Below are 112,480 nucleotides of genomic sequence, written 5' to 3'. Positions count from 1 at the left end.
GGCATCCGCACGTTCGACGAGCTGATCGGCCGCGCCGACCTGCTCGACATGAAGAAGGGCATCGCGCACTGGAAGGCGCAGGGCCTCGATTACTCGCGCATCTTCTACCTGCCGAACGTGCCGGCCGAGGTGCCGCGCCTGCACACCGAGACCCAGGACCACGGCCTCGACAAGGCGCTCGACAAGCAGCTCATCGCGCTTGCGAAGCCGGCGCTGGAGAAGGGCGAGAAGGTCAACATCGACCTGCCGGTGCGCAACATCAACCGCACCGTCGGCGCAATGCTGTCCGGCCAGGTCGCGGCGCGCTACGGTCATGCCGGCCTGCCCAACGACACCATCCACATCCGCCTCAACGGCACCGCCGGCCAGAGCTTCGGCGCCTTCCTGGCGCGCGGCGTCACGCTGGAGCTGGTGGGCGAGGGCAACGACTACGTCGGCAAGGGCCTGTCGGGCGGTCGCATCATCGTGCGTCCGAAGGCCGAGTTCCGCGGCGACACGCCGGAGAACATCATCGTCGGCAACACCGTGCTCTACGGCGCCACCGAGGGCGAGGTCTACTTCGCCGGCGTCGCTGGCGAGCGCTTCGCGGTGCGCAACTCCGGCGCCACCGCGGTGGTGGAAGGGGTGGGCGACCATGGTTGCGAGTACATGACCGGCGGCACCGTGGTCGTGCTCGGCGAGACCGGGCGCAACTTCGCCGCCGGCATGTCGGGCGGCGTGGCCTACGTGCTCGACGAGGACGGCAGCTTCGAGCAGCGCTGCAACATGGCGCAGGTCGCGCTCGAGCCCTTGCCCGACGAGATCGCCGCGCGCAAGGGCTCGGAGTCGGGCGACGAGCTCGAGTCCCACGGCCGCGTCGACATCGACCACCTGACGATGGGCGACGAGCTCATCCTCAAGGGCCTGATCGAGCGCCACGTCCGCTTCGCCGGCAGCGTGCGCGCGCGCGAGATCCTGAACAACTGGGGCGTCTGGCGGAAGAAGTTCGTCAAGGTGTTCCCGCACGAGTACCGCCGCGCGCTCGCCGAGATGGCGCAGCAGCGCGATGCAGAGAAGGAGGCCGCATAAATGGGCAAGCCCACTGGATTTCTGGAATATCAGCGTCTGTCCGAGGCCTACGAGCCGGTCGGCAAGCGCCTGAAGACCTACAAGGAGTTCGTCGTCCGCCTGACGGACGAGCAGGCGTCGATCCAGGGCGCGCGCTGCATGGACTGCGGCATCCCGTTCTGCAACAACGGCTGCCCGGTCAACAACATCATCCCGGACTGGAACGACCTGGTGTATCGCGGCCACTGGCGCGAGGCGATCGAGGTCCTGCACTCGACCAACAACTTCCCCGAGTTCACCGGCCGCATCTGCCCCGCGCCCTGCGAGGCGGCGTGCACGCTGAACATCAACACCGATCCGGTAGGCATCAAGTCGATCGAGCATGCGATCATCGACAAGGCTTGGGAAGAGGGCTGGGTGGTGCCGCAAGTGGCCGAGCTCAGGACCGGCAGGAAGGTCGCCGTGGTCGGCTCCGGCCCGGCCGGCCTGGCCGCCGCGCAGCAGCTGGCGCGCGCCGGCCATGACGTGACGGTGTTCGAGAAGAACGACCGCGTCGGCGGGCTGCTGCGCTACGGCATCCCCGACTTCAAGATGGAGAAGTGGCTGATCGATCGCCGCGTCGAGCAGATGCAGGCCGAAGGCGTGGTCTTCCGCACCGGCGTGCTGATCGGCGCCAAGGAAATGCCGGGAGGCATCGTCAATGACGCCAAGGAAGTGATCAGCGCCGAGCAGTTGCAGCAGGACTTCGACGCGGTGGTGCTGGCCGGCGGCGCGGAAGTGCCGCGCGACCTGCCGGTGCCGGGCCGCGAGCTCGGCGGCGTGCATTACGCGCTCGAGTTCCTGATCCCGCAGAACAAGCAGGTCGCCGGCGACAAGCAGAATCCGATCTCGGCCAAGGGTAAGCACGTGGTGGTGATCGGCGGTGGCGACACCGGCTCCGACTGCGTCGGCACCTCCAACCGCCACGGCGCGGCGAGCGTGACCCAGTTCGAGCTGATGCCGATGCCGCCCGAGCAGGAGAACAAGCCGCTGGTGTGGCCGTACTGGCCGACCAAGCTGCGCACCTCGTCCTCGCACGAGGAAGGCTGCGAGCGCGACTTCGCCGTCGCCACCAAGGAGTTCATCGGCAAGAACGGCAAGGTCAAGGCGCTCAAGGCCTGTCGGCTGGAGTTCAAGGACGGCAAGATGAGCGAGGTGCCGGGTTCGGAGTTCGAGATCAAGGCCGACCTGGTGCTGTTCGCGATGGGCTTCACCCAGCCGGTGGGGGGCGTGCTCGAGGCCTTCGGTGTCGACAAGGACGCGCGCGGCAACGCCCGCGCGACCACCGACGGCGAGGGCTGCTACACGACCAACGTGCCCAAGGTGTTCGCCGCCGGCGACATGCGCCGCGGGCAGTCGCTGGTGGTGTGGGCGATCAGGGAAGGTCGCCAGTGCGCGCGCGCGGTCGACGAGTACCTGATGGGTGAGAGCCTGCTGCCGCGCTGATATCCTCTGCGCTGAAGCGATTCGCCAAAGGCGGTCTGCGGACCGCCTTTTTTCACGACCGTGTTTCCCGGAGTGCTGTCCCCATGCCCAAGGTCCTCGTCATCAACGGCCCCAACCTCAACCTGCTCGGTACCCGCGAGCCGGAGATCTACGGTTCCACCACGCTCGCCGACGTCGAGAACGGTCTGCGCGCGCAGGGCGGGCAGCTGGGCGTCGAGGTGCTGTGCTTCCAGAGCAACCACGAGGGCGCGATCGTGGATCGCATCCACGCCGCGCGTGCCGAGGGCGTGGGCTGGATCCTGATCAACCCGGGCGCCTACACCCACACCAGCGTGGCCATCCGCGACGCGCTCGCGGGCGTGGCGATTCCCTTCGTCGAGGTGCACATCTCCAACGTGCACAGGCGCGAAGCCTTCCGCCACCACTCCTACCTGTCCGACGTCGCCGAGGCGGTGATGGCCGGTTTCGGCACCCAGGGTTACGGCCTGGCGCTGCAGTACATCGCCGGCCGCCTGTAGGCGCGCCGCGGTCGTGGTGGTGTAGCTGGTGACGGTCGGCATGTGGCGGCGCCGACCGAGCAGGCCCGCAAGCCCGCCGTGCTGCCGGCCGCAGTGAAAGAACTTGTCGCAATTCAGGGGCCTGCGGGCGGGCTCCGCGGGCGCCGGCCCCGGTTCACGGCATTGTTTCGACATTATGATGCCGGCTCCGAAACCCGCCCGGGGAGCCGCCGTGCAACAACAAGACCGCTCCGTCGCGATCGACGCCGTCATCGTGCCCACTCGTCGTGCGCGCGAATGGGGGCAGGCGCTTGGCCTGGTCGCGCTGTGGTACCTCGTCGCCCAGGCGGCGAGCGCGTATTTCCTCGGGGTGGTGCCGGGGCGCGAGGCCTGGCTGCGCGATCTCCTCGCCCACCTGCTGCTCGGCGGCGTGCTGTTCGCGATGGCGCGCAGCGTGCTGCGCTTCGGCGTGGCGATGGCGCTGCTGTTTTCCGCCTTCACCCTGGGCAATGCACTCAAGCTCGCGGTGCTCGGCGGGCCGGTGATGCCGGACGACTTCTCGGCGGCAAAGAATCTCTTCATGTTGCTGGACGGCTGGCAGCTCTTCGGGAGTGCGGCGATGCTCGCGCTGCCGCTTGCCGGACTGGCATGGATGTTCGCCTGGCGCAGCGCGCGCGCGTGGGCGGTGCTCGGCGGCGTGGCCGCCGGCCTGATGGCGGTGGCGCTGCAGCCGGCGCCGGTGTCGGCCTGGCTGGATGCACGCTTCGGCGACTGGGTGTGGAACCAGCGTGGCAACTACGAGATGCGCGGCCTGCCCATCCATCTCGCCCAGGAGGGCGTGCGCAGCCTCGCCCGGCGCGGCAGCGCGCCGCAGGCGGCGGAGGTGGACGACGCGCTGATGTTGCTCGGTCTCACCCAGCCCAGCCCCTTCGTCCGCGCGACGGCGGCCGAGGCCGGGCGGGCAGGGCGCAACGTGCACATGATCGTGCTCGAGTCCTTCTGGGACCCGGCGGTGCTGAAGGCCGCGGGGCTGTCGGACGATCCGCTCGACCCCGCCTTCCGCAAGCTGTGGAAGGCCGCCGGCAATGCGCGCGCGCTGTCGCCGGTGTTCGGGGGCATGACCGCCAACGCCGAGTTCGAGGCCCTGTGCGGCTTCCCGGTGAAGTCCGACGCGGTGTTCTTCGAGGGGCGGCTGCGCCGCGACGTGCCCTGCCTGCCGCGCCACCTCGGCGACGCGGGCTACCGCAGTTTCGCCTCCCACCCCAACGCGGCGCCGTTCTGGAACCGCATCAACGCCTACCGCCGGGTGGGGTTCGAGCACTACTGGTCGGACCGCGACTTCGTGCTCGACGACATGAACCGCGAATTCCTCAGCGACGCTTCGCTGTATCGCCAGGTGCTCGAGCGCGTCGGACCGGCCCTGCAGGGGGCGCAGCCGGTGTTCAACTACGTGCTGACCTATTTCGGCCACCTCGACTACCCGCTCAACTCCGCGCGGCCGGAGGTGATCAGGGCCGAGACCGATAACGGCCTGGTGCAGGCCTACGCCAACACCGTGCACTACAAGTCGCGCGAGCTGATGGGCTTCCTGAAGCAGCTGCGCAAGCGTGACCCGGACGCGATCATCGTGCTGTTCGGCGACCACCTGCCCTCGCTGGGCTGGAATCACGGCGGTTACGTCGAGTCCGGCCTGCTCACCACCGACCGCAGCGGCTTCGCGGACGCCATGTTCCATACCCTGGTGGCGACGCCGCTGGTGGTCATCGACGGCAGGCGCGGTCCGGTCAGGACCGGCGACCTGCCGATCTACGCCCTGCCGGCGCTGATCCTCGACCTGCTCGGCGACGAGCGCGACACCATGCTGCGCTTCGCCGCGCGGGCCGACGATGCTGTGCGCGTGCGTCCGCTGCCGGGCGTGCACTTCACGCTCGAGGGCAAGGCGCTGACGGTATGCCGCGGCGGCGAGCTGCTGCCGGGCTGCGAGGCCTCGACGGCCTGGGTGGAGGCGATCGCGGTGCTCAAGCGCGACCTCTTCAGCGGCGAGCAGCACGCTCTCGACGCCGCCGAGCGCCTGCGCGGGCTGCAGACGGTCGAACTGGAGGGTGGGGATCTGGAGGAGAGCGCGGTGGCCGACGAGGTCGTGGCCGAGTCGGACAACGACGTCTGATCGGCGGGCGTCATCGGCACTCCCATGGTCCTCTCCTGAAGCGGCGCGAGGCGGCGCTTACTGCTTCTGCACGATCGCGCTGCCGCCGCCGTGGCGCAGCGGCTCGCTGACCGCGGTCACCGTGCCGTCGGCATTGAAGCGGATGCCGTTGGCGGCGCCGATCTGCTCGGTTTCGCGCCAGGTGTGGCCCTTCGCCTCCAGCGCCTTGGCCTGCTCGCTCCCGGGGAAGCCCAGCAGCGTCTCGATCAGCGTGGTGTCGCCATTGCGCTGGCTCATGCGCGGTGCGGCGAGCGCATCGGCCAGGCTCATGCCGAGGTCGATGTGATTGACGATGGTCTGCAGCGCGGTGGTGATGATGGTCGAGCCGCCCGGCGAGCCGATCGTGAACGCCGGCGCGCCGTCCTTGAGCACGATGGTCGGGCTCATGCTCGAGCGCGGGCGCTTGAAGGCCTCGGGCACGTTGGGGTGCGGGCCCTTGAAATCGAAGTCGGTGAGCTCGTTGTTGAGCAGGAAGCCGCGCCCCGGCACGACGATGCCGCTGCCGCCCCAGTCCTCGATGGTGAAGGTGTAGGCGACCACGTTGCCCTCGCGGTCGGACACCGCTAGGTGGGTGGTGTGCATCGACTCCTGCGCGAGCGGCTGCGGCTGCGGGCGCAGCGGCACCGACGGGTCGTCCTCGAAGGGGTAGGGGTCGCCCGCCGCGACCTTGCCCGGCGCGGCCGTCGTGCCGATCTGCCGCGCACGCTCACGAGCGTAGTCCTTGGACAACAGGCCGTCCCTGGGCACGTCCACGAACTCCTCGTCGGCGACGTAGGCGTTGCGGTCGGCGAAGGCCAGGCGCGAGGCCTCGAGGTAGAGGTGCTCGATCTCGGCGCGCGGCTTGGCGGCGAGGTCGAAGGTCTCGAGCAGGTTGAGCGCCTGCGCGATCGCGATGCCGCCGCTCGAGGGTGCGGGCATGCCATACACCTCGTAGCCGCGGTAGGTCGAGCGCACCGGCTGACGGATGCGCGCCTCGTAGTCCTTGAGGTCGGCCATGGTCAGGCCGCCGGCGATCACGCTGACGCCCGGATTGAGCGGCGGATGGTTCACCGCCGCCACCATGCTCGCGGCGATCGGTCCCTCGTAAAAGGCCTTCACGCCGCCGCGTGCGATGGCGCGGTAGGTCTGCGCGAGATCCGGGTTGCGGTGCACGCTGCCCACGGGCAGCGCCCTGCCGTCCTGCAGGTAGAGCGCGGACGCGGTCGAGAAACGCGCGAACTTCGCCTCGTTGGCCTTGTTGATGCGGTGGAAGTTGGGGCCGACCGTGAAGCCCTGCTCGGCGACGCGGATCGCCGGCGCCAGCACCTTGTCCAGGCCCATCGTGCCGTAGCGGCTCAGCGCCTCGTGCCAGCCGCGCACCGTGCCGGGCACGCCGACCGAGATGCCGTTGGGCACGGCCGCCTTCCACTCCATCGCCTTGCCCTCGGCATCGAGGAAGATGCCGGGATGGAAGCTCGCCGGGGCGAGCTCGCGGTGGTCGATGGCGATCACGCGCCTGTCTCTTGCCGAATAGATCAGCATGAAGCCGCCGCCGCCGATGCCGCAACTGAAGGGATCGGTGACGCCGAGCGTAGCCGCGGCGGCGACCGCGGCGTCGACCGCGTTGCCGCCGGCGTCGAGGATCTGCATCGCCGCCAGGCTGGCTTCGTGGGAGATGGTGGCGACCGCGCCGCCGTGGCCGGCGTCGACCGGCTGCTTCGCGAGCGCGCCGAAGGCGGCCATCATGACCGCGGTGGCGAGGAGGGTGCGTGCTTTCATGGTGCGCTCCGTCGAGGTGGGCCCAGGACGGTAGCACGGGGCGCGGGTGCAGCCCAAGGGCAGGGCTTCGCGGCTTCCACCGCTCCCACAGCGTGTTCGTAGCGCTCCGTGGGAGCGGCGGAAGCCGCGAGCTTTTCTTACAGCCCCAGCGTTTCCGCCGTGTAGCGCGCGATCATCCGCTCCTCGTTGGTCGGCACCACGGCGACCGCGACGCGGCTGGCGGGGGTGTCGATGCGGCGGGCGTGATCGGCATTGGCGGCGGGGTCGATCGCGATGCCCATCCACGCCGACAGCGCGGCGACCTTCTCGCGCACGGCCGCGGCGTGCTCGCCGATGCCGCCGGTGAACACCAGCGCGTCCAGCCCGCCCGCGGCCGCGGCCAGCGAGCCGAGCTCGCGGGCGATGCGGTAGCAGAACAGCTCGACCGCTTCCCTGGCTTCCGCTGCGGGCGAGGCGAGCAGGGTGCGCATGTCCTGGCTGATGCCCGACACGCCGAGCAGGCCCGACTCCTTGTACAGCAGGTTGGTCAGCGCCTTGGCGTCCATGCCCTTCTGCTCCATCAGGTAGAGCATCACGCCGGGGTCCAGGCTGCCGGTGCGGGTGCCCATCATCAGGCCCTCGACCGCGGTGAAACCCATCGTCGACGCGACACTGCGACCGTCTCGCAGCGCACACATCGAGGCGCCGTTGCCCAGGTGCGCGATCACCACCGCGCCCTTTGCACGCTCGCCGATCACCTCCGGCAGCTGGCGGGCGACGTAGTCGTAGGACAGACCGTGGAAGCCGTAGCGCTTGATGCCCTCGGCCGACAGCCGGCGCGGCAGCGCGAAGGCCTGCGCGACCGCGGGCTGGGTGCGGTGGAAGGCGGTGTCGAAGCAGCCGACCTGCGGCACGTCCGGCATCAGGGTCGCCACCGCGCGCACCGCGCGCAGGTTGTGCGGCTGGTGCAGCGGGGCGAGCGGCACGAAGGTGTCGAGCGTGCGCAACACGGCTTCGTCCAGGCGCGTGGGCGCGCTGTAGTGCTCGCCGCCGTGCACGATGCGGTGGCCGGCGGCGACGATGTCGAGCGCCGGGTTGTGACGATTGAGCAGCGCGAACACGTGGTTGAGCGCGTCGCGATGCTGTTCGCCCTGGCTGCCGCCGGTGGGCACCGCTTCGTGGATGCGCGCACCGTCGGCGGTCTTGAGCGTGATCTCGGGCGTGGCGCCGATGCCTTCGACCTGGCCGGACACCGCCGGCGCCGCGGCGACATCACCGTTGATCGGATAGAGCGCGAACTTCAGGCTCGACGAGCCGGCGTTGAGGACGAGGACGGCCTTCATGCCTTCATCGCCTCGCGCTTCCTGTGCGCCATCAGCTGCACCACCGCGCACGAGGCGGTGCGCGTCTCCGCGGTGTCGGCGCGGCTGGTGAGCACGATCGGCACGCGTGCGCCCAGCACCACGCCGGCCATCAGGGCGTTGGCGAGGTATTCGAGCTGCTTGGCGACCATGTTGCCGGACTCGAGGTCGGGCACCACAAGGATGTCGGCGTTGCCGGCGACCACCGACTTGATGCCCTTGGTCCGGGCGGCGACCAGCGACACCGCGTTGTCGAAGGCGAGCGGGCCGTCGAGCAGGCCGCCCTTGATCTGGCCGCGGTCGGCCATCTTGCACAGCGCGGCGGCGTCGATGGTGGAGCGGATCTTCGAGGTCACGGTCTCGACCGCCGACAGGATCGCCACCTTGGGCTCGGCGAGGCCGAGGATGTGGGCGAGCTCGATCGCGTTCTGGATGATGTCGACCTTATCTTCCAGCGTCGGCTCGATCATGATCGCCGCGTCGGTGATCATCAGCGGGTGCGGGTAGGTCGGCACGTCGGCCAGGAAGACGTGGCTGATGCGGCGGCCGGTGCGCAGGTGCTTGATCACCTGGCTCATCATCTCGTCGGTGTGCAGCGAGCCCTTCATCAGCGCTTCGGCGCCACCGTCGCGGCACATCGCCACCGCGACCTCGGCCGAGGCGTGGCTGTGCTCGGTGTCGACGATGCGGAAACCCTTGATGTCGATCTCCTGCTCCTCGGCGACGGCGCGGATGCGTGACTCGGGGCCGACAAGGATCGGATCCACCAGGCCGGCCCTGGCCGCCTGGATGGGACCGAGCAGGGATTCGCGGTCGCAGGGGTGGGCCACCGCGATCGGGATCGGCGACAGGCCGGCCGACACCGACAGCAGGTGGCGGTAGCGCAGCTCGCGGTCGGAGACGGTGACTTCGGGCAGTACCACGCGCGGGCGCGAGATCTTCTCGGTCGGCGCCATCACCTCGGCGATGCCGTCGATCACCTTCAGGCCATCCTGGTTCACCGCCAGGCAGTCGAAGATGATGTGGTGGTTGTGCTCGAACTTTTCCTTGCAGGTGACGGTGATCGTCAGCGTGTCGCCGATCGTGATCGGGCGCCAGAAGTTCAGCCCCTGCGACACATACACCGTGCCCGGACCGGGGAACTCGGTGCCGAGCACGGTCGAGATCAGCGTGCTGCCCCACATGCTGTGGCCGACGACTTCGCGGAACTGGCTGGAGCGCGCGTATTCGAGGTCGACGTGGGTCGGGTTGACGTCGCCCGACATCGCGGCGAAGAGGTGGATGTCTTCCGGGCGCAGGGTGCGGATCAGCTGGGCGAAATCCCCTACCTGGATCTCGTCGAACGTGCGGTTCTGGATGGTCTGGGGTGCGGCAACGGGTTTCATCGGATTGCTCGTTATTGGAAGCATTGCAACATGCGGATTTTAGACCCAGTACATGAACAGGATACGAAGAAAGGCAATCGAATTGTGCAATGCGTCAATCAAAGCCGCACTTGCCGACCCTGTGAGCCATTGACACCCGCCCGCCACGTATCTGCTCACATTTCGCAGCGCAGCGTCGGTGGTAAACTCCGCGCCAGATTTCACCCGCCGGACGGCCGTGCCGCTGCGGCCACGTTCCCCTGCCAACCAACCACCGGAATCACTCCATGGAAGTCGTCGTTCTCGCTGCCGGCCAGGGCAAGCGCATGCGCTCGGTCCTGCCCAAGGTCCTGCAACCCATCGCCGGCAAGCCGATGCTCGCGCATGTGCTCGACGCCGCACGCACGCTCGATGCCCGTCGGATCTGCGTGGTGTATGGCCATGGCGGCGAGGTGGTGCGCGAGCGCCTCGACGCGGCCGACCTGGCCTGGGCGCGGCAGGAGCCGCAGCTCGGCACCGGCCACGCGGTGCAGCAGGCGCTGCCGCACCTCACCGACGGCGACATGGCGCTGGTGCTGTACGGCGACGTGCCGCTGATCGGCGTGCCGACGCTGCGTCGCCTGGTCGCCGCGGCCGGCGGCGAGCGCCTGGCGCTGCTGACCGTCGACATGGACAACCCGACCGGTTACGGCCGCATCCTGCGCGACGCCGCGGGCAAGGTCGTGCGCATCGTCGAGGAGAAGGACGCTAGCGCCGAGGAACGAAAGGTGCGGGAAGTGAATACCGGCATCCTGGTCGCCTCGGTGGCGCGCCTCCGCGACTGGCTGGGCCGCATCGGCAACGACAACGCCCAGGGCGAGTACTACCTCACCGACATCATCTGTCTGGCGGTCGCCGACGGCATCGAGGTCACCACCGTGCACCCGGATGCCTTCGCCGAGACCCTGGGCGTCAACAACAAGCTGCAGCTCGCCGAGCTCGAGCGCATCCACCAGGGCAATATCGCCCGCCGCCTGATGGAAGAGGGCGCCACCCTCATCGACCCCGCGCGCATCGACGTGCGCGGCAGCCTCAGCGTCGGGCGCGACGTCGAGATCGACGTCAATTGCGTGTTCGAGGGCGAGGTCGAACTCGGCGACGGCGTGCGCGTCGGCGCCAACTGCGTGATCCGCAACGCCCGCATCGGCGCCGGCACCCGCATCGAGCCCTTCAGCCACATCGACAGCACGACCATGGGCCAGGCCTGCGTGATCGGCCCCTACGCGCGCACCCGTCCCGGCACCGTGCTCGGCGCCGACGTGCATCTGGGCAACTTCGTCGAGGTCAAGAACAGCGTCATCGCCGACCACTCCAAGGCCAACCACCTGGCCTACGTGGGCGACGCCGACGTCGGCAGCAAGGTCAACATCGGCGCCGGCACCATCACCTGCAACTACGACGGCGCCAACAAGCACCGCACCATCATCGAGGACGAGGTCTTCATCGGCTCCGACACCCAGCTCGTCGCCCCGGTGCGCGTCGGCCGCGGCGCCACGCTCGGCGCCGGCACCACGCTGACCAAGGACGCGCCGCCCGAGCAGCTCACCGTCACCCGCGTCAAGCAGACCAGCCTGAACTGGAAGCGCCCGGTCAAGCAGCCGCGCTGAGTCCGGCAACCAGACAACCGAACAAGGAAGCCCCGCCATGTGTGGCATCGTCACCGCAATCGCAACCCAGAACGTCGTCCCCGTGCTGCTCGAAGGCCTGCGCAAGCTCGAATACCGCGGCTACGACTCGGCCGGCCTCGCCGTGCTCGCCGGCGAACTCACCCGCCTGCGCTCCTGCGGCCGCGTGGCCGAACTCGCCGCGCTGGCCGATGCCCGCCAGCTCTCCGCCCACGTCGGCATCGCGCACACGCGCTGGGCCACCCACGGCGTGCCCTCCGAGCGCAACGCGCACCCGCACATCTCCGGCGGCCTGGCAGTCGTGCATAACGGCATCATCGAGAACTTCGAGGCGATCAGGACCGCGCTGCAGGCCAAGGGCTACGTGTTCGAGTCCGAGACCGACACCGAGGCCATCGCCCACCTCGTGCACGACAAGCTGAAGGGCACGCCCGACCTCTTCGAGGCGGTGCGCCAGGCCACCAACGAGCTGGTCGGCGCCTACGCCATCGGCGTGGTGGCCGAGGCCGATCCCTTCCGCGTCATCGTCGCCCGCCGCGGCTCGCCGCTGCTGCTCGGCATCGGCGAGGACGGCATGTACGCCGCCTCCGACACCGCCGCGCTGCTGCAGGTCACGCGCAAGATCGTCTATCTGGAAGACGGCGACCTCGCCGAGCTGCGCCGCGAGAGCTTCATCGTGATCCGCCCCGACGGCACGCCGGTCGAGCGCCCGGTGCACATCTCCAGCCTGTCGGCCGACGCGGTGGAACTCGGCAAGTTCCGCCACTACATGCAGAAGGAAATCTTCGAGCAGCCGCAGGCCCTGGCGCAGACCCTGGAGCTGATCGCCGGCGGCGGCGGGGTGAGCCCGCAGCACTTCGGCGCCCGTGCGGCCGAGGTCTTCGACGGCGCGCGCCGCGTGCTCGTGCTCGCCTGCGGCACCAGCTACCATGCCGGCCTGGTCGCGCGTTACTGGATCGAGGCCATCGCCAGGCTGCCGGTCACGGTCGAGATCGCCAGCGAGTACCGCTACCGCGAGTCGGTGCCCGATCCCGACACCCTGGTCGTGGTGATCTCGCAGTCGGGCGAGACCGCCGACACCCTGGCCGCGCTCAAGCACGCCAAGGCGCTCGGCATGGAACGCACGCTGGCGATCTGCAACGTGCCGGAATCGGCCATCGTGCGCGAGACCGCGCTGCGCTTCATCACCCGCGCCGGCCCCGAGATCGGCGTCGCCTCCACCAAGGCCTTCACCACCCAGCTCGCCGCCTTCGCGCTGCTCACGCTCGCGCTCGCCAAGCTCAACGGCCGCCTCTCCGCCGCCGACGAGGAGCGCCACCTCGGCGCGCTGCGCCACCTCCCGGTCGCGGTGCAGAAGGTGCTGGAGCTCGAGCCCGAGATCGAGAAGTGGGCGCAGCGCTTCGCCGGCAAGGAGCATGCGCTCTTCCTCGGCCGCGGCAGCCACTGGCCGATCGCCATGGAAGGCGCGCTCAAGCTCAAGGAGATCTCCTACATCCACGCCGAGGCCTACGCCGCCGGCGAGCTCAAGCACGGCCCGCTGGCGCTGGTGGACAAGGACATGCCGGTGATCGCCGTGTCGCCCGCCGACGAGCTGCTGGAAAAGCTCAAGTCCAACCTCCAGGAAGTCCGCGCCCGCGGTGGCGAGCTGTACGTCTTCGCCGACGCCGGCAGCGAGATCCCGGAGTCGGAAGGCGTGCACATCCTGCACATGCCCGAGCACTACGGCATGCTGTCGCCGGTACTGCACGTGATCCCGCTGCAACTGCTGTCGTATCACGCGGCGCTGGTGAAGGGGACGGACGTGGACAAGCCGCGGAATCTGGCGAAGTCGGTCACGGTGGAGTGAGTCCGGCGCGCTTGCCATTTGCGCGGCAAGAGATGCGGCGCCGACCCCATCATGCACAACGCCCGGCTTGCCGGGCGTTGTCGTCAACGAGGTACCGGGACGTGACGTCCGTCTCGCCGGTACCCGAAATCCATCCGCAGCGCCTTATTCGATCGGCGCAAACCCGTAGTACGAGCCATACGCCGAAGGCGCGGGCGCGTAGGCGGCGACCTTGATCGCGTCGGGCAGCGTCACCGTGTCGGTGAATCCGTCGATGCCCCGCGTATCCGCACGCCACTTCGTCTCGACATCCTGTTCAGACATCCCGTCGAGGGCGAGATTGCGGTCGAGGCGCGCCGAGCGATATTCGAACGCCGTGTCATGGGCGATGAACAGCGTGTGCGGGCAGGCCGTGATGCGGGTCTCGTCGCTGGGGTCGGCTCCCATCACGCGCACGCCGCAGAACGGGCAGTGGACGGGCGTGTAATAGAAGGTCTTGAGTTCGGTGCGTTGGATCTGATGGGGCATTGCGCTCTCCTTGGTCGATGGGGACGATCGGGCGGCGGGGTGCGCTCGGAGGCGCACGGGCGGGCCGCGGTGGTGGGCTCCGTCTTCCTGATGCTGCTGCGGTGAAGGCGTGGCGGAAATCATCGGCGCGGTGCTCGAATGCAGCGCGGTTCCGCCAGGGTCAAAAAAGCAAAAGGCCCGACGAGCGTCGGGCCTCGAGACGACCTGCGCCGGGGGCGCGAGGTCTCAGAACGACTCAGGCGGCGCGGATGTTGGACGCCTGCAGGCCCTTGGGGCCGGTGGTCACGTCGAAGCTGACGCGCTGGCCTTCCGCGAGGGTCTTGAAGCCCTGGCCCTGGATGGCGGAAAAGTGGGCGAAAAGATCGTCACCACCGGCTTCCGGGGTGATGAAGCCGAAGCCCTTGGAGTCGTTGAACCACTTGACGGTACCTGTTGCCATGTCTTGAATCTCCTGAAAATGGGGAAAGCCCCCTGAATGGGGCGAGCATCAAGACGGCGAGGTACGACTTGGGGGAATACGACCGAAAAATCGGATATGCCAACAAATGAACTACACGACTTGAATATCGCTGCGGTGCAGTATGAGTGAAGTTCGACAATAAGGATAGCTTTATATTTTTTTATTTTTCCGGAACCTGTGCGCGAACCGGGTTTCGGTCGACATCGACCCGGAAAACCTGAAAGGAACCACGTAGTGCTGCTCTCCGACATCGAAACCCCTCCCACGGTCCTGGCCCACGTCCTCGACGGCGTGGGCGTGCTCACCCTCGACCGCCCGGCGGTGCTCAATGCGCTCGACCTCGCCACCGTGCGCGCGCTCACCCGCCAGCTCGGCGCGTGGGCGGACGACCCCGCCATCCGCATGGTGCTGCTGCGCGGCAGCGGCGAGCGCGCGTTCTGCGCCGGCGGCGACGTGCGTTCGCTGTACCAGCTGCAGCGCCAAGGCTCGCCCGAGCTCGGGCGCTTCTTCGACGAGGAGTACGCCCTCGACTGCCTGATCCACCGCTATCCCAAGCCCACCATCGCGCTGATGGACGGCGTGGTGATGGGCGGCGGCATGGGGCTGGCGCAGGGCTGCACCCATCGCCTGGTCACCGAGCGCACCCGCATGGCGATGCCGGAGACGGCGATCGGCCTCTTTCCCGACGTGGGCGGCAGCTACTTCCTGTCCCGCCTGCCGCCGGCGCTGGGCGCTTGGATCGGCGTGGTCGGCGACACCCTGAGCGGTGCCGATGCGGTGCTGAGCGGCCTGGCCGACCACCTGCTGCCGAGCGCCTTCCTCGCCGATCTGGCGGCGGTGATCGCCGCCGTCGACGCCAATGTGTGGCCGATCGCGCCCACGCACACCACCCTCCCCAGCCTGCTCACCCCGCCGGTGCAGGCGGCGATCGAGCGCCACTTCGGCCAGCCCGGCGTGGCGCAGATCCTGGCCTCGCTCGCCGCCGAGACCGATCCGGCCGTGCGCGCGTGGGTGGAGCGCACCCTCGGCCTGCTGCAGAAGCGCTCGCCGCTGATGCTGCTCGTGACCTTCGAGCAGTTGCAGCGCGGCCGCCGGCTCGGCCTGGAGGACTGCTTCCGCATGGAGCGGACGATGATGGCGCACTGCTTCGCGCACGGCGACACGATGGAGGGCATCCGCGCGCTGCTGGTGGACAAGGACCGGGCGCCGCGCTGGCGGCATGGGTCGGTGGGCGAGGTGAGGCCGGAGGAGGTGGCGGCCTTCTTCGCCTGAGCGTGGAGGCGGGACGGTGGGGGGCAATTGGGGACGACTGCGCTGCCGATGGAACCTTTGCCGTCCTGCTTCGTTTCAGTGTGCAGGACGGCGATGCCGCCCGTTTTCGCACAACCATGAAAGGACCATCGACATGAAGCTCCACTCTGCAACCCGCCTGCTCGCGGCCGGCGCCTTCGCCATCCTCGGCGCCGCGTTCGCGGTCGCGCCGGCCACGGCCGCCGACAGCCACAGCCACGACACCCATGCAGCCGTCCTCAAGCTCGACGACGGCGCCAGGTGGCAGACCGATGCCGCCCTGCGCAAGGGCATGACGGAGATCCGCGATGCCGTCGCGCACGCCCTTCCGGAAGTCCATGCCGGCCGCTTCAGCGCCGCGCAGTACCAGGCCCTCGGCGAGGCGGTGGAACAGCAGGTCGGCTACATCGTGGAGAACTGCAAGCTCGAGCCCCAGGCGGACGAGGTGCTGCACGCGATCATCGGCGGGATCGGCGAAGGGGTCGATGCGGTCAGCGGCCGTGCCGGCGCCGATCAGCGCGAGCAGGGCGTCGTCCACCTGGCGCGTGCGCTCGACGACTACGCCGCCCATTTCGACCACCCCGGCTGGAAGAAGCTGGAGACTGGGCACTGAGGGGGCACCGAGCCGACGCATGCAGCATGAAACCGCTGTGACGGCAGCCGCGGGGCGCGCATGAACGAGGCGCGCGCGGCGCAGGATGCGGCCGATGTCGCGCGCGCCCGCGCGGGCGACACGGCCGCGTTCGCCGTGCTGGTGCGCCGTCACCAGGACCGCGTGTTCGGCTTCATCCTGCGCATGCTCGACGCCCGCGACGAAGCCATGGAGCTGACGCAGGACGTGTTCCTGAAGGCCTGGCAGGCGTTGCCGGCGTGGCGCCCCGAGGCCAGCTTCTCCACCTGGCTGCTGCAGATCGCGCGCAACGCCGCCCTCGACCAGTTGCGCCGCCGGCAGCTCGTCCGCTTCGCGCCGCTGGAGGATGGCATGGACGTGGCCGATGCCGCGCCGGGTCCGGAGGCGCACTACGCCGGCCGTCAGCGCCAGGCCCGGCTCGAGCACGCCCTGCAGCGGATCGCAGCCGAGCACCGCGAGATCCTGCTGTTGCGCGAGATCGAAGACCTGTCCTACGGCGAGCTCGCCGCCGTGCTGGGTGTCCCCGAGGGCACGGTGAAGTCGCGGCTCGCGCGCGCCCGCGCGGCGCTCCTCGAACATTTCCGCCCCGATGCCGGAGCCAAGCATGAATAGACGCTGCCCCTCCGCCGACACCCTGTCGGCCCTGGTCGACGAGGCCTTGCCGGCCGGCGAACGCGAGCCGCTGCTGGCCCACAGCGCGAGCTGCCCGCTATGTGCGGCGCAGCTCGCCGAACTGCGGGCGGTGCACGATGCCTTCCGCGCGCTGCCGAGCGCCTCACCGGGGGTCGACCTCGCTCCGGGCGTGATCGCGCGCCTGCAGGCCGAGCGGGTGGCGCCGCCCCCGGCGCCGTCGCGCACCCCATGGTCCGCACGCCTGGCGGCCCTGATCGCCGCCATGGCGAGCTGGCGGAACCAGCTCGTCCCGCTCGCCGGCACGACCGCCGCGATCGGTCTGGGGGTGTGGCTGGGCGGCATGCTGCTGGCGGCCGAGGAGGCGGTATCGCCGCCGTCGCCCAGCGCGACCCTCGTCGCCATGAGCCTGTTCGACGCCGTCCCCCCCGGAAACCTCTGCCCGCGCGCCAATGCGTGCGGCGCGAACGGGAGCACACGATGAAGCCCACCGCCCTTCGCCTCGCCCTGCTGCTGTCGCTGGCCTTGAACCTGGGCGTGGTCGGCACGATCGCCCTCGATCGTCTGCGACCCCCGGCGCCCGCGCCCAAGCCGCCCCTGCATCGCATCCTCGGGCTGGACGAGGCCCAGCGCGCGCGCTGGGAGGCGGCCGAGCGTCCCTTCCTGCAGCAGTTCGACGCCGCCAGCGCGCAGCTCGAGCGTCACCGCAGCGCGCTGGTCGAGGCGCTGTTCGCGGAGCCGATCGACACCGCGCGCATCGAGTCCGAGCGCGCGGCGATCGCCGCGCTGCAACAGCAGCAGCAGGCCCTGATCATCGAGCAGCTGATCGCCGAACGCGCCATCCTCGACGCGCCTCAGCGCGCCCAGCTCCTCCAGCTGCTGCTCGCGCAGCCGGCCGCAGGCAGCGGCGTCGAGGATCTGCACGGACGTTAGGCGGGCCGGGACAGGCTGTCCGGCACCCGTTCGGGCGGCTGGCACGGGCGGGTGCGGAAATGGCGACTATCCCACTCCAGGGCGGGCGATTGTTGCGCCTGCAGCAATGATCATTTGCCGTCAGTCGCCTTTTTCATCGCTGCGGGGCCGCCTAAAGTGGAGTCATCGCTGACGCACGGACGACGCCCGTGCCCCTGGCATGAGGACACCCGACCATGAGCACGCATTACTCCACCACCGCCAAGGCCCTGCACTGGGGCATCGCCGTCCTGATCTTCGGCATGCTCGGGCTCGGCTTCTACATGACCGGGCTCGATCTCTCGCCCACCAAGCTGCAGCTCTACTCCTGGCACAAGTGGGCGGGCGTCACCGTGTTCATGCTCGTGGTGCTGCGCCTGGCCTGGCGCGTCACCCACCAGCCGCCGGCGCTGCCCGCGCACATGTCGGCGCTGGAGCGCTTCGCCGCCCACGCCGGTCATCATCTGCTGTACGCGCTGATGTTGGCGATTCCGCTCTCCGGCTGGCTGATGAGCTCGGCCAAGGGCTTCCAGACCGTGTGGTTCGGCGTGCTGCCGCTTCCCGACCTGCTCGCCAAGGACAAGGCGCTCGGCGACCTGCTGCAGACGGTGCATGTGAGCCTGAACTTCGCGCTGATCGCGGTGCTGCTGGCCCACGTCGGCGCGGCGCTGAAGCACCACCTCATCGACAAGGACGACGTGCTGACCCGGATGCTGCCGCGCCGCGGCGCCTGAGCCCGTCCCCGACCGACCCTCGCCGTCCGAACCCTTCGCCGAATCCAAAGGAACCGACACCATGAAACGCATCGCCCTCGCCCTGTTCTCCACCTTCGCCATCGCCACCACCGCCCACGCCGTCGAATACAACCAGGTCCAGGCCGACAAGAGCCGGATCGCCTTCGGCTACCAGCAGATGGGCGTGTCCATGGACGGCTCGTTCAAGAAGTTCGCCAGCGAGCTGCACTTCGACCCCGCCGCGCCGGAGGCGGCAAAGGCCAGGATCGAGATCGAGCTTGCCAGCATCGATACCGGCAGCGAGGAGGGGGACGAGGAGGCCGCGCGCAAGACCTGGTTCGACTTCGCGAGCTTCCCGACCGCGCGTTTCGAGTCCACCGCGGTCAAGGCCCTCGGCGGCAACAAGTACGAGGTCGCCGGCAAGCTGACGATCAAGGGCACGACCAAGGATGTCGTCGTCCCCGCCACCTTCGCCGATCAGGGCAAGGCGGGCGTATTCGAAGGCAGCCTCACCATCCAGCGCGGCGACTTCTCGGTCGGCGAGGGCGCGTGGAAGGCCTTCGACATCGTCGCCAACGACGTGGTCATCAAGTTCAGCATCACCGCTGCGGCCAAGTGAGTCGCGGCGATCCAGTCAGACGCAGCTCCCCTCAGTCCCTTAAACCCAACCCCAAAAGGACACACCCATGAACCGTATCGCCAAGCTCACCGCCGCCCTGATCGTCTCTGCCGCCGCCACCTCGGCGTTCGCCGCGCCCGAGACCTACGCCATCGACGGCACCCACACCTTCCCGAACTTCTCGTACAGCCACTTCGGCCTGACGACGCAGATCTCGAAGTTCGAGAAGACCACCGGCACCGTCACCCTGGACAAGGAAGCGAAGACCGGCGCGGTCGACATCACCATCGACATGACTTCGGTGAACACCGGCTACGAAACCTTCAATGGCCACATCCAGGGCGAGGACTTCCTCGACACCGCCAAATACCCGACCGCCACCTTCAAGTCGACCAAGGTCACCTTCGACGGCGACAAGCCGGCGACCATCGACGGCGAGCTCACCATCAAGGGCGTGACCAAGCCGGTGACGCTGAAGGTGAGCCACTTCGTCACCATGCCGCACCCGATGCTGAAGAAGGACACCATCGGCGCCAACGCCAGCACCGTGATCAAGCGCAGCGAGTTCAACGCCGGCAAGTACGCGCCCAACGTCGGCGACGAAGTGACGATCACCGTCTCGCTCGAAGCGATCAAGAACTGAGTTCGCGCACCAGGCCGGGCGCTCGCCTCGAGGCGACGCCCGGCGCCGCGCTGTCCCGGAGGCACGGCATCGCGTCGCCTCCGTTGCTTGCTTAAGGTCGAGTTAAGCCTGCGCCTGCAGCATCGATCCCGGACTCAATCACCGGGATCGCACAAGCATGGACCTGCCGTGGCTCGACCACCCCTCTTCACGCGAGGCCGCCTCGTCGCAGGTGCCGCGCAGCCTTCACCTCGTTCCTGCGGACGCCGCCCGCCGCGCGGCGGTGCAGGACTTCATCCGTGAGCGCTTCGCCGCGCATTACCAGGCCAGCGTCCGCCACTTCATGCCCTGCCTGTTCGGGCTCGAGGCCGACGACGGCAGCCTGCACGGTGCGGTCGGCTGCCGCAGTGCGGCGATCCAGCCGCTGTTCCTCGAGCATTACCTCGACGAACCCATCGAGGACCTCATCGCTACCCGCGCCGGCACGACGGTGGACCGCGCCGACGTGGTCGAGGTCGGCAATCTGGCCGCCCGCGGCGCGGGCCTGTCGCGCCTGCTGATCGTCGCGCTGACGCGCCTGCTCGCGACCGAGGGCGTGCGCTGGGCGGGTTTCACCGGCACGCCGGCGCTGATCAACAGCTTTCGCCGCCTCGGCATCGTGCTGCATGGCCTGGCGCCGGCCGATCCGCGCCGACTCGGCGTGGACCGCGAACAGTGGCGCGCGGAGTGGGGGACGTACTACGACGCCGGCCCGCAGGTGATGGTGGCCGAGGTGCCGGGCGCGGACCGCACGCTGGCGACCGCCGGCACCTATCGTCGCTTCGGCGCGCAGGAGGCGATGCATGGCCTGTGCGGCTGAGGGCCTGTGGACCGCGCTCGCGGCCTATGGCGAGCGGACTGCGCTGCGCGCTGCGGCGGGCGAATGGAGCGGATTGCAGGCGCTTGCCGAGGTCGAGGCCCGGCGTGCCGTGCTCGATGGCCTGGGTGCCCATCGCGTGGCGCTGGCGCTCGACAATGGTGCCGACTGGGTGGCCTGGGATCTGGCCCTGCTCGCCAGCGGGCGGGTGTGCGTACCGGTGCCCGGCTTCTTCTCGCCGCAGCAGCAGTCCCATGTGCTCGACAGCGCCGGCATCGACACGCTGATCGGCGACCCCGCGGTGGCGGCGCGCGTCGAGGGCTTCGCGGCCGTGACGGATGACGGGGCCGCGGCAAAGACGGGCGTCGGGAACATCTTCCGCCGCACGCCGCGTTCGGTACCGGCCTTGCCCACCGGCACCGTCAAGATCACCTATACCTCGGGCACCACCGGCCAACCCAAGGGCGTGTGCCTGGACGCCGCCGCCCAGCTCGCGGTGGCGCGCAGCCTGGCCGCGGTCAGCACCGCCTGCGCCGTCGAACGCCACCTGTGCGTGCTGCCGCTGGCCACCCTGCTCGAGAACGTCGGCGGGGTGTATGCGGCCTTCCTGGCCGGCGCCTGCGTCGATGTCGTGCCGCAGTCCGAGCTGGGCCTGAGCGGTGCCAGCGGATTCGATGTGGCGCGCTTCATGCGGACGCTGCACGCACGCCAGCCGCACAGCCTGATCCTGCTGCCGCAGCTGCTGCTCGCGCTGGTCGCCGCGGTGGAGCAGGGTGCCGAGCCGCCCGCCAGCCTGCGCTTCGCCGCCGTCGGCGGCGCGCGCGTGGCGCCCGGCCTGCTGCGGCGCGCCGAGGCGCTCGGCATCCCGGCCTTCGAAGGCTACGGCCTGTCCGAATGCGCCTCGGTGGTGTGCGTGAACACGCCCGGTGCGCGTCGCATCGGCACGGTCGGGCGTCCGCTCGCGCATGCCGCGGTGCGCCTGGCCGCCGACGGCGAGGTCGAGGTGCGCGGCGCGCGCATGCTCGGCTACCTCGGCGAGTCGGCGCCGACGGGCGACTGGCTGCCCACCGGCGACCTCGGTCATTTCGAGGACGGCTTCCTGGTGCTGCACGGGCGCAAGAAGCATCAGTTCGTCACCGCCTTCGGGCGTAACGTCAATCCGGAGTGGGTCGAGGCCGAGCTGGCCGAGCAGGCGCCGATCGCCCAGGCCTGGGTGCATGGCGAGGCCCTCGCCGCCAATTTCGCGGTGATCGTTCCGCGCCGTGCCGAGTGCAGCGATGACGAGGTCGACGCTGCGATCGCGGCGACCAACGCGGTGCTCCCCGACTACGCCCGGGTGCAACGCTGGCTGCGCGCCGATGCGCCCTTCACCCCCGCCAACGGCTTGCTCACCGCCAACGGCCGCCTGCGTCGCGCGGCGCTCGCCGAGCGCTACCTGGCGCGCATCGCCGCCGTCGCTGATCTGGCCGACCCGGCCGACCCCACCCCCTTCCTTCCGCTTGAGAACGAGATCGAGACATGAACTTCTTCCAGACCCTGCAGGACCTTACCGCCGCCGAACGCGACTGCCTGCTCGCCGCCCCGGTGCTGCACCGCGCGGTGACGGGCACGCTGCCGCGCCACACCTATGTCGCCTTCCTCACCGAGGCCTACCACCACGTCAAGCACACCGTGCCGCTGCTGATGGCCTGCGGCGCCCGCCTGCCCGAGCGCCACGAGTGGCTGCGCAGCGCGATCGCCGAGTACATCGAGGAAGAGCTCGGCCACCAGGAGTGGATCCTCAACGACCTCGCTGCCTGCGGCGTCGATCCCGAGACGGTGCGCCACGGCCAGCCGGCGCTGCCGACCGAGCTGATGGTGGCCTATGTCTACGACCGCATCGCCCGCGACAATCCGGTGAGCTTCTTCGGCATGGTCAATGTGCTCGAAGGCACCAGCATCGCGCTCGCCACCCGCGCCGCGAGCGCGATCCGCGGCAGCCTCGGGTTGCCACCGGCGGCCTTCAGCTATCTCAACTCGCACGGCAGCCTGGACCAGGAGCACATCCGCTTCTTCGAGGGCCTGATGAACCGGCTCGACGCTGAGGAAGACCGCGAGGCGGTGGTGCACACCGCGCGCGTGGTGTACCGCCTGTACGGCGACATGTTCCGCAGCCTGCCGCTGGCACGGTAAGGGCGCGCGATGGATCTGACGAACTGCAAGGTATTGCTGACCGGCGCCAGCGGCGGCATTGGCCAGGCGCTGGTCGAGCAGCTGTGCGCGGCCGGCGCCGAGGTGCTGGCGGTGGGGCGGGATCCGGGCGTGCCCGCCGGACTCATGGCGCGCTTTCCGGGGCGCGTGCGCCACGTCGCCGCCGACCTCGCCGATGCTGCCGGGCTCGACGCGGTGGCTGCGGCGGCGCAGGCCTGGGGGTGGGTCGATTGCGTGATCCATGCGGCCGGCGTCAATCGCTTCGGCCTGCTCGAGCAGCAGGACGATGCCGCGCTCGCGCAGCAAGTCACCTTGAACCTGCTGGTGCCGATGCAGCTCACCCGCCGCCTGCTGCCGCTGTTGCGACAGCCGCGGCGCGCGCTGCTGATGTTCGTCGGCTCGACCTTCGGCACGATCGGCTTTCCCGGCTTCAGCGCCTACAGCGCGAGCAAGTTCGGGCTGCGCGGCTTCGCCGAGGCGCTGCGCCGCGAGCTGACCGACAGCGGCATCCGCGTGCTCTACCTGGCGCCGCGCGCCACCCGCACCGCGATGAACGCCGACGCCGTGGTGGCGATGAACGCCGAGCTGGGCGTGGCGATGGACGCGCCGCAACAGGTGGCGGCGCAGATCGTGCAGGCCCTGCGCGACGAGGCGCCCGAGCGTGCGCTCGGCTGGCCGGAGAAGCTCTTCGTGCGCCTGAACCGGCTGCTGCCGCGCGTGGTCGATCGCGCGCTGCGCAAGCAGTTGCCCACGGTCAAACGCTTTGCGGCAGCGCAGGGCGAGGGTGGCCGCCGCTGAGCTTGCCCGCAGAAACCGCGCCCGGCGCCCCGCGGAGCATGCGCGCATCGATTCGTGGAAGGCTGGCACCGTGGACCCGGAAGGCGTCAAATACACCCCCAAGGAGGAACACCCCCGATGCGCATCCTGCTTGTCGAGGACGACGAGGCGCTGGGCGAAGGCATTCGCGTCGCGCTCAAGCCCGAGCACTACACCGTCGACTGGGCGCGCGACGGCGCCAGCGCGCTGCATGCGCTCACCCACGAGGATTTCGGCCTGGCCATTCTCGACCTCGGCCTGCCGCGCATGGACGGACTCGAGGTGCTGCGCCGGCTGCGCGCCGCCGCCAACCCGATCCCGGTGCTGGTGCTGACCGCGCGCGATGCCACCGCCGACCGCATCGCCGGGCTGGATGCCGGCGCCGACGACTACCTGGTCAAGCCCTTCGACGTCGACGAGCTCAAGGCCCGCATCCGCGCGCTGCTGCGGCGCAGCGTGAATCGCGCCCAGCCGGCGCTGCACTACCGGGACGTCAGCCTCGATCCGGTCGCCCAGCAGGTGAGCTACCGCGGCCAGCCGGTGGCGCTGCAGCGCAAGGAGTTCCTGCTGCTGCACGAGCTGCTCGCCCAGCCCGGCCGCGTGCTCACCCGCGACCGCCTGCAGCAGGTGCTCTACGGCTGGGACGAGGAGGCCGAGAGCAACGCCCTCGAGGTGCATATCCACCACCTGCGCAAGAAGCTCTTCCCCGAGCTGATCCGCACCGTGCGCGGCGTCGGTTACCTGGTGGACAAGGCCTGATGCGCTCGATCCGCAGCCGCACCCTGGCGCTGGTGCTCGGCCTGCTCGCCGCAGGTCTGAGCGCGATCTCGCTGGTCAGCTATCGCGACGCGCGCCACGAGATCGAGGAGCTGTTCGACGCCGAACTCGCCCAGCAGGCGCGCCTGTTGGCCGGCATGATCCCGGCCGGGATGGCCCCGGCTGCGCGGCTCGCGTTGCAGCAGGCGCTCGACGAGGCGGTGGTCGGCACCGCGGCGGCGGGCGAGGGTGAAGGCGCGGGCGTGGGTGAAGGCGATGAGGCCCGCCTGCAGGGGCATGAGTACGAGAGCAAGCTCGGCTTCGTGGTGTTCGACGACCAGGGCGACAGCCTGCTGCGCTCGGCGAGTGCGCCGGTCGCCGCGCTCGAGCGCCTGCTGGGCGCTTCGTCGGCCGCTCCGGCCATCACTTCGCACACTGCGCCGCCCAACCCGCCGCCCAACCCGCCGCCCAACGCGCCTTCCGCCGGCGCCGCCGGGGCAGCACCCCCGCCCGCCGCGCCCCGCCGGCTCGGCGCGCATCTCGCCGGCTATCACACGGTCGCGATGGACGATGGCGACTGGCGCCTGTTCGTGCTGCGCGACGGGCGCGACCGCCAGTGGATCGTGGTCGGCGAACGCCAGGACGTACGCGGCGAGCTGGTCGGCCGCATCACGCTGCGCAGCCTGCTGCCCGATGTCATCGGCTTGCCGCTGCTCGCCCTGCTGGTGTGGCTGGCGATCGGCTGGGGTCTGCGTCCGCTCGCGCGCGTGGTGCAGCGCCTCAAGGAGCGCGACCCCGAGCGCCTGTCGCCGCTCGAGGTGGACGATGTGCCGCTGGAGCTGGAGCCGGTGGTCGCCTCGCTCGACCGCCTGCTGCTGCAGCTGACCGCACTCCTCGACCGCGAGCGCCGCTTCCTCGCCTATGCCGCGCACGAGCTGCGCACGCCGCTCGCGGTGCTGCGCATCCATGCCCAGAACGCGCTGCAGGCGCCCGACCCGTCCGACCGCGACGCCGCCCTGCGCCAGCTCGAGGGCGGCATCGAACGCGCCACCCGGGTGGTGGCGCAACTGCTGACCCTGGCCCGTCTCGAGCCCGATGCTGGCAGCCGGCACCTGGCGCCGCTCGACCTGCTCGCGCTCGCGCGCGAGGAGCTGGCCGAACTGACCCCGCTGGCGCTCGAGCGCGAGCAGGAGCTGGCGCTCGAGGTCGAGGGGGAGGCGGACGAGGGCAGCGATCAGGGCGACGAGCGCGCGGCGGTCGCGATGGGCGAGGCGGGCGAGACGGCCGACACGGGCGCAATGAGCGGGGTCGGCAAGGCCGCGGGCCGGTCCGCCGACTTCCGCCTGCTCGCCGATGCGCCCTGTCTCGGCATCCTGCTGCAGAACCTTGTCGGCAACGCGGTGCAGCACACCCCTGCCGGGGGGCGGATCCGCGTGCTGCTCCAGACCGGCGCCGAGGCGCTCACGCTGCGCGTGCAGGACAGCGGCCCGGGCGTGCCGCCGGCCCTGCGCAGCAAGGTCTTCGAGCGCTTCTTCCGCGCCGGCAACGGCTCGGGCGCCGGCCTGGGCCTGGCCATCGTGGACCGCATCGTCGAGCTGCACCACGGTGCGATCACGCTCGGCGACAGCCCGCTCGGCGGGCTGGAAGTGAAGGTGATCCTGCCGCGGGCGGGCGCTGAGGGCGCCGCCTGACACCCCGCCGTCGGCAGTCTTCAGGCGCCGACACGCCCGCGTCCGCGTGCGCGCGATAAGGCGGCCCGCAGTGCGCGCTGGGTAAGCAGTACGGCCAGCGTCGCGGCGCCTACGCCCAGGGCTGCGCCGACCCACATCGGCTCCGGGATCGCGAAGCCGAACAGGCGCCGCAGCGGCGCCACGCCCACCACGGTGGCGAGCAGGGCCACGGTCGCCAGCACCATGCCCCACAAGGCGCGGTTGCGCGCCTGCAAGGCCGCGCGGCGGGTGAGCACCCGATGCTGCGACAGCCGCCAGGCGCCCATCGCCATGAACACGGTCAGGATCAGCAGGAACTCCTGCGGCAGCATCGACAGCGCCATCGTGATGCCGGCCAGCGTGGCGCCCAGCCAGTCGCCCTGGCTCCAGGCGAAGAGCGCGCCGACGATCACGCTTACCACCAAGCCGAGCGCCGAGAACCAGCGCACGAGCTGGCGCGTCTGCCGGTGCAGCGGTGTCGATTCGGCCTCGATCGCGTCGAGCACCGCGCCGATGCGTCCGATCTCGCTGTGTGCGCCGGTCGCGCTCACCTCGGCAAGCGCCCGCCCGGCGACCACCATGATGCCGGCGAACACCTGGCGCGATGGCGCCGGCTCGCCACCTGCCGGCCCGTCTGCAGCCCTCGCGGCCTTGGCCACCGGCAGGGATTCGCCGCTCAGCAGCGACTCGTCGACCGCGAGGTCGTTGGCCGAGGTCAGCCGCGCGCCAGCAGGCCTGCGGCCTGTTCCGTGCCGAGCCCGCGCTGGGAATCACGACCGTCAGGGTTCATCGCCGCCGCCCGGCTGTTCAGCTCACCTTAATGTTGACCGGATTAGATTGCAGTTGCGCTCCGCACCGGGGCGCGTCCTGCAAACCCACTGGAGCGCCATCATGAACCGCATTCTCGCACTCGCCGCCGCCGCGCTGGTTTCGACTTCGGCCCTCGCCGGCCCTACCTGTACCGCACCCAAGGAAAAATGGATGAAGGAGGCCGACTTCAAGGCCAAGGTCGAAGCCCAGGGCTACAAGATCAAGACCTTCAAGGTCACGAAGAACGACTGCTACGAGATCTACGGCTTCGACAAGGACGGCAAGAAGGTCGAGATCTACTTCGATCCCGCGACCGGCGCCGAACTCGAACGCAAGTAAGCCGCTACCGGGGGGCGCTCGGGCGTAAGCGCCATCCGCCCCCCGAGTGCATCGCCTGAGGAGCCTGCGCCATGCGCTCGACCCACTCCGATTCTTCCGTGCGGGTCTGGGACCCGTTCGTGCGCGTCTTCCACTGGAGCCTGGTGAGTTGCGTCGTCCTCAACTACTTCGTGGTCGAGGACGGCGAGACGGCGCACCAGGTGATCGGCTACATCGCCGCCGGCCTCGTCCTTGCCCGCGTGGTGTGGGGCTTCGTCGGCAGCCGGTACGCGCGCTTCGACGACTTCTTCCCGACCCCGGCACGGCTGCGCGCCCAGCTGGCTGCGCTGCGGAGCGGCCAGCACCCCTTCCATCCCGGCCACAGCCCGCTCGGGGCGCTGATGATGTTCGCGCTGATGGCGCTGGTGTTGGCGCTCGGTGTGACCGGCTTCCTGCAGACCACCGACGCCTTCTGGGGCGACGAGCGGATGCAGGAGATCCACGAGCTGCTCGCGTCGGCGCTGATCGCGCTCGCCGGCGGGCACGGCCTGGTGGCGGTCGTCCTGGGTCGGGTGGAGCGGGTGAACCTGGTCGGTGCCATGTTCACCGGCGTCAAGCGCAGGCCCGGGGATCAGCCGGAGCTGCGCTGAGCAGGCGGGCGTCGGCCTCGAGTGCGAGCGAGCTGTGCGCGCGGCCGACCTGCAGCAGCACGCGCGCGACCAGGAGGTTGATCAGGCTCGCTCCGACCGACAGCAGGGTGTCGAGGCCGATCGAGCCGGTCAGCCACCAGGCGCCGGTCTTCATCGCGATGGTGCTCAGGGCGGCGGCGAGCGAGAGCAGCGGGGCCTGGCGCGGCGTCAGGGTCGTCCTGGGTCGGTGCTCGGGAGGCGGTCGGTGGCGGGGCAGGGGGCGCCGGAGGCTCGACAGGCATTGTAGGGTGGCATGGCTTGACGGAGGCGGAACAGGCGCGTGCCGGTTTTGGGCGCTTTCATGTCCATTTTGGGCAATCGCGTCGTGTGCCGGCGCTCTAGAGTCCATGTTTCCCGTTGCCATGCAACGCCAATCCGACTATCTGGAGCAGATATGAGCAAGCCCATCACCGTTCTCCGCGATACCGTGCCCGTGCCGATCCTGGATGCCTGCAAATGGGAGCGCATCGCCGGCGAGCCGCACACCGTCAACCTGAACGCCTACACCTCGAAAGACGGCACGAAGATCATGGGCACCTGGATCTGCACGCCGGGCAAATGGCGGGTCGCCTATGAGAAATGGGAATACTGCGACTTCCGCGAAGGCTACTGCATCATCACCCCCGACGGCGGCGAGCCGATCCACCTCAAGGCCGGCGACATCTTCATCGTCGAGCCTGGCATGAAGGGCACCTGGGAAGTGGTCGAGACCGTGCGGAAGTACTTCGTGTTCGCCTGAGCGCCGCCCGGCGGGAAGCGCCGGAACACCCCCCACGCCCGCAGGCTCCTGCTTTGCTGCCGGGCGTGGGGCGACGCCCTGTGTCGCGATCGAACCTATCGACGCCAAAAAGTGGAAAGATCACGCCATACGCCGCTTGGTACCGATCTGGCGATGGCAGCGATCCACCACGCATCGCCGGCGCAACGACACAGGAGACATGCATGACTGCACCCACCGCCGCCACCCCGCGCCGTGACGCCGCTGCAACAACGCCAGCCCAAGCCCCTGCGCGCACCCCGGCGCCGCGCTTCCCCCGCACCCCGCTGCTCGCCGGCACCGACGTCGAGGCCAAGCGCGCCGAGCTGCTGCAATATTTCCACGCCACCTTCGACCGCTACGAGTCGCTGTTCGAGGTGCTCGCCTGCGACGAGGCCTACTACCGGAAGCCGATCAGCCTGCGCCACCCGCTGATCTTCTACTTCGGCCACACCGCGACCTTCTTCATCAACAAGTTCATGCTCGCCGGCCTGATCGAGCAGCGCATCGATCCGCGCCTCGAATCCATGTTCGCGGTCGGCGTCGACGAGATGAGCTGGGACGACCTCGACGACACCCGCTACGACTGGCCCACCGTGGCCGAGGTCGCCGCCTACCGCGACAAGGTGCGCGCGGTGGTCGACCGCGTGATCCGCGAGACGCCCTTCACGTTGCCGATCGGCTGGAAGGATCCGTCCTGGGCGGTGGTGATGGGCATCGAGCACGAGCGCATCCACCTCGAGACCTCGTCGGTGCTGATGCGCCAGCACGCGCTGCACTACGTCAAGCCGCATCCCGCCTGGCCGCCCTGCGCCGAGCACGGCGAGCCGCCGGCCAACGCGCTGGTCGACATCCCCGCCGGCGTCGTGCAGCTCGGCCGCAGCTTCGACGAGCCGATCTACGGCTGGGACAACGAATACGGCAGCCACCGCGCCGAGGTGCCGGGCTTCCAGGCGGCGCGTTACCTGGTCAGCAACCGCGAATACCTCGGCTTCGTCGAGGCCGGCGGCTATGCCGACGACGGCCTGTGGGACGAGGAGGGCCTGGGCTGGAAACGTTACGCGCGCGCCGAGCATCCCAGCTTCTGGGTGCCGGATGCCGATGGCTGGAAACTGCGCCTGATGGCCGAAGAGGTGCCGATGCGCTGGGACTGGCCCGCCGAGGTCAACTGCCTGGAAGCGCGCGCATTTTGTCGCTGGAAGGCGCGCGAGACCGGCCAGCCGGTGCGCCTGCCGACCGAGGACGAGTGGAACCGCATCTACGACCACGTGGGCCTCGCCGACGTGCCGCACGACGCACCGGCCAAGGCCAATCTGCACCTGGACCACTGGGCCTCGAGCTGCCCGGTGACGCGCTTCGCCCACGGCGAGCTGTTCGACGTGGTCGGCAACGTCTGGCAGTGGTGCGAGACGCCGACCTATCCCTTCGACGGCTTCGACGTGCATCCGATCTACGACGACTTCACCACGCCGACCTTCGACGACCGCCACGCCATCATCAAGGGTGGAAGCTGGATCTCGGCCGGCAACGAGTCGCGCCACGCCTCGCGCTACGCCTTCCGTCGCCACTTCTTCCAGCACGCGGGCTTCCGCTACATCGTCAGCGACGCACCGGCGCTCAATCCGGCCTCGACCTACGAGACCGACGCGCTGCTGTCGCAGTACGCCGAGTTCCACTACGGCGACGAGGTCTTCGGCGTGCCGAACTTCCCGAAGGCCCTCGCCGACATCGCGATCGGCGCCCAGCGCCGCTTCGGCAAAGGCAAGTTCGGCCGCGCGCTGGACCTGGGCTGCGCCACCGGCCGCGCCAGCTTCGAGCTCGCGCGCGCCTTCGAGCGCGTGGTCGGCATCGATTTCTCGGCGCGCTTCATCCAGGCCGGCGCCAAGCTCGCCGAGACCGGCGCGCTGCGCTACACCATGCCCGACGAGGGCGAGCTGGTGACCTACCACGAGCGCCGGCTCGACGCGCTCGGCCTGGCCGAGACCGCCGGCCGCGTCGAGTTCTGGCAGGGCGACGCCTGCAACCTCAAGGACGTCTTCACCGGCTTCGATCTCATCCTCGCCGCCAACCTGATCGACCGCCTGTACAGCCCGCGCCGCTTCCTGGCCGATGTCGCGCGCCGGCTCAACCCCGGCGGCCTGCTGCTGCTCGCCTCGCCCTACACCTGGCTGGAAGAGCACACCAAGCGCGAGGAATGGATCGGCGGCTTCAAGAAGGACGGCGAGTCGTACACCACGCTCGACGGCCTGAAGGACCTGCTCGCCGCCGAGTTCGAGCTGGTGCAGGGGCCGCAGGCGGTGCCTTTCGTGATCCGCGAGACGCGGCGCAAGCACCAGCACACGCTGTCGGAGCTCACCATCTGGAGAAAGCGCGCATGAGCGCCGTCGACCACGAGGCCGATCCTGCCGCCCTCGTCGATCGCGCCGCCGGCGCGCTGATGGGGGCCTTCATCGGCGACGCGCTGGCGCTCGGGCCGCACTGGTACTACGACCTCGACGAGCTGCGCGCCCGCTATGACGAGTGGATCTCCGACTACACCGCACCGATGCCCGACCACTACCACGCCGGGATGAAGGCGGGCGAGTCCTCGCAGGCCGGCATCCTGCTGCGGCTCACGCTGGATTCGCTCGCCGAGCGCGGCGGCTACGACGAGGCCGACTTCTGCCGGCGGATGGACGAGGCGTTCTTCCCGCAACTCGACGGTACTCCGATGCACGGGCCCGGCGGCTACACCAGCCAGTCGATCCGCGAGGCCTGGCGCAAGCGCGTGCAGCAGGGCCTGCCCTGGGGTCAGGTCGCCGGCAACGCCGACACCACCGAAGCCGCCGAGCGCACGCTGGCGATCGCGGTGCGCTACGCGCTCGATCCCGCCGCGCTCGCCGACGCCGTCACCCGCAACACCGTGCTCACCCAGACCGACGGCACCGTGGTGGCGATGACGGTGGCCTTCGGCGCGGTGCTCGGCATGCTGGTCGAGGGTTGCCCTCTCGACGCGTCGATCTCGGCCCGGCTGATGGCGCGGGTCAAGACCGGCGCGCTGCCCTTCCACACCGTCACCACCGGCAACCTGCAGGCGCCCAGGCCCGGTGCCGCCGAGGCGCCGACCGCCGGCCGTTTCCCGTCGCCGGATGCGCTGCTCACGCAATCCTCGATCGCCCGTGCGGCCCGCGACCCGGACGTGCGCATCGAGCCGGCGTGGAAGGTGTCGCTGGTGTATGGCATGCCGTGCGCGGTCTATCACCAGTTCCCCGCCGCCTACTATCTGGCGGCGCGCTTCGCCGACGACTTCGAGTCCGCGGTGTTGCACGCGGTCAATGGCGGCGGGCAGAACCTGGCGCGCGCGCTGCTGACTGGCGCGCTGGCGGGGGCGCAGGTGGGCCTGAGCGGCATCCCGGCGCGCTTCATCGACGGGCTGGCCGATCACGCGGCGCTGCTTGCGCTGTGCGAGCGTGTGGCGACGGCGATGGCGAGTTCCCGCGCCTGAGCGTGCAAGGGCCTGTGGGAGCGGGCGTGCCCGCGAAAGCGGCGGCCGAACTTGCGATGTTCGCGGGCACGCCCGCTCCCACGGAGCCGGCGGCGCGTCATGCCGGCCTCGTTCTGCCGCGCAGTTCTCCGCGCGCGCGTCACGCACGCCGCAGCAAGCTTCCGTTGGCGGCCTCGGCTTCGGCCTGCAGCAGCCCCAGCGCCTGCAGGCGCGCGAGGCTCCAGCCGCGGCCGAGCAGGATCATGCGGGTGTCGAGGTGCTCGCGCAGGGCGGGCGGCGGGGCATGGCCGAGGTCGTGCATGCGCTTCCCGCGCAGGGCGACGTAGCGCAAGCCATGGCGGCGGCCGAGGGCCTGCCACAGCGCATGGGCGCCGACCGACTGGCGCGCGCCGCTGACCAGGAAGAAGGCGCCACCATCGGCGCCGCACAGGGGGCCGCGGCCTGCCAGGGCCAGTTCATAGACCGCGGTGGCGATGCCACGGCCCTGGTAGGCGGGGGCGTATTTCGAGTGCGGGGCGCGCACGTGGCGGTCGGTGCGGCGATCGACTTCGATCAGGCGGTTGAACACCGTGTAGCCGGCAAGGCGGCCATTGGCCACGTCCTCGACATAGACGTAGTGCTCGCCGTCGGCTTCGCGGTGGTGGAAGACGAGGCCGGGGAGGGGCGAGGGCAGGCGCGTGCACCGGGAGAGGGCGTCGTCCGGGCTGTGCAGGCGGCGGTGCAGGGACTCGAGTTCGGTCTCGATGGATTGCGGTTCTTGCTGCACGTCGATGCGCAGTTCAAGGCGCGGCGGCCGCAGGATGTGCGCGGCGTAGCCCGCCAGCAGGCGCAGCGGGCGGCTGCCGAGCAGGCGGTGCAGGCCCGGCAGCGGCGGCGGTTGCGGGAAGGCGAGCGCGGAGCGCGGCGACAGGCCGCGGCGCGAGAGCCGGGAGCGTGGCCCGGCATACGTCGATGCGGCCTGCCCTGCGGGCAGTCGCGGGGCGAGGGTGAGCGTGCTCATGGTTCGCCTCCCTCAGCACGCGACCGGGCCGGCCCACCAGCCGCTCATCAGGCCCTCGGGCCTGTGCGGGGCGCTGACGCGGGCGCTGGCCTCCCAGGCCTCCATGTGCACGCCGAGCCCGGCGAACACGCCGTAGCCGGCTCCGGCGCGGATCGCCTCGCCCGCGTGCAGGCCTTCGCCGACGCGGATCGCGCCGCCGGCCTCGACGACCGCCCCGGCCTTGATGCCCCAGCCGGCCTCCAGATGGAGCGCGGCGTGGATGGAGCCGCCGGCGGTGATGCCCTGTTCGGCGCGCAGGCCGGCTTCGGCGATCAGCTCCCCGCCCACCTGCAGGCCCTTGCTGCAGCGGATGTCGTCCTTGCCGTGCAGGTCGAGGCCGACGCAGGCGCCGCCGTCCAGCCGCAGCCGGCCCGCGCAGTGCAGGTCCCAGCCGATGCGCGCCTCGCCGCGGCAGCGCAGCTCGCCGGCGCAATCCACCCCCCAGCCGGCGCGCAGGTCGCCGCCGATGTCGATGCGGCCTTCGCCGCGCACCCCGCCCTCGACGCGCAGGTCCTCGCCGACCGTCAGATCGCCGCCGACGCGCAGTCCGCCGCCGGCGTGCAGGCTGCGGCCGACGTGGATCACGCCCTCGACGTCCACGCTGCCGCGCACCTGCAGCGTGCCGGCGAAGACGATGGCATCGGCCTCGATGGCGTCGACCACGCGCACCTCGCCGGTCGGGCCGAACTGCTGCAGCAGCCAGCAGGCGTCGCCGACGCGGCCGGCGGCCACCATCTTGTCGAGCAGCTCCTGATAGTGGCCGCCTTCGTCGAACTGGCGGACGAACCAGCGGAATCCATCGGAGCAGGGCTGCTTCGCCCTGACGAAACTACGTGTGAGAACCATGACATCACCCCTGAGCCGGCGTGCCGCCGCGAATGGCGTACGGCGAGCGTATTGCGCTGTGAAGGCAGCTGTGGCGGGGTGGATGCGGATGTCCGGTCGCGGTGGATGGCCTGTGGCCCGACCGTGGCTACGGTCCCGGATGATGCTCGGCGTTGCGTCCCGCCCTGGCTGCACGTTGAACAGGGCACGCGCATGCGCGCCCCGGGCAAGGTGCCGTGCGGGGGGGGCGGGGCTCAGCCCCTGGCCGGATCCCGCACGGCTTGGGAAAGCACGGCGGGAGACCCTGTGACCTTGAAGGCGAGCTGTGTGGTCAGATCGCGCAGCGGGGAGCCGTCGCAGGCGATGGCGCGCACACGACCGCCCACGCGCAGCGGCGCGTGATGGAGGGCGGGACGATGGGCTGCGGACATGGGCTGGCGGGCGGCGATGGGAGGAAGGCCCGGATTATAGGCCAGCTGGCGGCCGATGCGCCGTTTCCGTCGGCCGGCAGGGGCGCGGCGGTTGACATGTTTGCTCACCATCGCGCTGCGGCCGCAGCGGGAATGGGCGGCGCGCGCCTGAGATAATCCCGGCGTCCGGCCGTCCGCCGCGCCTTGCGCGGGGCGCCGCTTTCCCCATCCGCCACGACAGGAAGCCCTCCCATGACAATCCGCCGCTCCGCCGTGCTCGTCCTTGCGCTCGCCGGCCTCGTGCCCGCCGCCCACGCCGCCGCCGACATCCGTCCCGGCCTGTGGGAGTTCCGTTCCACCCGTCTGAGCGTCGGCGGCCTGCCCGACATGTCTTCGCAGATGGCGCAACTGCAGCAGCAGCTCAAGAACCTGCCCGCCGACACCCGGCGCATGATCGAGCAGCAGATGGCGCAGCGCGGCGTCAGCCTCGGCCAGGACGGCACGGTGCGCAGCTGCATCACGCCCGAGCAGGCGCGCCAGGACACGATCTACTCCGGCAAGGTCGAGGGCAACTGCACGCTGAGCGACGTGATGAAGGGCGGCGACACGGTGATCGGCAAGCTGCGCTGCACCGACCCGGACGCCACCGGCAGTTTCCAGGCGCGGGTCGCCAGCCCCGAGCGCTTCACCACCCGGGTGACGATGCAGTCCGCGCGCGGCGATCTCGACGTCGAGACCGAGGGCCGCTGGCTGGCGGCGCAGTGCGGGGGCTGAGCGCGCTGCGAACGATGCCGCTCAGCGTGCCAGGCGCTGCGCGTGGCCCTGGCGCTCCCCGGCCTCGAGCTGCTGGGCGAAAGCCGGGAAGTCGAGTCCGAGCCGGCCCTGCAGCGCCTGTGCCTGGCTGCGCAGCCAGTGCCAGCGCGGCGCGAAGGCCGGGTCGCGGAAGGCGAACAGGATGTGGTTGCCGTCCTCGCGCACCGGAATGGCGATCACGCGCTCGTCGAACACTTCCAGCACGCGCGCCACGTGCGGCGCGTAGCCCTCGCGCTCGCCGGCCAGGTTCATGACCAGGATGCCCCGCCCCGTCAGGTGGCGGCAGGCGTGGCTGTAGAAATCCGACTCGAGCAGCTCGCCCGCCACGCCCTCGGCGCCGAAGGCGTCGATCAGCAGCACGTCGCAGCGCGTGGTCGCGTGCTCGATCCAATGCACGCCGTCGCCGGCGACGACACGGAAGCGCTCGTCGTCGGGCGGCACGCCGAACAGCTCGCGCAGCGCGATCACCTGCGGGTCGATCTCGAGCGCGGTGAGATCGGCCGCGGGCAGGTGGCGGTGGCAGAAGCTGGCCAGCGAGCCGCCGCCCAGCCCGAGCAGGGTGATCCGCCGCGGGCGCGGGTTGAAGAGCAGGAAGGCCATCATGCGCTGGGCGTAGGCCAGCACCAGCGCCGCCGGGTTGGCGATGTCCATGATGCTCTGCACGTAGCCGAGGCTGAAATGCAGCGCGCGCAGGCCGCCGTTCTCGAGCACGAAGGGCTTGTCGTAGCGGCCCTCGACCAGGCGCGCGGCGAGCTCGGCCGGATCGCTGCCGGGCGCTTCGAGCAGGCGCACGAGGCCGGGTTCGGAGGGGAAGGGGCTGGGCAGTTCGAGCAGGTGCGTCATGCGTACGGGTAAGGAGACCTGAGGCGCCGGCGGGGCGCGGCGAGGGTGATGGGTGTGGTCCTGCCCGGCTTCAGCGCCGTCCGCTGCGCCAGATCGACACCAGCACCCACAGCCCGCCGGCGACCGCGCCGAGGAAGCCGAGCAGGCCGAGGGTGCGCAGGCTGGCCAGGCCGGGGTCGCGCACCACCGCCATCAGGATCGCGGTGCCGATGATCAGCGCGGCGGTGACGATGCCCAGGGTCATGCGGCTGATCGCACGGTCGAGCTGGTCGACCGTGCGCTTGAGCGCGACCACGTCGACCTGGATCTGCAGCTTGCCGCGCCGCCCGGCGCGCAGCAGGTCGCGCAGGTCCTGCGGCAGGCCGGTGACCAGGTCCAGCGTGCTGCCCAGGCCGCGCAGGCCGCGGCGGGCGATGGCGGCGGGGGCGTGGTGGGCGGCGAGGACCTGCTCCAGCAGCGGGCGCACCTCGCCGGCGAGGTCGAAGTCGGGGTCGAGCTGGCGGCCCAGGCCTTCGAGGGTGATGAAGGCCTTGATCATCAGCGCCAGGTCGGGCGGCAGCGCCAGGCCGTGATCGCGCAGCAGCGCCATCAGGTCCGACAGCATCGCGGTGAGGTCGAGACGCTTGAGCGGCACGCCCTTGTACTGGTCGACGAAGGCCTCGATGTCGCGGCGCAGGCGTTCGGGCGAGGTGTCGCTGTCGCCTTCGTCGCCGCTGCGCCATTCCTGCATGACCTCGGCCACCGTCTCCGCGTCGCCCGAGACCAGGCCGAGCAGCATCACCGCGACCTCGTGGCGGCGCGCCTCCGACAGCCGGCCGACCATGCCGAAGTCGATCAGCGCGATGCGGTTGCCGGGCAGGTAGAACACGTTGCCGGGGTGCGGGTCGGCGTGGAACAGGCCGTCCTCCAGCATCATCTTCAGCACCGCGGCGGCGCCGCTGCGCGCGAGCGCCTTGCGGTCGAGGCCGGCGGCGTCGACCAGGTCGAGGCGGCGGCCGGGAATGCCGTCGATCCGGTCCTGCACGTTGAGGCGTTCGCCGCACCAGGTCCAGTGGATGGCCGGGATCACGATGTCCGCGTGGCCGGCGAGCTTGCCGGCGATGCGCTCGGCGTTGCGGCACTCGGCCGCGAAGTCGAGCTCGCGGCGCAGCGACAGGGTGAATTCGTGCACCACCTCGCGTGGACGGTAGCGGCGCAGCTCGGGCGCCTCGGCGTCGATCAGGTCGGCCAGGCGGGAGAGCAGGTTGAGGTCGGCCTCGACCTGCGGGCGGATGCCCGGCCGGCGCACCTTCAGCACGACCGCGCGGCCGTCGGCGAGGCGCGCGCGATGCACCTGGGCGAGCGAGGCGGCGGCCACCGGTGCCGGGTCGAGCTCGGCGAAAACCGTCTCCGGGTCGGCGCCGAGGTCCTCGGCCAGTTGCGCGCGGATGCGCTCCCAGGGCTCGGCGGGGGCGGCGTCCTGCAGCTTGCCGAACTCGGCGATCCACTCCGGCGGGAACAGGTCCACGCGGGTGGCGAGCACCTGGCCGAGCTTGACGAAGGTGGGGCCGAGTTCCTCCAGCGTGCGCCGGATGCGCTCGGGTGTCTCCATGTGGGCGAGGACTTCCGGCGCGCGCCAGTGCAGCGCCTTGCCGGCGCGCTCGAGGGCGTTGCCGAGGCCGACGCGGCGCACCAGGTCGCTGAAGCCGTAGCGCACGAGCACGGTGGCGATCTCGTGCGCGCGGGCCAGGTCGCGGGCCGCGCCGAGGGCTTGCAGCAGCATCAGCGCTGGGTGTCTTTCCGTTCGTTCTCGCCGGCGCCCGGCTGCAGGCGGTCGGCGAGGCCGCGCAGCACGCCGGCGGCGAGGCCGGCGAGCAGGTCGGCCTGGTTGCGCAGGGTCTGCATGCCGCTGTCGAACTGCGACCAGGCCAGGCTGCTGCTGGCATGGGCAAGCTCCGCGACGGCGTCGCGCACGCGCGCGCCGGCGGCGGTGCCGCTGTGGCGCATGTGTTCGGCGAGTTCGCTCAGCGTGCTGCGGGCCTCGCCGCTGGTCTTGCGGGCGGCATCGCTGAGCGCGCCGATGAAGTCGTTTTCCAGGCTCGAGAAGGGCTCCAGCGTCTGGCGCAGGCCCTCGCGCGAGAACTCGGCGCTGCGGCCGATGGCTTCCTGCATCGCCAGCTGCGTCGCCTGGGCGGCGCTGGCCATGGCCTGGTCGAGGCCGTGCATCGCTTCCTTGAAGGCGGCGCTGCGTTCGGCGTCGACCGGCATCGCGCCCTTCTGCGCGCCTTCGAGGACCGCGTTCATCACCGCGCGCAAGGCCTGGCCGTCGAGGCGGCCTTCGCTCAGCGCGGCGAGGGTGATGGCACGGACGCGTTCGGCGATGGAGGCGGTGTCGGCGCCGACAGCGGCCTCCACGTCGCGTTCGATCTGGCGGGTGTCGAGGCTCATGTGCGGTCTCCAGGGCGGAAATGACGAAGCGGGGAATCGCCGCTTGACTGCAGTCTAGCCAGTCTGGCGATTCCACGCTTCATGCTTCGGTCACGGACGGCGTCAATCCCAGATGCCCGGCTCCAGCTTGCTGCGGATCTCGGGGTACTGGCTGGCGTCGAACTTCGGCAGCTTGCCGGCGGCGCGCTGGGCGTCGTAGTCGCGCGCCAGCTTCACCGCCAGGCCCGACAGCAGCAGGATGGCAATCAGGTTGGTGATCGCCATCAGGCCCATCGCGACGTCGGCCAGGTTCCAGATGAAGGGCAGCGAGCCGACCGCGCCGAACAGCACCATCGCCAGCACGATCAGGCGGAAGGTCAGCAGCCCGGCGGGGTGGTTGTGCTCGATGAAGACCAGGCAGTTCTCGGCGTAGAAGTAGTTGGCGACGATCGAGGTGAAGGCGAAGAACAGCACCACGATGGCGAGGAAGTACTTGCCCCAGCCGCCCACCTCGGCGGTCAGCGCGTTCTGCACCAGGCCGATGCCGGTGCCTTCGACCGGACCGGCGAGCAGGATGATCGCTGCCGAGGCGGTGCAGATCAGCAGGGTATCGATGAACACGCCGGCCATCTGCACGTAGCCCTGCGAGGCCGGGTGCGGGGGGTAGGGCGTGGCCGCGGCGGCGGCGTTGGGCGCCGAGCCCATGCCGGCCTCGTTGGAGAACAGGCCGCGCTTGAACCCGTTCAGGATCGCCGCGCCGATGCCGCCGGCGGCAGCCTCGTGCAGGCCGAAGGCGCTCTTGAAGATCAGCGCCAGCGCCGCCGGTACCTCGCCGAGGTTGGCGATGATGATGCCGATCGCCACCACCAGGTAGCCGACCGCCATGAAGGGCACGGCCAGTTCGGAGAAGCGCGCGATCGAGCGCAGGCCACCGAAGATGATCGCCGCGGTGAGCACGGTCACCGCCAGGCCGATCACCAGCGCGGCGACGCCGACCTCGTTGCCGGCCAGGCTCATCGTGCCCATGTCGAGGCCGAAGGCGCCGACCATGGCGCCGGCGATGGTGTTCGACTGCACCGAGTTGAACGCGAAGCCGAAGGCGATGATCAGGAAGATCGAGAACATCGTGCCCGCCCAGCGCTGGCCGAGGCCCTTCTCCATGTAGTAGGCCGGGCCGCCGCGGAACTGGCCCTTGTCGTCGCGCACCTTGAAGAGCTGTGCGAGCGCCGCCTCGGCGAAGCCGGTGGCCATGCCGACGAGCGCGATCACCCACATCCAGAAGATCGCGCCCGGCCCGCCGAGCGTGATCGCCACCGCCACGCCGGCGATGTTGCCCGTGCCCACGCGCGCGGCGAGCGAGGTGCACAGCGCCTGGAAGGACGAGATGCCCGAGGCGTCGGACTGGCGGCTGCCGCGCAGCACGGTGAAGGTGTGGCCGAGGTGGCGCAGCTGGATGAAGCCCAGGCGCAGCGTGAACCAGATGCCTGTACCGACCAGCAGCCAGATCAGGATCTTGCCCCAGAGGAGGCCATTGAGGAGGTCGACGACCTCGTTGGCGAAGGCTTGCATCAGCGTTCTCCTGCCGCTCGTAGCAGCACTGTGTGGTTATGCCCGGGTATGGGCGCGGTAAAAATGAGGTGGCGGATTCTAGCGCAGTGTTCGCCGCCTCCGCCGCGCCCAGCCGGTATCATCCGCCCCGATGGCGCCTCTGTCGCGTCGACTGCAGCCGGGAATCCGATGGTGATGTCTTTCTTCCTCCGCGCCGGGGTGCTGCCCCGTCGTTTCGCGCTGGCGGCGCTCGTCCTCGCCGCAGCGCTGTCCGCACCGCCGGCCTGGGCGATGGAGCTGCCGCGCGCGCGCAGCGTGCCGGGCGGGGTGGCGCTGGTCGAGCTGGGACCGGCGCTGGTGGCGCCGCAGGCGAGCGTCGATGGCGTGCCGGTGCTGGTGAACGGGCGGCCGGGCGGATGGACCGCGGTGGTGGGCGTCCCGCTCGAGGCCGAGCCCGGCGAGCGCGTGCTCGAGGTGCGCCGCGAGGGCGAGCCGGCCGCGCGCGTGGGCTTCACCGTGGCGCCGGTGCGCTACGCCGAGCAGCGCCTGAAGGTGGCGCCGGGCAAGGTCGATCTGTCGGCGCAGGATCTCGCCCGTCACGAGCGCGAGCGCGCCCACACCGCCGAGGTGATCGCCACCTGGAGCGCCACCGCCCCCGACACGCTGCAGCTGCGGCAGCCGGTGCCGGGCCGGCGCTCCGGTTCCTTCGGCCTGCGCCGCGTGTTCAACGACCAGCCGCGCAAGCCCCACGGCGGCATGGACATCGCCGCGCCCAGCGGTACGCCGGTGGTGGCGCCGGCCGCCGGGCGGGTCATCGATACCGGCGACTACTTCTTCAACGGCCACACCGTGTGGCTGGATCACGGCAAGGGCCTGCTGACCATGTATTGCCACCTCAGCCGCATCGACGTGAAGGTCGGCGATCTCGTCGCCACCGGCGCGCGCATCGGCGCGGTCGGCGCCACCGGGCGCGCCACCGGGCCGCACCTGCACTGGTCGGTGATGCTCAACCGGACCATGGTCGATCCGGCGCTGTTCCTCGCCGGCGCCGGCCGCTGAGCCCCGGTGCGCATGCCATCCCTTGCCCCCTGCAGCACAGCGTGCGCGCCTTGCCCGGGCAGTGCGCGGCCCCTCGCCCATGAATGACGCTTCACGACGCGCCCTCACTTCGCCGCCCGCCCGCCGGGCGCTGCTGCGCTTCGCCTTCCCGCTGCTCGCCCTCACGCTGCTGATCGCCGCGGTCAGCGCCTTCGGCTACCGCTCGCTGAGCGAGGAGATCCGCCGCGAGACGCAGCGCACGCTGGCCGTCATCGCCGAGCAGAAGCGCCAGCAGATCGAGGGCTGGCTGGCCGAGGCGAGGGTCGATGCCGAGATGTACTTCTCCGGCCACTCCCAGCTCGAGGCGGTGTTCGAGCACTGGCTGGACGGCGGGCGCCGCGACGAAGCCGCGTTCGCGCGCATGCGCGCGCTGGTCGAGGAGCTCGCGCGCCTGCGCGGCTGGCAGGGCCTGGCGCTGTTCGACGAGCACGGGGCGCCGGCGCTGACCCTCGGCGCGCCGGACCTCCCGGCCCATGCCACGCTGATCGCCGACGTGATGCGCCGGCCGCGGGTGGAACTGGTCGACCTGCATGTCGATGCCCGCGGCGAGGTCCATTACGGCGTGCTCGCGCCGGTGGGCTCGCCGGTGCGCGGCGTGGCCTACCTGAGCCTGCGCGCCGAGAGCGAGCTCTATCCGATGGTGGAGTCCTGGCCGGTGCCTACCCGCAGCGCCGAGACCTACCTGGTGCGCCGCGACGCGGACGGCGTGCGCTTCCTGACCCCGCTGCGCCACGACGCGGCCGCCGCGCTCAGCCTGACCCGCCCGCTCGCCACCCCCGACCTGCCGGCCGCGCGCGCCGCGCTCGGCGAGCGCGGCATCCTCGCCGGCGGACGCGACTACCGCGGCGTGCCGGTGCTGGCCTACGCCGCCGCGGTCGCGGGCACGCCGTGGCTGATGCTCGCCGAGATCGACGAGCGCGAGGCCTACTCCGGCATCCGCACGCTCACCTGGGGCATGGGCGTGGTGATGGGGCTGGGCCTGCTGCTGGTCTATTCCGCCGGCTACCTGATGTGGCGCCGCGACCGCGAGCAGCAGGAGCTCGCCGCGCTCCAGGCCCGCCAGGCCGCCGAGGCGCGCTTCCGGGTGATCTTCGAGCAGGCCCCGCTCGGCGTCGTGCTGCTCGATCCGGAGAGCGGGCGGATCACCGAGGCCAACGCGCGCTTCGCCGAGATCGTCGGGCGCCCCGCCGCGCCCCTGGTCGGTACCGATCCGATGCAGCTCACCCACCCCGACGATGTCGCCGAAAGCCGCGTCCAGCTCGACCGCCTCACTGCCGGGCGTAGCGCCGGCTACCGGCTCAACAAGCGCTACCTGCGCCCGGACGGCACGCCGGTGTGGGTCAGTCTCGCCTTCGCGCCGGTGCAGGTGGCCTCGGAGGACGCGCCGCGCTACCTCGGCATCGTCGAGGACATCTCGGCGCGCATCGAGATGGAGGAGCGCCTGCGCCAGGCCTCGGCGGAAGCGGCTGCGGCCAACGCCGCCAAGAGCGAGTTCCTCGCCCACATGAGCCACGAGATCCGCACGCCGATGAACGCGGTGCTCGGCCTCGCCCAGGTGCTCGAGCGCGAGCCGCTCGCCGCCAACCAGCGCGACATGGTCGGGCGCATCCGCAGCGCCGGCCAGTCGCTGCTCGCCATCCTCGACGACGTGCTCGATCTGTCCAAGATCGAGGCCGGCCAGCTGCGCATCGAGCCGCGGCCCTTCGACCTCGCCGCGCTGCTCGCCAGCGTCGACAGCCTGATGGGCCAGGCCGCGCACGCCAAGGGGCTGGCCCTGCGTGTCGAGCCGCCGGCGCTGCCGCCCGGCCTGCTGCGCGGCGACGGCCTGCGCATCGAGCAGATCCTGCTCAACCTGGTCGGCAACGCGATCAAGTTCACCGAGCGCGGCGAGGTGGCGCTGCGGGTGTGCGCCGACGAAGTCACCGATGCGGGTCTGCGCCTGCGCGTGGAGGTGCGCGATACCGGCATCGGCATCGCGCCCGAGGCCCTGGCGCGCCTGTTCACCCCCTTCACCCAGGCCGACGCCGGCATCGGCCGCCGCTTCGGCGGCACCGGGCTGGGGCTGTCGATCTGCAAGCGCCTGGTCGAGCTGATGGGCGGCACGATCGGCGCCGACAGCCAGCCCGGTCTGGGCAGCCGCTTCTGGTTCGAGCTGCCGCTCGAGCGCGTGGCCGACAGCGAAGCCGTCACCGCCGCCGCCCCGCCGCCGGCCGAGGGCGCGAGCGGCCCGCGGCTGCTCGGCGCGCATGTGCTGGTGGTCGACGACAGCGCGATGAACCGCGACCTGGTGGAGCGCGCGCTGGCACTGGAGGGCGCCAGCGCGACCCTGGCCGCGGACGGCCAGCAGGCGCTCGAGGTGCTCAGGAGCGGCGCGGACGCCTTCGACGCGGTGCTGATGGACGTGCAGATGCCGGTGCTCGACGGCCTCGGCGCCACCCGCCGCATCCGCGGCGAACTGGGTCTCGCGGCGCTGCCGGTGATCGCCTTCACCGCCGGCGTGCGCGCGGACCAGCAGGCCGCCGCACGCGCGGCCGGCGCCGACGACGTGCTGCCCAAGCCGATGGATCTGGAGCAGATGACACAGGTGCTGATGCGCTGGATCGCCCGGCGCGCGCCGGGTGCGCAAGCGCCTGCAGCGGCCCCTCCGGCTGCCGCCGACGACTTTCCCGTCCTGCCCGGCATCGACCGCGAGCGCGCGATGCAGCGCCTCGGCAAGGACCGCGGCATGTTCCTCGGCCTGCTCGAGCTCTTCATCGAGGACAACGCCGGCGTGGTGGCGCAGGCGCGCGCGGACCTCGATCGCGGCGAAGTCGATGCCGCCGCCCGCCGCATGCACACGCTGCGCAGCAATGCGGGCTTCATCTGCGCGCTGGAGATCATGGACGCCGCCGCGGCGCTGGAGAAGGCGATCGAACAGGGCGAGCCCGGCGTCGCCCCCGCCCTCGATGCGCTCGAGGCGCGCATCGCCGCGATCGTGGAGGCGGCGCGCACGCTGGCGTGAGCCGCGACGGGCATGCGGATCACATGGACAGGGTGCAAAGCCCTGCCTATGCTGAAGCGAATCCCGCAGTGCCCGGAACGGGGCGGCCTTGGGTGGCTGGCTGCCCCGTTGCGGGTGCGCGTTCCGCCGTCGTCGAAGCGCAACAGGAGACTCCCATGCCCGCTCCGCGCATCACCCCCGCCGAACTCAACCGCAAGCTCGCCGACCTCTCCGTCCCCGAGAGCGAACTGGCCGACTACTTCATCACCGACGACGAGCACTCCGGACTTTTCCACCCGAAGCTGCAGCTCAACCCCGACACCGTCGAACTCCCGGCCGACCCCGGCGAGGCGCGGGCGCGCAGCGAGGCGGCGATGAACTTCGCCAACGGCATCGCCCGCATGCGCCGCCGCATCCGCTTCGACCGCATGCTCGCCGACGGCTACAAGGGGCCGGTGCTGGTCTCCGAGGGCGACTCCTGGTTCCAGTACCCGATCAAGCTCGAGGACACGATCGACCAGCTGTACGGGAAGGGCTTCGCGGTGCGCAGCCTGGACGCGGCCGGCGACACGCTGGAGAACATGCTCGAGGACCGCGAGTACGTCGATGCGATCGGCGAGGCCAAGGCCTCGATCTTCCTGTTCTCGGCGGGCGGCAACGACGCGCTCGGCGGCGGCAACCTGCGCGCCCACCTGCGCGATTTCGACCCCGCGCTGTCGCCGGCGGCGCACGTGCTGCCGAGCTTCGAGCAACTGCTCGACCACGCGCTGGCGATGTACGAGCGCGTGCTGCGCGACGTCGAGGCGCTGCCGGGGGTGGTGACGATCTGCCACGGCTACGACTACGTGATCCCCAACGCCGGCAAGTGGCTGGGCAAGCCGATGATCTCGCGCGGCATCAAGGACGGCGCGGTGCAGCGCGGCATCGCCGCGCACATGATCGACCGCTTCAACGAACGCCTGCGCCAGCTCGTCGCCCGCTTCGGCGCGCGCGCGCTCCATGTCGACGCGCGCGGTGCGGTGGGCAACACCCTGAACGTCTGGCACGACGAGCTGCACCCGAAGAATCCCGGCTACGGACGCGTCGCCGACCGCTTCGAGAAGGCCATCCAGGCGGTGGCCGGGCGCACGGCGGCGCCGCGCGCGCGCGGCACCGGTAAGAAGCCGGCGGCGACGGCTGCAGCGAAGGCCGCTGCGCCCGCCCGTCGCGGCTGGTCGGTGCACATCGGCCTCAACAAGGTCGATGCGGCGCATTACGGCGGCGACGCCGAGCTCTTCGGCTGCCACTTCGACGCCGAGGACATGGAGCGCATCGCCGCCGAGCGCGGCTTCGAGCAGCGCATCGTACTGCTCGACGAGGCGGCCACCCGCGACGCGGTGAAGAAGGCGATCGCCGATGCCGCGGCCAGGCTCGAGGCCGGCGACGTGTTCATGCTCACCTATGCCGGCCACGGCAGCCAGGTGCCGGACTTCAACGCCGATGAGGACGACGGCGCCGACGAGACCCTGTGCCTGTACGACGGCATGCTGATCGATGACGAGCTCTACGAGCTGTGGTCGAAGTTCGCCGACGACGTGCGCATCGTGATGATCTCCGACAGCTGCCACAGCGGCACGGTGTCGCGCGCTGCGCGCACCGCCCAGCCGGTGGCGGCCGATGGCGCGCCGGCCGTGCGCACCCGCCTGCTGCCGCTGGCGCTGGCGATGAAGACCTTCCGCACCCATCGCGACTTCTACACCGCGCTCGGCCGCCAGCAGCGCGGGCCGGACGAGCGCGTGCTCACCCGCGAGCTCGACATGCCGCTGCGCTGCCCGGTGCTGCTGCTCGCCGGCTGCCAGGACAACCAGGAGTCGCAGGACGGTGTCGGCAACGGCCGCTTCACCCAGGAACTGCTGCGGGTGTGGGACGAGGGGCGCTACGACGGCGACTGGGCAACGATGATCAGGCGCATCGTCGCCAACATGCCGCCCAACCAGACCCCGCGCCTGACCCTGATCGGGCGCAGCCCGGAGGTGCTGGCGGCGGAGCAGCCCTTCCGCATCTGAGCGCGAACTCCGCCCGCAGGTGCGCCGGGCAGCGCTCTTCCCGCTGCCGGTGTGCGCGGGCGGTGCGCGTGCTTCAGCGCCGTGGCCCGAGGCGCCATACCAGCAGGCTGAACAGCATCGCGCCGGCCATGGTCAGCGCCAGCGGCAGGGTGCTGTCCTGCACGCCGTGGCCGACCACCATGCCGGCGCCGGCGCCCAGGCCCATCTGTACGAAACCCATCAGCGAGGCCGCCGCGCCCGCCATCTTCGGGTAGCCGGCCAGCCCGAGCGCGGTGGCGTTGGGCAGGATCAGTCCGATCGCGGCGGTGACGCCCCACACCGGGACCATCACTGCCGCCGGATGCATGACGCCGGCCAGCGCCAGCGTGGCGAGCACGATGCCGCATGCGCCGCCCGTCAGCACGCCGATGCGGATCAGGCGTGCGGGGCCGAGCCGCTTCGACAGCCTCGCCGACATCACGGTGCCGAGCATGAAGCCGGTCACGTTGACGCCGAAGGCGAGCCCCATCTGCAGCGGCGACATGCCGAACAGCTCGATATAGACGAAGGGCGAGCCGGAGATGAAGGCGAACAGTGTCGCGAAGGCGCCGCAGCCGATCAGCAGCGCGCTGCGGTAGCCGGGGTCGGCGAGCAGGGTGCGGTAGTTGGCCAGCATGCGCGCCGGATGCATGGCGTGCGCATCGGGATGAGAGTTGGTCTCGCGCAGCAGGCGCCACACCAACAGCATGAGCACGCTGCCGTAGACGGTGAGCACGACGAAGGTCGCGCGCCAGCCGAAGCCGGCGGTGAGCCAGCCGCCGAAGATCGGCGCCAGCAGCGGCGCGAGCGCGGTGGCGGTGGACACGTGCGACAGCATGCGCGCGGAGTCCTGCGGTCCATACACGTCGCGCACCACGGCGCGGCCCAGCACCGGTCCCGCACAGGCGCCCAGGGCCTGCACCAGCCGCGCCGCCACCAGGGCCTCGATCGAGGTGGCGAGCGCGCAGGCCGCCGAGGACAGCACGAACACCGCCATGCCCCACAGCATCACCGGGCGCCGCCCGTAGCGGTCGGAGAGCGGACCGAGCAGCAGCTGGCCGAAGCCGAAGCCGAGCAGATAGACCGACAGCGTGAGCTGCACGCCTGCGCTGTCGGTCGCCAGCGCGCGCCCGATCGCCGGCAGCGAGGGCAGGTAGAAGTCGGTGGACAGCGGGCCGAGCGAGGTCAGCGCGACCACCAGCACCGCGAGCAGGGCGGTCGGTCCTGCCGTCATGCCGGCTCCTGCGCCCGCATCGCGCAGCGGCCGGCCGGGCCGTGGGTCTCGCTGGCCGGACACGAGGCTTCGGGATGATGGCCACGTATGGCGATGGCGTCGTGGCGATAGGGGAGGCGGGGGAGGGGCAATTTCCGGCTCGGGCGCATGCGGCCCCGGATTGTAACCCCACGTCCGGCTGCTTCAGGCGCGCTGCGGCCGGGAACTCAGTGCTGCGGATCCTCGTGCTGCAGCGGCGCGTCGCCGCGGCGTTCCATGCGGATCGCGATCGCGATGCGCTCGCGGATGCGCGGATCCCGCGAGCGCGCGGCGATCTCGGCCAGGGTGGCGCCACCTTGCATCTTGGCCTGGGTCGATGCACCGGCGTCGAGCAGGAGCCTGATGATCCGCCAGTGGCCGTTGGCGACCGCCTTCAGCAGCGCGGTCGAGCCGTCGGCGGCCACGATGTTGACCCGGGCCTTGTGGCGCAGCAGCAGTTCCACCACCGCCGCGTGGCCGCGCGCCGAGGCCTGCAGCAGCGGGGTGATGCCCGCGAGGCTGAGGGCGTCCACGTCCGCGCCCCGGCGCAGCAGCAGCTCCACTACCGCGACGTAGCCGTTGAGCGCGCTCCAGTGCAGCGGCGTGTAGCCGTCCGTGTCCTGCGCGTGCAGGCTGGCGCCGAGCCGGATGAGTTCGAGCGCGAGGGCTTCCCGGCCGCTGAAGGCGGCGACCATCAGCGGCGTCCATTGGCGGGCGTCGCGTGCATTGACGTCGAAGCCGGTATCCAGCAGCAGCCGGCACACGTGTTCGTCGCCGCTCTCGACCGCACGCACGAAGCCGGCCATGGAGCGGGACACGTCGAGGCGGTCGAGTTCGGCGACCGCGCGCTCGAAATCCCAGGCGTGGCGCGACGGACCTTCCGCGTGCGCAGCGATCTCCTGTTCCGGCGGGTGGATCGCGCCGATGCGGTCGTAGGCCAGGCTCAGCGCCAGGATCTCGGCACCGACCTCGGGCGGGAAACCACGCCGCCCGGCGCGCTTCGACACCATCAGCTCGGAGAAGTACTCGGTCAGGGCCTCCGGATCGTTCCACAGCTCGTCGAGCTTGCGCGCGATGTGCGGAAAATCCGCCACCAGGCGGTGCGGGAACTTGTCGGCGTGGGCCGAGGACAGCAGGAAGGACAGCGGGGTGCGGGGAGCGGTCATGTGCGTGCGAGCGGCTGGCCCGCTCGCCCTCCATGGGCGCCCGGGCGGGCGCTCAGGACAGCGGGGCGCGATCGATCAGCGACAGGTTCCGATTGACGTCGAACAGCTTGGCATTGACCGTCGCAATGCCGAAGCCGAGCAGGCGTGCGCGGTGCATCTCGAGGTAGGCCTGGGCGCTGTCGCGGTCGGTGAACAGGTAGATGCCGCCGGCCTCGCCGGCCTCGCGGTTCTCGGTCCAGATCTTCCAGACCAGCCCCGGCTCCTCGGCGATCGAGGCCGCGAGCGCCTTCATGCCCGCCGCCATGTCCTCGCCCCAGGGGCCGGAAAAGGGGAAATCGATCTGCAGCAGTACGGTCATTTTGGCCTCCCTTGGCGCGTGTAGTGCCGGCATGCGCCTTCCGGCAGCGTGCGCAGATAGCTCGTTCATTCGGTGAAGAAGCGCCCGGAAAGTTCCTGCAGACCGAAACTCTCCAGCAACTCGGCCACCCGTTCCGCCGCGCGCCGGCGCGGGCGGTCGGGCTGGAAGCGGGCGATGATCAGCTCGTTCTTCATCGAGTGCTCCCAGCCGACGAGCTCGGTTACCGTGACCTCGTAGCCGTGGGCTTCGAGCTGCAGGCAGCGCAGCACGTTGGTGACGTGGCTGCCGAACTCGCGGGTGTGGATCGGGTGGCGCCAGAGCTCGGCGATCGGGTGCTTGAGCGCCTGTTGCTTGTGCTTGCGCAGCACGCTCGCGACCTCGGCCTGACAGCAGGGCACCAGCACGATCGAGCGTGCGCCCTTCTTCAGCGCGAAGCGGATGGCGTCGTCGGTGGCGGTGTTGCAGGCGTGCAGCGCGGTGACGATGTCGATGCGCGCGGGCAGGCGGTCCGAGGTGATCGAGTCCGCCACGCTGAGGTTCTGGAAGCGCATGCCGGCCGAGAAACCGAGCTTGTCGGCGAGCCGGCGCGAGCTCATCACCAGCTCGTCGCGGGTCTCGATGCCGTGGATGCGGCCGGCCGGTGCATGCGCCTTGAAGAACAGGTCGTAGAGGATGAAGCCGAGGTAGGACTTGCCCGCGCCATGGTCGACGAGCTCGAGGTCGGGGCGCTCGGCGAGCGCGTCGGCGAGCAGCGGCTCGATGAACTGGTACAGGTGGTAGACCTGCTTGAGCTTGCGCCGGCTGTCCTGGTTGAGCTTGCCGTCGCGGGTCAGGATATGCAGCTGCTTGAGCAGTTCGATGGACTGGCCGGGGCGGATCTCGGGAGGCTGGGCGGTCATGGGGCGTCGGGCCGGAAAAGCGGAATGGGCGCAAATGTACTCCGCGCGGCCTGGGTGACCAAGTCTCGAAGCGCGCGCCGCGGGCTGTCGTCGCGCTCGGCGTGATCCTGTCCTAGATTGATGGCATAGGTGTCAAAACTTGGACTCGGGGTGCGGGCGGCATCCGCCGCGGACGTGGGGCGACGAAGGGTGGCTTGGGGAGGGCGCGTGCGATGAGTGGATGCCGGAGCGGGAGATGGATTGCGCATGCGCTCATGTGCGCGCTGGTGCTGGCCGTCGCAGCGGGCTGCATGCGCGCCGAGCCGCCGGCCACCATTCCGCCACCGCCGGGCGAGCCCATGACCACCGAGCCTCCACGCGACGGCGCGCCGCATCCGCCCCCGCCGGCTCCGGAGCCCGAAACGGAACCGCCGCGGGCAATGCCCGCTCCGCCGCCACCCAAGAACGGTGCCGGGCAGCCCTTGGCCTTGCCGGAGTTCCCCTGGCCGCCGCCGCACTTTTCGGCCTTCCAGCTGCTCGAGCGCGCCTGGCTGGCGCCGCAGGCGGGAGCTACGCTGGGCTCGGCCGCGCGGCATCTCGAGGCCGCCTTCGATGCCGCGGGTTACGTCGAGCGCAGCTATTACCGCGTGCCCGGCGGCTTCGCCCTGGCCTCGCGTGCCGAGCAGATCCATGACGACGCCAGCCCCTATGCCTTGCCGCAGCGCTGGAGCGTGGATGAGAGTGGTACCGGCAAGGGCTTCGCCGACCGCCTGCGTGCGCTGTTCAACGCGCCGCCGGGACGCTATCGCGTGATCGTGTTCGTCGTCACCGACCAGGACTTCGCGGCCGCACCTCGGGCCCCGACTGGGCCCGAGGCCGGTGCCTGGGTGACCAGCGGGGGATTGCGCCTGCCGCAGGCGATCGCCGTGCAGGCATACACGCCGACGCACTATACGAGCGCGCTGATCTACGAGTTCGAACGCCGGAGCACGCGCGAGGCGGCCGAGGTGCGCACCCCGGGCGTCGCCCCCGGGCGCGTGCATCTCGAGAAGGGCGGGCTGTGGCAGGCCCTGGCGGCGGATTGACATGGGGACCGCAGACGAGGACGAGGCCCGCCGCATGGCGCGGGTGCGCTGGCTGGGCCTGGCGTCGATGGCGCTTGCGGGAGCCGTCCTGCTCGCCACCGCGGGGGCGCTGCTGCTGCTGCCCTACGCCGGCACCGCCGGGCAGTGGATCGTCGGCGGCACCGGCCTCACCGTCGCCACGGCCGCCTTCGCCTTCGGGCGCATGATCAGCCTGCGGCGCCCGGGCGCGCGCCGCGTCGGCTTCGCCGTCTTCGCGCTGATCGTGGCGGCGGCGGTGCTGTGCGCGCTGCTCGCTGTGGCGCGTCCCGAGGCGGCGGCGCAGTTCCTCGCTGGCCTCGTCGTACTCGTCGGCTACGCGGGTTTCGCGCTCCACGGCCTGGTGCGCTGGCCGACCGGCGAGATCGCCGACGAGGCGCCGGTCGCGCTCGGCATCTTCATCTCCTACCGGCGCGACGACAGCCGCGAGACCGTCGGTCGCCTGCACGACGCGCTGCGCAGGGGTTTCGATGCCTCGCACATCTTCCTCGACGTCGAGCGCCAGACGCCGGGCGAGGACTACCGCAGCGTGATCGGGCGTGCGCTCGACAGTGCCGAGGTGGTGCTGGTGGTCATCGGCCCACGCTGGCTGGATGTTGCCGACCCCCAGGGCCGGCGCCGCCTGGACGATTCCGAAGACATGGTGCGGATCGAGGTCGAGAGCGCCCTGGAGCGCGGCAAGCCGGTGATCCCGGTACTGGTGCAGGGCGCGACCATGCCGTCCGACGAGGCCCTGCCCGCGCCGCTGGCGCCGCTGGCCTTCCGCATCGCCTCGCCGCTGCGCCCCGACCCCGATTTCCGTGCCGACCTGCTGCGCCTGGTCGCCGCGCTGCGCGCGCACGCGGACGGCCGCCCGGGCTGAAGCGCGCCCGTCCGCCCCGGGTGTCGCCCACATCGCGGCACGTGCGTCGACCGCCGCCGCCCAGTGTGCCGCCGCGTCCATGCTGGGCGGATGGCGGCGATCCCGGCTATGCTCTCGCGGCCCTGGGGCGACGAGAGGAGAAAGATGGTTCGCACAGCACATCCCGGCGCGGACGCAAGCGCCGGCCGGCAGGCGGGCGTGGGGGTTCCGCCGGCCTTCATCCTGATCATCGCGGGCATGGTGGCCGCGCTGCACATCGGCAAGATCCCGCCTGCGCTTCCGGTCCTGCGCGATGCGCTCGGCGTCAGCCTGGTCGAGGCCGGCTTCCTGCTGTCGATGGTGCAGATGGCGGGCATGCTCGGTGGCGTGTTCATCGGCCTGGCCGCGGACGGTTTCGGCCTGCGCCGCAGCATGCTGCTCGGCCAGTTCGTGCTCGCGTCCGCCAGCCTCGCCGGCGCATGGGCGACGCAGCCGTCCGGTCTGCTGGCCTTGCGCGCGCTCGAGGGGCTCGGCTTCCTGCTGGTGGTGCTGCCGGTGCCCAGCCTGATCCGGCAACTGGTGCCGCCGAGCCGGCTCGCGCTGCATCTGGGCCTGTGGGGCACCTACATGGCGACCGGCACCGCGCTGGTGCTGGCCGGCGGCCCGGCGCTGATGAGCGTGCTCGGCTGGCAGGGGCTGTGGGGGGCGCTGGCCGGGGTGTCGGCCGCGGTGGCGGCATGGCTGTTCCTGCGCGTGCCGTCCGACCGTGCCCGGCGGGTCGCGGCGGGCGCCAGTGCCCCGGCCGGCGCGCCTGCTGCCGCGCGCAGCCAGTGGACTTCGCGCCTGCGCGCCACGCTCGGCAGCGCCGGGCCGTGGCGGGTGGCGATCACCTTCTCGATGTATTCCAGCCAGTGGCTGGCGGTGATCGGCTTCCTGCCGTCGATCTACGCCCAGGCCGGGCTGTCCGGGCAGCTTGCCGGTCTGCTCACCGCCTTCGCCTGCCTGGTGAACGTCACCGGCAACGTCGCCGCCGGCCGCCTGCTGCACCGCGGCGTGTGCGCCCGCCACCTGCTCTACGCCGGCTTCCTGGCGATGGCGGCGACCGCCTTCGTCGCCTTCAGCCCGCTCACCGCCGAGGCGCCGGTCGCGCGTTACCTGGCGGTGGTGCTGTTCTCGGCGATCGGCGGCCTGATTCCGGCGACGCTGTTCGCGCTCGCGGTGCATGTGGCGCCGGACGAGCATACGGTATCGACCACCGTGGGCTGGATGCAGCAATGCTCGTCGGCGGGGCAGTTCATCGGCCCGCCGCTGGTGGCCTGGGTGGCCGCCGCCGCCGGCGGCTGGCAGTGGACCTGGGTGATCACCGGGCTCGCCTCCGTCGTCGGCCTGCTGCTGTCGAGCCGGACGCGCTACCAGCGCGCCTAGCCGCGCCGCCAGGCGTGGCGTGGACGTCTTCCGCTTCCCGCGGTGCAAGACATCGACGTTCCGGGCGGTTTCGCACATCTTGCAGCAGGGGGATGAGCGCGACCGCTTTTCCGGCACAATCGAGATCCCCGGTCGCTGAAGGACGCGCTTCATGAACTTCCACCCGCTGCTGCTCTTCCTGCACGTCGCCGGCGTCGTGGTCTGGGTGGGCGGGATGTTCTTCGCCTACGTATGCCTGCGCCCCGAGGCTGCCAGCCAGCTCGAGCCGCCGCCGCGGCTGCGGCTGTGGCGCGGCGTGCTGGCGCGCTTCTTCTCCTGGGTGTGGGTGGCGGTCGCCGCGGTGCTGGTAAGCGGGCTGGCGCTGATCCTGCGCCTCGGCTTCGCCGTCGCGCCGCTCTACCAGCACATCATGTTGCTGATGGGGCTGGTGATGGTCGGCATCTATGCCTTCGTGTTCTTTGCGCCCTATGCCGCGCTCGCCCGCGCGGTGGCTGCGGGGAACTGGAAGGCGGGCGGCGCGGCGCTCGCGCGCATCCGCCAGCTGGTCGGCACCAACCTGGCGCTCGGCTTCCTGACCATCGCCATGGGCACCCTCGGGCGCTGGCTGGGCTGAATGCCACGGGCCGCGATGTGCAGGCACGGTTGGACAACGCTTCGGGAAACGACATGAACGCACACGAACAGGAACACATGTGGTCCACACGCTACCGCGACGCGGGTGAGGACTACGTCTTCGGTACCGCGCCCAACCGCTTCCTCGTCGGCCAGGCAGCGCTGCTGTCGTCCGGCACCACGGCCTTGTCGGTGGCCGACGGGGAGGGCCGCAATGCGGTGTGGCTGGCCGAACAGGGGCTGGCGGTGACCGCGACCGAGATCTCGCCGGTGGCACTGGAGAAGGCGCGCAAGCTCGCCGCCGGCCGTCGCGTCGAGGTCGATTTCGTGCTCGCCGATGCGGTGAGCTGGGCCTATCCCGAGGCCGCGTTCGATTTCGTGGTGGCGGTCTTCATCCAGTTCGCCGACCCGGCACAGCGCGCACGCGTCTTCGCGGGCATGCAGCGCGCCCTGAAGCCGGGCGGTCACCTGATCGTGCAGGGCTACACGCCGCGGCAACTCGAATACCGCACCGGCGGACCGTCGGCGCCGGAGAACCTGTACACCGCCGACATGCTGCGCACGGCCTTCGCCGGGCTCGAGATCCTGCACCTGCAGGAATACGAGGACGTGCTCGAGGAGGGCGTCGGCCACAAGGGGCGGTCGGCCCTGGTCGGGCTGGTCGCGCGCAGGCCGGCTGCGTGATCCGGATCATGAGGAGAGGACGATGATGCAAGGGACGCGGGCGATCGTGACCGGCCACAGCCGTGGCCTGGGCGCGGCAGTCGCCGAGGAACTGCTCGAGCGCGGCATTGCGGTGCTCGGACTGGCGCGCAGGTGCAATCCGGAGCTGGCCGCACGGCATGGCGACAGCCTGGCCGAGGTGGCGCTCGATCTGACGGACAGCGGCGCGCTGGCGGCCTGGCTCGCCGGCGGCGCGCTCGACGCCTGGGCGGACGGTGGCGGACGGCTGCTGCTGGTGAACAACGCCGGCACGCTGCAGCCGATGGGCGCGCTGCCGCTGCAGGAGGTGGAGGCGGTGGCGCGCGCGGTGGCGGTGAACGTGGCCGCGCCGCTGATGCTGGCCGCCGCGTTCGCCCGGGCGGGCGCCGACGCCGGGGGCAAGGTGCGCGACCGCCGCGTGCTGCACGTCTCCAGCGGCGCGGCGCGCAAGCCCTATGCCGGCTGGAGCGTGTATTGCGCGACCAAGGCCGCGCTCGATCACCACGCGCGCGCGGTGCAGGTGGACGCCACCCCGGGGCTGCGCATCTGCGCGCTGGCGCCGGGCGTCATCGACACCGCGATGCAGGGCGAGATCCGCGCCAGCACGGTGGAGCGCTTCCCCTTGCGCGACCGCTTCGCGGAGATGCAGGCGAGCGGCGGCCTGATCGCCCCCGCCGAGTGTGCGATGCACCTGGTCGACTTCCTGCTCGACGACGACTTCGGCCGCGAAGCGACGGCCGACCTGCGGGACCTGATGCGGTGAGCGCCGACGGGCGCGAGCACGAGGGCACGACGCCGGCGACGCAGGCTCCGACGCGGCCGGCGGCCGGCAGCCGGCTCCCGCGCCTCAAGCGGCGCGGCCTGCGCCTGGTCGTCTGGCTGCGCCGCCACCCCGGGCTGGTGGCGAGCTTCGGCTTCGTGTCGGGCCTGCTCAGTTTCGCGCTGGTGGAACGCCACGAAGGCGTCGCGCGTGCGATGGCGGTGGCGATGCTCGTCGGCTGGCTGCTGCTGGTGCTCGAGCGTGTGCTCGACCGCGCGCTGCGCCACCGCTTCGGCTTCGGCCTGCCGCCGGCGGTGGTGCGCTACCTGACGCAGTTCACCCACCAGGAGAGCCTGTTCTTCGCGCTGCCCTTCTTTGCTGCGAGCACATCGTGGAACAGCGGCCAGGCCGCGTTCACCGTCGCGCTCGGGGCGATGGCGCTGGTGGCGATCATCGACCCGCTCTATTTCGGCCGGCTGGCGAAGCGGCGCTGGCTCTTTCTCGGCTACCACACGCTCGCCCTCTTTGCCCTGCTGCTGGTGGTGCTGCCGCTGATCCTGCAGGTGCCGGCGATGCAGAGCTACCAGCTCGCGCTCGGCGTGGCGGTGGTGCTGTCCTTTCCGACCCTGGCCGGTTCGATCACGGTGCCACGCTGGTGGCGCGGCGTGCTGGTGCTGGTGCTGCTCGCCGGCCTCGGCGCAGCGGGCTGGCTGGCGCGCCTGTGGGTGCCGCCGGCCACGCTGCGGCTGACCCAGGTCGCGGTCACCACCGGCCTCGATGTGGAGCGGCGAGCGCCGCAGCAGAGCCTGCGCAGCCTGAGCGCCGAGCGCCTGCAGGCCGACGGCCTCTATGCCTACACCGCGATCAACGCCCCGCTCGGCCTGCGCGAGCGCATCCGTCACGTCTGGCTGCACGAGGGCAGGGAGGTCGACCGCATCGAACTCGAGGTCGCCGGCGGCCGTGCCGAGGGCTACCGCGCCTGGACCCACAAGCGCAACTTCCCCGCGGCGCCGCAGGGGCGCTGGCAGGTGCGCGTGCTGACCGCCGACGACCGCATGATCGGCACCCTGCGCTTCACCGTCGAAGCGGCCCCGCCCGCGCGCGCCGACGAGGCCCCGGCGCGCTGAAGCGGGGCGGCTTCAGCAGATCCGTTCCCACAGGCTCTGCTCGTCCTCGAACTGGTCGAGCTCCAGGCCCTTGAAGTCGCTGCGCGAGACGATGCCGACGACCTTTCCGTCGTCCACCACCGGCAGGTGGCGATAGCCGCCGTCGCACATCATGTGCAGGGCGTCGATCGCCTTGCGCTCGGGGGCGATGGTGTCGGGGCCGGCGGTCATCACGTCGCCCAGATGCACCCGGGCCGGGTCGCCGCCGCTGGCGATGACCTGCACCGCGTCGCGGCCGGTGAAGATGCCCTTGAGGTGGGCGCGCGCATCGGTCACCAGCACTGCGCCGACGCTGCGCTCGCACATGCCGCGGCAGGCGGTCTGCACGGTGTCGGTGGGGCGCAGCATCAGCGGGTTCTGATCCTTGATGATGAAGGAGATGTTGCGGTTGGTCATGGTGTCACCCTCCTGGTGTGTTCCTGTGTGTGCGCTTCGTCACACTCTAGGCTGGAATCCGCTTGACGGTATTGACCTGCATTAAAGGCGGCTTCCGTCTGCACCGATCCCCGCGCCGGCGCCCGTGCGTTCCGTCATGCGCGCAGCGGCAAAGCCGTGCAGGGACGGGCGCGACGGGTGTAGCCTTCGTCCATGAGCACGAAATCCGCTAGAACCGGAGACGGCGCCGACGAGGCGCCCAGGGCGCTGCCGGCCCCGGACGAGGCTTCCGCCTTCCCGCTGAGCCTGCGCCGGGTGGCGGTGGACACCTACCGCGAGAACGTCGCCTACCTGCACCGCGACTGCGAGATCTATCGCGCCGAGGGCTTCCAGGCCCTGGCCAAGGTCGAGGTGCGCGCCAACGGCCGGCGCATCCTCGCCACCCTCAACGTGGTGGATGATCCGCGCATCGTCCGCTGCAACGAGATCGGCCTGTCGATCGACGCCTTCGCCCAGCTCGGCGTGGACAACGGCCATCGGGCGATGGTGGCGCAGGCCGAACCGCCGTCCTCGATCCCGGCCCTGCACCGCAAGATCGCCGGGGAGCGCCTCGACCGCGAGGACTTCCGCGCCATCGTGCGCGACATCGCCGAGCACCGCTATTCCAAGATCGAGCTCACCGCCTTCGTGGTCGCCACCAATCAGGGCGAGCTCGACCGCGAGGAGGTGTATTTCCTCACCGAAGCCATGGCGGCAGTGGGCCACCGCATCGACTGGCGCGAGCGCCCGGTGGTCGACAAGCACTGCATCGGCGGCATTCCGGGCAACCGCACCTCGATGCTGGTGGTCCCGATCGTGGCCGCTCACGGCATGCTGTGCCCGAAGACCTCGTCGCGCGCGATCACCTCGCCGGCCGGCACCGCCGACACCATGGAGGTGCTGGCCAACGTCGAGCTGCCGGTGGAACGGCTCGGCGAGATCGTGCGCGAGCATCGCGGCTGCCTGGCCTGGGGCGGCACCGCCAACCTGTCGCCCGCCGACGACGTGCTGATCTCGGTGGAGCGCCCGCTGTCGATCGACTCGCCGGGGCAGATGGTCGCCTCCATCCTGTCGAAGAAGGTCGCTGCCGGCTCCACCCACCTCGTGCTCGACATCCCGGTGGGGCCGAGCGCCAAGGTGCGTTCGATGCCCGAGGCGCAGAAGCTGCGCAAGCTGTTCGAATTCGTCGCCGGACGCATGAACCTGACCATCGACGTGGTGATTACCGATGGCCGCCAGCCGATCGGCAGCGGCATCGGCCCGGTGCTGGAGGCGCGCGATGTGATGCGGGTGCTGGAGAACGACCCGCGCGCGCCCAACGACCTGCGCCAGAAGGCCTTGCGCCTGGCCGGACGGATGCTCGAGTTCGACTCCGATGTGCGCGGCGGCGACGGTTTTGCGATCGCGCGCGACATCCTCGACTCCGGCCGTGCGCTGGCGAAGATGGACGCCATCATCCACGCCCAGGGCGGCAGGCCCTTCGACCACAACGCGCCACAACTCGCGCGCCTGGCCTTCGAAGTCGTGGCCGAGGCCGACGGCCTGGTGGCCGGCATCGACAACCACCAGCTCGCACGCATCGCCCGCCTTGCCGGCGCGCCCAAGATGCAGGGCTCCGGGGTGGACCTGCTGAAGAAGCTCGGCGACCCGGTGAGGAAGGGCGAGCCGCTGTACCGCGTGCACGCCGATTATCCGGCGGACATGGAGTTCGCGCGCCAGGCCAGCACCCGCGCCAGCGGCTATGCGATCGGCGGGGCGGACGAGGTGCCGCACCTGTTCGTGGAGTTCTGACGCGGAGTCTGGTCGCAGCGGCTCCCACGGAAACAGCGCATGCCGAGCGCGCGCAGCTCAGATTGAGACGGTGCGCAACGTCGCCGATTCCACCACCACCTCGGCCGCGACCCCGCTGGCGACCTTGATCGGCAGCGCGGGCCAGGCCGCCAGCGCGGGCGGCGCGATGACGAGTTCGAAGCGGTCCTGCTTGCGGTCGGTGAAGGCGAGCGTCTGCGCGCCGAGGCTGAACACCGGCTCGTTTGCGCCGGGGCCGCCCGCAGCGTCGTCGAGGGCCGCTTCCAGCCACGCGGCCTCTAGCGCCAGACCCACGGCGCGCCCCTCGCCGTCCTCTGCCGTGCGGTGGATCTTCCAGCCATGGCCGCCGGCCTCGGCCAGCCACAGCCCGCGCCCTTGCGTGAGCGACAGTTCGAGGCGCAAGGCCTGCGCCTGCAGGTCGAGCGCCGGCCAGCGCACCGCAAGCCGCAAGGGGGCGCTGGCAGTGCCGGCGGGATGGGCGGTGTCGAAGTCGAAGGCCTGCTCGGCGAGCGGCGGCGTGCCGCGGCGGGCGTTCGCCGGCAGCACGCGCAGCACGCCCTTGATGCGCTCGGACAGCGGATGCCAGTCGAAGCTCAGGCCGGCCAGCGTCGCCGGCGCGTCGAGGCGGCGCTCCCCGCTCACGCGCTGGTCTTCCTCGACCAGCAGTCCGGCGCGGCCATCCGTTGCGCCGGCGGTAGGGCGCTCGCCGGCGGGCGGCGTGTCGGCGGCGCGCAGGCGGCCCTTCAGCACGAGCTGCAAGGGGCTGGCGCCGTGGGTGGGGCCGATCTCGAGGTCGCGGCTGAGGTGCTGCCGGCCGTCGAAATCCAGCCGCAGCGGCTCGGTGAGCAGGGCCTGGTCGGCCAGCAGGCCGAGCGCGACCTGGCTCAACCGGACCAGGCAGGGCGCGTCCGATTCGATGTCCAGCCGCAGCCGCGGCAGCGCCTCCGGTGCCGGGGCGCGCTGACAGAACGCGATCACCTGCTCGAGCGCGGCGGCCCATTCGTCGGCGAGCGTGCCCGCGGGCAGGGTGACCGGCGCGTCCTGCTCGCCCGGCAGCAGCGCCTGCCACAGCAGGCGGTCGCTGCCGTCGGCCGCGCCGCCTTCGAGGAGCAGGCGCAGCCGGGGGCTGGCGGGGTGCGCGGCGATGCGGATGCGCGGCACGAGCTCGGAACCCCGGCGCATCAGGGCAATGTCGTGCTCGATGGCGAGCTGCGTGCCCGCCTTGTCGTGGGCAAGGTCCTGGGCCCCCTGCACTCCGCCGGCACGCGAGCCGCGCTGCGCGGGCCGGGCACGCATGTTCTCGGTCATGAGCTTGCCGCCGGCCGGGATCGCGGCATCGAACTTCACCACCAGCGGCGAGCCCACCCATGGCGGGTTCAGCGCGCTGCCGGTGCGCCCGCTCTGCGCGGCGTCTGCGCTGACCGCGTCGCCATCGGCGCGGTGCAGGCCAAAGCCGAAAGTCCGCCCCGGAATGGCGTCGTCGATGCGCACGATCGGAGCGGGCCACACCAGCTCGAGCCGGGTCTGCGTGCGTCCGCTGTCCTCCGCGAGCTCGAACCAGCGCGCGTCGTCGGTGTCGAGCGCGAACTCGGCGGGGCGGAACTGCACCTGCAGCGTGGAGCCGTCCAGGCTCAGCGCCCGCGCGCTGCGGCAGGCCTCGGGCAGGGGCAGCCACAGCGAGCTGCGGAAGACCTGCACGCCATCCATCTGCTCCGGAAAGCGCAGCTCGATGTCCTGCGTCGCGCCCACCGGCTCGGCGAGGGCCGGGTGCGCCTTGCGGTAGAGGGCGAAGGGGGTGGGCGCCGGCATCTCAGCCTCTCGTCAGGCGCAGGTTGTTCGCGCTCACCACGTTCTTCAGGTTGGTGTCGACGCTGTCGATGCGGGTGTTCAGCGTCAGCCGGTTCTGGTCGAAGCTCGCGAGGTCGGTGTTGAAGCGCGAAAGGTCGGTGGCGAACTGGCCGTAGCGCACGTCGAATTCGTTGAGCTGGGTGCCGATCAGCGTGTAGCGGCTGTCGAAGTCGGCGTAGCGGGTGTCGAAGCTCGCATAGCGCGTGTCGAAGGACGAGTAGCGGCTGTCGAAGGATTGGTAGCGGGTGTCGAAGCTGTCGATGCGGGTGTCGATCGCCTGGCGGTCCTGGTTCACTTCGAGCGCGAGCGCCTGCACCTGGCGCAGCTGCGCGTCCACCGCGCTGGCGCGGGCCTCGACCTCGCGCGCGAGGGTGCCGAGGTGCTCGAATTCGGCGAGGTTCAGTTCGGCGACGGTGTCGATGCGCTGGCCGAGGTCCGCCCGGGTCGCCGTGTCCAGGGTGTAGCTGCCGAGCGAGCGCGGACTCACCTCGGCCGCTGCCACGCCGAGCTGGGAGACCACGGCGTCGCGCGCTTCCACCGGCAGGGTCTCCACCCCGCCGCCGATGAAGCGGTCGACTGCGGCTTCCAGCTGGCGCTTGCCGATCCACTCCGCGGCCCGGCCGGCGTGTCCGGCGAGGCGCGTCTGGGCGAGATTGAGCAGGCCGTCGAGGAGCGCGCCGTCGCCGGTCGAGGCGCGTGCGGCGAGCTCCTGCTCGAGCGGCGTGCCGCCCTCGAGCACGTCGGCCAGGAAGCTCGTCCATGGTTCGACCCAGTCGATCCAGGTCGCGGTCCGCACCGCGCGCGCGAGGCTGCTGCCGCGTCCCTCGGCATCGAGCACGTCGGCCTGGATCAGGCCGCTGTCCACCGGCCAGGCCAGCTTCCAGCGCGCGCGGCTGATGGTGTCGACCGCGGCGCCGTGGGCGTCGCGGACGTAGAGGTCGATCGCGGTGCGCAGGCTGTAGCTGCGGTCGCGCAGGTAGGCCTCCGCCATCGCCTTCAGGCCGGCCTCGAGTGCGAGCGGATGGGCGGCCCGGGGGTCGAGTCCGGCGAGCGCGGTTTCCAGCGCGGCCTGCTGGTTCTCGGTCAGCGGCTCGGTCGGCGGCGTGAGCAGCTCGAGTTCGGCGCTGCCGTCGCTGCCGGTGAGCACGGTGACGGCCTGGCCCTCGATGCGGTGGAAGCCGTACAGATACACCAGCCGGCCGAGGCTGGCCTGCACCGTGACCGCGACCCCGACGCGTGGCGTGCCGCCGTGGTCATTGACCTGCAGGCGCAGGGTGCGCGGTTCGCCCAGCCAGGCGTCCTGCGGATGCAGGGCCAGGCTCAGCACCAGGCCGGTCTCGGTCGGGGTGGCGAGCGCCTCGCCGCCGTAGAACAGCTCGACCCAGCGCGTCGGCTCCAGGCCGAGCGCGGCGACGCAGATCTCGGTGAAGCGCTCCGGGCCGATCAGCCGCACCGCGCGCACCTGCAGGATGTCGGTAAAGCTGCCGCCGAGCGCCGCGCGCGCATCGAGCAGACGCTGGCCCAGGCGCACGCCGATGTCGGGCTCGCGCGGGAACTCGATGTCGCGCGCGAGCTGCTCCGCGCTCGTCGCCGCGTTCAGGAACGCCAGCACCCGCGCCGCCTGGACGGCGGACAGGTCGCTGGGCTGAAGGTAGACGATCGGCATGGCGGCGGGGGCGGGATGTCAGCGATTGATCCGGGTCGCCAGGCCGTTGAGCGAGGTGTTGATCGCCTGCAGCCGGGAGCCGAGATCGGCCACCTGCACGACGTCGATCTTGTTGATGCCGTCGCCGAGCGCACGCAGGCCGGCGCTGATCTCCTTGCCGGTCTTCTCGGCCGCCAGCACCCGGCTCTCGAGCACGCTGACCGCCTGCTTGGCGCCGGCGGCGTCCTGCGCGATGTTCTGCGCGGATTTCGCGGTCTGGCCGACCTGCTGCGTCACCGTGGCCTGCTGGCCATAGCCGGCGGCGACGCCGCTGTCGAGGGCGCCGGTGGCGAACTGCATCTGCATCGCGCCCATCATCATCGCCCTGGCGTTCTGCCGGGCCGGATCGGTGCCCGGGTTGATCACGGTGGCGGCCTTGTCCAGCGCCTTCATCTCGCGGATGCGGCCGAGCACGCCGCGCTGGTTGGCGCGCTTGTCGAGCTCGCTGACCATGCGGTGCACCAGGTCGGGCACATGGAGGTTCTCGTTGAGGATCCGACCCCAGTCGAGCTCGGCCTCCTCGAAGACATCGACATGGTCGTGCGACCAGTTCGGGATCCACTCGCGGAAATTGACCTGCACGGTGGCGACGCCGCGCGTGGGGTCGGGCGAGGTGGCGACCGAGTCCGGCTTGGCGAAGGCCATCACGGTCGCCCGGTAGTGCTCCCATTCGCCCGGCGGCCGGATGATTCCGCCGATGACGCGTCCGCCGGTGTATTGCTCGATGTAGCGGTCGGCATAGCCGCGCACGGTGGCGTTGGCGTCGTACATCGTGCTGATCGAGCGGAAGGCCATCTGCACCTCGGGGTCCTGCGGCGAGGCCGCCTCCTGCAGCACCTTCATGACCGTCTTGCCGCTGCTGCCGGCCTGGGCCTGCAGTACGCCGGCGAAGCTGCCCTCGACGCTCGGCGTCAGGCCCTTGGTGAACTGCGAGCGCAGCTGCAGGCGGACCTGGCCGGCGTTGTTGAACTGCACCGCGAGTGCGTTCTCCTCGGCGTTCTCGCGCACGACGAAGCCGGGCGCGGCGCGCAGCCGCCCCCAGGTGGCGACGACGTCGAGCCAGGGCTTGGGGTCGGGCAGCGGCTTGCCGTCGAGGGTGGTGGCGGTGAACACCAGCTCGGCGGCCTGGCCGACCAGGTAGTGCTCCTGCGCGGTGCTGACCCTGAGCAGGTAGTTCTGGCGCAGCGGCGCGGTTTCCGCGTCGAGCTTCTGCACCAGCGCGGGCAGGGCCTCGAGCGGATCGATGCGGGCGTCGAGCGCCGAGATCGCGGCCTCGGTGTTCGTCTCCAGCGTGTCGACCGCGCTCTGCAGCACTGCGAGATCGGTGCTCAGCGCGTCGAGGCTGTTGCCGTAGGCGGCGAGCACGCTCACCAGCGCGTTCCAGTCCTCGGCGCGGATCAGGTGGCCGGCCGCCTTGCCGTCGAGCGTCGCGGCGAGTTCGCGGGCGTCTTGAAGCGTCATGATGTGCTCTCCTTCACGATTCTGCCTTCCACCATCAGTTGCAGCGGCACGCCGGCGGGGCGGGCGCGCTCGATCAGGTTCCATACGCGCTCGGCGAGCGCGGGATCGGCGGCGGCGCCGGGGTCGGCCAGGCACAGGCGGATGCGGATGCCGGCGGCCGGCGGCAGCAGGCGCAGCGCCCACAGCTTCGCCGAGGGCGGGTAGCTGAACGCCGCATTGCCGAACTGGCCTTCTCCGTCGGGGTCGGCGAGGAAGGCCGGGTCGGTGCGGAAATGGCCGGGCACGGCGGCGCGCCTGGCCGGTGCCGGGAACAGCTGGCCTTCCTTCGACCACCAGTCGCCGCCGGCGGCGGGCGGCGTGGGCGCGGGGCCGATCATCTGCAGGTAGCGCCAGCGCTCGTCGCTGCGCCCGTCGGGCGGCGGCAGCCAGGGGGCGACGCCGTCCACGATGCGCAGCTCGTCGGGCTTGATGCGCAGGCGCAGGCTGTCCGGCGCGAGGTCCGCGGCGGCGGTGAACTGCGTGCCGGCAGCGTCCCATGTACCGAGCTCGGCGCGTACCGTGGGCGCGAACAGCGCGGCGGCGATAGCCAGGTCGCTGCCGAGGCGCTCGGCCAGGCCGGCATCGCCGAAGCGGCGTTCGCGGCTGCGCCAGCGCAGCCAGCGCGCCTGGGCGCGGTCGTACTGCCAGTGGCCGCGCGGCTCGGAGCTGATCTCGCTCGGGTAGGCGGTGTCGGCGCGGCCCTCGGCGATCCAGGCGCCGGCATCGAAATCGTGGCGCGCGAGGTCGCGGCCGTCGAAGCGGAACAGGCCGTTGTCGGCGCCGATCCACAGCAGGCCGCGTTCGTCCACGGTCAGCGCATGCACGGCGCCGATCAGCTCGGCGAAGGCCTCCAGCCGCGTCCCCTCGCCGTCGGCCACATGCCAGCGCGCCAGCCCCGCGGGGCCGCCCAGCCACAGGCTGCCGTCGGCGGTGGTGGCGAGGGCGCTCAGCGGCGGCAGCGGGCTCGTCATGCTCGCGTCGGGCGTCGCTTCCGGCTGCCAGTCGGGCAGGTGCTCGGAGACGGCCGCGCCCTGGTAGCGCCAGTAGCGGCCCTCGCGCCATTCGAACAGGGCGTTGGCGGTGGCGATGAGGTCGCGGCGGCTGGCGCCGGTGTCGGGGTCGTGCTCGACCAGGACGGCGTGGAGGTCGAGCGCGGCATGGCGGCGTTCGATCAGGCTGCCGTCGGCGGCGATCACGCTGAGGCCGTCGGCACCCCCGGCAACGACTTGCGCGCCGTGCGCGGCGAGCACGCGGACGGCGCCGGTGAAGCCGGAGACCGCCTCCCAGCGCAGGGTTCCGCTCATTGCGCCACTCTCGGGCCACAGCGCGCAGCGGAACAGGCCGGCGTCGGTGCCGAGCCAGGCGGCATCGGCGCTGCAGCACAGGGCGTGGAAGGGACCGGCGGGGGCGTCGGTTTCCACCGCGGTGAAAACGCTGCCGTTGAAACGCTGTACGCGCCAGGTCTGCAGCGTGCGCTGGATCGCCCACAGGCTGCCGTCGAGTGCGCGGGCGAGCGCGACGATGCGCCCGGCGGGCAGGCTGGCGGCTTCGGTCCACGGGCCGTTGGCCGACGGGTCGCGTGCGGCGTTGGCGGCGGTCTCCAGCGGACTGGTCAGGAGCTTGCCGTCGCGCACCAGCCAGGTCCGGCGGCTGGGCGACAGGCGCAGCGCCTGGTCGGGGGCCAGCGTGCCGGTCCACGCCACGCCGATGCCGACCGGCGTCGCCCCCGGGGTGTAGCGCTCGATCATCGGCATCTCGGTCGCCGCGCACACCGCATCCGGCGTGGCGCCGACGATCACGAAGCCCGCGCTGTCGGCGGTGTCGATCTTCCACCGTGCCAGGGGCGCGACATGCTCGCCCTGCTGCACGCCGGGCGGCGCGGTCAGGGCCTGGGCCGCGCTGCGCAGCGCGGCCGGTTCCTCGATCGAGAAACGCCCGCGCTGGCGTGTGAGCGCAACCGTCATGTCCTCGGGCAGCGCGGCATCGACCAGGCGGCGCAGCGCGTCGGGGGTGCACAGGCCGAGGCGCCAGGCGTCGACGATGTCGGCCAGGCGCTGGCGATATTCCTCGACGTTCTCGCGCAGGCTGGCGGGTTCGCGCCACGGCGGCAGGTCGAGCAGGGCGCCCAGGCGCGCGAGGTCACGGATCCAGGGATAGCGCTGCAGCTCGGCGCGGTCCTGCGGCGCGCGCACGTTGGCCGGGCCGAGCCCGCGCTCGCGGCGGTGCGCCTGGTGGTGGGTGGCCCACAGCGCGGCGTCGGCGGTGTCGGCCCAGTGCGCGCGCAGCACGTGCTGCAGCTCGACGGCGGCCTCGCCCTGGGCGGCGCCGACCGCGGCCAGCCATTCGGCGAGCAGGGTGCGATCGTCCGGCTGCGGCCGCCACAGCGAGGGCAGCAGCGCGCTCAGGCGCTCGATCTGGCTGGCGAAGGCGGGATCACGCGTGCTCATGATCAGGCCGCCTTCGGTTTCACTTCGATGCTGACGCCGGCGAGCGACAGGCGTTCGCCGGTGGCGAGCGCGAAGGCCGGGGCGTCGGCGCCTTCCAGGAGCTGGCTGAGCGCGTTCGGCCGGGTGAACACCCACTGCACGGTGTACTTGCCGACGTCGGTCGCGCTGGCGCCGGCGGCGCCGGCGAGCTGGGCTTCGAGGTTGGCGCTGGTCCATCCGCCATGCGGCAGCGGCAGCAGGCGGGTGAGCCGGCCCCAGCCGAGCACGCGCTTGGCGTCGTCCGCGGGCAGGCCCTGCTCGGCCAGCTGGTTGAGGACCGCGATCGCGGCCTCGACGGCGGCGGCGAGCTTGGCCTGGTCCGGGATCGGTTCGCCGCGCGGATAGCGCACCGCCAGCGTCAGAGCGGTGGCGAGCGCCGGGTCGACGATGCGCAGCTCGCCGAGCTCGGCGGTCTTGCCGCCCAGCGCCAGCAGGCCGGCGGCCACGTCGAGCACGTCGGCGCCGTCGGCGCTGGCCGTCCTGATGCGTACGTCCTCCACGCCGTCGACGCCGATCGCCAGGCCGGCGAGCCGGCTGAGGCTGCCGTCGGCCGCCAGCGGCAGGCGGATGAAATAGTCGGCGTAGCGGCTGCGGATCTCGTCCTGCAGCGCACGCAGGCGGGTCTCGGGCAGGCCGGCGGCGGAGACGACATGCAGGTCGAGATCGACCTTCGCGGGCGGCGCACCGGTCAGGATGTCCACCTTCACGCCGGCCGGGCGCACCTGGTCGACCGCCTTCTTCAGGCGCGCGAACTGGTCGGGGCCGGGCAGGCCCTGCAGGGTGATGCGCACCAGCCCCGGCGAGGGCTCCTCGAGTTCCGCGCGCAGGCCTTCGGCGGCGATCGCGGCCTCGATCGCACCGAGCGTGCCGCGGGCCGAGCCGGCGAGGAAGCGGCGGGCGCGGCTGCGCAGCTCGTCGTCGTCCTCGTCGCGGTCCAGGCGCGCGGTGGCGCCCGGGTTGGTCGCCGACTCGATGCCGGCGATCGGGCGCACCATCAGCACCAGGCTGTCGGGCGGCAGGCCGTCGTTGTCGGCGACCAGGTCGCGGGCGGCGACCTTGGCCGCGGGCTGGCCATCGACCAGGGTGAGGTCGGCGGTGGTCTCGTATTCGATCGCACCGTCGGCGGTGGCGACCCGGGTGCCGGCGGGGATGGTGATCTCGCCGGCGGTGTTGCGTGCGCGGGTGAAGCGCAGCTCGCCGCTGTTGCGCCCGGCGCGCACGCGGCGGATGCCGAGCAGGCCGACAACGTGGTCGAGGGCACCGCCGCTGGCGGTGTCGAGGAAGCCGGCGCGGTACACCGTCTCCATCTGCGCGTACAGGCTGGCCGTCTCCAGCGCCACCGCCTCCATCAGCGTGCGCACCACCGAGCCGGGATAGAGGTCGTTCACCCGCATCTCGCGCTGGCGCGGCAGGTAATGCACCTCGAAGGCGCTGCCCTCGTCGGGGCGGGCGCCACCGGCCTTCCATTCGAGTTCGGCGCCGTCGGCCGACAGCAGGTAGTCGGCATCGGGCGCGAAGCGGAAGGTCTCGCCGTTGCGCGCGCCCCACACCGCGGTGATGCGGTCCACCGGCGGGCGCTCCAGCGCATGCCGGTAGGGCTCGCGCGTGGCCTTGGCCGGGGGGTAGGGGTGGGCCTCGCCGCTCACGCCGCCGAGCAGGCGGTTGAGCAGGCTTTCGGCGACTTCGGGATAGGTTTTGCGGCGGAAAGACATGGTGTCCTCACACGGCAAGTTCGATGGAGAAGGGGCCGACCGTCACCAGCTCGGTGGCGGCGACCGGCTTGACCCGCAGCAGCACGTCGACCGTGGAGCGGGTGCCGGGCGAGGGTTCGACGCGCAGTTCGGCCACCTTGTCGATGCGCGGTTCGGCCTTCAGCGCCTCGAGGATGAAGAGCCGCAGCAGGTTGCGGCGCGGGCCGTCGTTCTCGCGCCCGATGAGTTCATGCACCCGCGAGCCGTAGTCCGGATGGCCGAGCGCGGCCAGCTCGCCGCGCGGGGTGAGCAGGCGAAGGATCACCGCCTGGGCGAGGTTCTCCAGTCCGTCGCGGGGCACGAAGTCCCATGCTGCGCGCGGCTGCCGGGCAGTCTCGGTCAACCGATACACCGGGCGCAGCTCGCGATGCACTGCATGGATGGCGATGTCGCGCAGCAGGTGGGCGGTGGAGGGCGGGCGGAAGCTGGGCATGGCGTTCATCCGATCAGGACCGTGCCGCTGGCGATCACGGTGCCGGCGGGCAGGTCGGCGGGGTCGTTGCAGGTCTGCGCCATGTCGCCCATGCGTGCCGCCGGCTTGCCGTTGATGTGCACCGTGGCGGAGCCGGCAAGGATGGTGGCGCTGTTCGAGGGCGACTTCTGGAACGGGCCGGCGGTGGGGATGTGGCCGGGCGTGTTGGTGGCGGTCGAATCCTTGGTGGCGGCGGCCTTGCCCTCGATCTGCACGTCCGACGACAGGCCGCCGTCGATGGTGCCGACGAAGGGGCTGGGCAGCGGGGTCGGGATCGGGCCGCCGGGGCTGGGCACCATCTGGATGTGGAGGTCGGTGGCGAGGATGCGGTCGCCCTGTTTCGCGGCAGGCAGGCTCATGGTTTCCGTGTCCTCGTCGGCCCTAGTTGATCTTCACCATCGCGCCCTTGAGCACGAGGTTGCCGCTGGCTTCGACCGTGGCGTCGCCGTCGGCCTTCAATGTCAGCTTGCCGGCGGCCTTCAGGTCGAGGTCGCCCGGCGCTTCGATCCTGACCGCGCCGCCGCCGTCGATGGTCACCTTGGCGTCGGCGACGGTGAGCGTCATCACCGGGTCGTCGTCCTGCACCTCCATCCTGAAGCGCTCACCCTTGAGGCTGACGGTGAAGCCTGCCGGCGAGGACTGGCGGATCTCCACGCGCACGCCGCTGTCCTTGGCATCACTGCCGGAGGGCAGTTGCAGCACCCAGTCGTTCTCGACGTGCTCGGGCGGCGTGTCGGACTCGTTGTACAGCGTGCCGGTGACGACCGGGCGGTCGAGTGCGCCGCCGATGAACTGCACCAGCACCAGGTCGCCGACCTCGGGCAGGCTGGCGAAGCCCTTGCGCGGGGTGAGGACCGGCACGTGGCGCAGCACCAGCTCGGTGCCACGCAGCACCACGTCGGCGCTGTAGGCGCCGGGATCGGACGGATACACCGCCTGCACGCTGCCGATCTCGGCGAAGCGGTGGCTGGCGAGCTCGCGCCGGATCAGCTGGCGCAGGGTGTCGTACAGCGCGCTCATGCCGGCACCCCCGTCGCCCGGGTGATGAAGCCCTGGCCGGGCGCGAAGCGGTGTTCGACCGCGACCGCGACCCAGGTGCCGTCGCCGCGTCCGCCGGGGCAGCCCTCGAGCGCGAAACGGCTGGCGATGTCGAGTGTCGGGCAGCCGGGCACCGTGATGTGCACCCGGCCGGCGGGCTTGGTGCCCGCGCCCGTCAATCCACCCGGGGCCCCGGCCAGGCCGCCGGCGCCCGCCGCTGCTCCTCCACCCGCCGCAGCGGCGCCGGCGGCCGGCTTCTCGCCCGCGCTCCACGCCCCTTCCTTGGCCTTGCCGGTGGGCAGGCCGGCGAAGGCGGTGATCGCCGGGTCGTGCAGCTCGGCCTGCAGGCCGAGCAGGTCGCGCCCCCAGCCCCAGGTCGCCACCGGCTGGCCGCGCGCGGCGCGGGCGTTGAGCCGGCCTTCGGCATCCATCCACACCGGGAAACCGGCGGCCTGGCCGAGGCGCGCCATCCATTCCCACAGGGAAGCCTGGGCGTCGATGGCGAGGAAGGCGTAGCTGGGGCCGGCGTCGATGTCGCCCGGGGTGAGGCTGGCCTCGCCCGCCCACAGCTTCATCAGGTCGGCGAAGCCCTGGTTCTCGTAGCCGGCGTTGCGCCGCACCCGGGTCAGCGGCGCGGCGGTGGCGCCGAGCACCAGCTCGAGCAGGCCGCTGCTGCCGCCGATCAGCGTGATCGGGCCGGTGAACACCGCGGGTGGATCGTCGCCCGCGCCGAGCTGCAGCTTCAGCACGTCGCCCGCGGCCAGCGTCGGGAAATCGCTGCCCGGCAGGAAGCGCAGCCGGCACGCGGCCAGCGCGGGTGCGGGCAGCAGGCGCACTTCGGCCTCCACCAGCGCGGCGGTGAGCGGGTCGGGCTGCGCGGGGCCGGTGAGCAGCGCCACCAGCTCGGCGCCGAAGCCGCCGGCCGAGGGCGCCCCGCCGCCGCGCGACACCTTCGCGCGCGGGGGCGGCAGCGTGCCGGCGCCGGTCGAGCCGCCGAGTGCGCCGCCGAGGCTGTCCATCAGCGCGTCGCCGATCATGGCGGCAGCTCCGTCGAGCGCGTGTTGCGCGAGCGGTACCAGCGCAGGTTCCTCAGCACGCCGTCGCCCGGGGCGTCGGCGAACACGAAGGGCAGGGTGTAGCTGCTGAGTGCGCCGGAGGTGACGAGCTGGGTGGCGCCCAGGGGCTCGGGCGTGGCCGGCGGCGCCGGGCCGCGCAGCACGTGCAGGTGCAGGTGGTTGTGGAAGCTCACGCCGGTGCTGCCGGCGCGCATGATCGGGTTGCCGCGCCGCACCCGCGTGCCGATGATCTGCTGCGGCGTCTTGCCGTACAGCGTTTGCCACAGCGCGCGCACACCCTCGGTGGCGCCGTGGCCGTAGATGGCGTAGGTGGTCACCGCGCTGCCGCCCTGGTCGCGGTCCTGGGCCTCGATGCGGCTGTCGTGGCGGATGGCGATGAAGTTCCAGCCCGGGTTGTCGTTGCGCCAGCCTGCACCCATGACGCCGTTCGAGGCCGTGCGCGCGGTCGCCTCCTGCGTCGTATCGGGGTTGATGTTGTCCGGGATCCAGTCGAAGAAATCGACCACCGTGCCGTCGCGGATGGCGAGCACCTCGTCGCCGAAGTCGTGGGCGAAGTCGTAGGCGTAGATCTGCGGGAAGCTGTTCCAGCGCGCGTGGCTGAAGAAGCCGAGGTTGGCCTGGCCGACGTACATCGCGGTGTCGGCGGCGTAGGGCAGGTGGTAGGGCGAGCCGGCCTTGTCCGGGTAGCCGGCGAAGTCGCTGCGGGTGTCGGTATAGGGCGTGTCGGCGGGATCCTTGCGCGGGTTATAGCGCCCGCCGTCGGTGCTGCCGTCGCGCTGGCTGTAGAACTCGATGATGAAGCTCAGCGTGCCGAACAGCGCACCGAGGCCGACCTTCTCCCCCAGCTGGGCCGGGGTGTGGGTGCGTGCGATCGCCCACGCGATGAAGGTGCCGAGCATGTTGCCGAAGGCGTTGATCAGCGGCGCGCCGAGCAGCATCCACGGGAAGTACAGCGGGCCGAAGGACGCGCCGCCGTTGTTGTCGAAGGGCAGGCCGTAATCGTCGCGCGGGATCAGTGCGCGGAAGCCGAAGCCGATGGCGAGGTTGACCAGCCCGATCACCGGGTCCGCGCGCTGCCAGTTGGCCGGGCGCAGGTCGTCGCCCACCGGCGGGGGGCCGGCGGCACCGCCGGTCTGGTTGATCAGCGTGAACAGCGACAGGAAGAAGTCATTCACGCCCTGGGTCGCGCCGCTGATCGTGTACGCCGACAGCGCGTCGCCGCCGATCAGCGTCAGCCACTGCAGGAAGCCGAGCCCGGCGGTGGTCTTGGTGTGCACGCCCTCGAAGGAGCCGCCCAGCACCGTCAGCATCGGCAGCAGCGACGAGAACAGCCAGCTCGAACCCACGCCCCAGCCCAGCGAACGCACGATCAGCGAGGGCAGCGGGGCCTCGCCCGCGCCGCGCGCCACCGCATCGGACCAGTTCCACAGCCACAGCGGGATGTTGCAGGCGTACTCGCGCTCGCCCGTGCCCATCGCCACCGCATGCCAGAAGCCGGCGGCGCTCTTCTGCAGGATGGCGGTGGCGCGCGTCCATTCCTCGAGGAAGCCGGGCGAGATCGAGCCGAAGCTGAAGTGCTCGCGGCTGGCCGGGCCGGCGAACTGCGGCGCGGCGTGCCAGGCGAAGGGGGCGTCGGCGCGGTGCAGCACCGCGTCGTCCACGGTCGCTCGGCGCAACACCAGGCATTTCTGGTCGGTGCTCAGCCACACCTCGTCGCCCGGGTAGCCGGGCGTGATGTTCTGCAGCAGGCCGGTGCCGAAGCCGTTCCTGAAGCCCTGGCGGTGGCGCGCGTACAGCCAGGAGGCGTACCAGCAGTACCGGCCGTCCTGGCTGCGCGGCGGCACGCCGGTCGAGCGCGAGCCGCGGCTGCGGGTGCTGCGTGTCGTTGCGCCCGCAGCCGCGCCGGCGGCGCGCGGCAGGCCGCCACGGGTGCTGATCGCCGCGCCGCGGGCGACTTCCGCGAGCAGGCGCAGCACGGCCTCGAGCCGGCCGAGCAGGCATTCGGCCTGGCCCGAGATCGCCGGCAGCGGGGTCTCGCGCAGTGCGCGAATCAGGATGCCGGCGAGACGATCGATGTCGAGGTCGAGTGTCGGGAAGCGCGGATAGACGTCGCGCTCGAGCCGGGTCAGCAGGCAGGCGAAGGCCTCGCGCACCGCCCTGGCCTTGCTGCCCGCTCCCTCGGGATGGGTGCGCAGTTCGGCGCGCACCTCGCCGAGGAGCACCAGGAAGTCGGCGCGAAAGCCTGCCTGGCTGAGGCCGAGGGTGTCGGTGAGGATGCGGCTGGCGCGTTGCAGCGTGCTGCGGATCTGGGCGTCGGTGAGCAGGCCGGCGATCGGCGCCAGGCGCTCGAGGCCGTCGGCAAGGCGTTCGAGCAGTTCGGCGGTGGACGCTGGGGCAGGGCCGCTGGCGAGGCTGGCGATGGGCTGCGTGAGCGGCTCGATCAGGCCGCGCAGCTCGGTCAGCGCCTGTGGCAGGCGCGGGCCGAGGCGGGCGACGAGCGCATCGGCGAAGCGCTGGCCGGCGGCCTGGAAGGCCGGCAGCACCGCTTCCGCGGCGGCGGGATCGAGGCTGAGCTGCTGGGCCAGGGCGACGATCTCGTCCGCCATCTCGTCGCCCACGCCGCGTCCGTGCATGCGGGCGAGCATCTGCGGCTGGATCAGGATGGAGCCGAGCATGATCCTGTTCTCCTAGGTGCCCACGCTGACGCTGGCGCTCGCCGAGGCGCCGCCACCGCCGGGGGCGCTGGCGAGCAGGGCGGCATAGGCCTGGTCGACGCGGCCGATCTGCACCCGCAACTCGGGCGGCAGGCCTTGCACCCAGTCGATGACGAGCTGGATCGAGGCGCTGATGTCGAGCGCGGCGACCAGGGGCTCGACCGTCGCCCGCCAGGTCTCGTCCAGCGGCTGCAGCAGCAGCGGGTCGGGGTCGAGCGCGCCGACCTTGGCCTGCAACTCCTGGTGCAGCGCATCGAGCTGGGTGCGCAGTGCCGGCGGGATCACGCTGTCGAGCGAGATGCGCGCGAGCAGGCGGTCGCGTGCGGCCTCCAGCGGCTGGCGCAGGCTGGCGGGGTCGAGTGCGCGCAGCTCGCCGAGCAGGTCGCGGTAGAGCATGTCCACCTGCTGCGCGTACAGCCCTGGGTCGAGGCCGGCGATGCGGTCGGTCAGCGACTCGATGCGTGCGAGCAGATCGGCGAGCGCCTGCGGTGCGGCGAGCAGTTCGTCGAGCTTGGCCTGCAGCGCATCGACCAGGCCGTGCAGCGCCGCTGCGGCGCTCTGCAGCAGTGCGCTCAGCACCTTCAGGCTGTCGAGGAAGAGCACCAGCGGCTGGCCGAACTGGCGCACCAGGGCCTCGCGCACCCACTGCCGGACCTGGGCCGGAGTGCCGGGCAGCAGCGCGGCGAAGGGGCCGTCGGCGCCGGGGAAGCGCTCGGATAGCTGGTCGAAGAGGGTGTCGAGGCGGGTGTCGGTCTCGGCCAGGCGACGTTCGAGGGCGGCGAAGGCGTTGAGCGCGTCCTCGGCGGCGCGGGTGGCCGGGGCGTCCAGGAAGCTCGAGATCGCGCTGGCGTCGGCTGCGGGGAGTGCGCCCAGGCCACTGCGGATGCGGCTGCGGGCGAGCGCGAGCTCGCCCAGCAGGGCCTGGGCCCCGGCAGCGGGGAGTGCGTCGGTCAGGGCATCGCGGGCGGCGGTCCAGCGCTCACGAAGCGGGGCCGCGGCGCAGGCGCGGGCGGTGTCATCGAGGGCAGCGAGGGCCGCGGCGAGCTCGCCGCTGGCGGTCTCCGGCACCTTGGCCAGCACCTGCTCGAGCCAGGCGTCGAACTGGCTGCCGGCGTCACCGAGCGCCGCGAGCTTCCCGGCCAGGTGGTCGGCGACGTCTAGCGCGCTGTCCACCGTGTTGCCGAAGCTGCGCACCCGAGCCAGCACGCCGCCGAGCGCATCGCCGAGTTCGCCCGCGGGCACCGCGGCATCGAGCCCCTGTAGCGCACCGCGCACGGCGTCGGTCAGCGGCTGGAGCAGGGTCGATGGGCGCAGCTTTTCCAGCTCGGCGATCAGCGCGGCGTGTGCCTGTGCGGCGGGCTGCAGCACGGCGGCGACGTCGAGCTGGCGGGCGAGGCGCTGGCGGGCGTCGGCCAGGGCACGGTCGGCCTGTTCCAGCCACTGCGTCGGACTGAAGGCGGCCAGGCCGTCGCGCACCGCGCCGTAGGGCTCCGCCAGCAGCGGCTGCAGCGCGCCACGCGGCGACAGCGCGAGCAGGCGTTCGCGCGCCTGCTCGGGCAGGGCCTTGATCTGCAGCAGCAGCTCGACCGGGCTGCCGTCGAGCTGGACCTCGAGCTCGACCACCAGCGGGTCGGTCAGCGGCACCAGCGACTGCGGCAGCACGCCCATGGCCTCGCGGATCAGCGCCGGGGCGGGGGCGGGCAGCGCGGAGGGATCGATCGAACGCAGCACGCCCTGGAGCTGCTCGATCGCGCCGATCACCTCGTCGGCGACCGGAGCGAAGGAGATGCGCGGCAGGGATTCGGCGAGCTGCTTGATCTGCTCGAGCAGCGCGATCAACTCGGCGACCTCGCCCTGCTGGGTGAGGTTGGCGATCGGCTCCAGAACCTGGCGCAGCGGTTCGGCGAGGGCTTCCGGATCGATCGCATCCATCGCCGTGTCGGCCGCCTGCAGGGCCTCGCCGAGTGCCGAAGTGGCGGGCGACAACGCACTCGACAGGGCCGATTCGATGGCGGCGACGGCCTGCTCCAGCGCGGCTTCGAGCTGCTGCTGCAGGCTGGCGAGGTCGAGCGCCTGAATCTGGCTGCGGGCGTCGCCGAAGGCGCGCTCGGCGCTGGCGCCGAGGACGGCGAGCTGCTGCTCGATCGCGGCGATCGCGTCGCCGGCACCATCGAGGGCGTCCGTGATCGGGGCGCTGACCGCGCTGATGTCGAGCAGGTCGAGCACCGACTGCAGCCGATCGCGTACGTCCTCGATCAGCGCGGTGAGCGGGGCGAAGGCGTCGGGCGGCAGCGCCGGGACGGCGAGCCCGCTGATGCCCTGGGTGAGGTCGGCGAAGCTCGCGCGTGGCTGCAGCAGCACCAGCGTGCGGCACAGGCCGGCGTCGAGTGCGCCGGGCAGCTCGACCAGCCGGGTCATCACGCGCGCGCGCGCCTCGGCCGCGTCCGTTGCCAGGGCGTCGCCGTTGGCGCCTGCCAGGCTGGCGAGCGCGGTCTGCCCATTGGCGAGTGCGGTGGCGGCGCCCGCGGCATTGCCCGCCTGCACGGCGGCGGCGAGCGCGTTCATCGCATCGACGAAGCCGCGTCCGACGCTGCCGACCGCGCTGCCCGACTGGGCGGTGACGTCGTCCGCGGGCAGCGCGCGCTCGATGCAGGCGGTGGTGTTGAGGGCGATCAGCTCGTCCAGCGCGGTCACCGTGTGCACGAGCTCGGCGCGGACCGCGGCGGCGTCGGCATCGTCCCAGCGGATCAGGGTGTCGAGCGGATCGCGCAGGTCGTCGAGGATGGGCAGCGAGCGGAGCTGGAAATAACCGGGGCGGAAGGTGCCGACGCGCGCATGCACCCAGCGCAGCAGGCCGGGCACGGTGAGGTCGGCGGGCAGGGTATCGATCAGCGTGCGTGCGGCGGCGACCCGGGCGGTGTCGAGCGCGCCGGCGTCGCTCGGCGGCGTGGAGGACGAACTGCTGCCCGACGAGGCGCTTCCACCGCTTCCACCGCTTCCGCTTCCACCGCTTCCAGCGCCCGCGCCGCCGGCGGCTTCCACGCTCGCGCCGGCCGTCACGCCGAGACCGCAGCGCCAGTCTGCGCCGAACACCGCCTGCAGGCGCTCGATGCGGGCGAGCAGCGGGGCGAAGGCGGCTTGCAGATCGGTGCCGAGGCGCGCAGGCAGCGCGGCGATGTCGCCCTCCAGCCCCTGGGCAAGGCCGCCGAGTTCGCCCTGCAGGCTGGGCAGCAGCTTGCCGAAGCCGGCGCTGAACTCGAAGCCGCCGGAGAGCTGCGGGACAGGCAGGCCACCGAGGCTGGACAGCGCGCTGCCGAAGTCGCCCGGCGGGCCGCTCTGCCAGCCTGTGATCAGCTTGCCGAGCTCGCCGAAGGCGCCACCGATGCCGCCCGCGATCGCGGACAGGTCCGCGCCGGATGCGGTCAGGTCGAGTTGGGCGAGCAGTCCGGCCATGGTCGCTTACTCCAGCAGGCCGCGCAGACCCGAACCGATGCTGCCGAGCTGGCCGATCGAGGGCGCGGTGTCGCCGAGGATGCCGGCGAGCGGCCCGGTCGGGTCGGAGATCGCCGGCAGGCTGCCGAGCGCGTCGAGCGCATCGATGGCACCCATTGCCTGGTCGAGCAGTCCGGCCGCGCCGTCGAGCAGACCGGTGTCGATGCCGCCGAGCACGTCGGCCGGCGGCGGCGGTGGCGGCGACTCGGTGAGCCACAGCGTGTAGTCGATCTGGTCGGGGGCGCTGGCCTCGGCCTGGATGTGCAGTTGTTGCAACAGCACGTACTGGATGTCGGTGCCGGTGACGATGTCGGAGACGAAGGTCATCGGTTCGCCGGCGAGGTATTTCTCGCGCACCGCGTTGAGCAGCTCCAGCCCGGCGTCGCTGCCGAACACCGAGCCCTCGACCAGGATGCGTGCCGGGCGGCGGTCGAGGTCCTGGAACAGGCTGCCGGCGCGCCCCGGGACCGGAAGCTCGAGGAAGTCGCGCGTCTCCAGCGTTTCCAGCCGGGTCACGCGCGGCAGTTCCCAGTCGGCGAGCATGGGTGTGAGGCTCATGTCAGATCCACTCCCCTGAGCCAGGCCTGTTCGCGCAGCAGGCGGTCGAGTCCGGCGGCCAGGTCTGCGGCGCCGTCCGCAGGCATGGCAGGCGCGGGCGTCGTCATGGCGGACGTCGGGGTCGCGGTGGCGGCCTTGGCGCTGGTGGCCGGCGCGGTCGCGACGTCCTGCGGACCGGACGCGCCGAGCAGGCGCGACGGCGCGCGCCGCTGCGGCGAGCGGGTAGGTGCGCGCATGAGGGTTTCCGGCCTGACGCTCTCGAACGCCTGTGCGACCGTCGCCGGGTGCGCGAATCCGGAGTCGAGCAGGCGGCGCAGGGCCTCGTCGCCATGCTCCATTGCTGCCGCGTCCATGCCGGCGCCCGCCTGCGTCGCGGCCTGGCAGGAAAGCTCGCCCCAGGGCGCACTGGCGGCGTGGAGGCGCGATGGTGGTGCGTGTCCGTGCCCCGCGCCGGGAGCGAGGAGGGCGCCATGCGCTGCGGCCGCGCTCGCGGCGAGCTCCGCGCCGTGGCGCAGGGCGGGATGGTCGGCGGCGGCCTGGGCGGCCTGGGCGGCCCGTGCTGCCGAAGTGGCGGCAACGCGCTGAGCGGGGGCTGCATCGCCGTCATGGCTTGCTTGTGCCGAGCGCGTGCCGATGCCGTGCAGGCGGGTCGGCGCGCGGGGCGGCGCGTGGCGCTTGAGCAGCGCGTCGATCAGCTCGCCCGCAGCGTACGCGTGCTCAGCCTGTTCGCTGGCGGGGAGGCTGGCCATGGGCTCCGGTCCGGCCGCACGCGCGCGGCTTCGCTCGCTCGCGGCTGCGGCACCGAGGGCAGCGGGTGTGAGCGCTGCGGCGGACGGCGGGATGTCCGGCGTCCGGCCCGACGCCTGTCGAAGGTTGCCCGCGGCGCCGGCCAGACTCGCCAGGGCGGTGGTTCCGGTTGCGGCGGGGCGCGGAGCGGACGCTTGCGCAGCCCGGCTGACCTTGTCGGCGCGCCGTCCGCCCACCTTGCCGTCGGGATCGGCGGTGTGCGCCGGTTCGAAGGCTTTCGGCAGCACGGCAAAGGGGTTGAAACGTGCCGCAGCGGGCAGGCGCTCGAGATCGCCGGTGTGCGCCTCGGCCTCGCGCGCAAAGGCGGCGAGCAACCCGGAGAGCCGCGCCTGCGTAGCCTCCAGGTGCTTGCTGACCTCATGGAAGGGCGCAAGGGCAGCCGCGAGGCGGCGCGGATCAGCCATGGCGCCCGCCTTCCTCGCGCAGCATCTGCAGATGGAGCAGGATCTGGCCGAGGGTGAGCTCGCCGATCTGCTGCGGTGTCCACCCGAACTCGCGGGCGAGTACATGGGCTGCGCGCGCGATCGGCTGTTCGGCGGCCTCCTCGAGCGCGGCGGGGGCGACGGCCAGGCCGCTGACGCGGTTCACCTCGCCGAGCAGGAACTCCATCAGCCCGATCGGCAGCGCCGACACCTGCGGCAACGACAGTTCCGGGGTCTGCAGCGCGGTGTGCACCATCAGCGCGCCGGCCAGGCTGTCGCTGTCGCGTGCGGCGCGGCTGATGAGCTGCAGGTCGCGTACCGTCAGCGGGCGGATCCGCACCCGGCCCGCCAGGCCGCTGCGACCGGCCTCGACGAGCGCCGCAGGCACCTCGATGTCGTAGGCCGCCGCGCTGCCGGCGAGCAGCTCGTCGGCGCCGAGATAGGCGCTCCCCGGGCCGGTGTTCGCCTGTGCTGCCTGTGCCGAAGTCATGGGCTCAGCCTCGTTCGTCGCGGACGCTCACGTACAGGGCCTGGAAGTCCGCGCCTTCCATGACGAAGTCGTCCTCGGGCATGGACAGGTTCCATTGCTCGAGCTTGACGTCGTGCAGGGTGACGATGGATTTCGTGCCCGGGCTGGCGGCGTTCTCCGCCATCAGCGTGATGTTGAACGCCGGTTGCACCCAGGAGCTGCGCGGGCGCTGGTCGGCCGCTTCGCCGAGCAGCAGGCGCAGCAGCGCGCCGTTGAGCCAGGCGCGGTCGATGTGGCCGCGCACGCTGACGTTGCCCGAGCGCAGCTCGCTGGCGTAGCGCTGGCCGATCTCGTGGAAGGGGCGGATCGCCGAGCTGACCTGGACGGTGACGCCGGTGACGCGGCCGACCTGGATCAGGTCGTTGCCCTCGATCACGGCGCCGGCGGCCGACCCCTCGGGCCCGTCGCCGGCAGGGGCGAGCAGGATGGTGCCGTCGGCACCGGTGTAGACATTCTGGTTGGCGGCAGATGGCATGTCGGTCTCCTTACCTGCGTGTTCAGGACAGCGCGAGGGTCACGCGGATGTAGTCGATGCTGAAGGTGGGCTGCATGGCCACATTGACGATGCAGCGCCCGGCGATCTCGTCGGCGCGCGTGGCCTTGACCTCGAGCTGGTAGCCGGTGAGGGCCTCGTCCACCACCATGGTGGTCAGGAAGCTGTCGAGCGCGCCGTGCAGCGCGGTGCGCACGCGCTCGTTGTTGAGGCGGCCGACGAAGGGGTTGGCGACCTGGCGGATGCCGGCCTTGGCGTAATCGACGATGCGCCGCGTGGTGATCTGCGAGAAGGCCTCGCCCTCGGTGGTGATGCCGCGCACAACGCGCACGCCCTGGCGCTCCTCGAGCGGGCAGACGTTGGCCTGCAGCAGCGACTTGAGCTGGCCGTAGCTGTAGCGGGTGACGAGCTGGGTGACGCCGGGCAGCACCTTGTTGGTCGGGCTGGCCTGCGGGGCGAGGCTGGCGATCAGGCCGGCGACCGCGGCTGCGGTGTAGTTGCCGGGCAGGTCGACCATCGCGCCGGCGGCCGGGTCGTAGGTGCGCACGCCCGGGGTCACCAGCACCACGCGCTTGTTCGCCGCGACCTGGGCGGCGACGTCGCTGACCCCGCTGGCGTCGGAGCCGATCACGGTGATCATGTCCTTGCCGTCGCCCTCGGCGGTGTTGGTCGCCGCCGGCAGCACCTGCAGTGCGGTCGCGGTGGCGAGCTCGGGAGCGATCAGGATGTTGACCGTCTCCTTGAGCAACTCGGCGGCGGCGTTGGCGAAGGCCGTCTGGTCCGCGGCGGCGGCGACCGCACGGGCATAGACCGTGCGAGCGCCGTTGGCGAACAGCAGGGCGAGTCCGCGCATCAGGTTCTGCGTGCCTGCGGAGGCGGCGTCGGACGGCGCATAGAGCTTGGCCGCGTCCTCCATGCTGCCGAGGATGTGGGTCTGCCCGATGGCGTCGGTGACTCCGCTGGCCGCCGCCGCGGTGCCGACGATGCCGACATTGCCGAAGCTCACGCCCTTGGGCGCGATCAAGCCCTCGGCCTGGACCCGGATGAATGTGCCGGGAACGATCTGTTCCGCAAAGTTCTCTTCCATCGCCCGCTCCTTCTGTCCCCGCTGGGGAGTCCGTTCGCCCCGCACGGGGCATTGCCGATGCATGTCGCGTGCGGCGCGCCATGCGGTTTTCGATCCCGAGCGCTCAGCCGTCGGGCTCGATGTCGAGGACGAGATCGGTGATCACGCCCTCTCCAGTGCTGGGTGTGCTGATGAATTCGAAATCGACTTCGAAGGCGAGTGCGCGCGGATCCTCGACCGGAACGCGCTCGAGGCGCTGCACGCCGCGTGCCAGGCGTTCGCTGCGCGACAGGCAGAGCAGTTCCGTGCCAAGGCCGACGACGTAGTTGCGTGCGGCGGTGTCGTTGCCGCCGGTGACGGCGATGGCGATGCGGGCATGCACCCGGCGGCCGAACTGTCCGGCATCGGGGGCGACATGGTTGCCGACGTAGCCGCCCAGTCCGAGCGGCCGGATGCGGCTCGGCTCGATGCGCACCGCACGGTTCATCCCCGCGGGCACGGCGGACGGCAGGAGGCTCGTGATCGCGCTGTCGAGCGCGGCGAGCGCGTCCTGCACCAGGACGTCGGGCATCGTCTTCTCCGGCAGGTGAGGTTCGTGATCCGGGGGCGGTCGTGATGCTGGCTGCAGCGCCGGCCGTGTTGTCTTTGGAATGTCCGGTCACTCATTTGTAGTAGCCCAAAATGGGCTTGTCAAACCGCTTTCCGCATTTCGCGCAGGCCGCCGGCAAGGCGTTTCCGTCCCCTTGCCGGCGGCCGTGCGGATGGGCGCCAGCCCTTCTCGCGCGCGGCGTGAAATGCTTCGCGCCGGTGCTCCCGGGAGCTCTTCAGGACCCCGCGCGCAGGGTGTAGTCTCGCGCCGATGACCAAGATCGAAGACATGGTCCTGCTGCATTTCGACGACGAAGTCGCCGAGGCCTCGCGTCTGGCCACGGCGGCCGGCATCGAAGCGGCAGTGATCGAACGCCACCGCTTCCCCGACGACGAGCTGCGCCTGCGCCTGCCCGCGCACCTGCCCGCGCGCGTCGCGCTATACCGCAGCCTGCACCGCCCCAACGAAAAGCTGCTCGAACTGCTGCTGGTCGCGCGCAGCGCCGGGAAAATGGGCGCCCAGCATCTGACCCTGGTCGCGCCCTATCTCGCCTACATGCGCCAGGACAAGGCCTTCCGTGCCGGCGAGGTGGTGAGCCAGCGCATCGTCGGCGAGTTCCTGGCCGGCCTGTTCGATGGCGTGATCACCGTGGATCCCCACCTGCACCGCATCGACACGCTGGCCGAAGCGATTCCGGTGCCGCATGCGATCGCGCTCTCCGGCGCGGGCCTGCTCGCCGACGTCGCGCTGTCGCACCGCGCGCGGCCGCTGCTGGTGGGCCCCGACCTCGAGTCGCGGCAGTGGGTCGAGACTGCGGCGCAGCGCCACGAACTCGACTTCATCGTGTGCGAGAAAGTCCGCCACGACGACCGCCGGGTCGACATCGCGCTCCCTGCCGACGCCGCGGTGCGCGGCCGGGCGGCAGTGATCGTCGACGACGTGGCGAGCTCCGGGCATACCCTCGCGCGCACCGCCGAGCGCCTGCTGGCGGCCGGTGCGGCGTCGGTCGATGTGGCGGTGACGCATGCGCTTTTCGCCGACGACGCCCTGGCATTGATCCGTGCCGCCGGTGTCGGCGAGGTGTGGAGCACGGACTGCATCGTCCATCCGAGCAACGCGGTGCAGATCGCCCCGCTGCTGGCCGAGGCCCTGCGCGCCGTCCCGCCCGGCTGAGCGCGCCCGCGCCTTCTTTCCGCAGCGTCCGCCCCTCCGGGGTGGCGGGCGCGCCGTCGCGCGCCTCGCCGGTCACGGTTTCAACGCATGGGCCCATAATGCTAGGATTCTGCCTTGCGCAGTGCAGCGAAGCACCGCCATCCGGGGGGCGGGCGGTGTCGTGCGAACCAGAACTGGAGCGAGAGGGCGCGTGGAGCAAGCGGTCAGGACCGTGGTATTCGCCGATCTGACGGGGAGTACCGGTCTGTTCGAGTCGGCAGGCAACGTGGCGGCGACGCAGATCGTCACCCGCTGTACGCACGCGCTCGGCCGCCATCTCGCCTGCGCCGGCGGGCGGGTGGTGAAGTATCTCGGCGATGGCGTGCTGGTCCTGTTCGACGACACGGTCGCCGCCGTGCAGGCCGGGGCTCATCTGCAGGAAGTACTGCACGAGCTCGCCAGCGTCGAGCTGCGCCGCGCCGCGCTGGGGGTCAAGACCGGCATCGATCGCGGCGCCATCGTCGAGCACGACGGCGACTGCTACGGCGACGCGGTGAATGTCGCCGCCCGTCTCAGCGACCGCGCCCAGACCGGCGAGACGCTGATCGGCGATGCGGTGTTTGCCAGCCTGCCCGAGCCGCTGCGCATCGCCTGCCACAGCCTGGACCGCATCACGATCAAGGGCAAGGCCGAGCCGATGCGGGTGTGGCGGGTCGATTTCGCCCGCACCGCCGAGACCACGCTGACGACGCTGCTCGACTACCACGAGCTGGTGGACGGCGCGCGTTCCGTCCGTCGCATCGACATCGATCGTCTCGACCAGCACGTCGAACTGCACGCCGACGACGCGGCGCTGATCATCGGCCGCGGCGAGGGCGTCGGCTTCCCCGTCGACGATCCGCGCGTATCGCGCCGTCATGCTCGCATCGAGTGGACCGGCGGGCAGTGCCTGCTGACCGACTTCAGCAGCAATGGCAGCTGGGTGCGCTTCGTCGGTTCGGCGGCGCCGGTGATGCTGCGTCGCGACACCTGTACCTTGTATGGCGAGGGCGAGATCGGCCTGGGGGCGACACCCGACGACTTCACCGCGCCGACGCTGCGTTTCCGGGTCATCGACCAGGGTTGAGCTTGCAGCGGGTGGTTTCCCATGCGGTGGCTCCCCTTGCCGCGATTTCCGTGACCGAGTTGCGATGAGTCCGTTCCGACGCTTCACCCTGGTGCTGCTCGCCCTCCTGCTGCCGCTGACGCCGCGCGCGGCCGAGTGGTCGCCGCGACCGCTCGCCGAGATCGCGATCTATCCCGAGTTCCGTGCTCCGGCCACCGTGGTGGCGCAGGAGGAGGCGCGCATGGCGGCCGAACTGTCGGCGCGCGTCGTCGCCATGCCGGCGCGGGTCGGTGCCTTCGTGGCGCGCGGCGCGGAGCTGGTGCGGCTCGACGACGCCAGCTTTCGCATCGAGCACGAGCGCGTGCGCGCCCAGATCGCGCTCATCGACAGCCGCATCCGCCTCGCCCGCGCCCAGCTCGAGCAGTCGCGTGCGCTCGCCGCGCGCGGCTTCATCAGTGCCGACGGCTTGCGCATCCGCGAGACCGAGGTCGGCGTGCTGCAGAGCGAACGCGATGCGGCCCGCGCCGCGCTGGCGGCGGCCGAGCTCGCGCTGGCGCGCACCGTGATCCTTGCGCCCTTCGACGGCGTGGTGCGCGAGCGCCTGGCCGCGGTGGGCGATCTCGCCGCGCCCGGCACGCCGCTGCTGGTGCTGGCCGCCAGTGCGGATGCCGAGGTCCATGCGCGCGTGCCGGAAGGCCAGATCGACGCGCTGCAGGCCGCGGGGGCGTGGACGCTGGTCGTCGGCGATAGCGAACATCCGGTGCACATCCGCCGCATCTCGCAGGTGGTGGATGCGGCCGGGCAGGCGCGCGACGTGGTGCTCGCCGGCGACGGCGAGCTGACGCCCGGACTGGCCGGGGAACTGCGCTGGCGCAGCACGGTGCCGCACCTGCCGCCGGCCTATCTGCAGCAGCGCGACGGTCGCCTGGGCGTGTGGGTGGTGCGCGAGGGCGAGGCGGTCTTCGTGGCGCTGCCCGCTGCCCAGGCCGGGCGGCCGGTGGCGGTGGACTGGCCGGCGCAGACGGCGGTGGTGGATGAGGGGCGCTTCGCGCTCGGCCTGCGCGCCGGGCAGGAGCGTGGGCAGGCGGGCGGGGGCGCGCAGTGAAGGGGCTGTACGGGCGGCTGATCGACAACCATCCGCTCGCCAACATCGCCTTCCTGATGGTGCTGCTGGGCGGCCTGCTCAGCTACCTGACGCTGCCGCGGGCGCAGGACCCGGAGATCAACTTCAACTGGGTCAGCATCATCACCACGCTGCCCGGCGCCTCCGCCGAGGACGTCGAGCGCGAGCTCACCGGCCCGCTCGAGGACGCGATCAAGCAGGTCAAGGACATCCGCTTCGCCTCGTCGTCGAGCCGCGAGGGCGTGTCCTCGATCCTGGTGCGCTTCGAGGAGCTGGGCGAGCGCCAGTTCGACAAGCGGGTCAACGACCTGCGGCGGGAGATCCAGAACAAGGCCTCGGCCGAGCTGCCGCCGGATGCGACCGATCCGGTGGTGATGGAGATCACCAGCTCCAACGGCTTTCCGACCGCGATCCTGATCCTGCACGGCAGTGGCGGCGAGAGCCTGCGGCGTGCGGGCTTCCTGGTGAAGAAGGAGCTCGAGGGCCTGGCCGGGGTGGACCAGGTGATCGCCGCCGGTCTCGACGAGCCCGAGCTGCACGTGGATTTCGACCCGGCACGGGTGGCGGCGGCCGGCCTTTCGCCGGTGCAGGTGGCCGACGGCGTCGCAGCCTGGTTCCGCAACACGCTGGCCGGGCGGGTGCGGGTGCAGGACCGCGAATGGCTGGTGCGGATGGAGGGCAAGACGCCCGACCCCGAGACCCTGGCGCAGGCCGCGGTGGTGACGCCGCACGGACGGGTCGCGCTCGACGAGGTCGCCGAGGTGGTGCGCAGCCACGAGCGCCCGAGCCAGCTGGTCAGCTACAACGGCCGGCCGTCGATCATGCTGTCGATCAACAAGCAGGCCGGCACCAACACCCTCGAGCTGGTCGAGCGCCTGCAGGCCTTCGCGACCGAGCGCAATCCGCTGCTCGCCTCGCAGGGCGTGCAGCTGGCGCTGATCGACGACCAGACCCACGCCACCCGTCATGCGATCGGGGTGATGGAGTCGAACGCGATCTTCGGCCTGTTCGCGGTGCTGGTGTTGTGCTGGGTCTTCCTCGGGTCGCGGCTGGCGCTGCTGGTCGGGCTGGGGGTGCCGTTCGCGCTTGCCGGCACCTTCATCGCGGTGGACGTGATCGGTTCCACGCTCAACCTCACCGTGCTGCTCGGCGTGGTGATCGCGCTCGGCATGCTGGTGGACGACGCGGTGGTGATCGTCGAGGCGATCTACTACCGCCTGCAGCGCGGCGAAGAAGCGCGCGAAGCGGTGATCGGGGGCATCGCCGAGGTCGGGCTGCCGGTGCTGTCCTCGGTGCTGACCACGATCGCCGCCTTCCTGCCGCTGATGCTGCTGCCGGGCATCCTCGGCAACTTCATGTTCGTCGTGCCCTTCGTGGTCACCGTCGGCCTGCTGGTGAGCCTGGCCGAGGCGTTCTGGATCCTGCCCACCCACATCATTGCGCTGGGCATGCAGCCGGCGCGGCGTACGCGCGCACAGGTGCTGCGCGAGCGCCTGACGCACTGGCTGCGGGTGAAGTACGCGCGCGCGCTGGTGGCGGTGCTGCGCCGGCGGCGGCTGGCGGCGGCGGCGCTGGTCCTGCTGGTGGCGGGGGCGGGGGGCGCGGTGGCGTCCGGGCTGGTGAAGGTGCAGTTCTTCGCCTTCGACTCGATGCGCCTGTTCTACGTCAGCGTGGACATGCCGGCCGGGGTGACGCCCGAGCGTACGCTGGCCGAGGCCGAGCGCGCCGCGCGGGTGCTGGAGCAGGCGATCGACGGCAGCGAACTGCGCTCGATCGCGAGCTACGCCGGGCTGAAGTTCACCGACACCGAGCCGGTCTATGGCGACCAGTACGCCCAGGTGCTGGTCTCGCTGCTGCCGCGCGCGGCCGACATGCGCGACACCGGCGAGATCATCGCCGGCGTGCGTCCCCTGATCGAGGCCCTCGAGGGCGAGGCCAAGTTCTCCTTCCTGGAAATGAAGGGTGGCCCGCCGACCGCGAAGCCGATCTCGGTGAAGATCAAGTCGGACGACTACCCCGAGCTGCGCGCCGCCGCCGATGCACTGCTCGCCGAGGTTGCCCGCCTGCCCGGGGTGAAGGATCTGACCGACGACGACGTGCCGGGACGCAGCGAGATGCGGCTGACACTGAACCGCGAGAAGCTCGCGCGTGCCGGCGTCAACCCGGCCGAGGTGGCGCGCCTGCTGCGCCTGTACGGCGAGGGCGAACTCGTTGCCACTACCCGCGACGGCGGCGAGAAGCTCGAGGTGGTGGTGCGCGCACGCCCGGAAAGCCTCAACGACGTCACCGAGCTGTTGCAGCGCGTGGTGCCGCTGGCCGATGGCCGCAGCGTGCAGCTCGGCGAGCTGGTGGATCACGAGCTGCGCCTGTCCAAGGGCTACATCCGCCACTACCAGCTGACGCGCGCGATCACCGTCGAGGCCGAGCTCGACCGCAGCCAGATCGACACCGTCGAGGCCAACGACCGCCTGAAGGCGGCCTGGGCGCAACTGCAGCCACGCTTCCCGGGCGTGGAGCTGGACTTCTCCGGCGAGCTCGAGGACATCCAGGAGAGCCTGGACTCGATGGGCAGGCTGTTCGCCCTCGGCATCGGCCTGATCTACCTGATCCTCGCCACCCAGTTCCGCAGCTACTGGCAGCCGCTGATCATCCTGCTCACGGTGCCGCTCGCCTTCACCGGCGTGGTGCTCGGCCTGCTCGTGTCGGGCAATCCGTTGTCGCTGTACACGCTGTACGGCGTCATTGCGCTCACCGGCATCGCGGTGAACTCCGCGATCGTGCTGATCGACGCCGCCAACGAGCGCCGCGCCGCCGGCATGAGCGTGCAGCATGCGGCGATCTATGCCGCGCGCCGTCGCCTGGTGCCGATCCTGATCACCTCCACCACGACCATCGGCGGCCTGTTCTCGCTCGCCATCGGTCTGGGCGGGAAATCGCTGATGTGGGGGCCGGTGGCGGCCAGCATCGTGTGGGGCCTGGGGTTCTCGACCGTGCTGACCCTGTTCGCGGTCCCGCTCGTGTATCGGATGGTCATGCAGCGCGGCGGCCGATAGAATGCTGCGCCGCGGCACGATGCCGCGGATAGCGCCCCGGCGCCGTGCCGCGCCTCTTCCCCCCTTCTCTCGCCCCCGCCATGGACGCTTTTCTCGTCTCCACCGCCATCGTCGCGCTCGCCGAAATCGGCGACAAGACGCAGTTGCTCGCCTTCATCCTTGCCGCCAAGTTTCGTCGCCCGTGGCCGATCGTGCTCGGTATCCTGGTCGCGACCCTGGCCAACCACGCCTTCGCCGCCGCGGTCGGCACCTGGCTGACCACGCTGATGGGGCCGCAGACCCTGCGCTGGGTCCTCGGCCTGTCCTTCATCGCGATGGCGGTGTGGACCCTGATCCCCGACAAGCTCGACGAGGACGACGCCAGGCTGCCGCGCTTCGGCGTGTTCGGCGCCACGCTGATCGCCTTCTTCCTCGCCGAGATGGGCGACAAGACCCAGGTCGCCACGGTGGCGCTGGCGGCGCAATACCAGATGCTGGTGGCGGTGGTCGCCGGCACCACGCTCGGCATGATGATCGCCAACGTGCCGGCGGTGCTGCTCGGCGACCGCATCGCGGCGCGCATGCCGGTGAAGCTGGTGCATGGCATCGCGGCGGCGATCTTCCTCGGCCTCGGCATCGCGACCCTGGCCGGCGCCGGCGAGTCGCTCGGCTTCTGACGCGGGCCCGCGGGCCCGGACTGCGGCGCCCGCTGCTATGCTTGTGCGCTTTTTCCTGGAGCGCTGATGGAATCCGCATTTCGCCGCGGTGCCCGCGAGGGCCTGCGCGACTTCCTGCCGATCTCGGTCGGCCTGCTGCCGTGGGCGATGGTCACCGGCATCGCGATGCGCTCGATCGGTCTTACCGAGCTCGAGTCGCTCGGCATGAACCTGCTGGTCTATGCCGGTACCGCACAGCTCGGCGCGCTGCCGCTGATCGCCGCCGGCGCGCCGCTGTGGCTGATCATGCTCACCGCGCTCGCGCTCAACCTGCGCTTCGTGATCTTCAGCGCGGCGATCGCGCCGGTCTTTCATGACAGCACCTTCGCCCGCCGGCTGGCGTCGAGCTACCTGCTGGTCGACGGCGTGTTCGCGGTCGGTGTCGACAAGCTGCTGAAGGCGGACGACCCGCACTGGCGCTGGGGCTACTACATCGCGCCCTCGGCGTTCAACTGGTGCGTCTGGCAGAGCTGCACCGCGCTCGGCATCTTCGGTGCCGAGTTCGTGCCGCGCGACTGGTCGCTGGAGTTCATGGTGACGATCGCGCTGATGGTGATGGTGCTGCCGATGGTGCGCACGCGGCCGATGCTGGTGGCCGCGCTCGCCGGCGGGCTGGGTGCGGTGCTGTTGCGCGGGCTGCCGCTGCGCCTCGGCGTGGTGGCCGGCATCGCCCTTGGCATTGCCGCCGGTTTCGCGGCCGAGCACTGGCAGCAGCGCGGGAGGCGGTCGTGATCGAGGGCGTGTGGTTGTGGGTGGCGTTCGCGCTGATGGCGATGACCACCGTCGGCACCCGCGGCAGCTTCATCCTGCTCGGCGAGAAGGGGCGGCTGCCGCCCGCGCTGCAGCGTGCGCTGCGCTATGCGCCGGCGGCCGCGCTGTCGGCGCTGGTGATGCCCGACCTGCTGATCGACGGCGGCGAGGTCTCGCCCCTCAATCCCAAGTTCGCCGCCGGGCTGGTGGTGCTCGCGGTGGCGCTGCGCTGGCGCAACCCCTGGCTGCCCTTCATCCTCGGCATGGCGGTGCTGCTGCTGATGAGAAAGGGGCTGGGCTGGTAGCCTCGTCGGCTACCGGCATCAGCCCCCTGGGCGGTCCATGCGGCGGCGAAGCGTCGCGCTTCACCGCCGGCGGTCCCGGACTCAGGACTTCTGCGCGACCCCGTGCTCGTCGCCGGCCTCGATGTCGGCGGTGTTGTCGCCGATGATCGACAGGTCGCTCCTGGCGCGCTGGGCGGCGTTCGGGCGCTCGATCAGCCACCATAGCACCAGGCCGATCACCACCGCGTACACGGTCGCCTTCGGGTCGGGCATCGCCAGGGTCACCGCGACGATGCCGGCGACGCCGCGCTCGGTCGAGTTCTTCAGCTCTTCCATGCCCACCATGATGCAGATGTAGGCGGTCAGCACCAGGGTCAGCGACAGCGCGATCGGCAGCACCGGCTTGAAGATGGTGACCAGCGGCAGGACGAAGACCGCGATCAGGCCGGTGATCCAGAAGGTGCCGCCACCGGAGTAGATCGAGTCCATCGCCTTGCGGCCGAGCGCGTAGCGTTCGGCGACGGTGGCGTGGGCGGCGGTCCACAGCGGGCCGGCGAGGCCGGGCCACGGGGCGAGCAGGGCGTGCAGGCCGTTGCGCAGCGCGGTGACCATGTGCACCCGGGTGACGTCGAGCTCGATCTTCTCGTCCTGGCGCAGGTGATCGACACGCTTGCACAGCGTGAAGCCGACCAGGATGTCGCCGAAGGCGATCACGTAGGCGATGATCGCGGTCGGGATGGCGAGCAGGAACATGTCGGCGCTCGGCATGCCGACGTTGAACACCAGGTAGTCCATCATCAGGCCGAAGTCGGGCTGGGTGATGCCCCACTCGATCTTGGGCAGCGGGTATTCGCCGACCGCCCAGCCCACGATCATCGCGATGATCATGCCGGGGATCATGCCGAAGTTGGAGATCGCCTTGGCGAACTTGCTGGTCTCGACGATGTGCTTGAAGGACAGCGAGAACAGGATGTAGGCCGACACGATCGAGCCGATCAGCAGCGAGATCGGGGTGCTGTCGATGCGGCCGCCGCTCTTGAGCTCGCCCATCATCGCCGCGATGCCGGCGCCGATGATGATGCCGCTCTTGAGCGAGTTGGGGATGATCGTCACCAGCTTGTTGCCCAGTCCGGTGAGGCCGAGGAACAGGAAGATGATGAACACCTCCACCTGCAGCGCGAACATCGCCTTGACCGCCTCCGGCCCGGGCTCGAAGCCCTGCAGGAACAGCAGCACGACCGGGATCGCCGGGGTGATCCAGCCCGGCACCAGCGGCACGCCGAGCAGCGCGGGCAGCAGGTAGCCGATGCCGGCGATGACGCAGAAGGCGAGCGCGGCCTCGTAGGGCATGCCGAGGTACTTCATCAGCAGCGGGATCATGCCGAGGCTGACCACGAACATGATCAGGCCCTGGATCATCTCCGGGAATTCCCAGCGGTAGTGGATGAAGGGCAGGCGCAGCTTGAAGGGGCCGAGCGGCCAGTACGGGTGCTCGGCGCCGTGTTGGCGTTGAATGGGCACGGGGAACTCCGGTTGTCTTTGTTTTGGGCATGAGCCGGCCCGCCGGCCCGCGTCTTGCGACAGCGGGCCGGTTGGGGAGGGCGCGGCGGAGGAGGGGTAGAGGCTTACTCGATCGCGGAGGCCGACTTGGCCATCTCGCGCAGGGCGAACTTCTGGATCTTGCCGGTCGAGGTCTTGGGCAGCACGCAGAACTCGATGTGCTTGGGCACCTTGTAGCGCGCCAGGTGTTCGCGGCAGTGGGCGATGATGTCGTCGGCGGTGACGCCGGCGCCCTCCTTGACCTCGATGTAGGCCGCCGGCACTTCACCCCACTTCTCGTCGGGGCGGGCGACCACGGCGGCGGTCATCACCGCGGGGTGGCGGTACAGCACCTCTTCCACTTCCAGCGAGGAGATGTTCTCGCCGCCGGAGATGATCACGTCCTTGGAGCGGTCCTTGATCTTGACGTAGCCGTCCGGGTGCATGACCGCCAGGTCGCCGGTGTGGAACCAGCCGCCGGCGAAGGCTTCCTGGGTGGCCTTCTCGTTCTTCAGGTAGCCCTTCATGACCAGGTTGCCGCGGAACATGATCTCGCCCATGGTCTCGCCGTCGGCGGGTACCGGCTCCATCGTGACCGGATCGAGCACGGTGATCGCTTCCTGCATGTGGTAGCGCACGCCCTGGCGGCCGTTGCGTTCGGCGCGGCGGTCGATCGGCAGCGCGTCCCACTCGGGGTGCTTGGCGCACACCGAGGCCGGGCCGTAGGTTTCGGTCAGGCCATAGACGTGGGTGATGTCGAAGCCGATGCGCTCGGCTCCCTCGATGATCGCGGCCGGGGGGGCGGCACCGGCGATCAGGCCGGCCACACTGTGCTCGATGCCGGCGCGCAGGCCGTCGGGGGCGTTGATCAGCATGCCGTAGACGATCGGCGCGCCGCACATGTGGGTGACCTTGTGGCGACGGATCAGCTCGTAGATCAGCGCCGGGTCGACCTTGCGCAGGCAGACGTTGATGCCGGCGTTGGCCGCCATGGTCCACGGGAAGCACCAGCCGTTGCAGTGGAACATCGGCAGCGTCCACAGGTAGGACGAGTGCTGCGGCATGCCCCAGCTGATGATGTTGGAGGCGGCGTTGAGGTAGGCGCCACGGTGGTGGTAGACCACCCCCTTGGGGTTGCCGGTGGTGCCGGAAGTGTAGTTGAGCGCGATCGCGTCCCACTCGTCGGCGGGCAGGCTCCACTGGAAGTCGGGGTTGCCGGCGGCGATGACGTCCTCGTACAGCATCGTGCCGACGCGCTCGGTGCCCGGGTATTCGTCGTCGAGCGCATCGATGACCAGCGGCTTGTCGCCCTCGAGCAGTTCGAGCGCGGCGCGGACCACGGTCGCGAACTCGGGGTCGGTGATCAGCACCTTGGCCTCGCCGTGCTTGAGCATGAAGGCGATGGCCTCGGCGTCGAGGCGGGTGTTGAGGGTGTTGAGCACGGCGCCGGTCATCGGCACGCCGAAGTGGGCCTCGAACATCGGCGGCACGTTGGGCAGCATGACCGCGACGGTGTCGCCCTTGCCGACCCCGTTGGCGACCAGCGCGCTCGCCAGGCGGCGGCAGCGGGCGTAGGTTTCACCCCAGGTGTAGCTGCGTGCGCCATGCACGACGCTGGTGCGCGTGGGATACACCATCGCGGTGCGCTCGATGAAGCTGAGCGGCGACAGCGGCACGTAGTTGGCCGGATTCTTGTCCAGTCCTTGTTCGTATGCGATTTTCGACATCCTTCTCCACTCCCGGTTCGGCAACAGGTTAGCGATGCGGCCGGATGGCTGGACACAGTCCCGGCATCCATACCGACAAGTATGGAGGATGGCAAAAAATCTTGTCGGCAATTACGTCGGAATGTACTGAATCTTGTCCGGGTCTTGCCCGTCGGGCCGCGCACTCTAGAATGCTCCGTTACCCTCGGGCGCGGAAGAGGGCAGTGGAGGCGGGCAGGAGCAAATGAGCGAGGATCAAGCATCGTCGGGGCAGGACGCGTTGACGCACAGCGAGCTCCGCCTGCGCCAGATCACCGACACCATTCCCGCGCACATCGGCTATTTCGACCACGACTGGGTGTTCCGCTACGGCAACCGGCGTTACGCGCAATGGTTCGGCACCACCAGCGAGGGCATGAAGGACCGCCCCATCCACGAGGTCATCGGTGCGCACGTGTTCGCCCAGGTCGAGGACAAGGTGCGGCGTGCGCTCGCCGGCGAGGAGGTGAGCTACGAGTACAGCATGCCCGGCCCGGGCGGCGAGATCCTGTATACCCGCAGCACGCTGGTCCCCGACTTCGGTCCCGGTGGCGAGGTGATCGGCTGCTACGTACACGCGGTGGACGTCACCGAGCAGCGCCGCACGCAGGGCGCGCTCGCGCAGGCGCAGAAGATGGAGGCGATCGGCCAGCTCACCGGCGGCCTCGCGCACGACTTCAACAACATGCTCACCGTGGTGATGGGCAACCTCCACGGCCTGGTCGAGGCGCTCGGCGACCACCCGGCGGTGGCGGAGTACGTCGAGCCCGCGCTGGCCGCGGCCGAGGGCGGTGCGGGACTGATCCGGCGCCTGCTCGCCTTCTCGCGCCAGCAGCCGATCGCGCCGGTGGTGGTCGAGGTCAACGAGCTGGTGCTCGACATGGCGCGCATGATCCGGCGCTCGCTGCCGAGCACGATCACCGTGTCCACCGCCTCGCGCGACGTCGACCTGCGCGCGCTGGTCGACCCCAACCAGCTCGAGAGCGCGCTGCTCAACCTCGCGCTCAACGCCCGCGACGCCATGCCCAACGGCGGCGAGCTGCGCATCGCATGCTCGCTGGAGTGCATCGAGGGCGCCGCGGCTGCCGATCTCGAGCTTCCGCCGGGCTGCTACGTGCAGATCGCGGTCGCCGACAACGGCACCGGCATGGACAGCGCGACGCTCACGCGGGTGTTCGAACCCTTCTTCACCACCAAGAAGTTCGGCCGCGGCAGCGGGCTGGGCATGGCGATGGTGTATGGCTTCATCAAGCAGTCCGGCGGCGGGGTTCGCATCCGCAGCCGGCAGGCGGTGGGGACCACGGTGTCGCTGCTGCTGCCGCAGGCGCCGCGCGAGACGGCGGTTCTGCCGGCCGCGGGCATGGCGGAGCCGGTTGACGACGTCGATGTGCCGTCCGTCGCGGCGCGTCCGCTCGAAGGCCGCCTGGTGCTGCTGGTCGAGGACGACGACAAGGTGCGCGACGTGGTGCGCAAGCAGTTGTCGGCGCTCGGCTGTGCGGTGCTCGAGGCCGAAAGTGGCCACGAGGCGGCCGACATGGTCGAAAATATCCCTGCGATCGCACTCGTGCTGTCGGACATCGTGATGCCGGGTGGCATGGACGGGCGCGCGCTGGCGCGCTTCGTGCGCCGCTTCCGCCCCGAACTGCCGGTGGTGCTGATGAGCGGCTACGCCGACAAGGCGGTGCCCGGCCGCGAGGATGCCGACGTCCGGGTGCTCGGCAAGCCCTTCACCCAGGAGCGCCTGCTCGAGGCACTGCACGCCGCGATCGCGTGAGGGCCGGCCCGCCCGGGTCGCGTCCATTGCGTGGAGACAGGGATTTGAGCGACAAGCCCCAGGCGCTGATTCACGTCGTCGAGGACGATGCCGCGGTGTCGCGGCTGATCACCGGCACGCTCGAGCGATTCGGCTACCGCCATGCGGCGTTCGCGACCGGCGGCGACTTCCTGCGCCAGCTGCGCGTGCAGGTGCCGGACGTCGCCATCCTCGATCTCGGCCTGCCCGACATGGATGGCATGGACGTGCTGCAGCAGCTGCGCGGCCGCTACCGCTTCGGCCTGCTGGTCGCCACCGGGCGCGACGATACCCATGACCGGGTGATGGGGCTCGAGCTGGGTGCCGACGACTACGTGGTCAAGCCCTTCGAGCCGCGCGAGCTCATCGCCCGCGTGCGCAGCATCCTGCGCCGCTACCAGCCCGAGCCCGCCGCCGATGCCCAGCCGCCCGGCACCGCCCACTTCGCCGGCTGGCGCTTCGAGCGCGCCACCCACCGCCTGATCTCGCCCGACGGCGTCGAGGACACGCTGAGCCTGGCCGAGTCGCAGTTGCTGATCGCCTTCCTCGAGCGCCCCAACCAGATCCTGTCGCGCGAGCAGCTGCTCGCCGGACGCGACGTGTGCGCGCTCGACCGCAGCATCGACCTGCGCGTGTCGCGGCTGCGCAAGCGCTTCGAGCAGGGCGGGCACAGCGGCAAGTTCATCAAGACGGTCTACGGCGCCGGCTACCTGCTCGCCGCCACCGTGAGCTGGAGCTGAGCGTGCGCGCCGCCGTCGGCGCCTGATCCGGTACCGATGCAGGCCACGCAGCGCCGAGGACGGGCAGCGACGGCGTGCGGCGAAGCGGGCTCGGGCGGGCCGACGGATGTACGTTCCCGCGATCTGCCGCTAAGATTCGCCCTCGTTTGCTTCGGGGTGCCCGCGCTCGCCGCGGGAGAATCGGGAAGGCGGTGCCAATCCGCCGCGCGCCCAGCGCCGTGAAGGGGATTGTCCGGGCGAGGTTCGCCCAGCCACTGGTCCGCGAGGACCGGGAAGGCGCCCGGACGAGATGATCCGCAGCCGGAAGACCGGCCTCGAAGCGTTTGCTGCAGCCGTCTGGTCGGCGACTGCCCACTGCTCGTAGCCAAGGGGAATACTTCATGAGCAGCCCGACACAGGCGCACTCCGCGCCCGCGCGCATTGATGCGCGCGAGCGTTTCCAGACCGATCCGCAGTTCAGCGCCGCCGAGCGCGACGCGGTGTATCGCGCCATCCACACCCGCCGCGACGTGCGCGGCGAATTCCTCCCGGATCCGATTCCCGACGAGGTGCTCGCCCGCGTGCTCACCGCCGCCCACCACGCGCCCTCGGTCGGCTTCATGCAGCCCTGGGATTTCATCGTCGTGCGCTCGCGCGAAGTGCGCGCGCGGATCCACGCCGACTTCCTCGCCGCCCACGCCGAGGCCGAGCAGATGTTCGACGAGGACAAGCGCGCCACCTACCGCAACCTGAAGCTCGAGGGCATCCTCGAGTCGCCGGTCAACATCTGCATCACCTGCGATCGCAGCCGCCACGGCCCGGTGGTGATCGGCCGCACCCACATCGGCGCGATGGACGTCTATAGCGCGGTGTGCGCGGTGCAGAACCTGTGGCTGGCCGCGCGCGCCGAGAACCTCGGCGTGGGCTGGGTCAGCATCCTGCACCAGCAGGCGCTGCGCGCGGCGCTCGGCATCCCGCCCGAGATCGTCCCGATCGCCTACCTGTGCGTCGGCTACGTCCGCGACTTCCACGCCCGTCCTGAGCTGGAGGCCGCCGGCTGGCTCAAGCGCGTGCCCTTGCCCCAGCTGCTGCACTTCGACGGCTGGCAGGGGCAGGCCGATGCGGCCGGGGAAGGCCTGGCCGAGGCCGTCCGCCAGGTCCGGCCCTTCCCGCGTTGACGAAGGTCAACGCCGCTGCAGGTCGCTGAAGAATCATGATTTTCGCGACCGCGGCCTCGCGATCGTGCTGATGGCAGGACCGCGATTGTGCGGATCCCCGGGCCCTCGCACGCGGGGATGATGATCACGAGCCGGCCGCCGCGCCGGTTCGCCCACCATCATTCCAGAGGAGACCCATCATGCAGTGGACCGACCCCGCGTATTGCGACATCCGTCTCGGCTTCGAAGTCACCGCCTACGTCTACGTGCGCTGAAGCCTGCCGCCCGGCCGCCCGCGGGCGGCCGGCGCCAGCCAACCCGGAGCGGAGGCCCGCATGACCGATACCGCCACCCCGCGCCCGCCCGCCGCGGACGAGCGCTACGCGCTCAACCCGATGTACCTGTTCCGCTGGGAGCCGACCCAGGACTCGCACGTCCTGCTCTACCCCGAGGGCATCGTCAAGCTCAACCAGACCGCAGGCGACATCATCGAGCGCTGCGACGGCAAGCGCACCGTCGCCGAGCTGGTCGCCGAACTGCAGCACCGCTACCCGGGCGCCGACGAGCGTGTCGCCGAGGGCGTGTACAAATTCCTGGAGGTGTTCCGTGCCAAAGGATGGATCCGTCGTCAGGCTTGACGGGCAGGGCAAGCCGCTGTGGCTGGTGCTCGAGCTCACCTACCGCTGCCCGCTCAAATGCCCGTGGTGCAGCAACCCGGTCGACTACGCCCGCGATGGCAGGGCCGAGCTTTCCACCGCGGAGTGGAAGCGCGTGCTGCGCGAGGGGCGGGAACTCGGCGCGCTGCAGCTCGGCTTCACCGGCGGCGAGCCGTTGCTGCGTGACGACCTCGAGGAGCTCGTCGCCGACGCCAGTGCGCTCGGCTACTACACCAACCTGATCACCTCCGGCGTCGGCCTGAGCGAGGAAAGGCTGATTGCGCTGAAGACTGCCGGTCTCAACCAGATCCAGCTCTCGCTGCAGTCCAGCGAACGCGAGCTCACCGACACCCTGGTCGGCGCACGCGCCTTCGACCTCAAGGTGAAGGTCGCGCACCTGATCAAGGCCCACGGCTTCCCGATGGTGCTCAACGTGCCGGTGTTCCGCCACAACATCGGCCAGGTCGAGGACATCCTCGCGCTTGCCGAGGACATCGGCGTCGATTACCTCGAGTTCGCCAACATCCAGTACTACAACTGGGCGATGGTGAACCGCGACGAACTCTTGCCCACGCTCGAACAGCTGCAAGCGGCCGAGCGCGCGGTGCAGGCGGCGCGCGCGCGCCTCGGCGAGCGCATGACCATCTACTTCGTCATCCCCGACTACTACGAGGGCCGGCCCAAGGCGTGCATGAACGGCTGGGGCGCGATCCACCTCACCATCGCGCCCGACGGCGCCGCCATGCCCTGCCAGGAGGCGCGCATCATCGAGGGCCTGGAGTTCCCTTCCGTGCGCGAGAAGAGCCTCGCCTGGCTGTGGAACGAGTCGCCGACCTTCCAGAAATTCCGCGGCGACGAATGGATGAGCCCGACCTGCCGCAGCTGCGACGAGAAGGAGAAGGACTTCGGCGGCTGCCGCTGCCAGGCCTTCCTGCTCACCGGCGACGCCTCGAACACCGATCCGGCCTGCTCGCGCTCGCCGCACCACCACCTGATCGGCGCGGCGATCGAGCGGGCCCACAGGCCCGGGCGCAAGGTGCAGCCGCTGGTGATGCGCAACGACGCCAATTCGCGTCTGCTCGCAAAGGCGGGTGGCTGCGCGGCGGGGGCGGCGGGAGAGCGCAGCGGGCTCGCCGTGGCACGGACGGAGCTCGGCCATGTCTGATCTGCTGCTGCGCGTGTTCGATTCCTCCGCGGTCACCGTCGGCCTGGGTGTCGCGCTGACCGCAGCGCTGGCGCTGCTGCTGCGCCTGGCGACGTGAGGCGGCGTCGGCCATGGACATGCTGCTCGAAGTCGCCGCGCGCTGGCTGCATTTCCTCGGCGCGCTGGTGTGGGTCGGCCACAACTACGCCACCGCGGTCACCCGTTCGCGCTACGTGCCGCTGACCGCGGCCGACCTGTCCGATCCGGACAGTCCACGCCAGCGCGCGCTGATGCAGCGCGAGCACGGCACCTTCCGCTACGCTTCGCTGCTGGTGCTCGGCAGCGGGCTGGCGATCCTGTGGGAGCGCGGCTGGCTGGCCGAGGCGCTCGGCCTGCAGGGCAGCCTGGCGCCGCTGGGCGTCGGCATATGGCTGGCGGTGATCATGGTGTGCAACCTGTGGTTCGTGCTGTGGCCGCACCAGAAGCGGGTGCTGGGCTTCGTGCCGGCGCCGCTCGACGAGCGCCTGCGCTGCTCGCGCATCACCTTCCTGTCGGCCCGGGTGAACACCATGCTTTCGATTCCGGTGCTGTTCTTCATGGGGGTGGGGGCGCATGGCGTCGGGCTGTTCTCCTGAGTCCGGCTTGCGGGCGTCCGCACCCGAGTCCTTCGCCGCCTGGCGGGCGCAGCCCGGCTACAGCTTCTCGGCAGCGGCCGGCCCGCTGCCGGTCGAGGTCGCCAACGAGGTCGCCGAGGCCTGCCGCCCGGGGCCGGGCTCGATCCTGAGCCTGCCCTTCACCTCGTCCGCCTACCGCGAGCTGCAGGCCGGGACCGAGGCCTGCCTGCGCCGCCTGCTGGCGATTCCGGAGGCGTTCGCGGTGCTGTTCCTGGCCGGCGGGGCGAGCGCGCAGTTCGCGCTGGTGCCGATGAACCTGCTCGGCGGCGTGGAGGAAGCGGGGGCGACGACTGCGGCGCGGCGACCGACGGACGGCCCGCGGAGCGCTGCGGACGGGCCGACGGGGGTGGCGCGCGCGCTGTACATCGACAGCGGTCACTGGTCGCGGCGCGCGATCGCCGAGGCAAGTCGCTGCGCGGCGGTCGATGTGCTCGAGCTGCAGGCCCTCGTCCCTGACGACGACGGGCCGTGCCTTCCATCCGCGCGGACGGAAGGCGGCGGCCAGCCGCCCGCCTACGTCCATCTCACCGCGAACGAGACCGCCGACGGCCTGCAGTTTCCGGCCCTGCCGAAGACCGCAGTGCCGCTGGTCGCCGACCTGAGCTCCGAACTGCTGACCCGGCCGCTCGACTGGCGTCGGTTCGGCCTGGTCTACGCCGGCACGCAGAAGACCGTCGGCACGCCCGGGCTGACCCTGGTCATCGTCCGCCGCGACCTGCTCGGCCGCGCCCGCCGCGGCACCCCGCGGGTGCTGGATTACGCCGCGCAGGCCGCGGCCGAATCGCGCCTGTGCACCCCGCCGGTGCTGCCGGTCTTCGTCGCCCACCGCATGCTGCACTGGATCGAGGCCGCCGGCGGGGTGGCCGCGATGCAGGCGCGGCTCGACCGACGCCATGCGCTGCTCGCCGCCGCGCTGGCCGAAGGCGAGGCGGCCGGGCTCTACCGTCCGACAGTGCCCGAGGGCTGGCGCTCGCGGGTCAATCCCTGTTTCCGGCTGCCCGATGACGACACCACCGAGCGCTTCCTGGCCGCTGCGGAAGTTGCCGGCCTGCGCGACCTGCGCGGGCATCCCGAGCGCGGCGGCGTGCGCGTCAGCCTCTACAACGGTCTTGCCGACGCGGGTGTGGAAGCGCTTGCCGCCTTCATCGCCCGATTCGCGCGCGCTTCGGCACCTGCGCGCGCCGGGACTGCCGGGTACGGTGTGCTCGCATGATCCCGGCACTGAGCCCGCGCGCATTGCGTACGCGCTGGTCGGTGCAGGGGCTGGCACGCTGCGCGGCCGACGCGGTTCGGAGCGACGCCGGCCGCGGGGGTGCTGTGGCGGCGAGCGCGGTCGAGGCGATGGGGTTGCGTTTCGCTTCGCCGGTGCTGGTTGCGGCGGGACTCGATCGCCACGGCCGGCTGCTCGCCGATGCCGCGGCGCTGGGCATCGGCGGGGTGGAAACCGGCAGCCATCGTCCGTCCGCTGGTGGCCACCCGCCGCTGATCCACCTCGCCGCGGCGCGCCAGCCCAGGCTCCAGGGCGGGAGCAGGCCCTGCCACGGGCTGAGTCTGCTCGTGCCGAACGCCGAGCACGGCGCGCCGGTGTGCCGTGCCGCACTGCTGCGCGCTGCGCTTGCCGGCTGGCAGGCGCATGCCGACTACGCGGTGCTGAACCCGGGACGCAGTGGCGCCACGCCCGCCGAGTGCGTGGAGCTGCTGGCCGCGCTCGCCGAGCTGCGCGACCGCCTGCCGCGCCCACGGCGGCTGGCGCTGGTGGCCAAGCTGCCCGCGGCGTGGATGACCCGCGCCGAGGCCGCGGCCTGGGCCCGGCGGCTGGTCGGGGCGGGCGCGGACGGGCTGCTGGTGTCGGCCGAGGGCGCAGCGCAAGGGGCGACCAGGGACCTGGCGCGGCTGCTCGATGCGGTCGGCGCGCAGGTGTGCCTGATCAGCGTGGGCGGCATCGATTCGGCGCGCGAGGCCGCGGCGCGCCTGGCCGCCGGTGCGCGCCTGCTCCAGATCCATCGCGCCCTGCTGGTCGCGCCGAACGCGGCGCAGGCCCTGCTGGCCGATGTTGCGGCGCTGGGCGGCCGGCGCCGCCGCCGTGCTCGTCCCGTCTCCCGCTGAGGCTTACCCCGCCGCCCCCGGCCGCACCCGCTGCACCGGCACCCAGGCAATGAAGGCGACGGCGGCGCTGCAGACGGCCACGCCGACCACCATCGGCAGGGCGCTGCCGTCCATGTTGGCGCCCACCCAGAATGCGGCGCCGAAGGCCACCACCATCATCAGGCAGCCGGTGATCGCCGACGCGGCGCCGGCCGCCTTCGGGAAGGGCGCGATCGCGCCGCTCTGCCCGCAGGGCTGGTGCACCCCATGGCCGAGCATGAAGATGAAGGCGGGCACCATGATCGACCACACCGTGCTCACGCCGGCGAGTGCGAAGGCCAGCATCAGCCCTCCGCCGCCCAGCGACAGGGCGCCGCCGATCATCACGCTGCGCTGCACGCCGAAACGCAGGATCATGCGCCGGCACAGCATGGTGCCGGCGATGTAGAAGGCGGACAGCAGGAGCAGCAGCACGCCGTAGAAGCTCGGCGAGGTGCCGAGCAGCTTGATGAACACGAAGGACGACGCCGACAGGATGCAGAACAGCCCGCCGAAGGACGCGGTGCATAGCGCGGCGTAGGCCCAGAAGCTGCGGTTGCAGACGATGCCGCGCGCGGTGCGCAGCAGCACGCCGGGCTGCAGGGCCTCGGGGTGGCGTTCGTGCAGCGTTTCCTCGAAGTACCGGGCAACGACGAACAGGGTCGCGGCGCCCGCGACCGTGAGCGCCACCAGGGTGGCGCGCCAGCCGAACCATTCCGCCAGCAGGCCGCCGAGCCACGGGCTCAGGCAGGCGGCGACGCCCAGGCCGGACAAGCCCTTGCTCATCGCCCGCGCCCCCTCCTGCGGCGAGTACAGGTCGCGCACGATCGCCCGCGCGCACACCGTGCCCGCACCCATGAAGGCCCCCTGCAGCACGCGCCAGAACACTATCACCTCGATCGAGCCGGCCAGCGCGCTGCCGATCGCCGCCAGCGTGTAGCCCACCAGACCGATCAGCAGCACCGGGCGTCGCCCGACCCGGTCGGACAGCGGCCCCCAGAACAACTGAGACGCGCCAAAGGCGAGCAGGAGCGCGGTCAGGGTCAGCTGCGCCTGCGCGGGCACCGCGCCGAAGCTGGCCGTCAGCGCGGGCAGGGCGGGGAGGTAGAGGTCGGTGGTGATCGGCTGCAGGCCGAGCAGCAGCGACAGGATCAGGATGACGAGCGGCGAAGACATGGTGATCGCAATTAATCGATAAATAGAAAAATTATCGAGAAAATAACATGGATGAGGCGCCGAGTCCTTGCGTCGCACCTGCACGGGGGCCTTCAGCCTTATCGCCATTCCACCCATGCAGCGCGTTTTTCCAGCCTGGCAAGCCCTCGCACGCACCGCTCTTGTGCACCGCACACCAAGCTGGTGCATGGCCGTCCGCGAGCCTCGAGGCCAAGCTGCTGATTCAGAACGATTTCAAACGTGGCACGAGGCTTGCTGAGCCTTCCTCGGCACAGCGCCCGATCCGCCAGCGCCGGTGGGTCGATTTGGCAACGAAGTCATGCGCTGGAAATTCCCGCACCGCCGGTGCGTTTCGAGCACGACTCTGGAGCCCGACATGGACAAGAAATCCTTCCTGCAGGCCGGCCACACGCCGACGCTGATCGCCGCCTTCCTGTATTTCGATCTCGCCTTCATGGTGTGGGTGTTGCTGGGCCCGCTGGCGGTCGGCATCGCCGCCGACCTCGGCCTGTCGCATGCCGAGAAGGGCCTGATGGTGGCCACGCCGGTGCTGGCGGGGGCGCTGCTGCGCATGGTGATGGGGGTGCTGGTCGACCGCCTGTCGCCGAAGAAGGCGGCGATCATCGGCCAGGTGATCGTGATCGGCGCGCTCGCCTACGCCTGGGTCGCCGGCGTGCATTCGTTCAACGAGCTGCTGGTGCTGGGCGTGTTCCTCGGCGTGGCCGGGGCGTCCTTCGCCGCAGCCTTGCCGCTGGCCTCGCGCTGGTATCCGCCCGAGCACCAGGGCACGGCGATGGGCATCGCCGGCGCCGGCAACTCCGGCACCGCGTTCGCGGCGCTGTTCGCCCCCGGGCTGGCGCTGGCCTTCGGCTGGCACAACGTGTTCGGGCTGGCGCTGATCCCGCTCGTGATCGTGCTCGTGGCCTTCTGCTTCATGGCCAAGGATGCGCCCGATGCGCCCGCGCCCAAGCGCTTCGCCGAATACCTGGCCGTGCTCAAGGACAAGGACGCGTGGTGGTTCATGTTCTTCTACGCGGTGACCTTCGGCGGCTTCGTCGGCCTCGCCTCGTCGCTGGTGATCTACTTCAACACCCAGTACGGGCTCGATCCGAAGATGGCGGGCTACTTCACCGCCGCCTGCGTGTTCGCCGGCTCGCTGGTGCGCCCGATCGGCGGCAACGTGGCCGACCGCGTCGGCGGGGTGAAGTCGCTGACGGTGATGTACATCCTGGCGGCGATCTTCCTCGCCATCGTCAGCTTCGGCCTGCCCGAGGCGTGGATGGCGCTGGCGGTGTTCGTCGGCGCGATGCTGGCGCTGGGCATGGGCAACGGCGCGGTGTTCCAGCTCGTGCCGCAGCGCTTCCGCCGCGAGATCGGGGTGATGACCGGCCTGGTCGGGATGGCGGGCGGCATCGGCGGCTTCTACCTGGCGTCCTCGCTCGGCTTCGCGCGCCAACTCACCGGCAGCTATCAGGCCGGTTTCCTGATCTTCGCCGCGCTCGCCGTGTTCGCGCTGGTCGGGCTGACCGCGGTGAAGACGCGCTGGCGCACCACCTGGGGCGCGGCGCACCTGAGCTCGGCGAAGATCTGAGCCATGAACGCGCTGCAGGTCAGCCTCGGTCACGCCAGCCAGCAGGGGCCGCGGCCGCGCAACGAGGACTTCGTCGGCGCGGCCACCCCGGAGGGCGAGGAGCTCGCCGCCAAGGGCGTGCTGCTGGCGGTGGCGGACGGCGTGGGCGGCCACGCCTACGGCCGCGAGGCTGCCGAGCAGACCGTGCGCAGTCTGCTCGCCGACTACTACGCAACGCCGCAGACCTGGGGCGTGGACAAGTCCATCGACACCGTGCTCGGTGCGGTCAATCGCTGGCTGCTCGGCCAGTCGGCGAAGTCGCGCGACTATGCCGGCATGGCCACCACGCTGACCGCGGTGGTGCTGCGCGGGCGGCGCCACCACGTCGCCCACGTCGGCGATTCGCGCGCCTACCGCTGGCGCGACGGTGTGCTGCTGCGCCTGACCGAGGACCACACCTGGGCGCATCCCGAATTCGACAACGTGCTGCGGCGCGCGATCGGGCTCGAGGCCCGGCTGCTGGTCGATCACGACGACGGCGAGCTGGCGGTGGGGGACCGCTTCGTGCTGGTCACCGACGGGGTGTGGGCCACGCTGGGCGACGCCGGCATCGCCGCGGTGGTGGAAGCCCATGCCGATCCGCAGGCCGCGGCCGACGCGCTGGTCCTCGGCGCGATCCGCCGCGGCACGGCCGACAACGCGACCGCCCTGGTCGCCCGCATCGACGTGCTGCCCCCCGACAACCTGCGCGACCGCCTCGCCGACAGCCGCCGTCTGCCGCTGCCGCCTCGGCTCAAGCCCGGACAGGTGCTCGACGGCCTGCGCATCGACGAGCTGGTGCACGAATCGCGGGTGACGCTGCTCTATCGGGTGACGCGGCTGGCCGATGGTGTTCCGCTGGTGCTGAAGACCCTGCTCCCGGATGCCGACGACGAGGCCGCGAGCGCGCTGGTGCGTGAGGAATGGCTGGCGCGCCGGGCGCCGGGGAAGGGTTTTCCGCGCGTGTGCGAGCACGCGCAGCGCGACCACCTGTACTACCTGATGAGCTGGCACGAGGGCGAGACGCTGAAGGCCGCCCTCGGTCGCGGCCATCGCTACGCGCCGCACGAGCTGGTCGGCATCGGGCGCGCGCTGCTCGGCCGCGTCGCCGCGCTGCATCGGCTCGGCATCGTGCATCGCGATATCAAGCCGGACAACGTGCACATCGACCGCGGCGGCGAGCTGCGCCTGCTCGATCTCGGCGTGGCGGCGGCCGACGCCGAGGACCTGGCCGAGATCAACAACCCCGGCACGCCGTCCTACATGGCGCCCGAGCTCTTCGCCGGCAGCCCCGCCAGCCCCTCGTCAGACCTCTATGCCTGCGGCGTGACGCTGTACGAGCTGCTCACCCGCAAGTACCCCTACGGCGAGATCGAACCCTTCCAGCGCCCGTACTTCGGCGCGCCGGTATCGCCCGTCCGCTACCGCCCCGACACCCCTGCGTGGCTGGAGGCCGTGCTGCTCAAGGCCTGCGCGCGCGCGCCCGGCGAGCGCTTCGAGACCGCCGAGGAATTCCTGCTCGCGCTCGAACGCGGCGCCAGCCGGCCGCTCGCCACCCGCCGCCACGTGCCGCTGGTCGAACGCAACCCGCGCCTGGCGCTGAAGCTCGTCGCCGGCGCGTCCCTGCTGCTCAACCTTTTGCTGCTCTTCCTGCTCAGCCGGCACTGAGCGCATGCCTCCCCCCGAGATCGAGATTGCGGAGACCCTGATGGAAACCAAGGCCACCTGTCCCTACTGCGGCGTCGGCTGCGGCGTGCTGATCGAGCACGACGGCGCGCGCATCACCGGCGTGCGCGGCGATCCGGCGCATCCGGCCAACTTCGGCCGCCTGTGCACCAAGGGTTCGACGCTGCACCTGAGCGCCCGGCCGGAGACCCGGCTGCTCCATCCCGAGCTGCGCAGCGCGCGCGGCGAGCCCCGTCGGCGCGTGGGCTGGGACGCGGCGATCGGCGTCGCCGCGCAGCGCTTCGCCGAGGCCATCCGCAGCCACGGGCCGGATTCGGTGGCCTTCTACATCTCCGGCCAGCTGCTGACCGAGGACTACTACGTCTTCAACAAGGCGATGAAGGGCCTGATCGGCAGCAACAACGTCGACACCAACTCGCGCCTGTGCATGTCGAGCGCGGTCGCCGCCTACAAGCAGACCCTGGGCGCGGACGCGCCGCCCTGCGCCTACGAGGACTTCGACCACACCGACTGCCTGCTGATCGCCGGCGGCAACCCGGCCTATGCGCACCCGGTGGCCTTCCGCCGCATCGAGGACGCGAGGAAGGCGCGGCCGGACATGAAGCTGATCGTGGTCGACCCGCGCCGCACCGACACCGCCGCCGCGGCCGACCTGCACCTCGCGCTGCTGCCCGGAACCGACATCTGGCTGTACAACGCGATGCTGCACGTTCTGCTGCGCGAGGACCTGGTCGACACCGCCTTCATCGCCGCCCACACCGAAGGCTTCGACGCCCTGCGCGCGCATGTGGCGGCGGTGACGCCGACGGTGGCCGCCGAGAAGTGCGGCCTCGACGCGGCGGCCATCGTCACCGCCGCGCGCTGGTGGGGACGGGCGCCGGCGGCGATGTCGCTGTGGTGCCAGGGGCTGAACCAGTCGACCCACGGCACCCACAACGGCGCCGCGCTGATCGCGCTGTCGCTCGCTACCGGCAAGATCGGCCGCGCCGGCTGCGGCCCGTTCTCGATGACCGGCCAGCCCAACGCCATGGGCGGGCGCGAGGTCGGCGGGCTGGCCAACCTGCTGTCCGCGCACCGCGAGCTCGCCAACCCCGCGCACCGCGCCGAGGTCGCGCGCCTGTGGGGTGTCGACAGCGTGCCGGAGAAGCCCGGCCTGACCGCGGTCGAGCTGTTCCGCGCCGCGGCCGAGGGGCGGATCAAGGCCTTGTGGATCGCATGCACCAACCCGGCGCAGTCGCTGCCCGAGCAGGCGCTGGTGCGCGAGGCGCTCGAGCGCTGCGACTTCGTCGTGCTGCAGGAGGCCTACCGCAGCACCGAGACCGCGCCTTTCGCCGACCTGATGCTGCCGGCCGCGACCTGGGGCGAGAAGGAGGGCACGGTCACCAACTCCGAGCGCCGCATCACCCGCGTGCAGCGCGCGCTGCCGCCGCCGGGCGAGGCGCGCGCGGACTGGCGCATCGTGTGCGACTTCGCGCAGGCGCTCAGCGCCTTGATCGGCAAGCCGCAGGCGGCGGCGATGTTCGCCTACGCCAAGGTGGAGGAGATCTTCGCCGAGCACGTGGCCACCACCGCCGGGCGCGATCTCGACATCACCGGGCTCGACTACGCCGTGCTGGAGTTGGCCGGGCCGCAGCAGTGGCCGTTTCCGGCGGGGATGGCGGTGGCCGATGCGGCACGCCGCACACGGTTGTATGCCGATGGCCGCTTTCCCACGGCCAGCGGACGTGCGCGCTTCGTCGTTCCGGTGGGCGAGACCACGGCGGAGCAGGTCGATGCGCACTATCCGATCGCGCTCACCACCGGGCGGCTGCGCGATCAGTGGCACGGCATGAGCCGCAGCGGCAAGGTCGCGCGCCTGTACAGCCATGTGGACGAGGCGCGCATCGAGCTGCATCCGGCCGACCTGCGCATGTTCGAGGTGGCCAGCGGCGAGCTGGTGCGGGTGTCGGGCCGGCGCGGCGAGATCGTGCTGCGCGCGCTGGCCTCGGAGGAGCTGCGCCGCGGCCAGGCCTTCGTCGCCATGCACTGGGGGCGCAACGTGCTCAACTCGGCTGGTATCAATGAGCTGATGGCGGGCGAATTCGATCCGTTCTCGAAGCAGCCCGAGCTCAAGCACGCGGCGGTGCGCATCGACAAGGCGGCGCTGCCCTTCCAGTTGCTGCTGATGCGGGTGGAGACCGGAGAGCGGGCCGCCACCGAGCTCGCCGAGGCGCTGGTGCCCTGGCTGGACCGCTTCGCCTACGCCTCGCTGGCGCTTGCCGGCCGCGACGAGGCCGCGGTGGTGATGCGGGTGGCGCACGAGCAGCCGATCCCGTCGGCCTGGCTGGACGAACTCGACGCACTTGCCGGGCTGGATGGGGATGCGGCGCTGACTTATTCCGATGTCCGCCGCGGCGTCAGCAAGCGTGCGCTGATCGAGGACGAGCGCCTGGTCGGCCTGCGCCTGTGCGGCGAGACCGTCGCCGGGACGTGGCTGCGCGAGGTGATGGTGGAGCGCCAGGCGACCGCCGATCTGCGTCCCTGGCTGCTGGCGCCGCTGGCTGCGCCGCCCGCGGCGGCGCGTGGACGGGGGCGGATCATCTGCAACTGCCTGAACGTGGCCGAGTCGGACATCCGTGCCGCGATTGCCGGCGGCGAGGATTTTGACGCAATGCAGCGGCGGCTGAAGTGCGGCACGTCCTGCGGTTCCTGCGTGCCGGAGATCCGCCGCATGATCAGTGCAGCGCACGCGTTATCGGGGTGAACCGAAGGTGGGACGCAGGTGGGACGCAGGCGGGACGCAGGCGGGACGCAGGCGGGACGCAGGCGGGACGCAGGCGGGACGCCGAAAAGAAAAAAGCCCGGAGGTCTTTCGACTTCCGGGCCAAATCCACACCAAAGGAGGAGGGTGGAGGAGACGGTTCAAATACTAGCGGTAAATTTTGTGCGTTGCAACAAAAAATAGTGCTTCAACTATAAAGCGGATTGATCGATAACGCGCCGGCGGACGCAGCTCCGTGCTACTTCTCATGCACATAGCGCCCGGGGGCGTCCTCCAGCACCGGGTAGCCCTGCTCGGGCGCGCCGAATCCAGGGGGTGGGGACGGCTTGCCCGAATGCGCCGCCAGCCAGGCTGACCACGCCGGCCACCACGAGCCTGCGCTCTCCGGCGCGCGCAGCACCCAGTCGTCGGGCGGCACGTAGTTGTCGCCGGCGGGCCGGGTCAGCATCCGGTACTGGCGGCGTGGATGGCCGGGCTCGCTGACGATGCCGGCGTTATGGCCGCCGCTGGTGAGCACGAAGGTGATTTCGGCCGGCACCAGGTAATGCAGCTTGTACACCGAGCGCCAGGGGGCGACGTGGTCGCTCTGGGTGGCGACGCAGAACACAGGCAGGTCGATGTCCGACAGCGACACCGGCTTGCCGCCCACCGGATAGCGTCCCTCGCTGAGGTCGTCGTTGAGGAACAGGCGGCGCAGGTACTGGCTGTGCATGCGCGCCGGCATGCGGGTGGCGTCGGCGTTCCAGGCCATCAGGTCGCTCATCGGCGCACGCTCGCCCATCAGGTACTCGCCGACGATGCGCGACCACAGCAGGTCGTTCGAGCGCAGGATCTGGAAGGCGCCCGCCATCTGGCCGGCGGTCAGGTAGCCGGTGTCCTGCATCTGCGCCTCGAGCAGGCTGACCTCGCTGTCGTCGATGAACAGCGCCAGCTCGCCCGGTTCGGTGAAGTCGGTCTGCGCGGTGAACAGCGTCATCGTCGCCAGGCGGTCGTCGCCGTCGCGGTCCATCGCCGCGGCGGCGATCGCGAGCAGGGTGCCGCCGAGGCAGTAGCCGGTGGCGTGCACCTTGTGTCCGGGCACGATGGCGTTGATGGCGTCGAGCGCGGCGTGGAAGCCGAGCCCGAGGTAATCGTCCATGTCGAGGTCGCGCTCGTCGACGCCGGGGTTCTTCCACGAGATGCAGAACACGGTGTGGCCCTGGTCCACCAGGTATTTGACCAGCGAGTTGTGCGGCGACAGGTCGAGGATGTAGTACTTCATGATCCACGCCGGCACGATCAGCACCGGCTCGGGATGCACGGTGGCCGTGGCGGGCGCGTACTGGATCAGCTCGATCAGGCGGTTGCGGAACACGACCTTGCCGGGCGTGACCGCCACGTCGCGGCCGACCACGAAGTCCTCGGCGCCGGCTGGTGGCGCGCCCGCGAGCACGCGCTCGAAGTCCTCGGTCGCGTGGGCGGCGCCACGTGCGAGGTTCATGCCGGCGCTGGCCAGCGTCTGGCGCAGCACGATCGGATTGGTGGGCAGGAAATTCCCCGGCGAGAACATGTCGAGCAACTGGCGCGCGGCGAAGGCGACGACCTGCTCGTGATGGCGCGACACCCCGGCCACGCCTCGGGTGGCGGCGTCCCACCATTCCTGGGTGAGCAGGAAGGATTGGTGGATCAGGTTGAACGGCCACTGGTGCCATTCCGGCGCGGTGAAGCGGCGATCCTGCGCGGGGGGCTCGATGCACTCGTGCGCCGGCGAGCCGGGCGGGGACACCGCGATCGCGAGCGCGTAGCGCAGCAGGCGGCGAGCCTGCTCGAGCCCGAGGTCGGCGAGCTCGAGGCGCTTGCCGGGCGATACCGCGAGGTGTCCGGCCCAGTCCACCGTGGCCAGCAGCAGCGCGATCGGCGACACCGAGGCGGTGGCGCGGGCGATCGCGGCATGGACGCGCTGGTCGAGCGCATTGCGCTGCGGGCGCGCGGTCCCGGTCTTCGCCTTCGTCTCTGTCGTGCTCATCAGCTTCTCCTCCATGTTCCGGGCGGGCCGGGTTCAATTCTGCATCGTGCCGATCGCATGGCGCAGCCTGCGATGGGCGAGGGTGAGGAACACCGCGCCAATTGCCGCGACCATCAGGAATTCCGGCCACACCACGTCGATGCCCGCACCGCGGAACAGGATGGACTGTGCGAGCGAGACATAGTGCGTGGTCGGCGCCAGCGACATCAGGTGCTGGATCGTCTCCGGCATGCTCTCGCGCGGCGTGACGCCGCCGGACAGGATCTGCAGCGGCAGCAGCACGAGGATGGACATCAGCCCGAACTGCGGCATGTTGCGCGCGACCGTGCCCATGAAGATGCCGATCGAGGCCGCGGCGAACAGGTAGAGCAGGGTGCCGAGCGCGAACAGGACGGCCGAGCCGGCGACGCTGATGCCGAGGAAGCCCTTCACCACCACCTGCAGCGAGAACGAGGACGCCACCAGCACCACCACCCCCATCGACCAGATCTTCGACAGCATGATCTCGAGCGGGGTGACCGGCATCACCAGCAGGTGCTCGATGGTGCCGTGCTCGCGCTCGCGGATCAGCGCCGCACCGGTGAGCAGGATGCCGAGCATGGTGACGTTGTTGATCAGCGCGTTGATGGCGGCGAACCAGGAGGCGTTGAGGTTGGGGTTGAACATCGCGCGCGGCACCAGTTCCACCGGCTGCGGCGCGGGTGCGCGCACGCGCTGGACGAAGGCGCGGATCTCGTCGGCGAGGATGTTCTGGATGTAGCCGGCGCCGGTCTGCGCCTGGCTCTGGCGGGTGGCGTCGACGTTGAGCTGCAGCGCCGGGCTGCGGGCGGCGAGCACGTCGCGCTGGAAGCCGGGCGGGATGTCGAGCACGAAGGTGTGGCGGCCGGCGTCCATGCCACGGTCCATGTCGGCGAGAACGACCTGTTCCGGCGTGATGAACTGCGGCGGCTGCAGCGCGGCGACGATGCGGGTGGAGAGCTGCGAGTGGTCCTCGTCGACGACCGCGATCGAGGCGCGGTTCAGGCTTTCGGGCTTGGCGCGCGCGTCGGCGTAGATCGACACGCTGAACATGAACACGATCAGGAACAACAGCGCCATGTCGCGCGCCAGGCTGTGGAACTCCTTGACGCCGAGGTGCCAGGTGTTGCGCAGGTGGCTCGAGCGTCGGCTCATGGAGGGCTTCCGTTCCATGGTCTGTGCCTGCTCCGCGCTCATGTCGCCTGCTTCTTCAGCAGCGCCACCGCCAGCACGGTGAGCACCGGGATCGCCGCTGCCAGCGGCAGGAAGGAGGCGCCGAGATCGGCGAAGCCGAGCGCCTTGGAGAAGGTGCCGCTGGAGATGGTCAGGAAGTGGGCGGTCGGGTAGATCGCGCCGATCAGCGCCCCGGCGCCTTCCAGCGAGGACACCGGGTCCATCAGCCCGGAGAACTGGATGGCCGGCAGCAGGGTGCCGATCGAGGTGCCCGCGAGTGCGGCGACCTGGCTGCTGGTCATGGTCGAGGCGAGCAGGCCGAGCCCGGTGGTGGCGGTGACGTAGAGCAGCGCGCCGCAGGCGAGCGCGAGGATGCTGCCCTTGAACGGCACCTGGAACAGCGTGATCGCGAACACGAACAGCAGCACGAAGTTGAACAGCGACAGCGCGATGTAGGGCAGCTGCTTGCCGACCAGGAACTCGAAGCGCGTCACCGGCGTGGTGTAGAGGTTGAGGATGGAGCCGAGCTCCTTCTCGCGCACCACGCCGAGCGCGGTCAGCATGGCCGGGATGAAGACCAGCAGCAGCGGGATCACCATCGGCACCATCGCCACCAGGCTGCGCAGCTCGGGGTTGTAGCGGTAGCGCACCTCGATCGTGGCCGGCGCGGTCGCGGAGGCGGCGCCGGATTCGGCGACCGCCTCCGCCAGCGTCTGCGCATGCACGCCGCTCACGTAGGCGCGCGCGAGCTCGGCGCGCAGCGGCATCGAACCGTCGAGCCAGACCGCGATCTGCGGCGCCTTGCCGCGCGCGAGGTCGCGGCCGAAGCCGGGCGGGATCTCGATCGCCATCGTCAGCTTGCCGCTGCGCATGCGCGCATCGAGCTCGGCGTGGCTTTCGAGCGCGGCGCGCTCGGTGAAGTAGCGCGAGCCGGCGATCTGCAGGGTGTAGCGCTGGCTGGCCACGCTGCGGTCGTGGTCGAGCACCGCGAAGCCGAGGTTCTCGACGTCCATGTTGATGCCGTAGCCCATGACCAGCATCAGCACCAGCGTGCCGACCAGCGCCAGGGTCAGCCGCACCGGATCGCGCCGCAGCTCGATCGCCTCGCGCGCCGACAGGCTGAGCAGGCGGGCGAGGCTGAAGCCGGCATGGCGATCGCCGCGATCGGCGCCCGTGGACGTGTGCGCCGTCGCATCGGCGGGCGGGCGCTGCGCAATGCCGCTCGCCTC

General features: G+C 71.1%; 96 protein-coding genes and 1 riboswitch (2 of these 97 running past the window's edge). Of the genes, 55 read left to right on the top strand and 41 right to left on the bottom strand.

Features of this window, described 5'->3' with window-relative positions:
* From CKCBHOJB_RS15465 to CKCBHOJB_RS15450, 4 genes are all read left to right on the top strand, one after another.
* Window positions 1-1,068: the 3' portion of a glutamate synthase-related protein gene (locus CKCBHOJB_RS15465; RefSeq protein ID WP_281049554.1), read on the top strand. The gene continues 3,615 nt to the left of window position 1, outside the view; the window shows 1,068 of its 4,683 coding nt (coding positions 3,616-4,683); the start codon falls outside the window, past its left edge; its stop codon occupies window positions 1,066-1,068.
* On the top strand, window positions 1,069-2,532 hold the full coding sequence (locus CKCBHOJB_RS15460; protein ID WP_281049553.1) for a glutamate synthase subunit beta: 1,464 nt from the start codon (window positions 1,069-1,071) through the stop codon (window positions 2,530-2,532).
* A gap of 83 nt (window positions 2,533-2,615) precedes the next feature.
* Complete coding sequence (aroQ, locus tag CKCBHOJB_RS15455; RefSeq protein WP_281049552.1) at window positions 2,616-3,050, top strand: type II 3-dehydroquinate dehydratase; 435 nt, start codon at window positions 2,616-2,618, stop codon at window positions 3,048-3,050.
* A gap of 211 nt (window positions 3,051-3,261) precedes the next feature.
* Window positions 3,262-5,196 (top strand): LTA synthase family protein, encoded by a 1,935-nt coding sequence (locus CKCBHOJB_RS15450; RefSeq protein WP_281049551.1) that lies wholly within the window; start codon window positions 3,262-3,264, stop codon window positions 5,194-5,196.
* A 57-nt stretch (window positions 5,197-5,253) separates the two neighbouring features.
* Here CKCBHOJB_RS15450 and ggt read toward each other — a convergent pair whose 3' ends face one another.
* The 3 genes from ggt to CKCBHOJB_RS15435 all read right to left on the bottom strand — a co-directional run bounded on the left by ggt (window position 5,254) and on the right by CKCBHOJB_RS15435 (window position 9,718).
* Window positions 5,254-6,993 (bottom strand): gamma-glutamyltransferase, encoded by a 1,740-nt coding sequence (gene ggt / locus CKCBHOJB_RS15445; RefSeq protein ID WP_281049550.1) that lies wholly within the window; start codon window positions 6,991-6,993, stop codon window positions 5,254-5,256.
* A 137-nt stretch (window positions 6,994-7,130) separates the two neighbouring features.
* On the bottom strand, window positions 7,131-8,315 hold the full coding sequence (locus tag CKCBHOJB_RS15440) for an acetate/propionate family kinase (protein ID WP_281049549.1): 1,185 nt from the start codon (window positions 8,313-8,315) through the stop codon (window positions 7,131-7,133).
* Entirely contained in the window at window positions 8,312-9,718 is a 1,407-nt protein-coding gene (locus CKCBHOJB_RS15435) for a bifunctional enoyl-CoA hydratase/phosphate acetyltransferase (protein ID WP_281049548.1), read from the bottom strand. The genes CKCBHOJB_RS15440 and CKCBHOJB_RS15435 overlap by 4 nt, the downstream gene beginning before the upstream one ends.
* A gap of 266 nt (window positions 9,719-9,984) precedes the next feature.
* Between CKCBHOJB_RS15435 and glmU the strand changes: the two genes are divergently transcribed.
* Together glmU and glmS are read left to right on the top strand one after the other, a co-directional pair.
* Window positions 9,985-11,343 carry a bifunctional UDP-N-acetylglucosamine diphosphorylase/glucosamine-1-phosphate N-acetyltransferase GlmU gene (glmU, locus tag CKCBHOJB_RS15430; RefSeq protein WP_281049547.1) on the top strand — a complete coding sequence of 453 codons (1,359 nt, stop codon included), beginning with the start codon at window positions 9,985-9,987 and terminating at the stop codon, window positions 11,341-11,343.
* Window positions 11,344-11,380: 37 nt separating this feature from the next.
* Window positions 11,381-13,207: a glutamine--fructose-6-phosphate transaminase (isomerizing) gene (gene glmS, locus CKCBHOJB_RS15425; protein WP_281049546.1), complete on the top strand. Its 1,827-nt coding sequence runs from the start codon at window positions 11,381-11,383 to the stop codon at window positions 13,205-13,207.
* Window positions 13,208-13,351: 144 nt separating this feature from the next.
* Here the strand turns inward: glmS and CKCBHOJB_RS15420 are convergent, their stop codons facing one another.
* Entirely contained in the window at window positions 13,352-13,714 is a 363-nt protein-coding gene (locus CKCBHOJB_RS15420) for a hypothetical protein (RefSeq protein WP_281049545.1), read from the bottom strand.
* Window positions 13,715-13,949: 235 nt separating this feature from the next.
* Complete coding sequence (locus CKCBHOJB_RS15415; protein WP_281049544.1) at window positions 13,950-14,153, bottom strand: cold-shock protein; 204 nt, start codon at window positions 14,151-14,153, stop codon at window positions 13,950-13,952.
* Between the two features lie 255 nt (window positions 14,154-14,408).
* Between CKCBHOJB_RS15415 and CKCBHOJB_RS15410 the strand changes: the two genes are divergently transcribed.
* The 14 genes from CKCBHOJB_RS15410 (at window position 14,409) to CKCBHOJB_RS15345 (ending at window position 25,960) form a co-directional block, all read left to right on the top strand.
* A complete protein-coding gene (locus CKCBHOJB_RS15410) occupies window positions 14,409-15,446 on the top strand; it encodes an enoyl-CoA hydratase/isomerase family protein (RefSeq protein ID WP_281049543.1) in 1,038 nt (345 codons plus the stop codon).
* A 133-nt stretch (window positions 15,447-15,579) separates the two neighbouring features.
* Window positions 15,580-16,077, top strand: a complete 498-nt coding sequence (locus CKCBHOJB_RS15405; RefSeq protein WP_281049542.1) for a hypothetical protein — start codon at window positions 15,580-15,582, stop codon at window positions 16,075-16,077.
* Between the two features lie 60 nt (window positions 16,078-16,137).
* A complete protein-coding gene (locus tag CKCBHOJB_RS15400) occupies window positions 16,138-16,707 on the top strand; it encodes a sigma-70 family RNA polymerase sigma factor (RefSeq protein ID WP_281049541.1) in 570 nt (189 codons plus the stop codon).
* Window positions 16,700-17,209 (top strand): anti-sigma factor, encoded by a 510-nt coding sequence (locus CKCBHOJB_RS15395; RefSeq protein WP_281049539.1) that lies wholly within the window; start codon window positions 16,700-16,702, stop codon window positions 17,207-17,209. Before CKCBHOJB_RS15400 ends, CKCBHOJB_RS15395 begins: the two co-directional genes overlap by 8 nt.
* Window positions 17,206-17,658 carry a periplasmic heavy metal sensor gene (locus CKCBHOJB_RS15390; RefSeq protein ID WP_281049537.1) on the top strand — a complete coding sequence of 151 codons (453 nt, stop codon included), beginning with the start codon at window positions 17,206-17,208 and terminating at the stop codon, window positions 17,656-17,658. The genes CKCBHOJB_RS15395 and CKCBHOJB_RS15390 overlap by 4 nt, the downstream gene beginning before the upstream one ends.
* A gap of 215 nt (window positions 17,659-17,873) precedes the next feature.
* Window positions 17,874-18,410 (top strand): cytochrome b, encoded by a 537-nt coding sequence (locus tag CKCBHOJB_RS15385; RefSeq protein ID WP_281049536.1) that lies wholly within the window; start codon window positions 17,874-17,876, stop codon window positions 18,408-18,410.
* 61 nt (window positions 18,411-18,471) lie between these two features.
* Window positions 18,472-19,029: a YceI family protein gene (locus CKCBHOJB_RS15380; protein ID WP_281049535.1), complete on the top strand. Its 558-nt coding sequence runs from the start codon at window positions 18,472-18,474 to the stop codon at window positions 19,027-19,029.
* Between the two features lie 67 nt (window positions 19,030-19,096).
* Window positions 19,097-19,672 carry a YceI family protein gene (locus tag CKCBHOJB_RS15375; RefSeq protein ID WP_281049534.1) on the top strand — a complete coding sequence of 192 codons (576 nt, stop codon included), beginning with the start codon at window positions 19,097-19,099 and terminating at the stop codon, window positions 19,670-19,672.
* Window positions 19,673-19,829: 157 nt separating this feature from the next.
* Window positions 19,830-20,510 carry a thermostable hemolysin gene (locus tag CKCBHOJB_RS15370; RefSeq protein WP_281049533.1) on the top strand — a complete coding sequence of 227 codons (681 nt, stop codon included), beginning with the start codon at window positions 19,830-19,832 and terminating at the stop codon, window positions 20,508-20,510.
* The gene (locus CKCBHOJB_RS15365; RefSeq protein ID WP_281049532.1) at window positions 20,494-22,029 is read left to right on the top strand and encodes an AMP-binding protein; all 1,536 of its coding nucleotides are present in this window, start codon (window positions 20,494-20,496) and stop codon (window positions 22,027-22,029) included. Before CKCBHOJB_RS15370 ends, CKCBHOJB_RS15365 begins: the two co-directional genes overlap by 17 nt.
* Window positions 22,026-22,679 (top strand): iron-containing redox enzyme family protein, encoded by a 654-nt coding sequence (locus CKCBHOJB_RS15360; protein WP_281049531.1) that lies wholly within the window; start codon window positions 22,026-22,028, stop codon window positions 22,677-22,679. The genes CKCBHOJB_RS15365 and CKCBHOJB_RS15360 overlap by 4 nt, the downstream gene beginning before the upstream one ends.
* Window positions 22,680-22,688: 9 nt before the next feature.
* Window positions 22,689-23,495 carry an SDR family oxidoreductase gene (locus CKCBHOJB_RS15355; RefSeq protein WP_281049530.1) on the top strand — a complete coding sequence of 269 codons (807 nt, stop codon included), beginning with the start codon at window positions 22,689-22,691 and terminating at the stop codon, window positions 23,493-23,495.
* A gap of 117 nt (window positions 23,496-23,612) precedes the next feature.
* Complete coding sequence (locus CKCBHOJB_RS15350; RefSeq protein WP_281049529.1) at window positions 23,613-24,272, top strand: response regulator; 660 nt, start codon at window positions 23,613-23,615, stop codon at window positions 24,270-24,272.
* Window positions 24,272-25,960 carry an ATP-binding protein gene (locus tag CKCBHOJB_RS15345; protein ID WP_281049528.1) on the top strand — a complete coding sequence of 563 codons (1,689 nt, stop codon included), beginning with the start codon at window positions 24,272-24,274 and terminating at the stop codon, window positions 25,958-25,960. The genes CKCBHOJB_RS15350 and CKCBHOJB_RS15345 overlap by 1 nt, the downstream gene beginning before the upstream one ends.
* Window positions 25,961-25,980: 20 nt before the next feature.
* Here the strand turns inward: CKCBHOJB_RS15345 and CKCBHOJB_RS15340 are convergent, their stop codons facing one another.
* Window positions 25,981-26,658 carry a hypothetical protein gene (locus CKCBHOJB_RS15340; RefSeq protein WP_281051708.1) on the bottom strand — a complete coding sequence of 226 codons (678 nt, stop codon included), beginning with the start codon at window positions 26,656-26,658 and terminating at the stop codon, window positions 25,981-25,983.
* Window positions 26,659-26,869: 211 nt separating this feature from the next.
* Between CKCBHOJB_RS15340 and CKCBHOJB_RS15335 the strand changes: the two genes are divergently transcribed.
* Both CKCBHOJB_RS15335 and CKCBHOJB_RS15330 read left to right on the top strand, forming a co-directional pair.
* Window positions 26,870-27,127: a PepSY domain-containing protein gene (locus tag CKCBHOJB_RS15335; protein WP_281049527.1), complete on the top strand. Its 258-nt coding sequence runs from the start codon at window positions 26,870-26,872 to the stop codon at window positions 27,125-27,127.
* Window positions 27,128-27,198: 71 nt separating this feature from the next.
* Complete coding sequence (locus tag CKCBHOJB_RS15330; RefSeq protein ID WP_281049526.1) at window positions 27,199-27,756, top strand: cytochrome b/b6 domain-containing protein; 558 nt, start codon at window positions 27,199-27,201, stop codon at window positions 27,754-27,756.
* Here the strand turns inward: CKCBHOJB_RS15330 and CKCBHOJB_RS15325 are convergent.
* Complete coding sequence (locus CKCBHOJB_RS15325) at window positions 27,719-27,910, bottom strand: hypothetical protein (RefSeq protein ID WP_281049525.1); 192 nt, start codon at window positions 27,908-27,910, stop codon at window positions 27,719-27,721. The genes CKCBHOJB_RS15330 and CKCBHOJB_RS15325 overlap by 38 nt on opposite strands.
* A gap of 279 nt (window positions 27,911-28,189) precedes the next feature.
* On the opposite strand from CKCBHOJB_RS15325, the gene CKCBHOJB_RS15320 reads away from it, so the two are divergent.
* From CKCBHOJB_RS15320 to CKCBHOJB_RS15310, 3 genes are all read left to right on the top strand, one after another.
* Window positions 28,190-28,534 (top strand): cupin domain-containing protein, encoded by a 345-nt coding sequence (locus CKCBHOJB_RS15320; protein WP_281049524.1) that lies wholly within the window; start codon window positions 28,190-28,192, stop codon window positions 28,532-28,534.
* Window positions 28,535-28,737: 203 nt separating this feature from the next.
* A complete protein-coding gene (gene ovoA, locus CKCBHOJB_RS15315; RefSeq protein WP_281049523.1) occupies window positions 28,738-30,930 on the top strand; it encodes a 5-histidylcysteine sulfoxide synthase in 2,193 nt (730 codons plus the stop codon).
* The gene (locus tag CKCBHOJB_RS15310; RefSeq protein WP_281049522.1) at window positions 30,927-32,036 is read left to right on the top strand and encodes an ADP-ribosylglycohydrolase family protein; all 1,110 of its coding nucleotides are present in this window, start codon (window positions 30,927-30,929) and stop codon (window positions 32,034-32,036) included. Before ovoA ends, CKCBHOJB_RS15310 begins: the two co-directional genes overlap by 4 nt.
* Window positions 32,037-32,175: 139 nt before the next feature.
* On the opposite strand, the gene CKCBHOJB_RS15305 is transcribed toward CKCBHOJB_RS15310, so the two are convergent.
* Entirely contained in the window at window positions 32,176-33,036 is an 861-nt protein-coding gene (locus CKCBHOJB_RS15305) for a hypothetical protein (RefSeq protein WP_281049521.1), read from the bottom strand.
* Window positions 33,037-33,048: 12 nt separating this feature from the next.
* Entirely contained in the window at window positions 33,049-33,921 is an 873-nt protein-coding gene (locus CKCBHOJB_RS15300) for a hypothetical protein (protein ID WP_281049520.1), read from the bottom strand.
* Window positions 33,922-34,562: 641 nt separating this feature from the next.
* Here CKCBHOJB_RS15300 and CKCBHOJB_RS15295 point away from each other — a divergent pair.
* A complete protein-coding gene (locus tag CKCBHOJB_RS15295; protein ID WP_281049519.1) occupies window positions 34,563-35,084 on the top strand; it encodes a DUF3617 domain-containing protein in 522 nt (173 codons plus the stop codon).
* A 21-nt stretch (window positions 35,085-35,105) separates the two neighbouring features.
* On the opposite strand, the gene CKCBHOJB_RS15290 is transcribed toward CKCBHOJB_RS15295, so the two are convergent.
* From CKCBHOJB_RS15290 to CKCBHOJB_RS15275, 4 genes are all read right to left on the bottom strand, one after another.
* Window positions 35,106-35,966, bottom strand: coding sequence for a spermidine synthase-like protein (locus CKCBHOJB_RS15290; RefSeq protein WP_281049518.1), 861 nt, complete (start codon window positions 35,964-35,966; stop codon window positions 35,106-35,108).
* Window positions 35,967-36,036: 70 nt separating this feature from the next.
* A complete protein-coding gene (locus tag CKCBHOJB_RS15285) occupies window positions 36,037-37,728 on the bottom strand; it encodes an AarF/UbiB family protein (protein WP_281049517.1) in 1,692 nt (563 codons plus the stop codon).
* Entirely contained in the window at window positions 37,728-38,393 is a 666-nt protein-coding gene (locus tag CKCBHOJB_RS15280; RefSeq protein ID WP_281049516.1) for a DUF6781 family protein, read from the bottom strand. The genes CKCBHOJB_RS15285 and CKCBHOJB_RS15280 overlap by 1 nt, the downstream gene beginning before the upstream one ends.
* A gap of 102 nt (window positions 38,394-38,495) precedes the next feature.
* On the bottom strand, window positions 38,496-39,941 hold the full coding sequence (locus tag CKCBHOJB_RS15275) for an alanine/glycine:cation symporter family protein (protein WP_281049514.1): 1,446 nt from the start codon (window positions 39,939-39,941) through the stop codon (window positions 38,496-38,498).
* 174 nt (window positions 39,942-40,115) lie between these two features.
* On the opposite strand from CKCBHOJB_RS15275, the gene CKCBHOJB_RS15270 reads away from it, so the two are divergent.
* From CKCBHOJB_RS15270 to CKCBHOJB_RS15260, 3 genes are all read left to right on the top strand, one after another.
* Window positions 40,116-40,979: a peptidoglycan DD-metalloendopeptidase family protein gene (locus CKCBHOJB_RS15270; RefSeq protein WP_281049513.1), complete on the top strand. Its 864-nt coding sequence runs from the start codon at window positions 40,116-40,118 to the stop codon at window positions 40,977-40,979.
* A gap of 79 nt (window positions 40,980-41,058) precedes the next feature.
* Window positions 41,059-44,019 (top strand): ATP-binding protein, encoded by a 2,961-nt coding sequence (locus CKCBHOJB_RS15265; protein ID WP_281049512.1) that lies wholly within the window; start codon window positions 41,059-41,061, stop codon window positions 44,017-44,019.
* Between the two features lie 155 nt (window positions 44,020-44,174).
* Window positions 44,175-46,043: a caspase family protein gene (locus CKCBHOJB_RS15260; RefSeq protein ID WP_281049511.1), complete on the top strand. Its 1,869-nt coding sequence runs from the start codon at window positions 44,175-44,177 to the stop codon at window positions 46,041-46,043.
* Window positions 46,044-46,116: 73 nt separating this feature from the next.
* Here the strand turns inward: CKCBHOJB_RS15260 and CKCBHOJB_RS15255 are convergent, their stop codons facing one another.
* From CKCBHOJB_RS15255 to CKCBHOJB_RS15240, 4 genes are all read right to left on the bottom strand, one after another.
* Window positions 46,117-47,295, bottom strand: coding sequence for a multidrug effflux MFS transporter (locus CKCBHOJB_RS15255; RefSeq protein ID WP_281049510.1), 1,179 nt, complete (start codon window positions 47,293-47,295; stop codon window positions 46,117-46,119).
* A gap of 206 nt (window positions 47,296-47,501) precedes the next feature.
* A complete protein-coding gene (locus CKCBHOJB_RS15250; protein ID WP_281049509.1) occupies window positions 47,502-48,479 on the bottom strand; it encodes an ankyrin repeat domain-containing protein in 978 nt (325 codons plus the stop codon).
* A 52-nt stretch (window positions 48,480-48,531) separates the two neighbouring features.
* Window positions 48,532-48,837 (bottom strand): monooxygenase, encoded by a 306-nt coding sequence (locus CKCBHOJB_RS15245; protein WP_281049508.1) that lies wholly within the window; start codon window positions 48,835-48,837, stop codon window positions 48,532-48,534.
* Window positions 48,838-48,902: 65 nt separating this feature from the next.
* Window positions 48,903-49,736, bottom strand: coding sequence for an SAM-dependent methyltransferase (locus CKCBHOJB_RS15240; protein ID WP_281049507.1), 834 nt, complete (start codon window positions 49,734-49,736; stop codon window positions 48,903-48,905).
* Window positions 49,737-50,155: 419 nt separating this feature from the next.
* Here CKCBHOJB_RS15240 and CKCBHOJB_RS15235 point away from each other — a divergent pair, with 419 nt between their 5' ends.
* The 7 genes from CKCBHOJB_RS15235 to CKCBHOJB_RS15205 all read left to right on the top strand — a co-directional run bounded on the left by CKCBHOJB_RS15235 (window position 50,156) and on the right by CKCBHOJB_RS15205 (window position 56,303).
* Window positions 50,156-50,800 (top strand): hypothetical protein, encoded by a 645-nt coding sequence (locus CKCBHOJB_RS15235; RefSeq protein WP_281049506.1) that lies wholly within the window; start codon window positions 50,156-50,158, stop codon window positions 50,798-50,800.
* Window position 50,801: 1 nt separating this feature from the next.
* On the top strand, window positions 50,802-51,698 hold the full coding sequence (locus tag CKCBHOJB_RS15230; protein WP_281049505.1) for a toll/interleukin-1 receptor domain-containing protein: 897 nt from the start codon (window positions 50,802-50,804) through the stop codon (window positions 51,696-51,698).
* Between the two features lie 144 nt (window positions 51,699-51,842).
* The gene (locus CKCBHOJB_RS15225) at window positions 51,843-53,102 is read left to right on the top strand and encodes an MFS transporter (RefSeq protein ID WP_281049504.1); all 1,260 of its coding nucleotides are present in this window, start codon (window positions 51,843-51,845) and stop codon (window positions 53,100-53,102) included.
* A gap of 151 nt (window positions 53,103-53,253) precedes the next feature.
* The gene (locus CKCBHOJB_RS15220; RefSeq protein ID WP_281049503.1) at window positions 53,254-53,715 is read left to right on the top strand and encodes a CopD family protein; all 462 of its coding nucleotides are present in this window, start codon (window positions 53,254-53,256) and stop codon (window positions 53,713-53,715) included.
* 53 nt (window positions 53,716-53,768) lie between these two features.
* Window positions 53,769-54,398, top strand: coding sequence for a class I SAM-dependent methyltransferase (locus CKCBHOJB_RS15215; protein ID WP_281049502.1), 630 nt, complete (start codon window positions 53,769-53,771; stop codon window positions 54,396-54,398).
* Window positions 54,399-54,420: 22 nt separating this feature from the next.
* Entirely contained in the window at window positions 54,421-55,179 is a 759-nt protein-coding gene (locus CKCBHOJB_RS15210) for an SDR family oxidoreductase (RefSeq protein WP_281049501.1), read from the top strand.
* Entirely contained in the window at window positions 55,176-56,303 is a 1,128-nt protein-coding gene (locus tag CKCBHOJB_RS15205; protein WP_281049500.1) for a DUF5924 family protein, read from the top strand. Before CKCBHOJB_RS15210 ends, CKCBHOJB_RS15205 begins: the two co-directional genes overlap by 4 nt.
* 12 nt (window positions 56,304-56,315) lie before the next feature.
* Here CKCBHOJB_RS15205 and CKCBHOJB_RS15200 read toward each other — a convergent pair whose 3' ends face one another.
* Complete coding sequence (locus tag CKCBHOJB_RS15200; RefSeq protein ID WP_281049499.1) at window positions 56,316-56,738, bottom strand: CBS domain-containing protein; 423 nt, start codon at window positions 56,736-56,738, stop codon at window positions 56,316-56,318.
* A 192-nt stretch (window positions 56,739-56,930) separates the two neighbouring features.
* Between CKCBHOJB_RS15200 and CKCBHOJB_RS15195 the strand changes: the two genes are divergently transcribed.
* Complete coding sequence (locus CKCBHOJB_RS15195; protein ID WP_281049498.1) at window positions 56,931-58,547, top strand: thymidine phosphorylase family protein; 1,617 nt, start codon at window positions 56,931-56,933, stop codon at window positions 58,545-58,547.
* 57 nt (window positions 58,548-58,604) lie between these two features.
* Here CKCBHOJB_RS15195 and CKCBHOJB_RS15190 read toward each other — a convergent pair whose 3' ends face one another.
* The 17 genes from CKCBHOJB_RS15190 to CKCBHOJB_RS15110 all read right to left on the bottom strand — a co-directional run bounded on the left by CKCBHOJB_RS15190 (window position 58,605) and on the right by CKCBHOJB_RS15110 (window position 81,093).
* Window positions 58,605-60,374, bottom strand: a complete 1,770-nt coding sequence (locus CKCBHOJB_RS15190) for a hypothetical protein (RefSeq protein WP_281049497.1) — start codon at window positions 60,372-60,374, stop codon at window positions 58,605-58,607.
* A 1-nt stretch (window position 60,375) separates the two neighbouring features.
* Window positions 60,376-62,079 carry a hypothetical protein gene (locus tag CKCBHOJB_RS15185; RefSeq protein WP_281049496.1) on the bottom strand — a complete coding sequence of 568 codons (1,704 nt, stop codon included), beginning with the start codon at window positions 62,077-62,079 and terminating at the stop codon, window positions 60,376-60,378.
* Between the two features lie 18 nt (window positions 62,080-62,097).
* Window positions 62,098-63,579, bottom strand: coding sequence for a hypothetical protein (locus tag CKCBHOJB_RS15180; RefSeq protein ID WP_281049495.1), 1,482 nt, complete (start codon window positions 63,577-63,579; stop codon window positions 62,098-62,100).
* Entirely contained in the window at window positions 63,576-66,065 is a 2,490-nt protein-coding gene (locus CKCBHOJB_RS15175; protein ID WP_281049494.1) for a hypothetical protein, read from the bottom strand. Before CKCBHOJB_RS15175 ends, CKCBHOJB_RS15180 begins: the two co-directional genes overlap by 4 nt.
* Window positions 66,066-66,067: 2 nt before the next feature.
* Window positions 66,068-67,816: a baseplate J/gp47 family protein gene (locus CKCBHOJB_RS15170; RefSeq protein ID WP_281049493.1), complete on the bottom strand. Its 1,749-nt coding sequence runs from the start codon at window positions 67,814-67,816 to the stop codon at window positions 66,068-66,070.
* Between the two features lie 7 nt (window positions 67,817-67,823).
* Window positions 67,824-68,288, bottom strand: coding sequence for a hypothetical protein (locus CKCBHOJB_RS15165; protein WP_281049492.1), 465 nt, complete (start codon window positions 68,286-68,288; stop codon window positions 67,824-67,826).
* Between the two features lie 5 nt (window positions 68,289-68,293).
* A complete protein-coding gene (locus CKCBHOJB_RS15160) occupies window positions 68,294-68,686 on the bottom strand; it encodes a PAAR domain-containing protein (protein WP_281049491.1) in 393 nt (130 codons plus the stop codon).
* A 22-nt stretch (window positions 68,687-68,708) separates the two neighbouring features.
* Window positions 68,709-69,347, bottom strand: coding sequence for a phage baseplate assembly protein V (locus CKCBHOJB_RS15155; protein ID WP_281049490.1), 639 nt, complete (start codon window positions 69,345-69,347; stop codon window positions 68,709-68,711).
* Window positions 69,344-70,402: a hypothetical protein gene (locus tag CKCBHOJB_RS15150; protein WP_281049488.1), complete on the bottom strand. Its 1,059-nt coding sequence runs from the start codon at window positions 70,400-70,402 to the stop codon at window positions 69,344-69,346. The genes CKCBHOJB_RS15155 and CKCBHOJB_RS15150 overlap by 4 nt, the downstream gene beginning before the upstream one ends.
* A complete protein-coding gene (locus tag CKCBHOJB_RS15145) occupies window positions 70,399-73,116 on the bottom strand; it encodes a M23 family metallopeptidase (RefSeq protein WP_281049487.1) in 2,718 nt (905 codons plus the stop codon). The genes CKCBHOJB_RS15150 and CKCBHOJB_RS15145 overlap by 4 nt, the downstream gene beginning before the upstream one ends.
* 12 nt (window positions 73,117-73,128) lie before the next feature.
* Window positions 73,129-76,608, bottom strand: a complete 3,480-nt coding sequence (locus CKCBHOJB_RS15140; protein WP_281049486.1) for a hypothetical protein — start codon at window positions 76,606-76,608, stop codon at window positions 73,129-73,131.
* 6 nt (window positions 76,609-76,614) lie between these two features.
* On the bottom strand, window positions 76,615-77,205 hold the full coding sequence (locus tag CKCBHOJB_RS15135; RefSeq protein ID WP_281049485.1) for a hypothetical protein: 591 nt from the start codon (window positions 77,203-77,205) through the stop codon (window positions 76,615-76,617).
* Window positions 77,202-78,416 (bottom strand): hypothetical protein, encoded by a 1,215-nt coding sequence (locus tag CKCBHOJB_RS15130; protein ID WP_281049484.1) that lies wholly within the window; start codon window positions 78,414-78,416, stop codon window positions 77,202-77,204. Before CKCBHOJB_RS15130 ends, CKCBHOJB_RS15135 begins: the two co-directional genes overlap by 4 nt.
* Window positions 78,409-78,924: a hypothetical protein gene (locus CKCBHOJB_RS15125; protein WP_281049483.1), complete on the bottom strand. Its 516-nt coding sequence runs from the start codon at window positions 78,922-78,924 to the stop codon at window positions 78,409-78,411. The genes CKCBHOJB_RS15130 and CKCBHOJB_RS15125 overlap by 8 nt, the downstream gene beginning before the upstream one ends.
* A gap of 4 nt (window positions 78,925-78,928) precedes the next feature.
* Window positions 78,929-79,438, bottom strand: coding sequence for a hypothetical protein (locus tag CKCBHOJB_RS15120; protein ID WP_281049482.1), 510 nt, complete (start codon window positions 79,436-79,438; stop codon window positions 78,929-78,931).
* 22 nt (window positions 79,439-79,460) lie between these two features.
* The gene (locus CKCBHOJB_RS15115) at window positions 79,461-80,543 is read right to left on the bottom strand and encodes a phage tail sheath C-terminal domain-containing protein (RefSeq protein ID WP_281049481.1); all 1,083 of its coding nucleotides are present in this window, start codon (window positions 80,541-80,543) and stop codon (window positions 79,461-79,463) included.
* Between the two features lie 103 nt (window positions 80,544-80,646).
* The gene (locus CKCBHOJB_RS15110) at window positions 80,647-81,093 is read right to left on the bottom strand and encodes a hypothetical protein (protein ID WP_281049480.1); all 447 of its coding nucleotides are present in this window, start codon (window positions 81,091-81,093) and stop codon (window positions 80,647-80,649) included.
* A 288-nt stretch (window positions 81,094-81,381) separates the two neighbouring features.
* On the opposite strand from CKCBHOJB_RS15110, the gene CKCBHOJB_RS15105 reads away from it, so the two are divergent.
* The 7 genes from CKCBHOJB_RS15105 (at window position 81,382) to CKCBHOJB_RS15075 (ending at window position 89,294) form a co-directional block, all read left to right on the top strand.
* Complete coding sequence (locus CKCBHOJB_RS15105) at window positions 81,382-82,284, top strand: ribose-phosphate diphosphokinase (RefSeq protein ID WP_281049479.1); 903 nt, start codon at window positions 81,382-81,384, stop codon at window positions 82,282-82,284.
* Between the two features lie 190 nt (window positions 82,285-82,474).
* Entirely contained in the window at window positions 82,475-83,389 is a 915-nt protein-coding gene (locus CKCBHOJB_RS15100; RefSeq protein WP_281049478.1) for an adenylate/guanylate cyclase domain-containing protein, read from the top strand.
* Window positions 83,390-83,453: 64 nt separating this feature from the next.
* Window positions 83,454-84,473: an efflux RND transporter periplasmic adaptor subunit gene (locus CKCBHOJB_RS15095; protein ID WP_281049477.1), complete on the top strand. Its 1,020-nt coding sequence runs from the start codon at window positions 83,454-83,456 to the stop codon at window positions 84,471-84,473.
* Entirely contained in the window at window positions 84,470-87,544 is a 3,075-nt protein-coding gene (locus CKCBHOJB_RS15090; RefSeq protein ID WP_281049476.1) for an efflux RND transporter permease subunit, read from the top strand. Before CKCBHOJB_RS15095 ends, CKCBHOJB_RS15090 begins: the two co-directional genes overlap by 4 nt.
* An 80-nt stretch (window positions 87,545-87,624) precedes the next feature.
* Window positions 87,625-88,200, top strand: a complete 576-nt coding sequence (locus tag CKCBHOJB_RS15085) for a TMEM165/GDT1 family protein (protein WP_281049475.1) — start codon at window positions 87,625-87,627, stop codon at window positions 88,198-88,200.
* A gap of 66 nt (window positions 88,201-88,266) precedes the next feature.
* Complete coding sequence (locus CKCBHOJB_RS15080; RefSeq protein ID WP_281049474.1) at window positions 88,267-88,971, top strand: AzlC family ABC transporter permease; 705 nt, start codon at window positions 88,267-88,269, stop codon at window positions 88,969-88,971.
* Window positions 88,968-89,294, top strand: a complete 327-nt coding sequence (locus CKCBHOJB_RS15075) for an AzlD domain-containing protein (protein ID WP_281049473.1) — start codon at window positions 88,968-88,970, stop codon at window positions 89,292-89,294. The genes CKCBHOJB_RS15080 and CKCBHOJB_RS15075 overlap by 4 nt, the downstream gene beginning before the upstream one ends.
* A gap of 81 nt (window positions 89,295-89,375) precedes the next feature.
* Here CKCBHOJB_RS15075 and CKCBHOJB_RS15070 read toward each other — a convergent pair whose 3' ends face one another.
* Window positions 89,376-90,794, bottom strand: a complete 1,419-nt coding sequence (locus CKCBHOJB_RS15070; protein WP_281049472.1) for a solute carrier family 23 protein — start codon at window positions 90,792-90,794, stop codon at window positions 89,376-89,378.
* Window positions 90,795-90,898: 104 nt separating this feature from the next.
* Complete coding sequence (locus CKCBHOJB_RS15065) at window positions 90,899-92,539, bottom strand: acyl-CoA synthetase (protein ID WP_281049471.1); 1,641 nt, start codon at window positions 92,537-92,539, stop codon at window positions 90,899-90,901.
* Window positions 92,540-92,762: 223 nt separating this feature from the next.
* On the opposite strand from CKCBHOJB_RS15065, the gene CKCBHOJB_RS15060 reads away from it, so the two are divergent.
* The 8 genes from CKCBHOJB_RS15060 (at window position 92,763) to CKCBHOJB_RS15025 (ending at window position 100,805) form a co-directional block, all read left to right on the top strand.
* Entirely contained in the window at window positions 92,763-94,331 is a 1,569-nt protein-coding gene (locus tag CKCBHOJB_RS15060) for a PAS domain-containing sensor histidine kinase (protein WP_281049470.1), read from the top strand.
* A gap of 44 nt (window positions 94,332-94,375) precedes the next feature.
* Window positions 94,376-95,089 carry a response regulator transcription factor gene (locus CKCBHOJB_RS15055; RefSeq protein ID WP_281049469.1) on the top strand — a complete coding sequence of 238 codons (714 nt, stop codon included), beginning with the start codon at window positions 94,376-94,378 and terminating at the stop codon, window positions 95,087-95,089.
* A gap of 137 nt (window positions 95,090-95,226) precedes the next feature.
* Window positions 95,227-95,421: riboswitch (cobalamin riboswitch) on the top strand.
* 48 nt (window positions 95,422-95,469) lie between these two features.
* Entirely contained in the window at window positions 95,470-96,246 is a 777-nt protein-coding gene (gene bluB, locus CKCBHOJB_RS15050) for a 5,6-dimethylbenzimidazole synthase (RefSeq protein ID WP_281049468.1), read from the top strand.
* Window positions 96,247-96,560: 314 nt separating this feature from the next.
* Window positions 96,561-96,863 (top strand): pyrroloquinoline quinone biosynthesis peptide chaperone PqqD, encoded by a 303-nt coding sequence (pqqD, locus tag CKCBHOJB_RS15045; RefSeq protein WP_281049467.1) that lies wholly within the window; start codon window positions 96,561-96,563, stop codon window positions 96,861-96,863.
* Window positions 96,832-98,046 carry a pyrroloquinoline quinone biosynthesis protein PqqE gene (gene pqqE, locus CKCBHOJB_RS15040; RefSeq protein ID WP_281049466.1) on the top strand — a complete coding sequence of 405 codons (1,215 nt, stop codon included), beginning with the start codon at window positions 96,832-96,834 and terminating at the stop codon, window positions 98,044-98,046. Before pqqD ends, pqqE begins: the two co-directional genes overlap by 32 nt.
* A gap of 110 nt (window positions 98,047-98,156) precedes the next feature.
* Window positions 98,157-98,660, top strand: a complete 504-nt coding sequence (locus CKCBHOJB_RS15035) for a hypothetical protein (protein WP_281049465.1) — start codon at window positions 98,157-98,159, stop codon at window positions 98,658-98,660.
* A gap of 7 nt (window positions 98,661-98,667) precedes the next feature.
* Window positions 98,668-99,912, top strand: coding sequence for a 3-phosphoserine/phosphohydroxythreonine transaminase (gene serC, locus CKCBHOJB_RS15030; protein WP_281049464.1), 1,245 nt, complete (start codon window positions 98,668-98,670; stop codon window positions 99,910-99,912).
* Window positions 99,909-100,805, top strand: coding sequence for a dihydroorotate dehydrogenase (locus CKCBHOJB_RS15025; protein ID WP_281049463.1), 897 nt, complete (start codon window positions 99,909-99,911; stop codon window positions 100,803-100,805). The genes serC and CKCBHOJB_RS15025 overlap by 4 nt, the downstream gene beginning before the upstream one ends.
* Window positions 100,806-100,808: 3 nt before the next feature.
* Here the strand turns inward: CKCBHOJB_RS15025 and CKCBHOJB_RS15020 are convergent, their stop codons facing one another.
* A complete protein-coding gene (locus tag CKCBHOJB_RS15020; RefSeq protein WP_281049462.1) occupies window positions 100,809-101,999 on the bottom strand; it encodes a multidrug effflux MFS transporter in 1,191 nt (396 codons plus the stop codon).
* 376 nt (window positions 102,000-102,375) lie between these two features.
* Between CKCBHOJB_RS15020 and CKCBHOJB_RS15015 the strand changes: the two genes are divergently transcribed.
* From CKCBHOJB_RS15015 to CKCBHOJB_RS15005, 3 genes are read left to right on the top strand one after another with little or no spacing between them, the layout of a single operon-like run.
* Entirely contained in the window at window positions 102,376-103,590 is a 1,215-nt protein-coding gene (locus tag CKCBHOJB_RS15015) for a nitrate/nitrite transporter (RefSeq protein WP_281049461.1), read from the top strand.
* A 3-nt stretch (window positions 103,591-103,593) separates the two neighbouring features.
* On the top strand, window positions 103,594-105,276 hold the full coding sequence (locus CKCBHOJB_RS15010; RefSeq protein ID WP_281049460.1) for a bifunctional protein-serine/threonine kinase/phosphatase: 1,683 nt from the start codon (window positions 103,594-103,596) through the stop codon (window positions 105,274-105,276).
* A gap of 40 nt (window positions 105,277-105,316) precedes the next feature.
* Window positions 105,317-108,037, top strand: coding sequence for a nitrate reductase (locus CKCBHOJB_RS15005; protein WP_281051707.1), 2,721 nt, complete (start codon window positions 105,317-105,319; stop codon window positions 108,035-108,037).
* A gap of 256 nt (window positions 108,038-108,293) precedes the next feature.
* Here the strand turns inward: CKCBHOJB_RS15005 and CKCBHOJB_RS15000 are convergent, their stop codons facing one another.
* The 3 genes in view from CKCBHOJB_RS15000 to rbbA are tightly spaced (at most 38 nt apart) and all read right to left on the bottom strand, a layout consistent with a single transcriptional unit that may run on beyond the window.
* Entirely contained in the window at window positions 108,294-110,060 is a 1,767-nt protein-coding gene (locus tag CKCBHOJB_RS15000; protein WP_281049459.1) for an alpha/beta fold hydrolase, read from the bottom strand.
* Between the two features lie 33 nt (window positions 110,061-110,093).
* Window positions 110,094-111,233 carry an ABC transporter permease gene (locus tag CKCBHOJB_RS14995; RefSeq protein ID WP_281049458.1) on the bottom strand — a complete coding sequence of 380 codons (1,140 nt, stop codon included), beginning with the start codon at window positions 111,231-111,233 and terminating at the stop codon, window positions 110,094-110,096.
* A gap of 38 nt (window positions 111,234-111,271) precedes the next feature.
* A protein-coding gene (rbbA, locus tag CKCBHOJB_RS14990; protein ID WP_281051706.1) for a ribosome-associated ATPase/putative transporter RbbA crosses the window boundary here: on the bottom strand, window positions 111,272-112,480 show its final stretch. Its footprint extends 1,506 nt past the window's final position; the window shows 1,209 of its 2,715 coding nt (coding positions 1,507-2,715); its start codon lies beyond the right edge, outside the window — the gene reads right to left on this strand; the stop codon is at window positions 111,272-111,274.

This window comes from Thauera sp. GDN1 (assembly GCF_029223545.1).
In the GTDB taxonomy this organism is placed as follows: domain Bacteria; phylum Pseudomonadota; class Gammaproteobacteria; order Burkholderiales; family Rhodocyclaceae; genus Thauera.
The sequence above is the reverse complement of the archived record's forward strand: the minus strand, read 5'-3'. Positions and strand labels throughout refer to the sequence as shown.

Excerpts from the sequence above, each read along its gene's own strand:
- CKCBHOJB_RS15460 (WP_281049553.1), top strand. The coding sequence starts at position 1,069 with ATGGGCAAGCCCACTGGATTTCTGGAATATCAGCGTCTGTCCGAGGCC.
- aroQ (WP_281049552.1), top strand. The coding sequence starts at position 2,616 with ATGCCCAAGGTCCTCGTCATCAACGGCCCCAACCTCAACCTGCTCGGT.
- ggt (WP_281049550.1), bottom strand. The coding sequence starts at position 6,993 with ATGAAAGCACGCACCCTCCTCGCCACCGCGGTCATGATGGCCGCCTTC.
- CKCBHOJB_RS15440 (WP_281049549.1), bottom strand. The coding sequence starts at position 8,315 with ATGAAGGCCGTCCTCGTCCTCAACGCCGGCTCGTCGAGCCTGAAGTTC.
- CKCBHOJB_RS15435 (WP_281049548.1), bottom strand. The coding sequence starts at position 9,718 with ATGAAACCCGTTGCCGCACCCCAGACCATCCAGAACCGCACGTTCGAC.
- glmU (WP_281049547.1), top strand. The coding sequence starts at position 9,985 with ATGGAAGTCGTCGTTCTCGCTGCCGGCCAGGGCAAGCGCATGCGCTCG.
- glmS (WP_281049546.1), top strand. The coding sequence starts at position 11,381 with ATGTGTGGCATCGTCACCGCAATCGCAACCCAGAACGTCGTCCCCGTG.
- CKCBHOJB_RS15420 (WP_281049545.1), bottom strand. The coding sequence starts at position 13,714 with ATGCCCCATCAGATCCAACGCACCGAACTCAAGACCTTCTATTACACG.
- CKCBHOJB_RS15415 (WP_281049544.1), bottom strand. The coding sequence starts at position 14,153 with ATGGCAACAGGTACCGTCAAGTGGTTCAACGACTCCAAGGGCTTCGGC.
- CKCBHOJB_RS15405 (WP_281049542.1), top strand. The coding sequence starts at position 15,580 with ATGAAGCTCCACTCTGCAACCCGCCTGCTCGCGGCCGGCGCCTTCGCC.
- CKCBHOJB_RS15400 (WP_281049541.1), top strand. The coding sequence starts at position 16,138 with ATGAACGAGGCGCGCGCGGCGCAGGATGCGGCCGATGTCGCGCGCGCC.
- CKCBHOJB_RS15395 (WP_281049539.1), top strand. The coding sequence starts at position 16,700 with ATGAATAGACGCTGCCCCTCCGCCGACACCCTGTCGGCCCTGGTCGAC.
- CKCBHOJB_RS15390 (WP_281049537.1), top strand. The coding sequence starts at position 17,206 with ATGAAGCCCACCGCCCTTCGCCTCGCCCTGCTGCTGTCGCTGGCCTTG.
- CKCBHOJB_RS15385 (WP_281049536.1), top strand. The coding sequence starts at position 17,874 with ATGAGCACGCATTACTCCACCACCGCCAAGGCCCTGCACTGGGGCATC.
- CKCBHOJB_RS15380 (WP_281049535.1), top strand. The coding sequence starts at position 18,472 with ATGAAACGCATCGCCCTCGCCCTGTTCTCCACCTTCGCCATCGCCACC.
- CKCBHOJB_RS15375 (WP_281049534.1), top strand. The coding sequence starts at position 19,097 with ATGAACCGTATCGCCAAGCTCACCGCCGCCCTGATCGTCTCTGCCGCC.
- CKCBHOJB_RS15370 (WP_281049533.1), top strand. The coding sequence starts at position 19,830 with ATGGACCTGCCGTGGCTCGACCACCCCTCTTCACGCGAGGCCGCCTCG.
- CKCBHOJB_RS15365 (WP_281049532.1), top strand. The coding sequence starts at position 20,494 with ATGGCCTGTGCGGCTGAGGGCCTGTGGACCGCGCTCGCGGCCTATGGC.
- CKCBHOJB_RS15360 (WP_281049531.1), top strand. The coding sequence starts at position 22,026 with ATGAACTTCTTCCAGACCCTGCAGGACCTTACCGCCGCCGAACGCGAC.
- CKCBHOJB_RS15355 (WP_281049530.1), top strand. The coding sequence starts at position 22,689 with ATGGATCTGACGAACTGCAAGGTATTGCTGACCGGCGCCAGCGGCGGC.
- CKCBHOJB_RS15350 (WP_281049529.1), top strand. The coding sequence starts at position 23,613 with ATGCGCATCCTGCTTGTCGAGGACGACGAGGCGCTGGGCGAAGGCATT.
- CKCBHOJB_RS15345 (WP_281049528.1), top strand. The coding sequence starts at position 24,272 with ATGCGCTCGATCCGCAGCCGCACCCTGGCGCTGGTGCTCGGCCTGCTC.
- CKCBHOJB_RS15335 (WP_281049527.1), top strand. The coding sequence starts at position 26,870 with ATGAACCGCATTCTCGCACTCGCCGCCGCCGCGCTGGTTTCGACTTCG.
- CKCBHOJB_RS15330 (WP_281049526.1), top strand. The coding sequence starts at position 27,199 with ATGCGCTCGACCCACTCCGATTCTTCCGTGCGGGTCTGGGACCCGTTC.
- CKCBHOJB_RS15325 (WP_281049525.1), bottom strand. The coding sequence starts at position 27,910 with ATGAAGACCGGCGCCTGGTGGCTGACCGGCTCGATCGGCCTCGACACC.
- CKCBHOJB_RS15320 (WP_281049524.1), top strand. The coding sequence starts at position 28,190 with ATGAGCAAGCCCATCACCGTTCTCCGCGATACCGTGCCCGTGCCGATC.
- ovoA (WP_281049523.1), top strand. The coding sequence starts at position 28,738 with ATGACTGCACCCACCGCCGCCACCCCGCGCCGTGACGCCGCTGCAACA.
- CKCBHOJB_RS15310 (WP_281049522.1), top strand. The coding sequence starts at position 30,927 with ATGAGCGCCGTCGACCACGAGGCCGATCCTGCCGCCCTCGTCGATCGC.
- CKCBHOJB_RS15305 (WP_281049521.1), bottom strand. The coding sequence starts at position 33,036 with ATGAGCACGCTCACCCTCGCCCCGCGACTGCCCGCAGGGCAGGCCGCA.
- CKCBHOJB_RS15300 (WP_281049520.1), bottom strand. The coding sequence starts at position 33,921 with ATGGTTCTCACACGTAGTTTCGTCAGGGCGAAGCAGCCCTGCTCCGAT.
- CKCBHOJB_RS15295 (WP_281049519.1), top strand. The coding sequence starts at position 34,563 with ATGACAATCCGCCGCTCCGCCGTGCTCGTCCTTGCGCTCGCCGGCCTC.
- CKCBHOJB_RS15290 (WP_281049518.1), bottom strand. The coding sequence starts at position 35,966 with ATGACGCACCTGCTCGAACTGCCCAGCCCCTTCCCCTCCGAACCCGGC.
- CKCBHOJB_RS15285 (WP_281049517.1), bottom strand. The coding sequence starts at position 37,728 with ATGCTGCTGCAAGCCCTCGGCGCGGCCCGCGACCTGGCCCGCGCGCAC.
- CKCBHOJB_RS15280 (WP_281049516.1), bottom strand. The coding sequence starts at position 38,393 with ATGAGCCTCGACACCCGCCAGATCGAACGCGACGTGGAGGCCGCTGTC.
- CKCBHOJB_RS15275 (WP_281049514.1), bottom strand. The coding sequence starts at position 39,941 with ATGCAAGCCTTCGCCAACGAGGTCGTCGACCTCCTCAATGGCCTCCTC.
- CKCBHOJB_RS15270 (WP_281049513.1), top strand. The coding sequence starts at position 40,116 with ATGTCTTTCTTCCTCCGCGCCGGGGTGCTGCCCCGTCGTTTCGCGCTG.
- CKCBHOJB_RS15265 (WP_281049512.1), top strand. The coding sequence starts at position 41,059 with ATGAATGACGCTTCACGACGCGCCCTCACTTCGCCGCCCGCCCGCCGG.
- CKCBHOJB_RS15260 (WP_281049511.1), top strand. The coding sequence starts at position 44,175 with ATGCCCGCTCCGCGCATCACCCCCGCCGAACTCAACCGCAAGCTCGCC.
- CKCBHOJB_RS15255 (WP_281049510.1), bottom strand. The coding sequence starts at position 47,295 with ATGACGGCAGGACCGACCGCCCTGCTCGCGGTGCTGGTGGTCGCGCTG.
- CKCBHOJB_RS15250 (WP_281049509.1), bottom strand. The coding sequence starts at position 48,479 with ATGACCGCTCCCCGCACCCCGCTGTCCTTCCTGCTGTCCTCGGCCCAC.
- CKCBHOJB_RS15245 (WP_281049508.1), bottom strand. The coding sequence starts at position 48,837 with ATGACCGTACTGCTGCAGATCGATTTCCCCTTTTCCGGCCCCTGGGGC.
- CKCBHOJB_RS15240 (WP_281049507.1), bottom strand. The coding sequence starts at position 49,736 with ATGACCGCCCAGCCTCCCGAGATCCGCCCCGGCCAGTCCATCGAACTG.
- CKCBHOJB_RS15235 (WP_281049506.1), top strand. The coding sequence starts at position 50,156 with ATGCCCGCTCCGCCGCCACCCAAGAACGGTGCCGGGCAGCCCTTGGCC.
- CKCBHOJB_RS15230 (WP_281049505.1), top strand. The coding sequence starts at position 50,802 with ATGGGGACCGCAGACGAGGACGAGGCCCGCCGCATGGCGCGGGTGCGC.
- CKCBHOJB_RS15225 (WP_281049504.1), top strand. The coding sequence starts at position 51,843 with ATGGTTCGCACAGCACATCCCGGCGCGGACGCAAGCGCCGGCCGGCAG.
- CKCBHOJB_RS15220 (WP_281049503.1), top strand. The coding sequence starts at position 53,254 with ATGAACTTCCACCCGCTGCTGCTCTTCCTGCACGTCGCCGGCGTCGTG.
- CKCBHOJB_RS15215 (WP_281049502.1), top strand. The coding sequence starts at position 53,769 with ATGAACGCACACGAACAGGAACACATGTGGTCCACACGCTACCGCGAC.
- CKCBHOJB_RS15210 (WP_281049501.1), top strand. The coding sequence starts at position 54,421 with ATGATGCAAGGGACGCGGGCGATCGTGACCGGCCACAGCCGTGGCCTG.
- CKCBHOJB_RS15200 (WP_281049499.1), bottom strand. The coding sequence starts at position 56,738 with ATGACCAACCGCAACATCTCCTTCATCATCAAGGATCAGAACCCGCTG.
- CKCBHOJB_RS15195 (WP_281049498.1), top strand. The coding sequence starts at position 56,931 with ATGAGCACGAAATCCGCTAGAACCGGAGACGGCGCCGACGAGGCGCCC.
- CKCBHOJB_RS15190 (WP_281049497.1), bottom strand. The coding sequence starts at position 60,374 with ATGCCGGCGCCCACCCCCTTCGCCCTCTACCGCAAGGCGCACCCGGCC.
- CKCBHOJB_RS15185 (WP_281049496.1), bottom strand. The coding sequence starts at position 62,079 with ATGCCGATCGTCTACCTTCAGCCCAGCGACCTGTCCGCCGTCCAGGCG.
- CKCBHOJB_RS15180 (WP_281049495.1), bottom strand. The coding sequence starts at position 63,579 with ATGACGCTTCAAGACGCCCGCGAACTCGCCGCGACGCTCGACGGCAAG.
- CKCBHOJB_RS15175 (WP_281049494.1), bottom strand. The coding sequence starts at position 66,065 with ATGAGCACGCGTGATCCCGCCTTCGCCAGCCAGATCGAGCGCCTGAGC.
- CKCBHOJB_RS15170 (WP_281049493.1), bottom strand. The coding sequence starts at position 67,816 with ATGTCTTTCCGCCGCAAAACCTATCCCGAAGTCGCCGAAAGCCTGCTC.
- CKCBHOJB_RS15165 (WP_281049492.1), bottom strand. The coding sequence starts at position 68,288 with ATGCCCAGCTTCCGCCCGCCCTCCACCGCCCACCTGCTGCGCGACATC.
- CKCBHOJB_RS15160 (WP_281049491.1), bottom strand. The coding sequence starts at position 68,686 with ATGAGCCTGCCTGCCGCGAAACAGGGCGACCGCATCCTCGCCACCGAC.
- CKCBHOJB_RS15155 (WP_281049490.1), bottom strand. The coding sequence starts at position 69,347 with ATGAGCGCGCTGTACGACACCCTGCGCCAGCTGATCCGGCGCGAGCTC.
- CKCBHOJB_RS15150 (WP_281049488.1), bottom strand. The coding sequence starts at position 70,402 with ATGATCGGCGACGCGCTGATGGACAGCCTCGGCGGCGCACTCGGCGGC.
- CKCBHOJB_RS15145 (WP_281049487.1), bottom strand. The coding sequence starts at position 73,116 with ATGCTCGGCTCCATCCTGATCCAGCCGCAGATGCTCGCCCGCATGCAC.
- CKCBHOJB_RS15140 (WP_281049486.1), bottom strand. The coding sequence starts at position 76,608 with ATGGCCGGACTGCTCGCCCAACTCGACCTGACCGCATCCGGCGCGGAC.
- CKCBHOJB_RS15135 (WP_281049485.1), bottom strand. The coding sequence starts at position 77,205 with ATGAGCCTCACACCCATGCTCGCCGACTGGGAACTGCCGCGCGTGACC.
- CKCBHOJB_RS15130 (WP_281049484.1), bottom strand. The coding sequence starts at position 78,416 with ATGGCTGATCCGCGCCGCCTCGCGGCTGCCCTTGCGCCCTTCCATGAG.
- CKCBHOJB_RS15125 (WP_281049483.1), bottom strand. The coding sequence starts at position 78,924 with ATGACTTCGGCACAGGCAGCACAGGCGAACACCGGCCCGGGGAGCGCC.
- CKCBHOJB_RS15120 (WP_281049482.1), bottom strand. The coding sequence starts at position 79,438 with ATGCCATCTGCCGCCAACCAGAATGTCTACACCGGTGCCGACGGCACC.
- CKCBHOJB_RS15115 (WP_281049481.1), bottom strand. The coding sequence starts at position 80,543 with ATGGAAGAGAACTTTGCGGAACAGATCGTTCCCGGCACATTCATCCGG.
- CKCBHOJB_RS15110 (WP_281049480.1), bottom strand. The coding sequence starts at position 81,093 with ATGCCCGACGTCCTGGTGCAGGACGCGCTCGCCGCGCTCGACAGCGCG.
- CKCBHOJB_RS15105 (WP_281049479.1), top strand. The coding sequence starts at position 81,382 with ATGACCAAGATCGAAGACATGGTCCTGCTGCATTTCGACGACGAAGTC.
- CKCBHOJB_RS15095 (WP_281049477.1), top strand. The coding sequence starts at position 83,454 with ATGAGTCCGTTCCGACGCTTCACCCTGGTGCTGCTCGCCCTCCTGCTG.
- CKCBHOJB_RS15085 (WP_281049475.1), top strand. The coding sequence starts at position 87,625 with ATGGACGCTTTTCTCGTCTCCACCGCCATCGTCGCGCTCGCCGAAATC.
- CKCBHOJB_RS15080 (WP_281049474.1), top strand. The coding sequence starts at position 88,267 with ATGGAATCCGCATTTCGCCGCGGTGCCCGCGAGGGCCTGCGCGACTTC.
- CKCBHOJB_RS15065 (WP_281049471.1), bottom strand. The coding sequence starts at position 92,539 with ATGTCGAAAATCGCATACGAACAAGGACTGGACAAGAATCCGGCCAAC.
- CKCBHOJB_RS15060 (WP_281049470.1), top strand. The coding sequence starts at position 92,763 with ATGAGCGAGGATCAAGCATCGTCGGGGCAGGACGCGTTGACGCACAGC.
- bluB (WP_281049468.1), top strand. The coding sequence starts at position 95,470 with ATGAGCAGCCCGACACAGGCGCACTCCGCGCCCGCGCGCATTGATGCG.
- pqqD (WP_281049467.1), top strand. The coding sequence starts at position 96,561 with ATGACCGATACCGCCACCCCGCGCCCGCCCGCCGCGGACGAGCGCTAC.
- CKCBHOJB_RS15035 (WP_281049465.1), top strand. The coding sequence starts at position 98,157 with ATGGACATGCTGCTCGAAGTCGCCGCGCGCTGGCTGCATTTCCTCGGC.
- CKCBHOJB_RS15025 (WP_281049463.1), top strand. The coding sequence starts at position 99,909 with ATGATCCCGGCACTGAGCCCGCGCGCATTGCGTACGCGCTGGTCGGTG.
- CKCBHOJB_RS15020 (WP_281049462.1), bottom strand. The coding sequence starts at position 101,999 with ATGTCTTCGCCGCTCGTCATCCTGATCCTGTCGCTGCTGCTCGGCCTG.
- CKCBHOJB_RS15015 (WP_281049461.1), top strand. The coding sequence starts at position 102,376 with ATGGACAAGAAATCCTTCCTGCAGGCCGGCCACACGCCGACGCTGATC.
- CKCBHOJB_RS15010 (WP_281049460.1), top strand. The coding sequence starts at position 103,594 with ATGAACGCGCTGCAGGTCAGCCTCGGTCACGCCAGCCAGCAGGGGCCG.
- CKCBHOJB_RS15005 (WP_281051707.1), top strand. The coding sequence starts at position 105,317 with ATGGAAACCAAGGCCACCTGTCCCTACTGCGGCGTCGGCTGCGGCGTG.
- CKCBHOJB_RS15000 (WP_281049459.1), bottom strand. The coding sequence starts at position 110,060 with ATGAGCACGACAGAGACGAAGGCGAAGACCGGGACCGCGCGCCCGCAG.
- CKCBHOJB_RS14995 (WP_281049458.1), bottom strand. The coding sequence starts at position 111,233 with ATGAGCCGACGCTCGAGCCACCTGCGCAACACCTGGCACCTCGGCGTC.